Source organism: Roseburia hominis A2-183 (assembly GCF_000225345.1).
Taxonomy (GTDB): Bacteria; Bacillota; Clostridia; order Lachnospirales; family Lachnospiraceae; genus Roseburia; species Roseburia hominis.
The window spans coordinates 1,729,558-1,844,900 of the sequence record NC_015977.1; the positions used below are offsets into that span (position 1 = coordinate 1,729,558).

104 protein-coding genes, 1 other RNA gene and 1 other annotated feature (2 of these 106 only partly in view) are annotated in these 115,343 nt (G+C 49.6%); of the genes, 15 read left to right on the forward strand and 90 right to left on the reverse strand.

The genetic code is table 11. The annotated features are described in order from the left end of the window. From queA to RHOM_RS07790, 8 genes are all read right to left on the reverse strand, one after another. Positions 1-920: the 5' portion of a tRNA preQ1(34) S-adenosylmethionine ribosyltransferase-isomerase QueA gene (gene queA / locus RHOM_RS07760; protein ID WP_014079741.1), read on the reverse strand. The gene continues 112 nt to the left of window position 1, outside the view; 920 of the gene's 1,032 nt are visible here — the first part of the coding sequence; its start codon is at positions 918-920; its stop codon lies beyond the left edge, outside the window. Positions 921-931: 11 nt separating this feature from the next. Then, a complete protein-coding gene (gene pheT / locus RHOM_RS07765) occupies positions 932-3,349 on the reverse strand; it encodes a phenylalanine--tRNA ligase subunit beta (protein ID WP_014079742.1) in 2,418 nt (805 codons plus the stop codon). Between the two features lie 25 nt (positions 3,350-3,374). Continuing rightward, positions 3,375-4,397: a phenylalanine--tRNA ligase subunit alpha gene (gene pheS / locus RHOM_RS07770; RefSeq protein WP_014079743.1), complete on the reverse strand. Its 1,023-nt coding sequence runs from the start codon at positions 4,395-4,397 to the stop codon at positions 3,375-3,377. A gap of 56 nt (positions 4,398-4,453) precedes the next feature. Continuing rightward, positions 4,454-4,687: a binding site (T-box leader), on the reverse strand. Between the two features lie 75 nt (positions 4,688-4,762). After that, entirely contained in the window at positions 4,763-5,617 is an 855-nt protein-coding gene (locus RHOM_RS07775; RefSeq protein ID WP_014079744.1) for a YihY/virulence factor BrkB family protein, read from the reverse strand. Positions 5,618-5,654: 37 nt separating this feature from the next. Then, positions 5,655-7,904: a SpoIID/LytB domain-containing protein gene (locus RHOM_RS07780; protein ID WP_014079745.1), complete on the reverse strand. Its 2,250-nt coding sequence runs from the start codon at positions 7,902-7,904 to the stop codon at positions 5,655-5,657. 210 nt (positions 7,905-8,114) lie between these two features. Beyond that, positions 8,115-8,309, reverse strand: a non-coding RNA gene (ssrS, locus tag RHOM_RS16930) — 6S RNA. Between the two features lie 109 nt (positions 8,310-8,418). Continuing rightward, positions 8,419-9,099, reverse strand: coding sequence for a TIGR00266 family protein (locus tag RHOM_RS07785; protein ID WP_014079746.1), 681 nt, complete (start codon positions 9,097-9,099; stop codon positions 8,419-8,421). Between the two features lie 29 nt (positions 9,100-9,128). Further along, positions 9,129-9,548: a cytidine deaminase gene (locus tag RHOM_RS07790; protein ID WP_014079747.1), complete on the reverse strand. Its 420-nt coding sequence runs from the start codon at positions 9,546-9,548 to the stop codon at positions 9,129-9,131. 209 nt (positions 9,549-9,757) lie between these two features. Between RHOM_RS07790 and RHOM_RS07795 the strand changes: the two genes are divergently transcribed. Beyond that, positions 9,758-11,119, forward strand: a complete 1,362-nt coding sequence (locus RHOM_RS07795; protein WP_014079748.1) for a citrate/2-methylcitrate synthase — start codon at positions 9,758-9,760, stop codon at positions 11,117-11,119. 602 nt (positions 11,120-11,721) lie between these two features. On the opposite strand, the gene RHOM_RS07800 is transcribed toward RHOM_RS07795, so the two are convergent. The 3 genes from RHOM_RS07800 to RHOM_RS07810 form a co-directional block, all read right to left on the reverse strand. Beyond that, positions 11,722-13,410: a sensor histidine kinase gene (locus RHOM_RS07800; protein WP_014079749.1), complete on the reverse strand. Its 1,689-nt coding sequence runs from the start codon at positions 13,408-13,410 to the stop codon at positions 11,722-11,724. Continuing rightward, positions 13,400-14,080: a response regulator transcription factor gene (locus RHOM_RS07805; protein ID WP_014079750.1), complete on the reverse strand. Its 681-nt coding sequence runs from the start codon at positions 14,078-14,080 to the stop codon at positions 13,400-13,402. The genes RHOM_RS07800 and RHOM_RS07805 overlap by 11 nt, the downstream gene beginning before the upstream one ends. Before the next feature lie 84 nt (positions 14,081-14,164). Further along, complete coding sequence (locus tag RHOM_RS07810) at positions 14,165-14,500, reverse strand: hypothetical protein (protein WP_014079751.1); 336 nt, start codon at positions 14,498-14,500, stop codon at positions 14,165-14,167. Between the two features lie 151 nt (positions 14,501-14,651). Here RHOM_RS07810 and RHOM_RS07815 point away from each other — a divergent pair, with 151 nt between their 5' ends. Further along, entirely contained in the window at positions 14,652-15,029 is a 378-nt protein-coding gene (locus tag RHOM_RS07815; RefSeq protein ID WP_014079752.1) for a response regulator, read from the forward strand. A 3-nt stretch (positions 15,030-15,032) separates the two neighbouring features. Further along, complete coding sequence (locus tag RHOM_RS07820) at positions 15,033-15,926, forward strand: hypothetical protein (RefSeq protein WP_014079753.1); 894 nt, start codon at positions 15,033-15,035, stop codon at positions 15,924-15,926. Between the two features lie 78 nt (positions 15,927-16,004). Here RHOM_RS07820 and thrC read toward each other — a convergent pair whose 3' ends face one another. Both thrC and RHOM_RS07830 read right to left on the reverse strand, forming a co-directional pair. Continuing rightward, a complete protein-coding gene (gene thrC / locus RHOM_RS07825) occupies positions 16,005-17,495 on the reverse strand; it encodes a threonine synthase (RefSeq protein WP_044024920.1) in 1,491 nt (496 codons plus the stop codon). Positions 17,496-17,626: 131 nt separating this feature from the next. Beyond that, positions 17,627-19,348, reverse strand: coding sequence for a methyl-accepting chemotaxis protein (locus RHOM_RS07830; protein ID WP_014079755.1), 1,722 nt, complete (start codon positions 19,346-19,348; stop codon positions 17,627-17,629). A 196-nt stretch (positions 19,349-19,544) separates the two neighbouring features. On the opposite strand from RHOM_RS07830, the gene RHOM_RS07835 reads away from it, so the two are divergent. Beyond that, positions 19,545-20,366: a hypothetical protein gene (locus RHOM_RS07835; protein ID WP_014079756.1), complete on the forward strand. Its 822-nt coding sequence runs from the start codon at positions 19,545-19,547 to the stop codon at positions 20,364-20,366. Here the strand turns inward: RHOM_RS07835 and leuD are convergent. Continuing rightward, positions 20,353-20,841 (reverse strand): 3-isopropylmalate dehydratase small subunit, encoded by a 489-nt coding sequence (gene leuD / locus RHOM_RS07840; RefSeq protein ID WP_014079757.1) that lies wholly within the window; start codon positions 20,839-20,841, stop codon positions 20,353-20,355. The two genes, RHOM_RS07835 and leuD, sit on opposite strands and share 14 nt — an antisense overlap. 20 nt (positions 20,842-20,861) lie before the next feature. Beyond that, positions 20,862-22,124, reverse strand: a complete 1,263-nt coding sequence (leuC, locus tag RHOM_RS07845) for a 3-isopropylmalate dehydratase large subunit (RefSeq protein ID WP_014079758.1) — start codon at positions 22,122-22,124, stop codon at positions 20,862-20,864. Between the two features lie 198 nt (positions 22,125-22,322). Between leuC and RHOM_RS07850 the strand changes: the two genes are divergently transcribed. Beyond that, on the forward strand, positions 22,323-23,213 hold the full coding sequence (locus tag RHOM_RS07850; protein WP_014079759.1) for a LysR family transcriptional regulator: 891 nt from the start codon (positions 22,323-22,325) through the stop codon (positions 23,211-23,213). A 66-nt stretch (positions 23,214-23,279) separates the two neighbouring features. Here the strand turns inward: RHOM_RS07850 and RHOM_RS16520 are convergent, their stop codons facing one another. From RHOM_RS16520 to RHOM_RS07925, 15 genes are all read right to left on the reverse strand, one after another. Further along, positions 23,280-23,930 carry a helix-turn-helix domain-containing protein gene (locus RHOM_RS16520; RefSeq protein ID WP_014079760.1) on the reverse strand — a complete coding sequence of 217 codons (651 nt, stop codon included), beginning with the start codon at positions 23,928-23,930 and terminating at the stop codon, positions 23,280-23,282. Positions 23,931-24,074: 144 nt separating this feature from the next. Further along, entirely contained in the window at positions 24,075-25,094 is a 1,020-nt protein-coding gene (locus RHOM_RS07860) for a lysozyme inhibitor LprI family protein (protein ID WP_014079761.1), read from the reverse strand. A gap of 71 nt (positions 25,095-25,165) precedes the next feature. Next, positions 25,166-26,518, reverse strand: a complete 1,353-nt coding sequence (locus tag RHOM_RS07865; protein ID WP_014079762.1) for an MATE family efflux transporter — start codon at positions 26,516-26,518, stop codon at positions 25,166-25,168. Positions 26,519-26,521: 3 nt separating this feature from the next. Continuing rightward, entirely contained in the window at positions 26,522-28,939 is a 2,418-nt protein-coding gene (gene leuS, locus RHOM_RS07870) for a leucine--tRNA ligase (RefSeq protein ID WP_014079763.1), read from the reverse strand. 623 nt (positions 28,940-29,562) lie between these two features. Beyond that, positions 29,563-30,585 carry a ketol-acid reductoisomerase gene (gene ilvC / locus RHOM_RS07875; RefSeq protein WP_014079764.1) on the reverse strand — a complete coding sequence of 341 codons (1,023 nt, stop codon included), beginning with the start codon at positions 30,583-30,585 and terminating at the stop codon, positions 29,563-29,565. A 73-nt stretch (positions 30,586-30,658) separates the two neighbouring features. Further along, positions 30,659-31,183: an acetolactate synthase small subunit gene (gene ilvN / locus RHOM_RS07880; RefSeq protein ID WP_014079765.1), complete on the reverse strand. Its 525-nt coding sequence runs from the start codon at positions 31,181-31,183 to the stop codon at positions 30,659-30,661. A gap of 127 nt (positions 31,184-31,310) precedes the next feature. Then, the gene (locus RHOM_RS07885) at positions 31,311-31,496 is read right to left on the reverse strand and encodes a permease (RefSeq protein WP_242823175.1); all 186 of its coding nucleotides are present in this window, start codon (positions 31,494-31,496) and stop codon (positions 31,311-31,313) included. Between the two features lie 94 nt (positions 31,497-31,590). Next, positions 31,591-33,738, reverse strand: a complete 2,148-nt coding sequence (locus tag RHOM_RS07890; protein ID WP_014079768.1) for a YhgE/Pip domain-containing protein — start codon at positions 33,736-33,738, stop codon at positions 31,591-31,593. Beyond that, complete coding sequence (locus RHOM_RS07895) at positions 33,731-34,315, reverse strand: hypothetical protein (protein WP_242823176.1); 585 nt, start codon at positions 34,313-34,315, stop codon at positions 33,731-33,733. Before RHOM_RS07895 ends, RHOM_RS07890 begins: the two co-directional genes overlap by 8 nt. A 15-nt stretch (positions 34,316-34,330) precedes the next feature. Next, positions 34,331-36,652, reverse strand: coding sequence for a YhgE/Pip domain-containing protein (locus tag RHOM_RS07900; RefSeq protein ID WP_014079770.1), 2,322 nt, complete (start codon positions 36,650-36,652; stop codon positions 34,331-34,333). A 202-nt stretch (positions 36,653-36,854) separates the two neighbouring features. Continuing rightward, positions 36,855-37,211 (reverse strand): 50S ribosomal protein L20, encoded by a 357-nt coding sequence (gene rplT / locus RHOM_RS07905; RefSeq protein ID WP_014079771.1) that lies wholly within the window; start codon positions 37,209-37,211, stop codon positions 36,855-36,857. Positions 37,212-37,235: 24 nt separating this feature from the next. After that, positions 37,236-37,433, reverse strand: a complete 198-nt coding sequence (gene rpmI / locus RHOM_RS07910) for a 50S ribosomal protein L35 (RefSeq protein ID WP_014079772.1) — start codon at positions 37,431-37,433, stop codon at positions 37,236-37,238. Positions 37,434-37,450: 17 nt separating this feature from the next. Beyond that, a complete protein-coding gene (infC, locus tag RHOM_RS07915; RefSeq protein WP_014079773.1) occupies positions 37,451-37,948 on the reverse strand; it encodes a translation initiation factor IF-3 in 498 nt (165 codons plus the stop codon). Between the two features lie 213 nt (positions 37,949-38,161). Beyond that, a complete protein-coding gene (locus RHOM_RS07920; RefSeq protein ID WP_014079774.1) occupies positions 38,162-38,614 on the reverse strand; it encodes a chemotaxis protein CheW in 453 nt (150 codons plus the stop codon). 85 nt (positions 38,615-38,699) lie between these two features. Beyond that, entirely contained in the window at positions 38,700-40,397 is a 1,698-nt protein-coding gene (locus RHOM_RS07925) for a methyl-accepting chemotaxis protein (protein ID WP_014079775.1), read from the reverse strand. 171 nt (positions 40,398-40,568) lie between these two features. Between RHOM_RS07925 and RHOM_RS07930 the strand changes: the two genes are divergently transcribed. Then, a complete protein-coding gene (locus RHOM_RS07930; protein ID WP_014079776.1) occupies positions 40,569-41,441 on the forward strand; it encodes a PHP domain-containing protein in 873 nt (290 codons plus the stop codon). Between the two features lie 610 nt (positions 41,442-42,051). On the opposite strand, the gene RHOM_RS07935 is transcribed toward RHOM_RS07930, so the two are convergent. The 5 genes from RHOM_RS07935 to pheA are packed head-to-tail and all read right to left on the reverse strand — an operon-like array spanning position 42,052 to position 49,099. Further along, complete coding sequence (locus tag RHOM_RS07935) at positions 42,052-42,864, reverse strand: Cof-type HAD-IIB family hydrolase (RefSeq protein ID WP_014079777.1); 813 nt, start codon at positions 42,862-42,864, stop codon at positions 42,052-42,054. Positions 42,865-42,914: 50 nt separating this feature from the next. Further along, entirely contained in the window at positions 42,915-45,077 is a 2,163-nt protein-coding gene (locus RHOM_RS07940) for an RNA degradosome polyphosphate kinase (protein ID WP_014079778.1), read from the reverse strand. Between the two features lie 19 nt (positions 45,078-45,096). Continuing rightward, the gene (locus tag RHOM_RS07945) at positions 45,097-46,632 is read right to left on the reverse strand and encodes a Ppx/GppA phosphatase family protein (protein WP_014079779.1); all 1,536 of its coding nucleotides are present in this window, start codon (positions 46,630-46,632) and stop codon (positions 45,097-45,099) included. 16 nt (positions 46,633-46,648) lie between these two features. Beyond that, positions 46,649-47,941, reverse strand: a complete 1,293-nt coding sequence (locus tag RHOM_RS07950; protein ID WP_014079780.1) for an ATP-binding protein — start codon at positions 47,939-47,941, stop codon at positions 46,649-46,651. 18 nt (positions 47,942-47,959) lie between these two features. After that, positions 47,960-49,099: a prephenate dehydratase gene (gene pheA / locus RHOM_RS07955; RefSeq protein WP_014079781.1), complete on the reverse strand. Its 1,140-nt coding sequence runs from the start codon at positions 49,097-49,099 to the stop codon at positions 47,960-47,962. 310 nt (positions 49,100-49,409) lie between these two features. On the opposite strand from pheA, the gene RHOM_RS07960 reads away from it, so the two are divergent. Then, positions 49,410-50,330, forward strand: coding sequence for a DUF5050 domain-containing protein (locus RHOM_RS07960; RefSeq protein WP_014079783.1), 921 nt, complete (start codon positions 49,410-49,412; stop codon positions 50,328-50,330). 648 nt (positions 50,331-50,978) lie between these two features. On the opposite strand, the gene RHOM_RS07965 is transcribed toward RHOM_RS07960, so the two are convergent. From RHOM_RS07965 to RHOM_RS08010, 10 genes are all read right to left on the reverse strand, one after another. Then, entirely contained in the window at positions 50,979-51,629 is a 651-nt protein-coding gene (locus tag RHOM_RS07965) for a YesL family protein (protein WP_014079785.1), read from the reverse strand. Continuing rightward, a complete protein-coding gene (locus RHOM_RS07970; protein WP_044024923.1) occupies positions 51,619-52,464 on the reverse strand; it encodes a sugar phosphate isomerase/epimerase family protein in 846 nt (281 codons plus the stop codon). The genes RHOM_RS07965 and RHOM_RS07970 overlap by 11 nt, the downstream gene beginning before the upstream one ends. A 57-nt stretch (positions 52,465-52,521) precedes the next feature. After that, a complete protein-coding gene (locus RHOM_RS07975; RefSeq protein WP_014079787.1) occupies positions 52,522-54,078 on the reverse strand; it encodes a glycoside hydrolase family 28 protein in 1,557 nt (518 codons plus the stop codon). 102 nt (positions 54,079-54,180) lie between these two features. Then, complete coding sequence (locus RHOM_RS07980; RefSeq protein WP_014079788.1) at positions 54,181-55,044, reverse strand: carbohydrate ABC transporter permease; 864 nt, start codon at positions 55,042-55,044, stop codon at positions 54,181-54,183. A gap of 5 nt (positions 55,045-55,049) precedes the next feature. Next, positions 55,050-55,988 carry a carbohydrate ABC transporter permease gene (locus tag RHOM_RS07985; RefSeq protein ID WP_014079789.1) on the reverse strand — a complete coding sequence of 313 codons (939 nt, stop codon included), beginning with the start codon at positions 55,986-55,988 and terminating at the stop codon, positions 55,050-55,052. 34 nt (positions 55,989-56,022) lie between these two features. Next, positions 56,023-56,823, reverse strand: coding sequence for a glycoside hydrolase family 88 protein (locus tag RHOM_RS07990; RefSeq protein ID WP_044024649.1), 801 nt, complete (start codon positions 56,821-56,823; stop codon positions 56,023-56,025). A gap of 63 nt (positions 56,824-56,886) precedes the next feature. After that, positions 56,887-58,272: an ABC transporter substrate-binding protein gene (locus tag RHOM_RS07995; RefSeq protein WP_014079791.1), complete on the reverse strand. Its 1,386-nt coding sequence runs from the start codon at positions 58,270-58,272 to the stop codon at positions 56,887-56,889. Between the two features lie 205 nt (positions 58,273-58,477). Beyond that, positions 58,478-59,281, reverse strand: coding sequence for a gluconate 5-dehydrogenase (locus RHOM_RS08000; protein WP_014079792.1), 804 nt, complete (start codon positions 59,279-59,281; stop codon positions 58,478-58,480). Positions 59,282-59,366: 85 nt separating this feature from the next. Then, the gene (locus RHOM_RS08005; protein WP_014079793.1) at positions 59,367-60,848 is read right to left on the reverse strand and encodes a UxaA family hydrolase; all 1,482 of its coding nucleotides are present in this window, start codon (positions 60,846-60,848) and stop codon (positions 59,367-59,369) included. 31 nt (positions 60,849-60,879) lie between these two features. Then, positions 60,880-62,343, reverse strand: a complete 1,464-nt coding sequence (locus tag RHOM_RS08010) for a tagaturonate reductase (RefSeq protein WP_014079794.1) — start codon at positions 62,341-62,343, stop codon at positions 60,880-60,882. A gap of 346 nt (positions 62,344-62,689) precedes the next feature. Here RHOM_RS08010 and RHOM_RS08015 point away from each other — a divergent pair, with 346 nt between their 5' ends. The 4 genes from RHOM_RS08015 to RHOM_RS08030 all read left to right on the forward strand — a co-directional run bounded on the left by RHOM_RS08015 (position 62,690) and on the right by RHOM_RS08030 (position 66,750). Then, on the forward strand, positions 62,690-63,700 hold the full coding sequence (locus tag RHOM_RS08015; protein ID WP_014079796.1) for a LacI family DNA-binding transcriptional regulator: 1,011 nt from the start codon (positions 62,690-62,692) through the stop codon (positions 63,698-63,700). Between the two features lie 42 nt (positions 63,701-63,742). Then, a complete protein-coding gene (uxaC, locus tag RHOM_RS08020) occupies positions 63,743-65,158 on the forward strand; it encodes a glucuronate isomerase (protein WP_014079797.1) in 1,416 nt (471 codons plus the stop codon). 70 nt (positions 65,159-65,228) lie between these two features. Beyond that, the gene (kduI, locus tag RHOM_RS08025; protein WP_014079798.1) at positions 65,229-66,092 is read left to right on the forward strand and encodes a 5-dehydro-4-deoxy-D-glucuronate isomerase; all 864 of its coding nucleotides are present in this window, start codon (positions 65,229-65,231) and stop codon (positions 66,090-66,092) included. 19 nt (positions 66,093-66,111) lie between these two features. Beyond that, positions 66,112-66,750, forward strand: a complete 639-nt coding sequence (locus RHOM_RS08030; RefSeq protein ID WP_014079799.1) for an RpiB/LacA/LacB family sugar-phosphate isomerase — start codon at positions 66,112-66,114, stop codon at positions 66,748-66,750. A 591-nt stretch (positions 66,751-67,341) separates the two neighbouring features. On the opposite strand, the gene RHOM_RS17690 is transcribed toward RHOM_RS08030, so the two are convergent. The 18 genes from RHOM_RS17690 to proB all read right to left on the reverse strand — a co-directional run bounded on the left by RHOM_RS17690 (position 67,342) and on the right by proB (position 82,615). After that, entirely contained in the window at positions 67,342-67,485 is a 144-nt protein-coding gene (locus tag RHOM_RS17690; protein WP_169312219.1) for a hypothetical protein, read from the reverse strand. A 63-nt stretch (positions 67,486-67,548) separates the two neighbouring features. Next, positions 67,549-67,998 (reverse strand): GerW family sporulation protein, encoded by a 450-nt coding sequence (locus RHOM_RS08035; protein ID WP_014079801.1) that lies wholly within the window; start codon positions 67,996-67,998, stop codon positions 67,549-67,551. A 22-nt stretch (positions 67,999-68,020) separates the two neighbouring features. After that, a complete protein-coding gene (locus RHOM_RS08040; RefSeq protein WP_014079802.1) occupies positions 68,021-68,995 on the reverse strand; it encodes a DUF2953 domain-containing protein in 975 nt (324 codons plus the stop codon). Beyond that, entirely contained in the window at positions 68,995-69,324 is a 330-nt protein-coding gene (locus RHOM_RS08045) for a hypothetical protein (protein ID WP_014079803.1), read from the reverse strand. Before RHOM_RS08045 ends, RHOM_RS08040 begins: the two co-directional genes overlap by 1 nt. A gap of 24 nt (positions 69,325-69,348) precedes the next feature. Then, positions 69,349-69,801, reverse strand: coding sequence for an NUDIX hydrolase (locus RHOM_RS08050; protein ID WP_014079804.1), 453 nt, complete (start codon positions 69,799-69,801; stop codon positions 69,349-69,351). Between the two features lie 80 nt (positions 69,802-69,881). Beyond that, on the reverse strand, positions 69,882-71,390 hold the full coding sequence (locus RHOM_RS08055; protein WP_014079805.1) for a peptidoglycan D,D-transpeptidase FtsI family protein: 1,509 nt from the start codon (positions 71,388-71,390) through the stop codon (positions 69,882-69,884). Then, entirely contained in the window at positions 71,317-72,702 is a 1,386-nt protein-coding gene (locus tag RHOM_RS08060; RefSeq protein WP_014079806.1) for an FtsW/RodA/SpoVE family cell cycle protein, read from the reverse strand. The genes RHOM_RS08055 and RHOM_RS08060 overlap by 74 nt, the downstream gene beginning before the upstream one ends. 3 nt (positions 72,703-72,705) lie before the next feature. Beyond that, on the reverse strand, positions 72,706-75,006 hold the full coding sequence (locus tag RHOM_RS08065) for a U32 family peptidase (protein WP_014079807.1): 2,301 nt from the start codon (positions 75,004-75,006) through the stop codon (positions 72,706-72,708). A gap of 61 nt (positions 75,007-75,067) precedes the next feature. Continuing rightward, entirely contained in the window at positions 75,068-75,508 is a 441-nt protein-coding gene (zapA, locus tag RHOM_RS08070) for a cell division protein ZapA (RefSeq protein ID WP_014079808.1), read from the reverse strand. Between the two features lie 78 nt (positions 75,509-75,586). Beyond that, positions 75,587-76,585: a Holliday junction branch migration DNA helicase RuvB gene (gene ruvB, locus RHOM_RS08075; protein WP_014079809.1), complete on the reverse strand. Its 999-nt coding sequence runs from the start codon at positions 76,583-76,585 to the stop codon at positions 75,587-75,589. Between the two features lie 39 nt (positions 76,586-76,624). After that, a complete protein-coding gene (gene ruvA, locus RHOM_RS08080; RefSeq protein WP_014079810.1) occupies positions 76,625-77,236 on the reverse strand; it encodes a Holliday junction branch migration protein RuvA in 612 nt (203 codons plus the stop codon). Positions 77,237-77,249: 13 nt separating this feature from the next. Next, the gene (locus RHOM_RS08085; protein ID WP_014079811.1) at positions 77,250-77,744 is read right to left on the reverse strand and encodes a Gx transporter family protein; all 495 of its coding nucleotides are present in this window, start codon (positions 77,742-77,744) and stop codon (positions 77,250-77,252) included. Continuing rightward, positions 77,734-78,120: a NusG domain II-containing protein gene (locus tag RHOM_RS08090; RefSeq protein ID WP_014079812.1), complete on the reverse strand. Its 387-nt coding sequence runs from the start codon at positions 78,118-78,120 to the stop codon at positions 77,734-77,736. The genes RHOM_RS08085 and RHOM_RS08090 overlap by 11 nt, the downstream gene beginning before the upstream one ends. Further along, positions 78,117-79,595, reverse strand: a complete 1,479-nt coding sequence (miaB, locus tag RHOM_RS08095; RefSeq protein ID WP_014079813.1) for a tRNA (N6-isopentenyl adenosine(37)-C2)-methylthiotransferase MiaB — start codon at positions 79,593-79,595, stop codon at positions 78,117-78,119. The genes RHOM_RS08090 and miaB overlap by 4 nt, the downstream gene beginning before the upstream one ends. After that, the gene (locus tag RHOM_RS08100) at positions 79,596-80,879 is read right to left on the reverse strand and encodes a glutamate-5-semialdehyde dehydrogenase (RefSeq protein WP_014079814.1); all 1,284 of its coding nucleotides are present in this window, start codon (positions 80,877-80,879) and stop codon (positions 79,596-79,598) included. Between the two features lie 19 nt (positions 80,880-80,898). Continuing rightward, the gene (locus RHOM_RS08105) at positions 80,899-81,543 is read right to left on the reverse strand and encodes a 5-formyltetrahydrofolate cyclo-ligase (RefSeq protein ID WP_014079815.1); all 645 of its coding nucleotides are present in this window, start codon (positions 81,541-81,543) and stop codon (positions 80,899-80,901) included. After that, the gene (locus RHOM_RS08110) at positions 81,518-81,742 is read right to left on the reverse strand and encodes a DUF896 domain-containing protein (protein ID WP_014079816.1); all 225 of its coding nucleotides are present in this window, start codon (positions 81,740-81,742) and stop codon (positions 81,518-81,520) included. Before RHOM_RS08110 ends, RHOM_RS08105 begins: the two co-directional genes overlap by 26 nt. Before the next feature lie 21 nt (positions 81,743-81,763). Next, positions 81,764-82,615: a glutamate 5-kinase gene (gene proB, locus RHOM_RS08115; protein WP_014079817.1), complete on the reverse strand. Its 852-nt coding sequence runs from the start codon at positions 82,613-82,615 to the stop codon at positions 81,764-81,766. A 178-nt stretch (positions 82,616-82,793) separates the two neighbouring features. Here proB and RHOM_RS08120 point away from each other — a divergent pair, with 178 nt between their 5' ends. Further along, positions 82,794-83,834: an FAD:protein FMN transferase gene (locus RHOM_RS08120; protein WP_044024927.1), complete on the forward strand. Its 1,041-nt coding sequence runs from the start codon at positions 82,794-82,796 to the stop codon at positions 83,832-83,834. Between the two features lie 120 nt (positions 83,835-83,954). Here the strand turns inward: RHOM_RS08120 and rnfB are convergent, their stop codons facing one another. The 6 genes from rnfB to rsxC are packed head-to-tail and all read right to left on the reverse strand — an operon-like array spanning position 83,955 to position 89,025. Further along, a complete protein-coding gene (gene rnfB / locus RHOM_RS08125) occupies positions 83,955-84,746 on the reverse strand; it encodes an RnfABCDGE type electron transport complex subunit B (RefSeq protein WP_014079819.1) in 792 nt (263 codons plus the stop codon). 13 nt (positions 84,747-84,759) lie between these two features. After that, complete coding sequence (locus RHOM_RS08130; RefSeq protein WP_014079820.1) at positions 84,760-85,356, reverse strand: electron transport complex protein RnfA; 597 nt, start codon at positions 85,354-85,356, stop codon at positions 84,760-84,762. 14 nt (positions 85,357-85,370) lie between these two features. Continuing rightward, complete coding sequence (gene rsxE, locus RHOM_RS08135) at positions 85,371-86,093, reverse strand: electron transport complex subunit RsxE (protein ID WP_014079821.1); 723 nt, start codon at positions 86,091-86,093, stop codon at positions 85,371-85,373. A 3-nt stretch (positions 86,094-86,096) separates the two neighbouring features. Beyond that, positions 86,097-86,705, reverse strand: a complete 609-nt coding sequence (locus RHOM_RS08140; protein WP_014079822.1) for an RnfABCDGE type electron transport complex subunit G — start codon at positions 86,703-86,705, stop codon at positions 86,097-86,099. Between the two features lie 2 nt (positions 86,706-86,707). Beyond that, positions 86,708-87,673, reverse strand: a complete 966-nt coding sequence (locus tag RHOM_RS08145) for an RnfABCDGE type electron transport complex subunit D (protein WP_055229939.1) — start codon at positions 87,671-87,673, stop codon at positions 86,708-86,710. Positions 87,674-87,705: 32 nt separating this feature from the next. After that, a complete protein-coding gene (gene rsxC, locus RHOM_RS08150; protein ID WP_014079824.1) occupies positions 87,706-89,025 on the reverse strand; it encodes an electron transport complex subunit RsxC in 1,320 nt (439 codons plus the stop codon). A gap of 497 nt (positions 89,026-89,522) precedes the next feature. Between rsxC and RHOM_RS08155 the strand changes: the two genes are divergently transcribed. Then, on the forward strand, positions 89,523-90,632 hold the full coding sequence (locus RHOM_RS08155) for a ribonuclease H-like domain-containing protein (RefSeq protein ID WP_044024928.1): 1,110 nt from the start codon (positions 89,523-89,525) through the stop codon (positions 90,630-90,632). A 125-nt stretch (positions 90,633-90,757) separates the two neighbouring features. On the opposite strand, the gene RHOM_RS08160 is transcribed toward RHOM_RS08155, so the two are convergent. The 6 genes from RHOM_RS08160 to RHOM_RS08185 form a co-directional block, all read right to left on the reverse strand. Beyond that, a complete protein-coding gene (locus RHOM_RS08160; RefSeq protein WP_014079826.1) occupies positions 90,758-91,540 on the reverse strand; it encodes a CheR family methyltransferase in 783 nt (260 codons plus the stop codon). A 106-nt stretch (positions 91,541-91,646) separates the two neighbouring features. Continuing rightward, a complete protein-coding gene (gene rpsA, locus RHOM_RS08165; RefSeq protein ID WP_014079827.1) occupies positions 91,647-92,765 on the reverse strand; it encodes a 30S ribosomal protein S1 in 1,119 nt (372 codons plus the stop codon). Continuing rightward, the gene (gene ispH, locus RHOM_RS08170) at positions 92,746-93,597 is read right to left on the reverse strand and encodes a 4-hydroxy-3-methylbut-2-enyl diphosphate reductase (protein WP_014079828.1); all 852 of its coding nucleotides are present in this window, start codon (positions 93,595-93,597) and stop codon (positions 92,746-92,748) included. Before ispH ends, rpsA begins: the two co-directional genes overlap by 20 nt. A 5-nt stretch (positions 93,598-93,602) precedes the next feature. After that, a complete protein-coding gene (cmk, locus tag RHOM_RS08175; protein WP_014079829.1) occupies positions 93,603-94,265 on the reverse strand; it encodes a (d)CMP kinase in 663 nt (220 codons plus the stop codon). An 18-nt stretch (positions 94,266-94,283) separates the two neighbouring features. Beyond that, a complete protein-coding gene (locus tag RHOM_RS08180) occupies positions 94,284-95,513 on the reverse strand; it encodes a BaiN/RdsA family NAD(P)/FAD-dependent oxidoreductase (RefSeq protein ID WP_014079830.1) in 1,230 nt (409 codons plus the stop codon). Continuing rightward, positions 95,506-96,438, reverse strand: a complete 933-nt coding sequence (locus RHOM_RS08185; protein WP_014079831.1) for a MurR/RpiR family transcriptional regulator — start codon at positions 96,436-96,438, stop codon at positions 95,506-95,508. Before RHOM_RS08185 ends, RHOM_RS08180 begins: the two co-directional genes overlap by 8 nt. A gap of 161 nt (positions 96,439-96,599) precedes the next feature. Between RHOM_RS08185 and RHOM_RS08190 the strand changes: the two genes are divergently transcribed. Beyond that, on the forward strand, positions 96,600-97,082 hold the full coding sequence (locus tag RHOM_RS08190) for a superoxide dismutase family protein (RefSeq protein ID WP_014079832.1): 483 nt from the start codon (positions 96,600-96,602) through the stop codon (positions 97,080-97,082). Positions 97,083-97,145: 63 nt separating this feature from the next. On the opposite strand, the gene RHOM_RS08195 is transcribed toward RHOM_RS08190, so the two are convergent. From RHOM_RS08195 to RHOM_RS08230, 8 genes are all read right to left on the reverse strand, one after another. Beyond that, positions 97,146-98,564 carry an oxaloacetate decarboxylase subunit alpha gene (locus tag RHOM_RS08195; RefSeq protein ID WP_014079833.1) on the reverse strand — a complete coding sequence of 473 codons (1,419 nt, stop codon included), beginning with the start codon at positions 98,562-98,564 and terminating at the stop codon, positions 97,146-97,148. A 65-nt stretch (positions 98,565-98,629) separates the two neighbouring features. Then, a complete protein-coding gene (locus RHOM_RS08200; RefSeq protein ID WP_014079834.1) occupies positions 98,630-99,778 on the reverse strand; it encodes a sodium ion-translocating decarboxylase subunit beta in 1,149 nt (382 codons plus the stop codon). A 15-nt stretch (positions 99,779-99,793) separates the two neighbouring features. Beyond that, positions 99,794-100,159: a biotin/lipoyl-containing protein gene (locus tag RHOM_RS08205; RefSeq protein ID WP_014079835.1), complete on the reverse strand. Its 366-nt coding sequence runs from the start codon at positions 100,157-100,159 to the stop codon at positions 99,794-99,796. 41 nt (positions 100,160-100,200) lie between these two features. Next, positions 100,201-100,926: an OadG family transporter subunit gene (locus RHOM_RS08210; protein ID WP_014079836.1), complete on the reverse strand. Its 726-nt coding sequence runs from the start codon at positions 100,924-100,926 to the stop codon at positions 100,201-100,203. A gap of 13 nt (positions 100,927-100,939) precedes the next feature. Then, positions 100,940-102,376 carry an acyl-CoA carboxylase subunit beta gene (locus RHOM_RS08215; protein ID WP_014079837.1) on the reverse strand — a complete coding sequence of 479 codons (1,437 nt, stop codon included), beginning with the start codon at positions 102,374-102,376 and terminating at the stop codon, positions 100,940-100,942. Positions 102,377-102,561: 185 nt separating this feature from the next. Next, positions 102,562-103,737, reverse strand: coding sequence for a D-alanyl-D-alanine carboxypeptidase family protein (locus RHOM_RS08220; protein ID WP_278654004.1), 1,176 nt, complete (start codon positions 103,735-103,737; stop codon positions 102,562-102,564). A gap of 741 nt (positions 103,738-104,478) precedes the next feature. Continuing rightward, positions 104,479-105,048: an SMC-Scp complex subunit ScpB gene (scpB, locus tag RHOM_RS08225; protein WP_014079839.1), complete on the reverse strand. Its 570-nt coding sequence runs from the start codon at positions 105,046-105,048 to the stop codon at positions 104,479-104,481. A 16-nt stretch (positions 105,049-105,064) separates the two neighbouring features. After that, positions 105,065-105,814: a segregation and condensation protein A gene (locus tag RHOM_RS08230; RefSeq protein WP_014079840.1), complete on the reverse strand. Its 750-nt coding sequence runs from the start codon at positions 105,812-105,814 to the stop codon at positions 105,065-105,067. Between the two features lie 245 nt (positions 105,815-106,059). Here RHOM_RS08230 and RHOM_RS08235 point away from each other — a divergent pair, with 245 nt between their 5' ends. After that, on the forward strand, positions 106,060-107,220 hold the full coding sequence (locus RHOM_RS08235) for a D-alanyl-D-alanine carboxypeptidase family protein (RefSeq protein ID WP_014079841.1): 1,161 nt from the start codon (positions 106,060-106,062) through the stop codon (positions 107,218-107,220). Between the two features lie 10 nt (positions 107,221-107,230). Here the strand turns inward: RHOM_RS08235 and cls are convergent, their stop codons facing one another. The 7 genes from cls to truB form a co-directional block, all read right to left on the reverse strand. Beyond that, on the reverse strand, positions 107,231-108,766 hold the full coding sequence (cls, locus tag RHOM_RS08240) for a cardiolipin synthase (RefSeq protein WP_014079842.1): 1,536 nt from the start codon (positions 108,764-108,766) through the stop codon (positions 107,231-107,233). A gap of 151 nt (positions 108,767-108,917) precedes the next feature. Then, entirely contained in the window at positions 108,918-109,826 is a 909-nt protein-coding gene (locus tag RHOM_RS08245; RefSeq protein ID WP_014079843.1) for a S8 family peptidase, read from the reverse strand. An 84-nt stretch (positions 109,827-109,910) separates the two neighbouring features. Beyond that, positions 109,911-112,004 carry a polyribonucleotide nucleotidyltransferase gene (locus RHOM_RS08250; RefSeq protein WP_014079844.1) on the reverse strand — a complete coding sequence of 698 codons (2,094 nt, stop codon included), beginning with the start codon at positions 112,002-112,004 and terminating at the stop codon, positions 109,911-109,913. 251 nt (positions 112,005-112,255) lie between these two features. Next, complete coding sequence (rpsO, locus tag RHOM_RS08255; protein WP_014079845.1) at positions 112,256-112,522, reverse strand: 30S ribosomal protein S15; 267 nt, start codon at positions 112,520-112,522, stop codon at positions 112,256-112,258. Between the two features lie 177 nt (positions 112,523-112,699). Continuing rightward, the gene (locus RHOM_RS08260; RefSeq protein ID WP_044024930.1) at positions 112,700-113,962 is read right to left on the reverse strand and encodes a C40 family peptidase; all 1,263 of its coding nucleotides are present in this window, start codon (positions 113,960-113,962) and stop codon (positions 112,700-112,702) included. 127 nt (positions 113,963-114,089) lie between these two features. Next, the gene (locus RHOM_RS08265; protein WP_014079847.1) at positions 114,090-115,016 is read right to left on the reverse strand and encodes a bifunctional riboflavin kinase/FAD synthetase; all 927 of its coding nucleotides are present in this window, start codon (positions 115,014-115,016) and stop codon (positions 114,090-114,092) included. 3 nt (positions 115,017-115,019) lie between these two features. Continuing rightward, positions 115,020-115,343: the end of a tRNA pseudouridine(55) synthase TruB gene (gene truB, locus RHOM_RS08270; RefSeq protein ID WP_014079848.1), read on the reverse strand. It continues 600 nt past the right edge of the window; 324 of the gene's 924 nt are visible here — the last part of the coding sequence; the start codon falls outside the window, past its right edge — the gene reads right to left on this strand; the stop codon is at positions 115,020-115,022.

Here is a 115,343-nt window from a genome sequence, read left to right on the forward strand (position 1 = left end):
AACATCACCAGCGTCGACTCCGGCAGATGGAAATTCGTAATCAAAGCATCGATCACCTTGAACTGATAGCCCGGGTAGATAAAAATCTCCGTCCACCCACTCGTCTCATGAAGCACGCCGTGTTCATCCGCAGCAGCTTCCAGGGTCCTTGTGCTTGTCGTTCCCACGGCGATAACCCGGTGTCCCTCCTGTTTTGCCCGGTTGATCTTGTCCGCCTCCGACTGCTCGATCCGGTAGAACTCGGAATGCATGTGATGTTTTAACACATCACTCTCCTTGACCGGGCGGAAGGTGCCAAGTCCCACATGAAGCGTCACCTCCGCAATCTCCACGCCCATGGCGCGCACCTGCTCTAAAAGCTCCGGTGTAAAATGCAGTCCCGCTGTCGGCGCCGCTGCGGAACCGTCATACTTTGCATACACCGTCTGGTAGCGGTTCTTGTCCTTCAGCTGGTGTGTGATGTACGGCGGCAGCGGCATCTGTCCGAGCTGATCCAGAATCTCCTCAAAAATCCCTTCGTAATGGAACTGGATCAGGCGGTTGCCTTCCTCCACAATGTCAATGACCTCGCCGGTCAGAAGTCCCTCACCGAAATTGATTCTGGTTCCGATCTTGCATTTTTTTCCCGGTTTGACCAGGGTCTCCCAGACATCGTTTTCTTTTCTCTTGAGCAGAAGGATCTCGATCTTTGCCTCGGTGCCTTCCTTCACGCCGTACAGTCTGGCAGGAATTACTTTTGTATTGTTGATGACAAGGCAGTCACCCGGTCTTAGATAGTCCACAATATCCTTAAAATGGCGGTGTTCCACCTCTCCGGTTGCCTTGTCAAGCACCATCAGTCTGGAGCTTGAGCGGTCCTCCAGCGGATCCTGTGCGATCAGTTCCTGCGGAAGGTCATAATAAAAATCTTTTACGTCCATAACTACTCCTCTTACGCACGAAGTCTGATATCCAGTGTTGCTTCGAGATGTTTCAAAATCTTCTTCACAAATCCTTCTACCATCTCGCCCGTGAGCTCTTCCTCCTGCGGGGTAAATACAACAGAGAATGCCATGCTCTTTTTGTCCGGTCCAAGCTGGATGCCTTCATACACATCGAACAGATTCACATCTGTCACATATTTGCAGGCTTCCCGGATGCCGTTCTCAATCTGTGCACAGGTGATATTTTTATCTACCACAAACGCAAAATCGCGCTTTTCCTCCGCAAACTTCGGAAGCGGAGTGAAAATCTGCTCTTTGCCATACCATTTCTTAAGCGCCGCGAGGTCAATCTCCATCACATAGGCAGGCACACGCATGTCAAGTTCATCCTGAATCTCATAGGAAAGCTTTCCGAGATAACCGACGCGCTCTCCCTCACAGAAGATCTCCGCCGTCTGGTACGGGTGCAAAAAGGTTCTCTCCGCCGCCTCATAGGTAAAGCTTACGTTTAATGCATCCGCAACCGTCTCCGCCAGACCCTTGAGTGTATAGAAGGATTCCTTTTCTCCGAAAACGCCCGCACAGAGGGTCTCTCTCTCATCCGGGTATTCCGTGAGCGGCAGTGCCTTTGGAATAAAGACATTTCCAAGCTCAAAAATGCGTCCCTCCAGAATTCCCTTCTTCTGGTTTCTGGAAATCGCGTACAGCATCTCGGATGCCAGCGTGGTTCTCATCAGGGATAAATCCACGTTGATCGGATTGATCAGCTTGATCGCCTTTCTCTCCGGCGCGTCTTCCGGCAGTCTTAACAGATCCAGATCGGACGGGGAGAAGAATGAGTAATGGACTCCCTCGTAAGCGCCCGCTGCGCAGAGTGCCCGCTTGATCTTAAGCTCCGTCTTCTGCTTTAAGTTAAGACCTCCCAGGGTCACTTTTGCCGTCGGCATAAAGGTCGGAATCACATGCTCATAACCGTACATGCGGATCACTTCCTCCGCCACATCCGGGTAGGAATCCATATCCTCGCGGTATGCCGGAATCTGCAGGGTAAGTTCATCCCCGTCGATGGACGGTGCGAACTGAAGCGCCGATAAAATGCGCAGCATGTCCTCCTCCGGAACCTCAATGCCGAGCACACCGTTGACACGCTTTACGCTGACCTTCATCTCTTTCGGCTCGATAGAATTGCCGGTGGAGACTTCAAGCTGTGTGGACGACACTTTTCCGCATCCCAGTTCTTCCACAAGATGCAGGGCACGCTTCATCGCCATGACCGTCGTGTACTCATAGACGCCCTTTGCGTACATCGCACTGGAATCGGAGGACTGTCCGAGCGCTCTTGAACTCTTCCGGATATTGTCGCGCGCGAACTTTGCGGACTCAAACATGACTTCCGTTGTCGTGTCCTTGATCTCGGAGTTCAGACCGCCCATGATACCAGCCAGTGCAACCGGCTTTACGCCGTCGCAGATGACAAGATTGGAAGAATTGAGCGTAAATTCTTTTTCATCCAGCGTCACAATGCGCTCGCCCTCGTTTGCACGTCTGACATTGATCTGATCGCCCTCCAGATAAGCATAGTCAAATGCATGCATCGGCTGTCCGAGCTCTTTTAACACGTAGTTTGTGATGTCGACCATGTTGGAAATCGAGTTGATTCCGACTAACGCCAGTCTTCTGCGCATCCACGCCGGGGACTCCCCAATCGTCACGTCATGGACATAGTGCGCGATATAGCGCGGGCAGAGATCTTTTGCGGCTACTTCCACCTTAAAGTCTTTTTTAACCGCCGTCTCCGTGTAATCCAACGCCGGCTCCCTGCACTCTTTTCCGAGCACTGCAGCCACTTCCCTGGCAATTCCGTAAATGCTCTGACAGTCCGGGCGGTTTGCGGTGATCGCAATATCAAAAATCCAGTCATCCATTCCAAGGATCGGCTTTACGTCTGCTCCGACTTTCGCATCTTCCGGAAGAACTAAAAGACCGTTGTATCCTGCCCCCGGATATAAATCTTCGTTCAATCCGAGTTCTGTTCCGGAACACAGCATACCGTAGGATTCATAGCCGCGAAGCTTTCCCTTCTTGATCGTCATGACGCCCTCGATCGTCACATGATCCTTTGCGGTCGCATAGACTGTTGCGCCCACAAGCGCCAGCGGATATTTTCCTCCTGCACGGACATTGTCTGCCCCGCAGCAGATCTGGAAGGTGCCGTGCTCTCCGGCATTCACCTGGCAGAGACTTAAATGGGTATCCGGGATCGGCTCGCAGGATTCCACCAGTCCGACCACAACATTGCTGATGTCTTTTCCGACTTCAATCAGCTCCTCCACCTCAAAGCCGCAGGAAAACAACTTTTCCTCCAGTTCCTTCGGGGTAACATCAATATCTACATAATCTTTTAACCAGCTTAATGGTGCTAACATGATAACTCTCCTTTTCTATTCGTCTTTAATCGTCAATCTGCTTTAATACGCGAAGATCTGACTCAAACAGCAGCTTGATATTGTTAATGCCGTATTTTAACATGGCAATTCGCTCAATACCGATACCGAACGCAAAACCGCTGTACTCATTCGTATCAATGCCGCATCCTTCCAGAACTTTATTGTTGACGACGCCGGCTCCGAGCACTTCGATCCAGCCGGTTCCCTTGCAGAGCTTACAGCCGCATCCGCCGCACTGGAAGCAGCTTACATCTACCTCGACGGACGGCTCCGTGAACGGGAAGTAGGACGGGCGTAGACGCGTTGTCGTCTCTTTTCCGAAAATCTTCTTCACAAGCTCATCTAACATTCCCTTTAAATCGCAGAGGGTAATTCCCTTGTCTACCACAAGACCCTCCATCTGGGTGAACATCGGAGAATGTGTCGCGTCGTCATCGGAACGGAACACCTTGCCCGGGGAGATGATCTTGATCGGCGGTTTCTTCGCCTCCATCACATGAATCTGTCCGGCAGATGTCTGGGTGCGGAGTAAAAATTCCGGTGACAGGTAAAATGTATCCTGCATATCTCTCGCCGGATGATCCTGCGGTGTGTTTAACGCTGTGAAGTTATAGTAGTCGGTCTCAATCTCGGTTCCCTCGTACACTTCAAATCCCATGGATGCAAAAATGTCAATGAGCTGGTTGCGCACCTGTGTGACCGGATGCAGATTGCCCTTTTCGTGTTTTACTGCCGGCATTGTGACGTCGATCTTCTCCGCCTCATATCTCTTCCGGAGCGCCTCAGCCTCCAGTTTTTTCATCTTCTCTTCCATGATCGTCTCAATGGCGGTGCGGGTGTCGTTGACCCACTGTCCGACCTTCGGGCGGTCTTCCGGCGCTACGTCTTTCATTCCCTTTAACACCGCAGTAAGTTCACCCTTTTTTCCAAGCACTGCCTGGCGGACTTCATTCAGGCGGTCTAATCCATCAGACCCTTCAATCTCTGCTATTGCTTTTTCTCTGATCTGCTGCAATTTTTCTTTCATTTCTAATTCTCCTTTAAACTATTTCAGACATCAAAAAAGGAACCATCCATCCCTGCTCTAGGGACGAATGATTCCGCGGTACCACCCTGTTTCTTCTCTTCATATCACCAAAGAAAAGCTCTCAATTCATACGTAACGTGTATCCGACGTCATCCACTACTTTCACTTCACAGATGCAGCTCCTGTGCGAACTTCAAGTCCAGGTCTTATCCTAAACGGGCTTCCAGCCGATGACCCGCTCTCTCTGAAAGAGTCTCCTGCACTCTACTGATATCTTACGATACCCGGAATCGCTTCCGTACACATTCACAGCCTTTGATTTTTCTGAATTCTGTATAGCATTTTAGCACAGCAGGCGCAAAACATCAAGCTTTTTTATTCCTGCTGGTTTTAAAGCGCTTCCACCATTTGCGGAAGTAAGCGTTGAACACCACATTTACCTCGGCGGACATCATCATGATGTACATGCAGAAGTAAAGCCACAGCATAATCAAGGCAATAGTCGTCAGGCTGCCGTACATGGAAAAACCGTTAAAATAGTCCACGTAGACAGACAGTCCGAAGGAAAAGACATACCACGCTACCCCGCAGATCACAGCCCCCGGCAGCTGCCCGCGGAAGGAAAGCTTCCGGTTCGGCAGCGCCGTAAAGATTACATCGAAAAATGCAATCAAAAGCGCCAGCATCACAAGCCCGCGGAAATGTGCCAGCACCCGCGAGGCATGCTCTAAAATCGGAACGTACTGTGTGGCAAGTACCTTTAACTGGTTTCCGAACACCAGAACCAGCAGGGTAAAAACAATCGCCACCAGAAAAACCACCGTATAGACGACCGCCCAGAATCTGAGCACAAACCAGTTCCTCGTCTCCTCCAGATCATTGACCGAGTTCAGTCCGTCCGTCATGTACTGGACGCCCTTGGCCGCTGACCAGATCGCGATGATCGCCGTGATTGAGATAATTCCCATGGATCTGCTGTACACCTCATCCACGAGCGATATCAGAAACGGAGAGACATACTCCGGCATCAGATGACGGATGATCTCAAGCAGCATGGACTCTGTCACCGATGTATATTGCAGCAGAGACGAGAACACCATCAGAAACGGAATGATGGATAAGATAATAAAAAACGCCGACTGCGCCGAATAGGCATTGATCTTATCCCTCTTGCATTTATCAAGAAAGGATTTGACATTACCAATAAGCTTCCAGATCATATTGCTCCCCTTCAAAAAGCGAATCCGTCAGGATTCATTATTTCATGGTTTCCAGTTTAACGTCATTATAAAAATATTGCAAGATCTCTTCGTAATTCATTCCTGCCTTCGCCATTCCATTCGCCGCATTCTGGCTCATGCCGAGTCCATGCCCGTAGCCGCCTCCGTATAAAACCATGCCGCCGTCCTCCTGTTTCGTTATGGCAAAAAACGCACTCGGCAGCATCGTCACATCCGTCTGTTCCGCGCCGTCTGCGCATGTCAGTTTTGCGGTACAGATCCCCAGAACTTTTCGGATATTATACTCCGTCCGCACAAGGGCGCTTCCCTTCTCATACGTGATCTTTAAGGCAAGCAGTGCACCGGAGCTGCCGCGCTCCGCCGCGCTCATGCCGGTCACCTCCCCCAGTGCCGCCACTGATGCCGCATCGGAATTCTGTATTTCCGTAGTCTGACCGTCCTGATAAAAGATTATATTCTTTGGCGAACTCTTCCGCCGTTCCAGCAGTATGGAATTCACTTCATCTGTTTTCCCATGGTAATCCGCCTCCGCTCTCCAGCGGAAATACCGGCAGTCACTGTCGTATCCATCTGCGGGACTCTGAATATAAGCAAGAAACGCCTCCTCCCCGGAGAGATCCTGCATCTTTCCATCCGTAAGGAGACACGCCGGTGTCAGATAGCCGTATTCCGCCGGATCTTCCACATTCCACACATCGGCTGCGGCGGTGTATCCCATCGACGTGGAAAAATAATACGCCTCCACGATGTTTCCCTGATAGGACAGCACTTCCCCCTGTGTGGCGATTACCGCCTCCCTGGCTGCGTCCGCGTCCGTCACCCGGTTGTATACCTGATACGCGGTGCTGTCATCAATATGTGCGCCGTATTCCGCCAGATCGCCCCGAAGCAGCTGGATACAGGCATAGCTGCGCGCGCAGACCGCCTGTGCTTTCAATGCCTCCGGTTCATAGGATGCCGGCATTTCACTCGGAACGACGTCCTGCAGATACCGTTCCAGCGGCAGACTGTTGACCAGCGTATAGCCGTCTCCCATGCACCGCACTTCCATGCTGCCCCCGTAGCCATTGGAAATCTCTGCGCCATCTGCATCGCAGATCACCACACAGCCCTCCTGCTCCGGCGTCACCGTAAATGTTCCCTGTGTATCTCCTGTCATCTGATCGGATGCAGCAATCAGCGTCTGCGCTGCCACATGTGTTGTCTCTCCCTGCCAGGTGACCGCTGCGTCTGACGTACATTTCAGATAGACGGACTGCCGGCATTTTGTTCCGTCATCCCCCAGGAGCAGCACACGGATTTCGCGGATGACAGCCGGCTCGCGGATTAAAATGGCGCAGACCTGCTTCTCCCCCGTCACATACTCCACGTTCATATTGCCGAGGGTCACATCGGAAATGGATTTTTCCGACACTTCCCCATAGGTCTGGTACACTGGCAGTTTTCCGGTATGGCAAAGCTTCCCGTATCCTTTGATCTCGATGGTCTCATCGTCATAGGACAACAGTTCTCCCTCGATGGTCTCCTGCTTTACACGCAGTGCCGTAAGTTCCCCGTCCGCCAGCACAATATCGCATACACAGGGGGAAACGCCCTCTGTCAGGGACGCCGTCTCCTTGTGGTACACCGCGCCCGCATACAGAAAATCCACGCTGTCTTTGGTGCAGTCCGTAAGATATGTGTTGTCCAGCGTAAATTCCTTCTTCAGCGTTCCCGCGACTCCGATGCACCGGTTTTCCACGCAGTAGCCCTCATATCCGTTCCACTGCTTAAAATATGAAGCTGGAAGCACCGTGCAAAAATCTCCCTTATTCGTCATAATCACATTCTGGTTCTCCGCCTCCATGACATCCACAACCAGAAACTCCGTTTTCGTCACGGCATATTCCATATCGAGCAGATCCAGAATCTGACCGTAGACGTAATTCCAGTCTTCCCTTGACACTTTCTGCGATTCCCTCATGACGGGGATCTCTATGTAATCGGACAGCTGCAGCTTTGCGAGCAGTTCTCCCAGTATTTCCCCGGTCAGCCTGTCTCCTGAAAACGTCTCAAAAAAGGAATTCCAGTCTTCCTGCCCGTATACTCCAAAGGAGAGTTCTTCTTTTATTTCCGCAAGTTCCACCCACTCTTCGGGCAATGTTTCCTGCTCCCTTAACTGTCTGTCCCGATATCCAGACGCAAGCGCACCCGCCGCAAGCAAAAGCACCAGACATACGATGGCGATGTATGCCTTTACGCCTCTCTTTTTTGTTCTCTTTCCCATTTTCCACTTCCCATCACGCTTTATGCCTTGCCCCAGAATTCTCTGCAAAAGAGTAAAAAAACAGAAGCTGCCTCACACAAAGGCAGCTTCTTTCTTCCGTAACTTTTCAACTCTTTGGTACCTGATCTATCTTTCGTATCCGTCATCCTTCGTATCCTGACAGGTTCTCTCTCGTACTGTAAGCTTCTGTTGTATCTCTCGGAATCTTTTGTATCACCCAAAATGCCGTTTCCTACGTTTTTGACTCCTAGCTATAGCTAGGTGGGTAACCGCATGTCGGTTTCTGCCTTCCACTGCTCGCGTACCTTGCGGTACTGGTGGCTTGACATCTGCCTCCAAATATAAGAATCCCATAAAAGTAAATGTAGGTTCAAAAATGTAGGGTGTCGCACATCCCAGGCTGTTTCTTACTGGTTTTATTATACTTTAATATGCCCCGATCTGCAACCAAAAATTAGTGCCAAATTCTGTGCACACTTCTATTTTTTTCTGAATGCAGAATGTGCATCACATCTTAATGATTATTGCTCGGGAAATACGGACGCAGCGTATTTGCCATCTGCGCAATCGGCATGCTCTGCAGCCACACTCTTCCCGGTCCCGTAATCACGGTATTAAAAATACCCTCTCCTCCGAAAAGCATATTCTTCACTCCCGGTACCGTCTTCACTTCGATCTTACAGGATCCTGTCATTGCCGCAAGGTAACCCGTGTCCACGACAATCTGCTGTCCGGATGCAAGTTCATATTCTTTAATATAACCATCAAATTCCAGAAATGCGGTTCCACTTCCGGAAAGCTTCTGCATAATAAATCCCTCTCCTCCGAAAAGTCCGCTCCCGATTCTCTGCTGAAAGAACACGGACAGATCCACGCTGGATACAGCAGCAAGAAATGCCGATTTCTGCACGATCAAATCCTGTCCCGGTACAATATCAAACGCCCGGATTGATCCCGGGAACGACGATGCAAACGCGATCATCCCATTCCCGTTCATTGCCGTGTAGCGGTTTAAGAAAATGCTTTCCCCCGAAAGCGCTCTTCCAAACATCTTGCCGATGCCGCCACCAGTTGTCTCCATTTTCATGTTCGGGGACATCCACGACATGGCACCACTCTCTGTAATCATTACCTCTCCCTGCTCCAGATTGCAGATTACAACCGGAAGCGGTTCTCCCTCAATCGAATATCTCATAACGCTCTCCTTCCTCTGTTGCGGACGCCCTACATCCGCTGTCCTTTTTTCAGCTCTGTCTCGGTAAAAGCGCCCGGCAGAAGCTCCTCCAAGGTAAAAATCTTATATGTTCCGTCCTCCTTTACCAGGATGATCTGAAACGTATCCGCCTTGCAGAACTCCGACATTACCTGTCTGCACACGCCGCACGGATACAGATAATCGTCCGCGTCACCGCTGATGGCGATTGCCGTAAAATCACGCTCCCCTTCGGATACCGCCTTGAAAAACGCCGTCCGCTCCGCACAGTTCGTCGGTGTGTACGCGGCATTTTCGATGTTGCATCCCGTATAAATCTTACCATCTGCAGTAAGAAGCGCCGCACCTACCCTGAAATGGGAATATGGTACATACGCATGTTCCTTTGCCTCGATTGCCTTTTTTGCCAGCAACTCTATATTCAGATCCATCCTGTATCCTCCCTTTTTACATCTGATGATCCTTTTTTATTGTAATAGACTCTTCTGAAAAAAGAAAGCATTTTTTGGTACTTTCCCTTTTTAAGGTACCAGTTTTCTTTTAAATTTTAAAATTTTCATTAAATATAATTCAATTTTCTTGTATAAAAATAAGTACATATGCTATGATGAAAAGACGAAAACATTAAGGAGGGCTAACAATGAATCAATTCTGTGAAATTACACCCGAACTGCGTCGGCTGGCCGCAAAGTCTGCCGAATGTTCAAAAATAGACCCGGAATTATACACAAGATACGATGTCAAACGCGGTCTGCGCGATCTGAACGGAAAAGGTGTCCTGGTCGGACTGACGGAGATCTCGGAAGTCAGTTCCACAAAAATTGTCAATGGTGAATCTGTTCCCGCAGACGGCGAGCTCTTCTATCGTGGTTACAATGTCAAAGATCTGATTGCCGGACTTCCCGAGGACAGCCACTTCGGCTTTGAGGAATGTACCTATCTGCTGCTTTTCGGCAAGCTTCCCAAGAAGCATGAGCTGCGCGACTTTTCGGCTCTGCTGAGCAGTTACCGGACGCTGCCGACCAGCTTTGTGCGTGACATTATTATGAAGGCGCCCAGCAAGGACATGATGAATACGCTTGCGCGCAGTGTCCTTACCTTATATTCTTACGATGAGATGGCGGATGATGTTTCGCTTCCCAATGTTCTCAGACAATGTCTGCAGTTAATCAGTCTTTTCCCGCTTTTATCCGTGTACGGTTATCAGGCATACAAGCATTATCATGACGGCGCGAGCCTGTTTATTCATTCCCCGAAGGAAGAATATTCCACCGCCGAAAATATTCTGCACATTTTAAGACCGGACAGCAAGTTCTCGCCGCTTGAAGCAAAGCTTTTGGATATTGCCCTGATTCTTCACATGGAACACGGCGGCGGTAACAACTCCACCTTTACCACCCACCTGGTATCTTCCTCCGGAACCGATACATACTCCGTTATTGCGGCATCGTTAGGTTCCCTCAAAGGTCCCAAGCACGGCGGTGCCAACATCAAGGTGGTGCGCATGTTCGACGATATGAAGGCCAATCTCAAGGACTGGACGGACGAGGAGGAGATCAGCCGTTACCTGACTGCCCTGCTCCACAAGGAAGCGTTCGATCACGCCGGTCTGATCTACGGTATGGGACACGCGGTCTATTCGCTGTCCGATCCGCGTGCACAGATCTTCCGCGGATTCGTAAAGCGTCTCTCCGCAGAAAAGGGCTATGAAAAAGAATTCGCACTCTACACGGCAGTGGAACGTCTTGCCCCGCAGATCATTGCCGCCGAGCGCAAGATCTATAAAGGTGTCAGCCCGAATGTCGACTTCTTCAGCGGATTCGCCTACAGCATGCTCGGACTTCCGGTCGAACTCTACACGCCGATTTTCGCCATCGCGCGAATCGCCGGATGGAGTGCGCACCGTCTGGAGGAAGTTGCAGGCGGCGGCAAGATCATGCGTCCTGCCTACAAAAACGTCGGCGAGCATAAGATTTATGTCCCGATGGATGAGCGTGTCTGATTTTCACTGCACGCCTTGTTCTAAAAAAGCCGCCCCGGACTGACGGAGCGGACAAAATGGAATACTATGGAAAATACGCGAGATGAGAGAACTCCGTCTGTAATGGACGGGGCTCTTCTTTAGAGGAAAATGCGAGTGTTTCTTTCATGCCGCGTTTGACATCTTATTCTGTGTCTTTGCCACGTTTGAACACTCCGCCGGCTGTGTCCGACACGCCGCAGACAATGAGCGACCTTCCTAGTGGCGCTAATGCCGCTGCTTCACAGACAATATAAAATCGCGCGAACCGAAACTCGTTGGCATCTGCTATTGAAAATATGGCAGATGCCAATTCAAACATCGGCTTCGCGCGATTATGTTTTGTTCAGCAGCGGTATAAGCGCCACACGAAAGCTCTAAAATTGTCTGTGGCGTGCGGACTCATCCGGCGGAGTGCTCCAAACTTGGAAAGACACGGATCATCAGGGATGTCAAACGCGGTGTGATTAGAAACACCGGATTTTACGATCAGAAGAACCGCCGGCCATTATAGCCGGAGTTCTAAGTTCGCATATTGCCACATGCTTCCTCCTGCCCGCTCCGTCAATCCGCGGGCAGCTCTTTTAAACAATCTGATATACTTTCAGTTCAAACCAGAAGGTAGAACCTTTTCCCACTTCACTCTCTACTCCGTAGCGTGCATCGTGCAGTTCCAGAATATTTTTTACGATCGAAAGTCCGAGTCCGGTTCCCATGACCGCCCGCTTGTGTGTCTTGTCCACTTTATAGTAGCGGTCCCACACATACGGAAGCGCCTCCGGAGCGATTCCCTCGCCGCTGTCCGTCACTTCGATCCGCACATATCCGTCTTCCCGCACAATCTGACGCACCCAGATCTGTTTGTCATCCCCGGTGTAATTGATTGCGTTATTGACCAGATTGTAGATGACCTGGAAGATTTTGTACTCGTCCGCCTCCACCATGACCATCTGGTCGTAGGAGAAATCGATCTTATAACCATCCTGCTCTTTTAACTTATTATACCGTGCAAATACAGACTGAATACTCTCGGTCAGGTTGTAGACCGTGACATTTTTTTCCATTACACCTGCCTGAAGCTTGGAGATGTCTAACATATCATTGACGAGATTGGTCAGCCGCTCCGCCTCGTCAATGACCACCTGTACATTTTCCGGAGAATTCTCCCCCGGCAGATCACGCATGACCTCTGCGTAGGCAATGATCATCGTGAGCGGTGTCCGCAGGTCATGCGATACATTGGCGATCAATTCCCGCCGCAGGCGCTCGCTCTTTCCAAGTTCCCGCGCAGTCATATTCAGGGTATCGGAAAGTTCCGCGACCTCCCGGTAATCGGTTCCGTCAAAATGAACGTCAAAATTGCCGCCTGCCATCTCCTTCGCGGAGGCATTCAGACCGATCAGGGAACGTGACACTTTTCTTGAAATCAAAAGTGCAATACCGAGCGAGAGAACAATCATGATGACTGTGATCCATACCAGTTCGGCACGCAGTGTATTGACCGTCGCATCCACCGGCGTCAGCTGCGCGTTCACAAACAGGATTCTCTCATTTCCATCGATCGAGACGACGTTCACGTAAATGACGCTCTCAATCCGTTCCTGTCCGTGATTCTGCATAAAACCGTTCTCCGCCGGCATTCCTGCAGTCTCCTGCTCTGCGCCGTTGGCTGCACCTGGGGCATTTTCTGCTCCCGCCCCTGCCACATCGGCTGCATCCGGGGAGTTTCCCGCTCCTGTGGCACCCGCTGCCGCATCCGGGGCATTTTCTGCTCCCGCTCCTGTCACATCGGCTGCATCCGGGATATTTCCGGCTCCCGCCGCATCAGCTGCCGCATCGGGATTCATCACGTCCTGCGGATTCTGAAAATCATTCTTCCCGATATCTCCCTCAAATTCCAGCTTCGTGCTCCCGCCCTTGCTTTTGGCAGCTTCGTACAGCTTCTGTATCATCTCCTGCGGCATCTCGCACAGCCTGGAATTCGGGATATATTCCGCGCTGTAAATGGTATTCCCGTCCGTATCCGTGACAAACACGATCATGTTATTCTGCGCCGCCAGCGCATCGATCTGTTCTTCAATGTTCTGGGAATCGCTCTGTAAGACCGCAATCACTTCCGAGGTGAGTTCCAGTGCCTCCTGGGACTTGATCTTCTTATAGAACTTGTCCAGATAACAGATCTGCACAAGCCACAGCACCGTCAAAAGGATTCCGGTAAACACCAGAAGATAGAAAAAGATTTTCCATTTGATACTGATTTTTTCATGCTTCAAACCGGTACCCCACCCCTCTTAACGTGACAAGGAACTTGCGGTAGTCCCCAAGGCTGCTGCGCAGCAGCTTGATATGGGTATCCAGCGTACGGTCGTCCCCGTAATAATCATATCCCCACACCTCGGTAATCAGCTTTTCACGCTCCAGTGCAATATTCCGGTTCCGCACCAGATAAAACAGCAAGTCGTATTCTTTCGGAGAAAGTTCGGCGCGCTTTCCATCCACCGTCACAGTCCTTCCGGTAAAATCAATGACAAGCCCCTCCGCCTGGAAAATCTCATGCCCGTTCGTGCTTGCAGAATCTCTTCCGCCGTTGCGGTCAATGACCACTTTTACACGCATCATAAGCTCCTTCGGAGAAAACGGCTTCACCACATAATCGTCAATTCCAAGTTCAAATCCGTGAATCTTATCATACTCTTCTCCGCGTGCCGACAGCATGATCACCGGAATGTTTTTGGTCTTGCGGATCTCCCGGCAGGTTGAAAAGCCGTCCAGCTCCGGCATCATAATATCGAGAATAATCACGTCAAAATCCTGCTCTCTGCAGAGCTTTACCGCCTCCATGCCGTCTTTTGCCTCGGTAATGTCGTACCCATCGAACTCTCCGTATTTTCTTATAATCGCCCTGATTTTTTCTTCGTCATCTACTACCAGTATTCTTCTCATAACGCAGATACCTCCCTGTTTTTGACATCATATCGTCGCAATGTGACGTTCCTGTGAATGCCATCTGATGATTCGGAGAATCTTTTATAAAAACTGTTCCCTTGCCTTGCGCAGCTGGGACTGGAACCACAGAAATGCCGCCAGGAAGATTAAAAGTTCAACCACGTTAAATGCACCGAGCGATACCACTTTATCATTGATAATTCCAAGGACACCCACAGCGATAATCAATGCGCCGAACACTGCCTCTTTCCAGTAAATAAACGCTATGAACTCCTTCGTTTTTCTGCATCTGGCAATCTCCTCCGCCGTGATGACCGCCGAGCTGATCTTCCCGGTCTTTTTCATCTTAAGTGCTGCTGCGATCATATATACCCCGAAAATGGCGATGACCACATCAAATATCAGCATTACGTCCATTCTTGTATCCTCTCATTCCAGTCGACTGATTCGACATATTTTTTTACATTATCTATCTTCTTCTTACAAAATTCAATATATTCATTGAACTATTTTTCTTGTTAGTGTAAAATAGAAGCGAATATAATTATGATGACAGAGGAGATGCATTATGATGTTAAATGGCATTAAGATTCTCATTGGCGACGACTCCATACTTGCAAGAAAGCAGTTAAAGGATATTGTTTCCACATATGGTACTCCGGTGTTTCTGGAAGCTTCCAATGGACAGGACGCCATCGACCTCTACAAAAAAGAGTCACCTGAATTGGTTTTCCTTGATATTGTCATGCCTGTAAAGGACGGCATTGCTGCCATTACCGAGATCAAGGCATATGATAAGGATGCTGATATTATTGTCGTTTCATCCGTCGGTACTCAGACACAGTTAAAAGCTGCCATTGAAGCCGGGGCTAACGATTTTATCCAGAAGCCGCTGAATGCAGAACAGATTCATCACATTATTTCTTCAAGATTTGAAGGGAGATAAGCTATGTACGCTCAGTTTTTCGGAAATTACTTATTATCACACGGTGTCGTTACCAGGGAGCAGCTGTTAGAAACCATGCATCGGAAGTCTTCAACCAAGATCAAACTTGGCACTCTTGCCATTCATGCCGGATATATGACCGCAAACGAGGTAGACCGTATCGTCATTCTTCAGACACACGAGGACAAGCGTTTTGGTGAACTCGCCATTCATGAGGGATATCTCACAGAGGCGGAAGTGACTAAGCTTCTCGCAGAGCAGAAGCCGGATTTTCTTCTTCTCGGACAGGCACTTGTGGACGAAGGACTCATCAATAATCAGCAGCTGCAGGAGTTGATCATTGATTATCAGTCAGAGAACGAACTGGACGATTACAGTTACTCCGAGGAAGATCAGGATGCCATCCGCCATATGATCGAGAACTTTTTCATTCTCGCTGAGCGTCCGCTCTCAAAGTATGAAATCTCTTTTTTCCAGCTTTTGTTCAATAATCTCTATCGGTTTATCGGAGATGATTTCACACTGGTTTCTCCGAGCAGTTGCAAGGAATACCCGACCAACTACTGCGTATCACAGAAAGTAAGCGGATCGTTTTCCATCCGGACTTATCTCGATATTCCAGAGAATACATGTATTGCTTTTGCATCCAAGTATGTCAACGAAAACTTTACAGAATTTGATGAGTATGTGCGTTCTTCTGTAGAAGATTTTATCAATCTGCACAACGGTCTGTTCTGTGTCAATATGTCAAACGAGTTCTCCATGAATCTGTCACTGGAGGCTCCGGTTGTAGAAGAAAAAGATCTGCTTACCTTTGAGCATGAGACTTATCTTCTGCCGGTTTTATTCCCGTTTGGAACGCTTCACTTCATCTTTGAAATCTGTTCCGAAAAATAAGTTTATCAAAAAAGATTTATCAAAAAAAGCTGCACGCGCGGGGCGTGCAGCTTTTTTATGTCTTTCACATTTTTATTCTTAGATTTTCAGGAAATTCTTTACTACCTGCGGCATCTCATCCACTTCACACACGGTATCGTGAAGCACCTTCGCATTGCGGATCTCCTCAATCGCCTGCGGAACGGCTACGTTCGCAATCCGGCTCAGCTCATCCACCAGTTCAAAATCGGACATGCTGTCGTACTTGTGGTCAATGGCATCCATCACACTTCTTGTAAACTTAAACGGGCTTGCCGTGGACGCAATCACGGTCTTGGTGTCTACATCACCGGTATCCTTTTTGTATTTTCCATATACACCGGCAGCAACCGCTGTATGTGTATCGATCACGTAGCCTGTCTTCTCATAAAGTGCGCGGATGACCTCTGCCGTCTCCGCCTCGCTTGTGTAATTGCCATAGAAATCCTTAAGCTGTGCTCTCATCTCCGGCGTGATCTCGTATTTTCCGGTGGTCGTCAGTTCTCTCATCAGCGCGGCATTCTTCTCGGCGTCGTTTCCCGCAATGCGGTAAATCAGACGCTCCAGATTGCTGGAGATCAGAATGTCCATCGACGGTGAGCTTGTCAGCATAAACTCACGGTTCTTGTCATATGTGCCTGTGGAGAAGAAATCATATAAAACTTTGTTCTCGTTGGACGCACAAATCAGCTTGGCAATCGGTATTCCCATATTTTTCGCATAAAATGCAGCCAGAATATTGCCGAAGTTGCCGGTAGGAACAACGACATTCACCGGCTCATCCTTTGCGATCACGCCATTCGCATAGAGCTTCGCGTAGGCGTAGACATAATACACAATCTGCGGTACAAGTCTTCCGATATTGATGGAATTCGCGGAGGAAAACTGATATCCGGCAGCGTCCATCTCTTTTGCCAGCGCCGCATCCGAGAACATCTTCTTCACGCCAGTCTGCGCCTGGTCAAAGTTCCCGTGAATGCCGACAACAAACGTATTGTCACCCTTCTGGGTCACCATCTGCTTCTCCTGGATCGGGCTTACACCGTTCTTCGGATAGAATACAATGATTTTCGTTCCCGGAACATCGGAAAATCCTGCCAGCGCTGCCTTTCCGGTATCTCCCGAGGTGGCAGTCAGAATCACGATCTCATTCTTTACATGATTCTTCTTCGCAGCGGTCGTCAGCAGATACGGCAGAATGGACAGTGCCATATCCTTAAAAGCGATCGTGGAACCGTGGAACAGTTCCAGGTAATATGCGCCGTCCGCCTCCACAAGCGGTGCGATCTCCTCTGTGTCGAACTTGCTGTCATACGCGGAATTGATACAGTGCTTTAACTCCTCCTCGGTAAAATCCGTCAGAAAACGCTTCATGACTTCATATGCTGTCTCCTGATAGGACATTTTGCCAAGCTCTTCCATCGGCACATCCAGCGCCGGAATCTGTGTCGGTACAAACAGTCCTCCGTCATTTGCCAGACCACGCAGAATCGCCTGCGATGCCGTTACTCTTTCCTGTGCGTCTCTCGTACTTGCATACACTAATTCCATCTTCATAATCCTCTTATCTCTTTCTTCTTGTAACATGCGATGTACAAAAAAAATGTACAGTCTCTTATATACTTAACTCACATTATATAAGAAACTGTACATTCATGTCAATGCACTAACGTACTAAAATATTATACATTTTTAAATCGTCCGGCTTCTCCCTTTAAGCGGTCGCTGATGCTCTGATTCGTCTCCATCTCCGAATGAACGGTGTCGATATTGGACACCAGAACCGTCGTGCTGCTCGCTGCATTTCCGACACTGTTTGCACTCTCCTCGATCGCCGTGGAAATGTCGCGGATGGAATCCACCGTCTTCTCCATGATCTGCTGCAGGTTGCGCGCCTTCTCCTCAAAATGATCCATCGTGGTGTTCACATACGCCGCATCATCCCGGTACTGTACGCCGTTTTCTACAAATCGGTCATAATCCGGCATGATCGTCCCGTCGATGTATTCGACGATCGCGTTGGAATTGTTGGCGAGCTTATTCACTGCCTGCGTTACCAGCGCATTGATGGACTGAATATTGTTCGCGGTCTCTCTGGTGGAATCCGCCAGCTTTCGTATCTCATCCGCGACAACTGCAAATCCTTTTCCGGCTTCGCCTGCTCTCGCCGCCTCAATGGAAGCATTCAGTGCAAGGAGGTTCGTCTGGCTGGATACGCTTAAGATCTCCTCCGTCAGCTCGTTGACGCGATCCACACTCTTGCTCTCCTCAATGGCAGCCTTTAAAGTCTCGATGATATCCGTAATCATCCGGCTGGTCGTCTCCTTGTTGGCAACCGCTTTCTCCTTCATATCCTCCGCGCGGCTCTGCATCTCGGTCGCATAGGAGTTCATATCCTGTGATTCTTTTGTAATCTCATTCACATCCTGCCCGATCTGCGCCACATTGGTATTGACCGTGTTGACGGCAGACGCCACTTCCTGCATGGTAGCCGAGAGTTCCTCCATCACGGCAGAAATATCGCAGGCATTGGAGTTTGCTGTGCCGACACTGCCCGAAACGCGCGATACGATCTCGCCCATCTCCCTGGAGTCAATCACAATACGGCTCATAATCTGCTGCAGGGTCTCTAAGAACACGTTGATGCCGCCGGCAAGCTGTCCGATCTCATCCTTGTTCTTCAAAGAGATTCTGCGTGTCAGATCTCCGTTGCCGGACTCGATCTCTTTTAAAATATCATTCAGCTGTGTCGTCACACTCTTGACTGGATTTACAACAGTGCGTACCGATCCGATCACCGCAACGACAAAGAACACCAGCACAAGTACAAATGTGACGCCGCTGACTGCCCGCGAATTATTGTATACAGATTCCTGCTCCGCCACGCCGGCGTCCACATTTGCTTCCATATACCCTTCCAGCTCCGTGAGCACGCCGTCCACATTCTCGCTGGTCGGCGCCAGCACCGTATTGCATATCTGTCTCGCCTTGTCCTTATTCCCGCGGGAAATAAAGTCTGCAATCCGGTCATAGACCTCGGTGTAATCGGCAAAATTCTCCCGAAGCGTCTCCATTGCCGCAGCTTCCTCCTGCGTCTGTGTCAGCGCCTCATAGGAATCAATCGACGTCTGAATGTCCGTGCGGTACTGATCCACCTGCTCCATCAGCTGATCGCGCTCGTCCTTGGACGTGGACACGCACATCCGGTATGTGATTGCATCAATGCTCTTAAAATTCGACGAAATGTCATTTAACAGCATCAGCTGATTCACCGTTGTGTCACTGATCTCCTTGCTGCTGGTATGCAGCTCATTGGCATTTTTTAATCCGGTTACCGCCGAAATGACTGCAATCACTGCAAGCAGCACTACCGGGATCAATACTTTTGTTGATATTTTTTTCATTTAAGAATGGCCCCTTCCAAAATATATGACATCCTGCACACATCTAACTCTTCTTAGTATAGCAAAATTGTATATTTTCGTCAATCGGATTTCCGCTATTGCATCCCGTCTTTCCTTCTGTTATTCTATACTCATCACAAAAGTGTATCCTAATGCTTATTTACATAATATTTTTATGGTAAACAAGAGGTGACCTATGACGCAGGGTGTATCCATCGCCACAAAAAAAGACGGCACGGTCTACTACCGTGCCGGTCTCTATTACAAAAATAAACATATCAGTCTCGGAAGCTATGCGGATGAGACCACCGCAGGCAATGCCTATCTGGAAGCACTTGCCATTCTGGGCTCTTTGGATCAGCTGCCGGAAGATTATATTGAGCAGCCCACAACCCTCTCCTTTGAAAAAATCATCGTGCTTTTGAACTTCCGCAACAACGGCATTTACTTTAAGAATCCGATCTACCTGCGCAACGGCTATTTCAGCTACTATCTCTCGCGCATCGAGGAGTTAAAGTTTGACGTTGACGACCTGTTCTACTATTCCAGCCGCAAGATCCAGAAACGGCAGGGGCATCTGTTCGTCAGCGACTATGGCATGCAGTATTCCATCCTCTCCCGCTACGGCATCCGCCCTTACGCTGTTGCCGGAAGAGACTATCAGTTTGTCAACGGAGATAAAAGTGACTTCCGCTATTCCAATATTGTGATCGTCAACCGTTACCACGGGGTGCTCCAGTTTTTAAAGAACGGACTCCCGCGGTACCGCGCCGTCATCCACATCAATGGCAATTACCAGATCGGCAGCTACTCCTCCGAGGAAAAAGCCGCCATTGCCTACAACAAGGCCGTTGATCTCGCCCGCGCGGCAGGCATTCAAAAAAATTTCCCGGAAAACTATGTCGATACGCTCTCCCCGAAGGAATACGCAGATATCTACACCGGTCTTAAAATCTCCAGGCGCTATCTGAATTATCTGGAACAGATTGCCCAAAAGGTTAATTCTATTTCTGATTGATATAATTAACCAGCCCTTCGCAGTCGATAATCTTCTGCATAAACGGAGGAAACGCCTGCCCCTGATAGGAAGTGTTCTTCGTCTTGTCCGTGATGATGCCGGAGTCAAAATCAACCTCAACCTCATCTCCTGCCTCGATCGCTTTTGCCGCCTCCGGACACTCGATGATCGGCAGTCCGATATTGATCGCGTTGCGGTAGAAGATTCTCGCAAATGTCTCTGCGATGACACAGCTCACGCCGGAAGCCTTGATGGCGATCGGTGCATGCTCTCTCGACGAACCACATCCAAAGTTCTTATTTGCTACGATAATATCGCCCGCTTTTACCTTTTTCACAAAATCCTTGTCAATGTCCTCCATGCAGTGTGTCGCCAGTTCCTTCGGATCAGAAGAATTCAGATAACGTGCAGGAATGATGACATCCGTATCGACATTGTCTCCGTATTTAAATACATGACCCTTTGCTGCTTTCATGCTCTGTCTCCTTTCCTCGCCTATGCAATCTCATCCGGTCCGGATAACTTTCCGGTGATGGCGCTTGCCGCCGCCACAGCCGGACTTGCCAGATAGATCTCAGACTCCACGTGTCCCATTCTGCCGACAAAGTTCCGGTTTGTCGTGGAGACACATCTCTCATGTTCCGCAAGGATACCCATATAACCGCCCAGACACGGTCCGCAGGTAGGCGTCGAAACGACTGCCCCCGCCTCAATAAAGGTCTTTAACAAACCCTCTTCCATCGCATCCAGATAAATCTGCTGTGTTGCCGGGATCACGATCACGCGCAGTCCCTTTGCCACCCTGTGTCCTTTCAGAATCGATGCCGCCACGCGCAGATCGTCCATTCTGCCGTTGGTGCAGGAGCCAATGACCACCTGGTCAATCTTGATCTCTCCCACCTCGTCGATCGTGTGCGTGTTCTCCGGCAGATGCGGAAATGCAACCGTCGGCTTTAACGTGCTAAGATCAATCGTAAATTCCTGCTCATACTCGGCATCCTCATCCGCCTCATAGATAACATACGGGCGCTTAGAATGCTTCTCCATATACTGCTTCGTCAGATCGTCGACAGGGAAAATGCCGTTCTTGCCGCCCGCCTCAATCGCCATATTTGCAATGGTAAAACGGTCGTCCATGGAAAGATACTGTATGCCATCCCCGACAAATTCCATGGATTTGTACAGAGCACCATCCACACCGATCATGCCGATGATATGTAAGATGATGTCCTTACCGCTGATCCACTTTGCCGGCTTTCCGGTCAGGTTAAACTTGATGGCAGCAGGCACCTTAAACCACGCTTTTCCGGTTGCCATACCGGCAGCCATATCCGTGCTGCCGACGCCTGTGGAAAATGCGCCGAGCGCCCCGTAGGTACAGGTATGTGAATCCGCTCCGATGATGACATCTCCCGCCACCGTGAGTCCTTTCTCCGGAAGCAGCGCGTGCTCGATTCCCATCTCTCCCACATCAAAATAATTCGTAATGTCATGGCGGCAGGCAAATTCACGGACACATTTGCAGTGCTGCGCAGACTTAATGTCCTTATTCGGCACGAAATGATCCAGCACGAGCGCGATCTTGTCCTTGTCAAAAACGCCGTCCACCTTCATCTTATCCATCTCATGAATCGCCACCGGCGATGTAATATCATTTCCGAGAACCAGATCCAGATCTGCCTCAATGAGCTGCCCTGCACAGACAGACGGAAGTCCGGCATGTGCCGCAAGAATCTTCTGTGTCATTGTCATACCCATATTCTATCCCCTCCTACTATCAAACTCTATTTTCGTGTGTGTGTAATATTCATCTGATTCGTGACTATTTTATCATAGCACATACTATAATAAAAATACATAATAAATATATTTACCATAACATTAATTCATGATATACTTTTGTCAGAACAGATACAAATATCTATGAAATCAACACCCCCAAGGAAAGGAACTATTATGAACCAGAATCTTTCATCCTATCGGATTTTTTATACGGTAGCCAACACAGGCAATATCTCCAAGGCTGCCAAGGAGCTTTACATCAGCCAGCCCGCCATCAGCAAATCCATCCAGAAGCTCGAGGAAAGCGTCGGCTGCCGTCTCTTTTCCCGCAGTTCCCGCGGCGTAGTATTAACCGACGAGGGACAGCTGCTCTACGAGCATGTCAAGACTGCCTTTGAGACGCTCACACTCGGGGAAGAAAAGTTAAAGCGCTCGATTGAGCTTGGGGTCGGTCACTTGAAGATCGGTGTCTCCGCAACCCTTTGCAAATACATGCTGCTTCCCTACTTAAAGGAATTCATCCGGCAGAATCCGCATATCACGATCTCCATCCACTGTCAATCCACGAACGACACTTTAAAGCTGCTCGAGGATGACAAAATCGATATCGGTCTGATCGGGAAGCCGGACAATGTAAAGAATATACATTTTGACTATCTGGAAGAGATCGAGGATATTTTTGTGGCGACCAAAGACTATCTGCGCAATCTGCATGCCCGTGGCGTCCGCAAAGACGAGATCCTCACATCCTCCACACTGATGCTCTTAGACCAGAACAACATGACACGCCAGTACATCGACGATTATCTGCAGGAGAATCATATCGTTGTTCACGATTCCATCGATATCTCCAGCATGGATCTGCTGATTGATTTCGCCAGGATCGGCGTCGGCGTCGCCTGCGTCATCAAAAGCTTCGTGCAGGACGATCTCGCCTCCGGTGCCCTCGTGGAGATTCCACTCGGCATTCCGATTCACAAGCGCGAGGTTGGTTTCGCCTACCGCACCAACAGCAAACCTTCCAAATCGCTCAATGAGTTCATTCAGTTCTATCAGAATTTTTAAAGGAAACTCTCCGCTATTTGCAAATAAACAGCGGAGATTTTTTCTTTTATAGCCCAACTAGCGATTCTACTCATCCTCCACTTTCTCCATAGAAAAAATCCCTTGTATATATTCGTTTTCTTTCAAAGTTCTATTTTTCCAATCCTCCCGGTAAAAAAAGCGGATCTCATCTCCTTCCTTACCATCCACCGGGTGCTCCAGATACCATGGTTCTGTCAGACTGATGTCATAAACTCCGCTGCGTCCTTTGGCATCCGTTACCTTTCCTCTAACTTCCCAATAATCTTCATGAACCTCAAGAATAGTTGCATCCATGCTGACCATATATACTGCAAATTTCTCTTTCAGGCTTTTGCCGATACCCAGACCTGCAACCACCACTAACAGCGCCGCCATAATCATCAACAGTCCCCGGTATCTTTTCTTTTTTTGCCGGACTTCATTTGCTGCCACTGCAATGCCATCCTCAAATATAGCTGTACTGACTTTTCCCTCTTCCTTTGGCAGTTTTTCTCCTGCAAACAACTCTGCCACCGTCACATCAAGTGCTTCTGCGAGCGCTTCCCAGACTGCAATGTCTGGAAATGCCTTTCCCTGCTCCCATTTGGATATCGTTTTGTCCGACAGATTCAGGATCTTTGCAAGTTCAAGCTGTGTCATCTGTTTTTCTTTTCTAAGTGTCCGGACAAATCCTCCAAACGTCACATTATCAATCATTCATCCTCTCTCCTTTCTGTTTCTATTCTACTACATCTGCCACATTTTTTCACTCTACTCCAAGTAGAATAACAAAAAACAGGAATATTCCGCCCTGTATGCCAGAAAGAGAACGATTCCTGTTTTTTTATATCATCTTTTTATTTAATTTTTCAAATACTCCAACAATTCCCTGCAGCGTTCTTCGGTGAGATCATTTAGCTTTATGTTGACATCCATCTCTGCCGAAGAACCATTGTTTGCCGCTCTGATCTTTTCCGCCTCCGCCTCTTTTTCCGTGATCCAGCTTTTTTGTTCTTCCAGAATCTGAGAGAATTCTGTCTCATCTGAATTATATTTCACGATGTGCCAGATCTGGTTTAAGCTATCGTCACTATTCTGGTACATCTGCGCCGTAATCTCATTCATTTCCTGCTGCGTTGAGGCACTCTGTAATTGCTGTTCCAGTTCGTCGTTGTAGCTCAACAGACTATTATATATTCCCTGCGCTTCCTCTGACGCGGTTGACCTCTCATAGGAATAAATTCCATATTCATTCGGCTCATTGACGATCACCGTCATCGTCAGTTCCGTTTCGCTCTCATTTCCCGCTGCAATCCAGAACCATTCGTCTTCCGTCAGCTTTTCTCTCGGCGTACCCGGCAGATAGATCCGGAAGGTATCCGTTCCCTCCAGACCATAGACATCCGTGTAAACATAAAGCATATCATCCAGAATCTCTGTATCTCCGACCGTATTCTGATAGGAAATATCCGCAAGTGACATCTCATAAGTATCGTCGTCTACCTTCGTTAAGTTCGTGAAATGTCCTGAAAAATTGCAGTAATACATGGTTCCATTCGGATAGCCATCCCCGGTATCCCCCATATCTGAATCGTGATATACGCCGGAAAAAGAGCCATCCTTCTCAATGGTAAAATCCGTTGACCATCCACCTGCACCACTGCAAAATTCAAACTGCAGCGCTGCAAGATCTGCGAAAGTGAGTCCCGTCTCTGCATGTTCTGACTCTGTTGTCTGTAATTCTGCCTCTTCGCTTCCTTCTGTATCCGTCTGCTCCGGTGCCTGTCCTTCTTCTCTTGTCTCTGATGCAGTCTCACTTTTCTGTTCTGCATCTGCGTTCGACGTGTTTTTTTCTTCACTTCCGCAGCCTGCCATACCCATACATAAAGCCCCTGCCACCAGCAGCCATTCTGCCCATTTTTCATCGCTTTTTCCCCATGTTCTACATTTTCTTATCTCTGTTCTGCCCGTTCAAAATTGTGAATCCAGTCCGCTTTCAGGAAATACACAAGGAAAATAATCGAGCTGATCGACCACGTCAGCGGATACGCCCAGAAGATCACCTGGATCTTCGGAATAAAATGCACGGTTATCGTAATGTATGTGATCCGGATGATACACCATGAAACCAGCATCACGAACATCGGCACCGCGGATTTTCCCGCACCGCGCATGATTCCGGCAATACAGTGTGAGAACGCCAGGAAACAGTAAAACAGCGCCTCCACGTGTGCCTGCCGCGTTGCAAATCCCACAACCTCGGCACTGCTGTCAAAGGCTGCCGCCAGGTACGGGATCAGCATATACACGATCACGCCGACCAGTTCCGCAAGTGTCATGGAACAGACAATCCCGAACGCCGCGCCTTTTTTTGCCCGGTCATACTGCCTTGCGCCCAGATTCTGCCCGATAAACGTTGTGAGTGCCATCGCAAAACAGGTAATCGGCAGGAAGGCAAAACCTTCGATCTTGGAATACACACCGCAGCCTGCGACTGCCATCACGCCAAACTTGTTAATATTGGACTGCACCACGATGTTGGCAATCGAAATAATCGAGTTCTGCAGACCGGAGGGCAGACCAAAGCTGATAATCTGCCGAAGCTGCGCCGGATGAAACCGGATCTCCCGTATTTTTACCTGATAAATATCGTTCGTGCGCACCAGCCGGATAAAACAGAGCAGCGCACTCGCCGCCTGTGAGATTGCCGTGGCAAGCGCCGCCGATCCGACGCCCATTCTAAGGACACCGACAAACAGCAGATCCAGCACAATGTTCACGATCGAAGAAAAAATCAGATAATACAGCGGATGCCTGCTGTCTCCCACCGCCTGCAGAATGCCCATCACAATGTTATACATGACAAATGCAAGCGATCCCGCAAAATAAATGCGGAAATACAGGATTGAATTCGGCAGTACCGACTCCGGCGTCCCCATGAGCACCAGAATCTGCGGTGCCAAAAACATGCCGATCACGGTGAGCAAAAGTCCTGAGACAAGTCCGAATGCCACATCCGTATGCACCGCTTTTTTCAGATTCTCATAGTCTCTCGCCCCGAAGTATTTGGAGATCACAACGCCTGCGCCAACGGCAATTCCGTTAAAAAATCCTACCAGAAGAAAAATAAGACTTCCGGATGAACTGACAGCGGCAAGCGCATCGCTGCCCAGGAAATTGCCGACGATCAGGGAATCGACGGTATTATATAACTGCTGAAATAAATTTCCCAAGAAGAGAGGGATTGCAAATGCTACAACCCCTTTCCAGATGGAACCTTCTAAAAGCTTCGTTCCTTTTTCCATATCTTATTTCATTACAATGTTGACAATTCTTCCCGGAACATAGATTTCTTTTACGATGTTGCCGGTGAGCTTATCTGCGATGGATTCCTTTGCCTTGGCAATGACATCCTCCTTCGCGTCATCTCTTCCGATTGCCAGCGTTCCTTTCGTCTTTCCGTTGATCTGCACTGCAATCTCAACGGTATTTTCTACGGTCTTCGCTTCCTCGTACTCCGGCCAGGTCTGCTCATATACATAGCCGCTGCCGCCGATAATCTGCCAGAGTTCCTCTGTGATATGCGGTGCTACCGGATTTAAGAGAATGAGCAGGGTCTTGTACTCGCCCTTTGTGATGGAGCCCTTCTTTGTAAAATCATTGAGCAGCGCCATCATTGCTGCGATCGCCGTGTTGTACTTCAGATTCTCATAATCACTGCTTACCTTCTTGATCGTCTGATGCATCTTTGTCTCAAGATCCGAAGAGTATCCCTCCTCGTTGGTCATGATATCCTGCAGTTTCCAGATACGCTCCAGGAAGCGGCGGCATCCCTTGACGCCATCTTCCGACCAGGAAGCGCTCAAATCAAACGCACCGATGAACATCTCATAGGTTCTTAACGTATCGGCACCGTACTCTCTTACGATATCGTCCGGGTTTACGACGTTTCCTCTGGACTTACTCATCTTCTCGCCGTTCTCACCCAGAATCATGCCGTGGGAAGTACGCTTCTGGTAAGGCTCCGGACACGGAACAACCCCCTGATCGTAGAGGAACTTATGCCAGAATCTGGAGTAGAGCAGATGAAGTGTCGTGTGCTCCATACCGCCGTTGTACCAGTCAACCGGCATCCAGTATTTTAACGCCTCTTTGCTTGCGAGTGCCTCGTCGTTGTGCGGATCGGTATATCTTAAGAAATACCAGGAAGATCCCGCCCACTGTGGCATGGTATCTGTCTCACGCTTTGCCGGACCGCCGCAGCACGGGCAGGTGGTGTTCACCCAGTCCGTCATTGCAGCTAACGGCGATTCTCCGTTGTCGGTCGGCATATAACTCTCCACCTCCGGAAGCATCAGCGGAAGTTCGCTCTCATCGATCGGAACGTAACCGCACTTATCGCAGTGTACGATCGGAATCGGCTCGCCCCAGTAACGCTGGCGGGAGAATACCCAGTCTCTCAGCTTGTAGTTGGTCTTCGCGGTACCGATCTTCTTCTCCTCTAAGAACGCGATCATCTTTGCCTTGGCGTCCTTGACCTCAAGTCCATTTAAGAAATCCGAATTGATCAGAACACCGGTTGCCACATCTGTAAATGCAGCCGCATTGATGTCTACTTCCTCGCCGTTCTTTGCAACGACCTGAATTAACGGCAGGTTGAATTTCTTGGCAAATTCCCAGTCACGCTCATCGTGCGCCGGCACTGCCATGATCGCTCCGGTTCCGTAGGACATCAGAACATAATCGGAAATCCAGATCGGAATCTCCTTGCCGTTGACCGGATTGATCGCGGTCAGACCTTCGATCTGCACGCCTGTCTTCTCCTTGGCAAGCTCTGCACGCTCAAAATCAGACTTCTTCGCTGCCTCGTCGCGGTATGCCGCAATCGCATCCCAGTTTTTCAGTTCATCCTTGTATTTGTCGATGATCGGATGCTCCGGGGATACAACCATGTAAGTAACACCAAACAATGTATCGCAGCGGGTCGTGTATACACGAAGCTTATCCTCCTTGCCCTTGATGGAGAAATCCACCTCGGCGCCCTGGGATTTGCCGATCCAGTTCTTCTGGGATACCTTGACGCGCTCAATGTAATCCACGTGATCCAGTCCCTCGATCAGCTTCTCGGCATAATCGGTAATCTTTAACATCCACTCGCTCTTTACCTTGCGGACAACCGGAGCTCCACAGCGCTCGCAGACACCGTTGACAACCTCCTCGTTTGCAAGACCGACCTTGCAGGAAGTACACCAGTTGATCGGCATCTCTTTTTTGTAAGCGAGGCCTGCCTTAAACAGCTTTAAGAAAATCCACTGCGTCCACTTGTAATAGGACGGATCTGTCGTATTGATCTCTCTGTCCCAGTCAAAGGAATATCCGAGTGAATGTAACTGCTCCTTAAAACGCTTCACGTTATTCTCGGTAACGATCTTCGGATGAATCTTATTCTTGATCGCATAGTTCTCGGTCGGCAGACCAAATGCATCCCATCCCATCGGATAAAGCACATTGTATCCCTGCATACGGCGCTTTCTTGCCACAATATCGAGTGCCGTGTACGGTCTCGGATGTCCTACGTGCAGTCCCTGTCCGGACGGATACGGGAACTCCACCAGTGCATAATATTTCGGCTTGCTGTAATCGTCTGTCGCCGCAAAAGCCTTGTTGTCATCCCAGACTTTCTGCCATTTTTTCTCGACAACTTTGTGATTGTAAAGTTCTGACATCTTCTCTCTCCTCATCTTTCATTAACGCTTGAAATAACAAAAAAACTCCGTCTCCCGACATCTGCCGTAAGAGACGAAGTAACGCTACTCCGTGGTACCACTCTGCTTCGCACCGCGCTATGCGCAGGTACGCACTTATCATTCTTAACGCGAATCACACGCTCTGCCTTACACACCGCTGGCGCTGCCACTGGCTTCCGGCAAAGGACTCAAAGGCGAGTTGGGAACTTCCAAATACCGTCTCACACCACCCGGCGGCTCTCTGTCATTCTTCCGTTCTTAATGCTCCTTCTCACGGTCACATACTTTGATTCATTTTATGCATGAACATGATTTATTTTAACATACTGGATGTATTTGTCAACCGGATTTTGGCATCCACATAAAAAAGAATCTCGCTTGCGAGATTCTCCGCGCGCTCGCGTTTCGCAAAGCGATATTTTCCTTACCGCGAGCTGCGCATCCTCGCGGAGCGTTTTTTATTTCATAGGAAAGTTCCACTTTCACACATGAATGTATCACGGTATTTCCTATGAAATAAAAAATCTGCCGCCGGAAGCACTTCGCACTCCATGCGGCAGATTCTCTATTCTTTTTGCGGATTCATTCTCCGCTCTTAGCTCTTAGTTGTTGATCAGCTTGTCAGCCTCGTTGTTCCAGCTGTAAAGCTTACGGATCTCCTTGCCGACCTGCTCTGACGGATGCTCGGAAGCAAGCTTTCTCATCGCCTTAAAGTGAACCTGTCTTCCTGCCGGAGACATATCCAGTAAGAACTCTTTTGCAAAGGTTCCGTCCTGAATGTCGGAGAGGATCTTCTTCATTGCCTTCTTGGTGTCCTCTGTGATGATCTTCGGTCCGGTGATGTAATCGCCGTACTCAGCCGTGTTGGAGATAGAATATCTCATTCCCTCGAAACCTGACTGGTAGATCAGATCTACGATCAGCTTCATCTCATGGATACACTCGAAGTATGCATTTCTCGGATCATATCCTGCCTCGCAGAGTGTCTCAAAGCCTGCCTGCATGAGTGCACACACACCACCACAGAGAACTGCCTGCTCACCGAAAAGATCGGTCTCGGTCTCGGTGCGGAAGGTTGTCTCAAGCACGCCAGCTCTTGCTCCGCCGATGCCAAGTGCATAGGCAAGCGCCAGATCCTGTGCCTTGCCGGTCGCATCCTGCTCTACAGCGATCAGACACGGAGTACCCTTTCCTGCCTGGTACTCGGAACGAACGGTATGTCCCGGAGCCTTCGGAGCGATCATGGTAACATCGACATTCTTCGGCGGTACGATACATCCAAAATGAATGTTGAATCCATGTGCGAACATTAACATATTGCCTTCCTCAAGGTTCGGCTCGATGTCGTTTTTGTAAAGATCCGCCTGCTTCTCATCATTGATCAGGATCATGATGATGTCGGCTTTCTTTGCTGCCTCTGCAGCTGTATATACTTCAAATCCCTGCTCCTCTGCCTTCTTCCAGGACTTGCTGCCCTTGTAGAGACCGATAATGACCTTGCATCCGGAATCTCTTAAGTTCAATGCGTGTGCATGTCCCTGGCTTCCGTATCCAATGATGGCAATGGTCTTACCATCCAACAGTGAAAGGTTACAGTCTTCCTGATAAAATATTTTTGCTGACATATCTTTTTCCTCCATTTTTTATACATAGCAGCAGCATCTGTGATGTCTGCCGCTCGTTCACAATTAGTATGTATTACAAACTCTGCAGATGTCCGTTTTCGTCGATCATCTTCACATCGGCAGTTCCTCTGGACAGACCGGTACTTCCCGTTCTTGCCAGTTCCAGGATCTCATACCCCTGCAGCAGATCCAGAAATGCTTCCAGCTTATCCTGATGCCCGGTAAGCTCAATCACCATGGAATCGTGTGTCACATCGACAATCTTGCCGTGGAAAATCTCCGTCACATTTAAAATCGGCTGGCGTTCCGTATCTCTGGCGCGTATCTTGACCATAATCAGCTCGCGCGTCACAGACGAGCCCGGCTCCAGCTTCTTAATGTCAACCACATCCTCAAGCTTGGCAAGCTGCTTTTCAATCTGCTCTAAAATCTGTTCATCCCCGCTCGCCACAATCGTAATCCGCGTATAGCGCGGATCCGCTGTCACTCCCGAGGAAAAACTGTCAATGTTGTAGCCTCTGCGGCTGAACAGCCCCGAAATATGACTCGTCACACCCGGATTATTCTCGACCAGAAGCGATAATACCTGTCTTCTCATTTAAGAAAACCTTCCTTACTATCTGAAATTACACATCACACTTACCATTGATAATAACAATGTACATTTTTTTTTGTCAATATCCGAACAAAAAATGGGTATACCTATTAGGAATACCCAAAATAACTTAAAAACTTCTCAATACTTCCGTAATCATCCAGATAACCGCTGCCGCAGTCAGCCATCCCCCAATCGTGCGGGTGCGCTTCTCGGTCTCCGGCTTACCCCGGTCATCTTTTCTTGTACATGCCCCGGGAGCTGCCACCATGAGCAGCCCCGTGAGTAAAAGAACCATTTGTATCAAACGCATCATAATCTGCTCCCTGTTGCTATATCATCTTCTTCGCGCTGCTTTTTGCGCATCTGAAGTTCCGCAGGAACTTCTAATATGAACTCGTCAGAGTTCATTATATCATAACTCCGGATCCCTCTTTGTTCTTCTCGATAATATGATTGAGTTTGCGGAACGGAATTGCCACTACAAGTCCGATAAACAGTGAAATCAATACATAGATACCGAGCGCTCCGAGATCCTTCCAGTAATCCATCTTATAAAGTCCGCCGATCGTCTCCCTCATGGCATTCATGCCGTACGGGAACGGCAGATACTTATAGAGCATCTGGTATACCTTCGGCAGCGTCTCAATCGGGAACGTCCCGCCGGCACCGGCTACCTGGATTACCATGACCACAATCGCTAGCGCCTCACCGACATTGCCGAATGCCACGGTCAGTGAGTAAATAAACAGGGTAAATACCAGGCTCGCCACAGCGCCTGCCAGCCAGAATAATACCGGGTGATGGCACTGGATTTTAATATAAAACAGGTTGCCCAGAACCGTTAAAAGCGTCTGTGTCTGCCCCACCAGGAAAAAGATCATGTATCTTCCGAAATACTCCTGGTACGGCTTCACATTTTCGACGCCCTCAACCGGATGCACCTTCACGTGGATGATCGCAACCAGAATCAGCGCTCCTACCCAGAGAGCGAGGATCGTGTAGAACGGAGACATCGCCGAGCCGTAGTTTTCAATCTCATAGATACCGACCGTCTCCAGATTTACCGGGGAAGAAATAAAGGCTCCCAGCTCCTCCGGATTACTCTTTACGATTTCAAGCAGCTCCTGATACTGGTCATTCTGCTGTAAGCTTACCAGATCCGCCGTGACGCTGTTTAGCTTGGCGAGAAGCTCCTGCGCCATGGACAGTGATCCGCCAAGGCTGTTGCTTCCACGCTCAAGCGTGCTTTGATAATCGGAAAGTGCATTCTCCACACCGTTAAAATCGGCATCTACGCCGTCTAAAATACCCGCTGCGGCAATCATGGATTGCTGCATGGAGCTCATTGTGTTCTCTAACTTCGGCTTGACATTGTAAGCAAAATCATTGCGCAGTCCATCGACCGCTTTCTGGCAGTTTGCAATCTCCGTCACAATTTTATTACTGAGATTCCTTACCGTCTCCATCGATGTATCGGCATTGTTCTCCAGCGCTGTCAGGTCCGCAGTGATGATATCCAACTGCGTGCGGATTGCATTGATCTGCGCCTGCATATCCTCCGGCGCCGTATCCTCCCACCCGGATACCGAAGTATCAAACAGCTGCCTCACGTATGGCATCATCGCCGATAAGCCCTGTACCGTGACAGAAGTGCCCTGGGAATACTCCGAGAGACGGTTTAACGCATTGGTAATGACGGACGACACATTATTTAACGAATCGTTCATCATGTCAAAGCTGTACGACACCATATCCGCCGTCGAACTCACCGTGCTGTTGCCCGCAACCAGCAGACTCTCCATGCTGTTGATGGATGCCTGACCGTTGGAAACCATGTTGTTCACATTCGGAAGCATGGTCTGACTCGCCTCCACAATACTCTGGGCGGAATTCATAATGCTGACAAACGAGTTCAATATATTGATGTAACTCTGTAGGTCGCTGCTTAAATTATTGAGTCTTACCAGAACACTCTCCGCCGGATCGGAATCTTCCGCATCCACATCTGAGAGGGCGTTCGTCACCTTCATCGTGGTCTCTGCAAGGGTACTCACCACCGTGCTGTTTACCTGCTCCTGCACAGCCGTCTTGGCCTTCTGTGTGATCTTGGAGGCAATGGCGTTTTTCTTGGCATTCTCATAATAGATAATATCCGGATGATCCACCTCTCCGCCGAGGAAACTGATCATATCTTCCGTAAAATTCTCCGGGATGATGAGCGCCGCATAATAACTTCCATCATAGACGCCGTCGATCGCCTCATCGGTCGTATCCGTAAACACCCAGCCCATCGTCGTGTTCGACTCAAGCGCAGAGATGACACTGCTTCCAACATTTACACTGTTCCCTAAAATTGTGACTCCCTCGTCGTCCGACGCCACCGCGATCTTAAGATTTCTGGTTGCGGACGGTCCGTACGGATCCCAGTTTGACAAAATATTAAACCATGCATACAAAGACGGCAGAATACAGAGTCCCAGGATCACAACGACAGCCACCACGTTGGTGCTGATGCGCTTGACATCGGCGAAAAAAATCTTAAATATATTACGCATTCTCCTTCACCTCCGTGTCCGCATCTTTCTGTGCATCTGCATCTTCCACAGCCTGTGCATCCGCATCTTTCTGTGCATCTGCATCTTCTACAGCCTGTGCATCCGCATCCTTTTGTTTCTCTGTCTCTTCCGCAGTCTGTGCCTTTTCCACAGTCTGCGTTTCTTCCCCGGATGCCTTAGTCTCAATCAGCCGGGTCTCCGCCTCTGAGTTTAATCCGTCGTCAATCCTCTGAATCACATTTCTGAGATTTCCCGGAACATTATCAATCTCCAGTCCGATGAGGGAATCCACGCGTGTCCCCTCGTCGTTGATCTCGCTTAACTTTTCCTGAAGGTTATAGTCCATATACTCCACCAGAATCAGATAGGCTGCCAGCAAAAACAGCGATACAATCCACAGAATCAGAAACACAACCTTATTGCTCTCTGTCCAGAACAGAAGGAACAGGAAGATCAACGGAATAATAATAATACACTTTAAACCGATACTGATTCTCTTTTGATTCTTCTCGTGAATCTTGCGCTCATACGTCACGAGCATCTCATACATCTGTTCGTATTTTTCTTTCTTTTCCATAAAATCTCCCATTTCCTACATCATTTCCGTATCTTCCATACGCTTTTCTACAAAATGATTGATCTTCACAAACGGAAGCCGGATCACAAGACCAATCAGAAGCGCCGCCACCGCAAAAAGCAGCAGTTCTCCCAGATACTTCATATAATCGCTTCCGTACATACCGCCAATCGTCTCACGCATTGCGTTGATGGCATACGGGAACGGGAAGAAGATATAAATCTTCTGATAAATCTCCGGAAGCGTCTCAATCGGGTACGTTCCGCCGGAACCTGCAATCTGGATAACCATGACTACGACCGCCGCCGCCTTGCCGACGTCGCCGAAAGCCAGCGCCATCGCATAGATAAACAGCGTAAAGGTAAAGCTTGCCAGTGCTGCCGTCAGCCAGAATAAGCCCGGATAGAGGATCTGGCAGTGGAGCAGATAAATATCTCCCAGAACAATAATCGCCGCCTGGATCTGCCCACACACAAAGAACAGCAGATATCTTCCGAAGAACAACTGATAGGACTTCGGGTTGGAAAGCCCTGCGGTATCCGGCTTCACTTTGATCAGTGCCACCAGAATCGTTCCTCCTACCCAGAGGGCAAGCACGGAATAGAACGGCGTCATCGCCGATCCGTAATTTGCAATCGCGTAGATCTCCTGTGTCGTCACCTGTACCGGTTCTGCAAAGAAGGCGCCGTAATCCTCCGGATCACCCTGCAAAAACTTCAGCAGTGCATCTACTTTTTCATCATCTTCCGCACTCTCCAACCGTTTGATCAGTTCCGTCAGCTTTGTGCTCACATTGTCAATCACGGTCTGGATCTGCTCAAGGCTCTCCGTCGTGTCACTGACCGTTGTCTGAATTCCGTCAAACACCACGCCCATATCATTTACTGCGGTATTTAAGTTATCCAGAAGCTTTGTCACATTGCCGAGCATCTGCGATACACTGTTTAACACTCCGTCCATCTGCGGAACAAGACTGTTGGTATACATATTCTTCAGATTGGTGATCGACTCGCTGCAGTTGTTTAACACCTGTGTCACGCTTGCCACAGATCTGTTCACCATATCCGCAACAATCTGACCGGAGCCGTCTGTACCACCGCCCTGCTGGAGCAAAGCATTTAATGCATTCTGAATATCCTCAGCACCATTGTTCATGCTGTTTAAGGTATTTAAGATCTCCTGAATCTGCTGATTCACCTCATCGGACACGATCGAATCTATGGAACCGCTCCCCTCCGTGGAGCCTGTTCCTTCTGTGGAGCCTGTTCCTTCTGTGGAACCTGTATCCTCCGTGGAGCCTGTTCCTTCCGTGGAGCCTGTGCCCTCCGTGGAGCCTGTGGTTCCCGATGAATTTGCCGCCTGATCTGCCAGACTCTTCTTCAACTGGTTTAACTGTCGGATCAGTTCCGCCGTATCGGTTGCCGTCTTGTTCAGATTGTCTGCCGTAGACTGCGCATTCTGCGCCAGGTTCGCGTTGTTGATATCCGTTGTGATGGAATTGATCGAATGATTGATGCCATCCAGTGTCGTCTGCACATTGCTGCTGAAATTCTCCAGTGAAGTTTTCGTGGAATTCAGATTGCTCTGCGAATTCTGGAAACTCTTCTCGCCATTCTGAATCTGGCTGCTGAGCTTCGGCAGTTCTCCGTCTGCGGTTTTGATCTCTGCCTCCAGCACTGCATTCGCCGAAATAAACTCATCAATCATATCACTGTAACCGATCAGATTGTTGTTCAGGTTGGTCAGTTTGCCCTCAAATTCGCTGAACACATCCTGATTCTCCATCTCAGAGGACAGTTCGTTCGTCTGTGTAAAAATGGTACTTGCAACCACCTCGATAAACTTCTCGTTGATGCTCTGCTTTACCGTCGATACAGCGGTATCCGTAATCTTGGTTGCAACCGCATTCCGTTTTTCATTCTCATAATATGTGATCGTCGGATTCTTAAAGTTCTCCTTGAACACATTATACATACTGTATGTAAAGCTATCGCTGATGATGACAGCCGCGTAGTAATCTCCGTTCCTGACACCTTCAAGTGCGGCATCCGAATCCTCAAGGAACACCCATCCGATCTTGGTATTCTCCTTCAGTTCCTCCACAACTTCATTGCCCATGTTCTCTGTCGTTCCATCCGAAAGGGTGTATCCTTTATCCTCCGACACGACCGCAATCTTGATATTGGAAGTATTCGCATAAGGATCCCAGTTTGAATAGATGTTAAACCATGCATACAGCGATGGAATGACACAGAGTCCCAGCGCAATAATCATTGCGAATGGATTCTTCACCAGTCCCTTAATGTCTTTTGCAAAAATACGCCATATATTCTTCATATAAATATTCCCGTTTCCCTTTCGTAGTTCCCTTTGCGTTCAAAAATCGCTAATATTATACCGTATATTGCTGTAAATTGGAACATACAAAATTCAGATGCTGTATAATACCGATACCAAAAAATCCTGCTTTCCTGTTACATAAAAAAACCTATCTCATATGGGTTGTCCCACATACGAGATAGGTTCTGTCTGCTGTTCCTTAAGCTACCTTGCTCTTAGCCAGCTCTGCCAGTGCTGCAAATCCCTGTGCGTCGTTTACAGCCATCTCTGCTAACATCTTGCGGTTGATGTCCACACCAGCTACCTTTAATCCGTGCATCATCTGGCTGTAAGAAATACCATTCATTCTTGCAGCTGCGTTGATACGTGCGATCCATAACTGACGGAACTGTCTCTTCTTCTCTTTTCTGCCTGCATAAGAACTTGTTAAGGCTCTCATGACAGACTGCTTTGCTACACGATACTGCTTGGAACGTGCGCCTCTGTAACCCTTTGCTAATTTTAATGTTCTATTATGCTTTTTCTTAGCGCCTAATCCGCCTTTTACTCTTGCCATTTTGCATTCCTCCTTAACTTATTCCTATAAATATGGTAAAATCTTCTTCATGTTCTTAACGTTTGTTGCATCGGTCATTGCCGGCTTACGAAGATTTCTCTTGTTCTTGGTTGTCTTCTTGGTTAAGATATGTCTCTTGTAAGCTTTATTTCTTTTTAACTTTCCTGTTCCTGTTACTTTGAAACGTTTTGCAGCTGCTCTGCTGGTTTTCATTTTTGGCATGATATGTTCCTCCTTAATTATGATTTTTTCTCTGCCAACACCATGCTGATGCTTCTACCTTCAACTTTTGGTGCTTTTTCCACTACTGCTATTTCGCCGAGGCTTGCGGCAAAATCATCCAAAATGTGCTTGCTCGCATTCATATGAGCCATCTCACGTCCACGGAAGCGCAATGTGATCTTCACCTTGTCTCCCTTGCTAAGGAACTTCTTCGCAGCGTTCATTTTGGTGTTCAAATCGTTTGAATCGATATTTGGCGACAAGCGAATCTCTTTGATCTCAACCACTTTCTGCTTCTTTCTGGCTTCCTTTTCCTTGCGTGCCAGTTCATATCTGTACTTGCCGTAGTCGATAATCTTGCATACAGGTGGCTTTGCGGTTGGAGCAATCTTCACCAGATCAAGCTCTGCCTCTTCCGCCAGCTTCATTGCTTCGCGTGCTGACATAATGCCAAGCTGTTCTCCGTTCTCTCCGATCAGACGAATCTCCTTGTCTCTGATCTGTTCGTTAATCATTAACTCGCTAATGGTATCGTACCTCCAAATAAAAAAGTGGATAGGCAGACTATCCACTAAACATTCAAACCCGGAACATGATATGTTCGCAATACTTTGAAATATGAACCATGAGTCACGTATTTGTGCTCCGGTGAGAGTGGATACTCTACTTTGTTTTCTAACAACTATTTAAATCTATCACACACACGTATCCGTGTCAAGTGTTTTTTATTATTTGTCGCTGGTGTTGTCGCTGATCATCTTGCGGATCGCCGCCTGCTCCTCCTGTGATACCAGACTCTTGACATCAAGCATCACAATCAGCTCCTTCTGACAGGAAGCCACATCATTAAAACAGCACTGCTGTCCGCTCATCAGTGTCGGCATCGGAAGCACTCTGGAATCTTCCACGTCCACAATTTCCTTTACCTTTTCCACCTCAAGTGCCAGCTTCATGCCGCCCACATTGACAACCACAAGGTTGTCCACCGCAATGTTCCCCAGTCCAAATCTGGATGCAAGGGAAAACACCGGCAGGATCTCTCCGTGAAGGCGGATGATGCCTCTGATATTGGCAGGAGAAGTCGGTACAACCACGACATTCATCTTACTCTCAATGGATTCCACGTTCTCAAGTGATATTCCATAATCCATTCCCGTTAATGTAAATGTCAGCAGCTGCATGTGACTTCCCCCCTGTTCTGAAACTTTTCTTCTTGCTATTATATCCCTTTTCTTTCGGTTCGGCAACCGCAGAATCTGTCAATTTTTAATTTTTTAATACAAACTTCCCAATCAGCTCATCCAGTGCAATCGCCTGCGCAGACAACTCCTCACTCGTTGCCGAGGACTCCTGCGCCGTTGCAGAATTGGACTGTACAACCTCGGAAATCTGGTTGACTCCCTCCTCCGCCTGTTTCATGGCTTCTGCCTGATCCTTGGAATTATCGCTCAAGCGCTTGGAAGTCTCCGCAATCTGCTTGATTCCGTCAATTACCTCTTCAAGAGACGTGGACACACGCTCTACTGCCTGATTGCCCTCTTCAATTTCTTTGAGGGAAGCCTCAATCAGTTCTCTGGTGTCCACCGCAGACTGTGTACTCTGCTCTGCCAGTTGTCTGATCTGCTCTGCAACGACAGCGAATCCTCTTCCTGCCTCGCCGGCACGCGCCGCCTCAATGGAAGCGTTTAAGGACAGCAGGTTCGTCTGTGACGCAATATTCTCTATATCTGTAATAATGTTTCCAATCTTGTTGGAAGATTCGTTGATGCGGCTCATGGTATCAATCATGGACTGCATCTGATTCTTGCTCTGATCCGCTTCACCTGCATACTGCCTTGCCTGCTGGTAAGATTCCTCTGCCTGCTCCGCGGTCTTCTGGATATTCTCTGTAATGCTTGTGATGGTCGCCTGCAGTTCTTCCACAGCTCCTGCCTGATCCGTTGCGCCCTCCGCCAGACTCTGAGATGCCTCTGCAAGGTTGCCGGAACCGGCAGAAACCTGGTTTGCCGCATCTTCGATCGATGTCAGCGTCTCTATCATCTGATCGCGCAGAACGCGCATCGCCACAATCAATTTTTCAAAATCAAGCGTATAACCGTCCTTGTGCTCCGACTGCACTGCGTAATTGCCCTGTGACATCAATCCGAGAATTCTTCCCGCATCATTGATGATAAGATTCAGCTTATCTGCCATGTCTGCCGCCTCACGCGCCATGTCTGCGACCTCATCCTGCGTGGAAACCTCCGGGAACGGAGTAGAAAGATCTCCCTGTGCAAACGTTTTAAACCGCTCGCCAAGTGCCTCAAGCGGTCCGGAGATTCCCTTTGCCACCTGATTGCCAAGCTTGTTGGCCATAACCATTGCCAGAGCTGACACTGCCACAATCACAATCGCAAGAATCACGCTGACTGCCGTCAGAGTGGAGGACAAGCGGTCTCCCTCCGTCACTTTCGTATTCATCAGTTCTATCATATCTGCATAGATATCTTCGTAGATCGGATCCAGACTTTCCTTCATCTGCTGCTGTGCCGCTGTGGACTGTGTAGCATCGGTGGTTGCACCCTGCTCGATGATCGGTTCCTCCGCTGCCCAGTATTGCTGCAGTTTATCTGAAATCTGCTGGTAGAGTGCCTTTTCCTCGCTCGTCGTTACTACATCCCCAACGGTTGCGAAGTAATTCTCGAACTTTGCTTTCTGTTCGTCATGTTCTGTCATGGCATCATCCAACAGTCCCTGCTCATCAAATCCGATGATTCCTCTGGTCGCTGATCTCGTGTTGGCAAATGTGATCATCGCCTTGCCGATATCTCCCTGTGAAAAACCGTAATTCACAAGTGCGCTGGAATAACGGTTCGACATCACAAGCATCGCTGCCAGCCCGACTACCGCTCCTATGGCAGTGATTGCCGCCACCATAACAAATGCTTTTGTCAGTCTCTCTTTGATTCGTACATTTTCAAACAATTTCGCTCCTCCTGTGTGCTGTATTCTCTACATCCGTGTATATTTTTTAGTACCTTTGTATTATAGTTCTATTTTACTACGTGTTCAACTGGTTTCCATATTTTTTTGACAAATGTGATTTTTTTCTCTATGATTAGTCTGAATTAGATTATCTGAAGAGAGGATTTTACCATGGAACACCGCATCATAGATCTTCATGTCCACTCCACCGAGTCGGACGGCACCCTTACTCCCACCGAGATCGTATCTGCCGCAAAGGCTGCCGGTCTGTCCGCCTTTGCGCTCACAGATCACGACACCGCGGCAGGTGTCTCTAAAGCTGCTCCCGCCGCTGCCGCCTGTGGTATTGAATTAATCCCCGGCATCGAGCTTTCCACGGAATATGAGCTGCCCACCAGAGCCGGCGGTGGAAAAGAAGTCCATATCGTCGGTCTCTACATTGATCCGGAGCACCCGCTCCTTATCGAGAAAACAAACGAGTTCCGCCGCTGCCGTGATGCGCGCAATGAAAAAATAGTGGCTGCCCTGCAGCGCGAAGGCTTTTCCATTACCACGGAAGCACTCCTTGCTGCCAATCCCGACAGTGTCATCACGCGCGCAAATATCGCACGTTTTCTCTACGACAGCCATCAGATTAGGAGCGTCTCGGAGGCGTTTGAAAAATATATCGGCGACGGCTGCAAATGCTATGTCGGCCGCTTTAAAGTCTCCCCGATGGAGGCAGTCGAACTGATCCACGCCGCAGGCGGCATCGCCGTTCTGGCACACCCGCTGCTCTACCACATGAACCAGACGACCTTGCAGCATCTGATCGACGAGTTAAAAGAAGTCCACCTTGACGGCATCGAGGCGATCTACTCGACCTACACCACCGGCGAGGAACAGTACGTCAAGCGGCTTGCAAAAGAGAACGGGCTTCTCATCAGCGGCGGCTCTGACTTCCACGGCACCAACAAACCCACAATCCAGATCGGGACCGGACGCGGGCATCTCTACATTCCCTATTCCGTTCTTGAAACCATCAAAGAACACCTCCGCGCATAAAGGCAGAAGAAAGGACTGTCGCATCGGGAATAGCCAGTTTGCCTTGAAGCGATAAGGAATATTACAAGAGGCACACTTGGGGATTTCAGTTGAAAATGCAAATGGAAATTCTGTTCAAAAAAAGTGGCATTTCTAACCCGCCGGATGCTTGCATCCGCGATAATCCGTGTCTTCCCAAGTTTGGAACACTCTACGGACTGTGTCCGCAAGTCAGCAGACAATTTTAGGACTTTCGTGTGTGTCCCTTATGGATGCCGCAGAACAAAACATAACCGCGCGAAGCCGATGTTTGAATTGGCATCTGCCGTATTTTCAATAGCAGATGCCAACGAGTTTCGGTTCGCGCGGTTTTATATTGTCTGCGAAGCGGCATCATTAGGGACACCAGGAAGTCCGCTCATTGTCTGTGACTTGTCGGACACACTCCGGAAGTGTCCAAACGTGGAAGAGACACGGAATCCGATGCAAACATCCAGCAGGAAGAAATGCTCACATTTTTCTCAAACGAATGTTCCATCTGCATTTCCAGCTGAAATCTGCGTGGTGTGCTTCTTATAATATTCCTTATCGACTCAAGGCAGCTGCCCGCCCGATGCAGCAGTCCCTCCTTTTACAGGATAAATCGCTCGATCACCTCGGCGATCGCATTGTGATTGTTGTCGTGCTCCGTCACGTAATCCGCTGCGGCTTTCACCTCCGGCGTGGCATTTTTTACCGCTACCCCGATATGCGCCGCATTAAGCATTGCAATATCATTCTCCTCATCTCCCACCGCTACCGTACAGTCTAGCGGAAGATTCAGCATCTTCGTAAGACAGGACACACCGGTTCCCTTGCTGGTATCAAGCGGACAGTATTCCAGATACTCTCTGCAGGAGAAAAAGCTGGTACATTTTCCCTTTTCCCATTCCAGATTCTTCTCGCGGAACCGCGCGAGACGCCCCGTATTTTTTAAATCAATCATGAGAACCTTCTGCGGCTCCTCCTCCAGCAGATCCAGCACATTCGCCGAAAGCTTGTAGGAAAGTCCTGTTTTTTTCCTGTAATACTCAAGCTCTGCCGTATGTCTTGTGGTAATAATCTCGGTATTATTATAGGTCTGCGCATAAATTCCCGCCTTTGCGGCTCTCTCAAAGAGTTCCTGCGTCACCTCAATCGGGAGCGAGCGTTTTAACAGCACCCGGTCCGCAGCGCAGTCGTAGAGTACCGCACCGTTAAAGGCAATCATATAGCAGCCCGGCTGCGTCAGCTCCAGTTCTCTCGCAACCGCCCTGCCGCTCTCCACCGGGCGCCCGGTGGAGAGTACAATGTCGTGCCCGGCAAGAAGCATTTTCTGGATGGCGGCCCGGTTTTCTTCGGATACTGTTTTGTCGTCAGAGAGCAGCGTCGCATCCAGATCAACAAACAAAATCTTGTGATTCATACTCATTCCTCCCATCCTGCTTTTAGCCCATCATATGTCCTGCGGCGTTCCTACTCTGCCGGTTCTGCCGGGACAAATACACGCTCGCGGTAGACATGATCTGTCTTTGGCACCGCCGCAACCGCCTCCTCGCAGAATTGCTTCTGGGAATTGACAAGCACCTTCCCTCTTCTGTCTATCTTCTCATATTCTCCGTCCGGCTTTAGCACATGGGCTTTGGTATTGTCCGCAAGCTCCACATCCAGAATATGCTTTACCTTTTCTTTTAGCGTATCGTCCAGCACCGGGAACAAAATTTCCACACGACGGTCCAGATTTCGCGGCATCCAGTCCGCGCTTCCCATATAGAGTTCCTCCTCCCCGTCATTTAAGAAGAAGAAAATACGGCTGTGCTCCAGGAAATTTCCGACTATGGAACGCACATGGATATTCTCGCTGATTCCCGGGATTCCGACCTTTAAGCAGCAGATTCCACGGACGATCAGTTCGATCTCTACGCCTGCCGCCGATGCCTCATAGAGTGCGGCAATAATGCCCTCATCACACAGGGAATTCATTTTAGCAACGATTTTTGCCGGCTTTCCCTCGCGCGCATGCTTTGTCTCACGCGCAATCAGACGCATAAAACGGGTGCGCAGCCAGATCGGCGCCAGCACCAGTTCGTTCCATGAAAGCGGTTCGGAATATCCGGAAAGCATATTAAACACCGCGGTCGCATCCTCCCCGATCGCCTCATTGCAGGTAAAGATTCCGCAGTCCGTGTAGAGCTTTGCCGTGGAATCATTGTAATTGCCGGTTCCAAGATGCACATAGCGCCTGATGCCATCTTCCTCGCGGCGCACGACAAGCGCAATCTTGCTGTGCGTCTTAAGGCCGACCAGACCGTAGATGACATGGCAGCCCGCCTGCTCTAACTTCTTCGCCCACACAATGTTATTTTCCTCGTCAAACCGTGCTTTCAGCTCCACGAGCACCGACACCTGTTTTCCGTTCTCCGCCGCCTGCGCGAGAGATGCGATAATCGGTGAATTGCCGCTGACACGGTAGAGCGTCTGCTTGATGGCAAGAACGTCCGGATCCGACGCCGCCTGCCGGATAAAATCGACCACAGGATCAAACGTCTCATACGGATGATGCAGCAGAATGTCGCCGACCCGGATTGCCTCAAAGATATCCTCCCCCGGTTCAATCTCCGGCACGCGCTGCGGCTTATACGGTTCGTAGCGCAGGGAATCGCACCCGGAGAGCCCGTACATCTTCATCAGAAATGTCAGGTCAATCGGTCCGGATATCTGAAAAATATCCTCCTCCGCCACTTTCAGTTCATCCTTTAAAAAGCGCAGCAGCTTCTTGTCCACGGAAGCTTCCACTTCCAGGCGGATAACTTCGCCCCACTGTCTCTTTTTTAACTGTTTCTGGATCTCTTTTAAAAGGTCTGCCGCCTCATCCTCATCGATCGGCAGATCCGCGTTACGCATGACGCGGTACGGATGTGCGCAGAGCACATGGTAGTTTAAAAACAGCTTATCAATATTTTTCTCGATAATCTGCTCCAGGAGAATAAAGGTGCGTCCCTCCACCTCCCCGAAATTCTCCGACGTATCTGCCGGGATCGGCACCAGGCGAGGCAGTACCCCAGGCACCTGCACCGTTGCAAATTCCACCGCGTCCTTATGCTTTTCATCCTTCTTGCTGGAAAGCAGCGCCGCGATGTTGAGCGTCTTATTGCGGATCAGCGGGAACGGGCGCGATGCGTCCACCGCCATCGGCGTCAATACCGGATAGACGTCCTCCTCAAAGTAGCGATCCACGTACGCCGCCTGCTCAGCCGTCAGTTCCTCGTATTTTTCAATAATGTGTATTCCGTTGGCTGCCATCAGCGGAACGAGGGAGCGGTTATACGTGTTGTACTGGCTCTCGACGAGTTTTCTGGTCGCCGTGTTGATCCGGTCGAGCTGCTCCGATGCCGTCATGCCCGCAATATCCCGCTTGCGGTAGTCCGCATGTACCATATCCTTTAACGACGCGACCCGGACCATGAAGAATTCGTCCAGGTTCGACGACGTGATGCTCACGAATTTGAGCCGCTCTAACAGCGGAATACTCTTATCCTTTGCCTCGTTGAGCACGCGGGCGTCAAACTTCAGCCAGCTTAGCTCTCTGTTCTCGTAATATTCCGGCAAATGGAATTCGTTTTTCTTTTCTTTTTCCATGTATCATCCCTCCACGTCCTTACGAATAGACACGTTTTTCCTTCACGACCGGCTTGATGCTGAAAATGCGCTCAAAATAAGCCGTCTTGGAAGCGAACAGCGCCTTCTCCAGCGCAATGTCCTCATCCGTCTCGATCGTAATGATCAGTTCTTTGTCACGAAGCTGTGCTTTTACGTTTTTAAACTTCTGTTTGTGGCTGCGATCCATCGCATTGGAAACGCGCAGAATGGCGGATAACTTTGCCACCGTAAGGAAGCTCTGCTGGTCGAGCCGGTCCGCCACATCCTCATAATCGGCAAGCGGATAGCTGTTGTAGAGCACTGTCCCCGCAACGATCTCACGCTCCAGATGCGACAGTCCCATAATTTCCGAGGACATGATGATGTCGTATGCGCACTGCGGGGCATTGGCAAAGCTGATATATTTTCCGCAGTCATGCAAAATCGCCGCGACCTGCAGCAACAGCCGCTCTCTCTTTCCGAGACCGTGCTGTTTTTTCATCGTGTCAAACAAAAGCATCGCCATCTGGGTCAGCGCTTCAATGTGCGGTGAATAGCTCATGTAACGTCTCGAGAGACTTTCCGCGGCCGAGATAATATCCTCATCAAAATCATGTGTGGGCTTATAGATACGGTTTTTCTGCGCGTAGTCGCAGGCGATTCCGTCGCTGACAATCACGCCCGGCGCCCACAGTTCCTTTGCGCCCAGCCCTCTTGCCATGCACTTGCAGATGATGATATAAGGCACGATCAGCGGATCGTTCTCGTTGGAGAGCCCCAGTTCCTCCGCGATCTCCTCCAGACTCTTTTTGCCGAGCTGTTCCATGTATTGGACGAACTTCTCAATTGACACGGTATTCTTGTTGTGGTTCTTCTCAAGGCGGCAGACCAGTTCCGCAATATAATCGCCGATCACAATCAGATATTCGATCTCCTGGTTTTCCAGATACATCGCCTTGAAAACTTCCATCTCCTTTACCACCATCTCCTCGATCTGCAGTTCATACTGCGCCAGGTTCCGGCTCTTTTTTGCAAGCTGTTCCCGCATGCGCATGGTGCCGAGCCCCAGATGCTGGGTGGTCAGCACCTTTCCCTTTGAGAACACGGTAATCTGAAGTCCCGATCCACTGACGTCCACCACCGCTGCGCTTCTGCCGATGAAATGCTCAAACTCCTCGCGCATCGCCACCGACTTGTAGCTGATAAAACGGTGCTCCGAGTTACTCAACACATGTACGGTCAGACCGGTACGCAGCCTGATCTGATCCAGGATAAAAAGTTCATTGTCCACATCGCGGAGTACCGCCGACGCATACGCCTCGTACGCATCCACCCGGTACTCTTTCATGATCTGCGCAAATTCCCGCAGGGTATCGCAGAGTGCCTCCACCAGTTCATAGCCGATGCTGCCCTTGGAGTACGCATCCGCCCCCAGCTCGATTCTGCTGCGCACATAGTCGATATCGCGTATTTTTTTCTTGGCAGACAATTCAAATATCTTGAGGCTCACTTCATACGAACCGATATAAATTGCCGCAAACGTATGGATTGCCATAAATCCGCCCTCCTCTTTATTGTTTTCCAAGCAGATAATTGATAAACTGCTGTGCCGTTCTTCCCGAAAGTCCTCCGTGGGCAAGCTCCCACTTGTTTGCCTCAAGAAGCAGCTCCTCCTGCTCCAGCCGCACGCCATATTTCTCCGCGAGCGTCGTGACAATCTTCTGGAACTCCTTCTTATCCGGCGCGCCGTAATAGATCGTCACGCCGAACCGCGCATAAAGTGAAAGCTTTTCCTGCACCGTGTCGGAAGTGTGCATATCCTCCCGCACCTCTTCCTTGTCCGAGAACTTCTCACGGATCAGATGTCTGCGGTTAGAGGTCGCATAAATTAACACATTATCCGGCTTTTTCTCCAGACCGCCCTCAATGACTGCCTTCAGATACTTATATTCAATCTCAAATTCCTCGAACGAAAGATCGTCCATATAGATAATAAACTTGTAGTTGCGGTTCTTGATCTGCTCAATCACATCATTCAGATCGCAGAATTGATGCTTGTAAATCTCAATCAGACGGAGGCCTCTGTCGTAATACTGGTTGGCAATCGCCTTGATGCTTGTGGACTTTCCGGTTCCCGCATCACCGTACAGCAGACAGTTGTTGGCTTCCTTCCCGCTCACAAACGCCTCCGTATTGTCGACCAGCTTCTGCTTTGCAAGCTCGTAGCCGACCAGATCATCCAGCTTTACATGCGCGATATTGGTGATCGGAATAATCTGAGCCCCGTCATCTGTGTGTCTGACGCGGAATGCCTTGTGCAGACCCAGTTTTCCGACTCCGAATTCCCCGTAAAATGCCGTGACCGCCTGTTTAAATTCTTCTGCATCCGCCGCTGCCTCCAGATGACGGCAGAGCTCTGCGATCCGGTCTCTGATCCGCTTGTTGAACAATTTTCCCGCGTCCGCGGTCTCCTCATAGTGCAGCAATGCGTCCATGCAGTCCACGGAAAAATAGTTGCCGAGCACCGAAAGGTCAAAGTCAAACAACTCTTTCATGATGGCAAAATCGTGCCGCGCCACCTCGTTGATGGAGCCTTTTATCTCCCCGCGGATCTCGCACGCCCTGCTGTATGCATTCTCGTTATTCACAAGCAAAAAAGCCAGGAAATTGTGCCAGAGATTGCCGGAAAATCCGTGGCTGACCGCAAGCTCCATCAGTTTTTTGAGGCATTCATAGAATAATCCCTCAACATCTTCTTTATTATAGTATTCATTCTGATAGTTCTCCATGACCCAGGTAAAGTCATAGAATAACTGCTCGTTTTCAAAATCCCTGTAGAGGATCAGATTCTTCGTTGTCTTCATCTTCCCACATTCCTCACTTTACGCTTCGTAATTCCCCAGAATCTGCAGTCTGGTCGTCTCTTCCGACAATCCCCGCAGTGCATTCTGCACCGCCGGATCGTTCAGATTCCCCTCAAAGTCTACAAAGAACCGGTATTCCCAGTTGCGCTCCGGCAGCGGTCTGGACTCGATGTGATCCATGTTGATCCCGTTATAGATCAGATGGGACAGCATGTGGTAGAGAGAACCGGTCTCATGCGCTCCCTCAAAGCAGATACTGATCTTATTCGCCTTTCTGGTAAACACATGTTTTCCCGTCACGATGATGAATCTGGTTGCATTCTGCTTGTTGTCCTGAATGCCTTCCTCCAGAACATCAAGACCGTAGATCTCCGCCGTAATACGGCTTGCAATGGCAGCTTTGTGCCGCATGCCGTCCTCCCTGACTTTCTGTGCCGCCATCGCGGTGTTTTTTAAGCTGTGCTTCTCCCACTCCCGGTGTCCTTCTAAGTATCTAGCACACTGCATCAGTGCCTGCGGATGCGAGTATACATCCGTGATATCGGAAAGCTTCGCTCCCGGCACGCCGAGCAGTGCATGTTCAATCTTGATAATCTGCTCGCCCACGATGCAGTGACCGTACTCCACCATGAGATCATAATTCTCGGAGACAATCCCGGCAGAAGAATTCTCAATCGGCAGCACCGCATAGTCCGCGTCCCCGCGGGCGATCGCCTCCATGGCGTCCCTCCAGGTCTCCACATGATAGCTGTTCCCCGCATCCTCACCGAAATACTGTTTTAACGCGAGCTGCGTGTAGGCGCCCTCCGTCCCCTGAAAGACAATGCGCGCATTTTTATAATCCAACGTGTCCAGCTCTTCAAAATCCGGCTTTTCGTATATGCCGTGCTCCGTCATCAGCTGATACTGGCGCTTTCTACTGATCGACATGATCTGCTCGAACAGCTCCCGGATTCCGTGCCGGTTGAACGCGCTGTCGCCGAGCGCCGAAAGCGTCGCAAGCTTTTCCATTTCACGGTCTTTGTCAAAAACTTTTTTGCCCGTCTCTATCTTATATTCCGCCACCTCAGCCGCGATCTGCATCCGCTGCTGATACAGCGCAACGATCTGCTTGTCAATGACATCAATCTCATCTCTCAACTCTAATAGATTCTTCATAGTGCTCCTTACCGTCTGACTTCCTTTTCGTATCAGGGCATCCGCCGGGTGCTCTTTTGTGCCGACTCCGCCTTAGTTTATAATATAGTACATTAACGTGCTGATGACAAGAGAACCCTTGCAAGTTATTAGACGAAAATGTTATAATTTCCATGATTATATTTTATCGGCATTTCAGACGAAAGAAGGAATCATTCCATGAAAAAAAAAGATTTCCATTATCATTGCTGTCATCGTCATTATCGCGCTTATCGCAGCGGCTGCCATTTTCCACTATCTCTCCAACCGGACTCATTTTAATGAGGGTTACGTGAACGGCAACACCGCTGGCAACCTCTACAACGGCGGTCTCTTCTGCGAGTACGACGGCACGGTATATTTTTCCAACCCGTCCGACGGCGGGAAGCTGTATTCGATGTCTCCGGACGGAAGCAATCTGGCCAAGCTCTGTGATGACACGGTATCCTACATCAACGCGGACGAACATTATCTCTACTATGTGCGCAACAATCCGGGAGCAACGGGCGCCGCTCTCTCCTTTCTCTCTGTCAACACCGACAGTCTCTGCCGCATTGACAGGGAAGGCGGCGATGACTCCGTTCTGATTCTGGATTCGGCGCCGTGCCTCTACGCTTCCCTCTACGGGAATTATATTTACTATATCCGCTATGATGAATCCGAGGGTTCCACACTTTATAAGGTAAAAATCGACGGTTCCGGCTGCAAGCAGGTCGACACCGCTCCCGACTTTACCTGCTCGGCAAACGGCGAATATATGTATTACAACGGAACCGACAGCGATCACTATATCTGGCGGCTCAATACCACGGACGACTCAAAGGGCATGCTCTACGGCGGGAACTGTTATATGCCGACTGTCATAGACGATACCACCGCCTATTTCATGGACTGCGACAGCAACTACGCGATCGCCCGCACGGATCTTGCCACCGGTGAGAAGACACTTCTGTCCGAGGACCGCGTGGACTGGTACAACCTCTACGGGGATTATATCTACTTCCAGAAAAACGATTCCGAACATCCGTGTCTCGGATTCATGTGCACGGACGGCAGCGGTTACACCACACTGTTCGAGGGAAATTTCAAGGACATTACAATCACTTCCGAATATGTATACTTCCGTGATTTTTCCACAGATCAGAGCTACTGCGTTCCGCTCGGCTCCTCCGCCGCCCCGGTCGCCTTTGAGCCGGGCGTCGTCGAAGACTGATGCAGCATAGAATTGCCGCAATAAGCATAGACCTCTTTCGAGCGATAAGTAATATTACAGGAATACCAGAGAACAAAAAAGTTCCAGAATAAACAGACGGCGGCAAATTCTTTGAAGCAAAATTCACGTATTTCTTCCATGCCGTGGCTGGCATCCCATTCTGTGTCTTGGCCACGTTTGGACACTCACGGAGTGTGTCCGACAAGCCGCAGACAATGGGCGGACTTTCTGGTGTCCCTAATGGCACCTCTTCACAGACAATATAAAACCGCGCGAACCGAAACTCGCCGGCATCTGCTATTGAAAATAAGGCAGATGCCGACTCAGACATCGGCTTCGCGCGGTTATGTTTTGCTCAGAGGTGTCCATAAGGGACACACACAAAAGTCCTAAAATTGTCTGCCGGTTTGCGGACACAGTCCGTGGAGTGCTCCAAACTTGGAAAGACACGGATCATCACGGATGTCAGCTGCGGCATGGTTAGAAATACCGGATTTTGCGGTCAGAATTTGTCGCCGCATGTTTATCTGGAACTTTTAAGTATCTATTTCCTGTAATATTACTTATCAAAACAAAGCACAATATGCTTATTGCGACAATTCCTTTTCATTATGCTTGTTTTCGTCGGAACAGCTTCGTGTCCGTCCGCTAACGCTCCTGCTCTTCGTCTGCGGAGTCTTCTTCCGCCGCCTCGATATATTTGGCGAACGTATGCTTATAGTACATTCCAAAGAAATACCCCATCAGACCGATTCCATAGATCAGCGTCAGGAAATTGGCAAGCAGCGTGGTTGTGTTCACCCAGACAAACAGAATCATCAAGATTGCAAGCTGGATCGTCGTCTTCATGTTGCGCATTGCGACAAAAAAGGAATACCGGATCGTCGCCTTGACCGGATTCACAAACTTTGCCTGCACGCCGAACACATAGAGGAGCGAAAGAAAATACGGTACAAACAGAATTGCCGCCACTCCCTGCATCAGCTGCCCGAAGGAATTGCCGGCACGGCCGCCCAAAAGGAAGTCGCCCGCCAGGAATGCACCCGCTGCCAGATAAATAAAAAACAGCGCCGTCGCCTGTTTAAAGTTCTCCTTAAACGACGAGAAAAAATTCTGATGCCAGTACCCTTCATTGTCCGAAAGCTTCATGCTGGTGTAAATCAGGGCGGTCGTCGATGCCCCGATCGTAAACACCGGCAGGGAACAGATCAGCCAGAGCAGATTCAATAAAAATATCTTTCCGATTTTATCAATGGTACGCCAAACCACGTTGTCGAGATCAAAAAATCTATCCCACATGGCACTCCTCCCACAATCTCTGAATGTATTCGCGCGATGCCACGGCATTTTCCGGCACAGTGTTCTCTAAGGTTGCATGGATATACGGCTTGCGCTCTTTCATAAAGCGGATGATCCTGTCATAGTTCATCTCGCCGGTTCCGGCTGCCACCGATACCAGGCTGTTATTCTCCACCTTAAAATCCTTGATATGTACCATCGCAATATCCTCGCCAAGCACATCGATCGCTTCTGCTATTATAGCATCCCTGTCCTTGTAATTGCAAACATCAAGCAGATTGACCGGATCGAAAATGATCTGAAGGTTCGGTGAACCGATCGCGTCAAGCACCTTTCTCGCCCGCTTCGGATTGCAGACAATATGCTTGTACACCGGCTCGATCGCAACGATCACGCCCATTTTTTCCGCATAGGAAACCACCGGGCGCAGGTTGTTGATAAAGATTTTTAGCGCTTCCTCGGAATGATTGCGCTCCTCAAAACGGTATTCCTCATTCACCGCTCCGGTTTCCGTGCCGACCACACCCGCGCCGAGCAGCGATGCGAACCGGATATGTGCCAGATAGCGGTGCGTATTCTTTGCAAGGCTTGCCGGATTCGGATTGGCGAGATTCAAGTAGCATCCAAGCACTGCCACATCCAGCTGATTTGCCGCAAAGATCTTCTTTAAATACATGGCGTATCCCGGCGTCAGGGCACCGTCATCCACCGGATACTCTGAAATCACCTTTGCCAGCGCCAGATGTCCGCAGGCAAATCCCTGCTCATGTGCAATGGCAAGCCGCTCCTCAAGCGGTGCCTTTTTGATATCATGTAAACGTATTCCAAGCTGCATTTTTTCCATCCTTTCCGGGCTTTCTTTCTCCTGCCCCGCCAATGTTCCGGCCGCCTTCTATCGCTCAACCTCATCCACGTCGTGAAGTTCGATCTCCTCTCCCTCGCATCCCTCAATGGAGACGTTGTCCAGCACAAGCTTCTTCACGTTCCGCGCATACAATCCCTTTTTGCAGCATGCTTCCACGCCGTTTGACATGATCGGCACGTCGCATTTTGCCTGCCCGGCGAAAGAAACGGATACGTTGCGCATGGTAATCTGTTCGATCTTCTGCTCCGGCAGACCGTCAAAGTAGGATGCTGCCACATGGCAGTCTTTCGCCGTGATATTTTCAAAGCAGAAGCGCTTCATGGACGGTGTACCGTCATCCACCGGATACGGTTCTCTCGACTGCACAAACTCGGTTCTTCCGTCCGGGTCGCAGAAATAGAAGGCATTCGCAGTAAACGGCGTCATGACCTGCTCCATCATAAGATCCCGGAAGATAATATTGTCCAGAATCGCATCCTTGCCGCGTCCCCTGCGCGTCTTGATACGCAGACCACGGTCGGTATGGTAAAACCGGCATTTCTCCACGATCAGGTTATTGACGCCTCCCGCCATCTCACTGCCGACGGTGACCGCGCCGTGTCCATGCTCCATCAGGCACTGATAGACGTGAATATTGGAGGATGGCGTCTTGTATCTTCTTCCCATGTAGATCTTTCCGGATTTCACTGCGATACAGTCATCCCCGAGGGAGAAGCGCACACCGCAGATCGTCACATCGCGGCAGGATTCCGGATCAAGACCGTCCGTATTCGGTGACTTTGCCGGATTCTCCACGATCAGGTTGCAGAACAGCAGCTCGTCGCTGAAGTACGGATGAATCACCCATGCCGGACTGTCATGGAAATAAAGTCCCTGCACGCGGATGTTTCTGCAGCGGTTTAAGGAAAGCATTCTCGGGCGGAACGCCCCCACCATCACCTTCTCATTTTTCCACCAGTTTTCGTGGCTGGCAGCTCCGTTGATGCTGCCCTCCCCGTAGAGATTCACGTCCGAAACGTCAATTCCGGAGATAATTCCCGCAAACATCGGCAGCGGATTTCCCTCCCAGGTTCCGAGATTATAGTCTCCCGTCTCATCATAGCTCTCGATGAGTCCCGGCAGAATTGCATAGTGCGACCGGTCGGTGTCCGCCAAAAGTTCCGCGCCTTTCGCCAGTTCAACGCTGATCCCACTCTTTAAGAACAGACTGGTAATCTTATAGGTTCCTGCCGGGATCAGCACACGGCTCTCAGGCGGGCATGCCATGATCGCTGCCTGGATAAACGTGGTGTCATCCGACACACCGTCTCCCTTTGCACCGAACTTGCGCACATTGAGTGTGACGAACTCGTAATCCGTGCGGAATGCAATCTCTCCCTGTCTGGTTCCATGGGCATCCTCCACGCCAATCTCATAGTCGGTATCCGGCTTCAAGCCATACAGCGACGTGATGACGGTATCGGTTGTCTTTACCTCATCTCCGTTTACAAGAATCCGGTACACTTCTTTTGTCTTATAGATGCCGCCGTCATCCAGTTCCAGCGAGACGCTTCTCGCCGTTTTCATCACAAGACGAATTTCCATTGTCTCATCCTCCATTTATACCTTACGGTCATTCGTTACTTCTTACAGTGCAACAAAAGGGTGACAAGCCTGCCACCCTTTTTCTAAGCTTTGTTTTTGATTTTAGCCTTTTACACCACCGGCTGAAATACCATCTACGAACTTATCCTGTGCCATAAAGAATACCACAAGAGAAGGAATGATGGAGATCAGGGACAGTGCCAGAATTCTGTTCCACTGGAATCCGGAATCTGCATCCATGGACATTTTTACGAAAATAGCCAGCGGATATTTTGCCGGAGTATTCACGTAAAGCAACGGTCCCATGAAGTCATTGGATGACCACATGAACTGGAACAGTGCGATGGATGTGATCGCCGGGGAAAGCATCGGAACGATAACCTTCACCAGAGTCTGTACTGCGTTACATCCGTCAATCTTAGCCGCCTCATCCAATTCCTTCGGCACGTTGCGCAGGAACTGAATCAGCTGGAATACGAACAGCGTATCCGTCGCGAACAGGGTCGGCACAATGATCGGGAGATATAACTTGGAATCTACCCAGCCCATCTTGGAAAACATGATGAACTGCGGTACGTTCAATACTACCTGCGGCAGGAATAATGTCGCCATCAATACGGAGAAGAGAATTCCTCTGCCCTTGAACTCAAAACGGCCGAATCCATAAGCGGTAACCGTCGCAGAGATCATCGTAAATACTACCTTCGGAATTACGTAGGAAAAGGTGTTTAACATAGCCTTCCATACGTTGATTGCTCCGCCGTAGCTCTCCATTGCCTTTTTGTAACCCTCAAGTGTCGGGTTCTTCGGGATGAAACCGATGCTGGAGAAAATCTCCGCATTGGATTTAAAAGTTGCACCAACCATCCAGACCAGCGGATAGATCATAATCAGTCCGACAAGGATCAGGACAAAATATCTTAAGAATACATTGACATAATGTTTTGTTTTACTTTCTGCTGCCATTCTTCTTAGCCCTCCTCATCAGAATAGAATACCCAGTATTTCTGGCTCAGGAATGCAATCGTGGTAAAGATCATCAGGATGACGAACATTACCCATGCCATCGCACTTGCCATACCCATGTCATACTGTTTGAACGCACTGTTGTAAATCAAAAGTGAAATCAGTGTTGTAGAGTTTCTCGGTCCGCCCTGTGTGATGATGTACGGTCCGTTGAACTCCTGGAATGCCTGACAGAGCTGTGTTACCAGGTTGTAGAAAATAACCGGTGTAATGATCGGCACTGTCACAGAGAAGAACTGACGCCACTTGCCTGCTCCGTCGATCGAAGCCGCCTCGTAGAGATCCTGTGGAACACCCTTTAACGCTGCAAGGAAAATAATCATTGCAGAACCGAACTGCCATACACGAAGCAGACAGATTACGAACAGGGAATACTTTGTATCGGACAGCCAGCTCGGGCCTGTAATACCCAAAAGACCGAGGAATCCGTTTAAAAGTCCGTCATCGCGGAATACTGCTTTCCAGAGTACCGCAATGGCAACCGATCCCCCTAAGATAGAAGGTACATAGTAAGCGGTACGGAAGAAATTCACGCCCTTGATCTTGAAGTTCAGTATGTAAGCGATAAACAATGCAAATATCAGTTTTAACGGAACTGTGATAAATGCATACTTGAATGTAACCGTCAACGCTGTCGTAATCTTCTTGGTTGTGAAGACATTCACATAGTTCTGAAGTGTTCCGATCACATTCATGCCCTTAAACAGATTGTAGTCTGTAAAGCTGTAGAATAATGAGGAACCCATCGGCCACAGTTTGAATACAAGGAAACCAAACAACCATGGCAAAATAAAGAAGAAGCCGATATTTTCTTTGCAAATGTCAACAAACGTTTTTTTCTTCTTTGGCACTGCAACATTTGCGGTATTACTTTTCTTAGCCAACCTTTTGTACCTCCTACTTATCTTAAAATTTCATTCACTCACGACTTAAAATCAGTCTCTGCGCATAAGCCATCATGGCTATGCCCATCCGTTCGGAATCTTTTGAATCAAACGGTTCTTTTATCAGACCATCGATCATGGAAAGTCCAATTTCTGCATATTTTTCACTATTTAAAACGCCCAGATTGCAAGCCTTTATAATAGAATATCCCATCATTGCACTTTCTTTTTTACTGAAATCATTATTCCAGCCGGCGGCAAGAATATTTCTGATGGTCTTCTTAAAAATCTCTTCGAGAGATTTGTAATGTTCGAAAATCTCACGACTCATGCTATCTATCACGTCGATCACCGTCATAAGATACCACCCCGTCTGCTCCATATCCGTCTGTTCCGACGGTGCCAGTGTCAGAAGCTGTCTGACGATCTGTGCGTACTCCGCCTTGTTGTGATATCTGGTCTCATACTCCATATAGAATGGATACACCGCAAACATCACACTGCCGGATATGTTCCGGGAAGAATCCTCCACGCATCCGAATACGCCGTTTTCGGACTGCGGGCTGTTCTTAAGCCACTCTGCATTTCTTTCTATCCAGGTGCGATACTGTTCTTCTCCCGTCTGATCATACAGAAAAAATACGTACCTGCCAAACCGGTGGGCACCTACCGCCGCACGGGCAGCTTTCTCCATCACCTCTTGCAGCTTTTGCTTTTCCGCTTCCGCGGCCAGGGGATACCATGCTCTGCATCCCTCCAAAACCATGACCGAAAGCTGCTCAAAATCATGATCCTCTGCTATATATTCTGATACAAACTGATCAAAATCCATCATACACCTTTTTTAAAAATGGAGCTGCTGTCGTAAGAACAGCAGCTCCGAATTCATGCAGTCAGATTACTGGGAAATAACAGCTGTTACACCATCATATAATGTCTGTGCTGCTTCCTCTACTGTGTAATCGCCATAGCTTAAACCTGCCATTACATCATAGTATACACCATCGCTGCTCTTTAACTGAGAATCCTCGAACTTCGGATCAAGGCTGTTGGATACCCATGCAAGAACCTTACCGTTAGCCTCTACTACCTGGCCATTTAATAAGCCTGCATCGTTAGCTGTCTTTAATGCGATCTGAGATACCGGAACACCTCTCTCAGAGCCAAGGATCTGTGCTGCTTCTTCGTTGTTCATTAAGAAGTTAACAAGTAATGCAGCCTCCTTCGGATGCTCGCATGTTGCGCTGATTGCCCAGCACATGGAAACCTTTGCGTATCCGCCCTGATACTCGCCAAGATCTGTTAAGTAGTCACCAACAACGATCTCACGTCCCTCAGCTGCGCTTGCGAATTTGCTTGCAGAAGAATCCCACTCGAAGATACCTGCATAGTGTCCGTCGATCCAGTTCTGGTTCTGATCCAGAGATGCAGCACCGTCACCAGCGATTGTTGCTACAGAAGGAATCACATGAGCATCCTCAAGATCCTGGATGAACTGAAGTCCCTCTGCGATCTGGTCTGTTGTGTAGTTGATCTGTCCGTCTGTTACCCAGTCGGTTCCGTATACAGACTCAAGGTAGTATACCATGAGGATCATTCTGTCGTACTCACCTAAAGCTAACGGATAGTAATCATCTCCGTATGCTGCGAACTTCTCACCGCAAGCCTTTAACTCCTCTAATGTGGTCGGGATCTCGCATCCGATCTCATCAAATGTTGTCTTGTCCCAGTAGAAAATTCTACCTGTCATGGAAATCGGGATACCTGCCTGGGATCCGTCAGATGCTGTACACATATCAAGATATGTGGAATCGATCTGGCTGAAATCAATTACGTTAGAGTAATCATTCAGGTTAAGGAAAGCGGTTCCATCGTTGTCATACTGTGTAATCCAGTTCCAGTTGATCTGGTTTACATCCTGTGCGGTTCCTGCTGCGAATGCGGTAGCCATCTTAGCTTCCCATCCATCCCATGCAGCGTATGTAGGTTCTACGGTAATTCCCGGGTAAGCTGCCTCAAATGCCTCGATTGCCTTTAATGTTGCCTCGTGTCTGGTGTCACCACCCCACCATGACATTGTTAATGTACAATTCTCATAAGAACCATCATCGGTAGCTGCTGCCTCTGTAGCTGCCGCTGCTTCTGTTGCCGGAGTCTCCGGTGTTGTGGCTGCTGCGTCTGTGTTTGTCTCCTCAGATGTGGAACTTCCACAGGCTGCGGTAGAAAGTGCCATGGCTGCTACTAAACCGGTAGCCATTGTGCGTTTCAGGAAATCCTTTTTCATAGTTTTCTTCTCCTTTTTCTTTATTACTTGGCAATGTGCCCTTTCATCGTTTTGCACTCTGAAAGGTTTTAGTCACATTGCAATAATGTAAGTGCTTACATGTTGTATTATAGCACAGTCCTCATAAAAATGCACTACTTTTTTTCATATTTTAGCTTTTTTTTGTTAGAAATGTTTTCATGGGCAAATATGTGCGGAATGTAGTCTATTGTGGCTGTTTTCCAATGTATGCCAGAATACCGCCGTCTACATATACAACGTGTCCGTTGACAAAGTTGGATGCATCGGAAGCCAGGAAAACAGCGGTTCCCTGCAGATCCTCAGCTGTGCCCCATCTTGCTGCAGGAGTCTTTGCAATGATGAACTGGTCAAACGGATGTCTGGAGCCGTCCGGCTGGATCTCACGGAGCGGAGCGGTCTGCGGTGTTGCAATATAACCCGGTCCGATACCATTGCACTGAATGTTGTGCTCGCCGTACTCAGACGCGATATTTCTTGTAAGCATTTTCAATCCGCCCTTTGCAGCTGCGTATGCAGATACGGTCTCACGGCCGAGCTCACTCATCATAGAGCAGATGTTGATGATCTTTCCATGACCCTTCTTAATCATTCCTGGAATGACTGCCTTGGATACAATAAACGGCGCGTTCAGGTCAACATCGATGACCTGTCTGAACTCAGAAGCCTTCATCTCAAGCATCGGGATGCGCTTGATAATTCCTGCATTGTTGACAAGAATGTCGATCGTTCCGACTTCCTTCTCGATCTGTGCCACCATGGCTTCCACCTGCTCCTCGTTTGTCACGTCGCAGACATAACCGTGTGCCTTGATGCCCTTCTCTTCATAGGAAGCAAGTCCCTTGTCCACAAGTTCCTGCCTGATGTCGTTGAATACGATTGTTGCGCCTGCCTCTGCGAATGCAGTTGCGATTGCAAAACCGATTCCGTAAGATGCACCTGTTACAAGTGCTACTTTACCCTCAAGTGAAAAATTGTCTAAAATTCCCATTTTTATGTTCTCCTTTTCTATTATTCATGTGGCATCAGCCGCAGTGGCCGAAAGCCGCATCGATTGCTTAACTACTGCTTTTCAGCTACAGTGTCACGCCCTGTTTGAAGATTGCCATATCGTGGAAGCCCGCTTCCTCGCTGCAGACTTTTCTGCCGGACGCCACGTCGATCACATAGTCGAACAGCTGCTGTCCCACTGTGTCTAACTCCGCGTCTTCCACCAGCACGCCCGCATTGAAGTCGATCCAGTTTTTCTTCTTTCCGGCCAGCGTACTGTTGCTGGAAATCTTCACGGTCGGAACCGGGGACGCAAACGGTGTTCCGCGCCCTGTCGTAAACAGTACGATATGTGCGCCGCTCGCCGCAAGTGCCGTCGCCGCCACCAGATCATTGCCCGGTGCAGACAGGAGGTTTAATCCTGAGGTTTTTACACACTCTCCATAGGAAAGCACGCCGCACACCGGTGCGCTTCCGGACTTCTGTGTACAGCCCAGTGATTTATCTTCCAGTGTCGAGATACCACCCTTCTTATTTCCAGGAGACGGATTCTCATAAATCGTCTGATGATTGTCCTTGAAATACTGCTTGAAGTCGTTGATCAGTGAGACTGTCTCATCGAACAGTTCCCTGTTGGCGCAGCGGTTCATCAGAAGCGTCTCCGCGCCAAACATTTCCGGCACTTCGGTAAGGATCGTGGTGCCGCCCTTTCCGATCAGAAGATCTGAGAATCTGCCCACCAGCGGATTGGCCGTAATTCCGGAGAATCCATCGCTGCCGCCGCACTTCATTCCGACAATCAGCTTTGAGGCACTGATCGGCTCGCGCTCAAACGCGGACGCATAATCGATGAGTTCATTCAGGAGTTTTGCTCCCTCCTCCATCTCGTCCTCACATTCCTGACAAACCAGGAATTTTACGCAATTCTCATCGTAATCGCCGATGTATTTTTTCAATTCGCCTATATTGCTGTTCTCACATCCCAGTCCGAGCACGAGAACGCCGCCCGCATTCGGATGATTTACCAGATCCGCCAGAATCGTTCTGGTGTGCTCCTGGTCGTCTCCCATCTGGGAACATCCATACGGATGCGGGAATGCGATGACTTCCTCAACGCTTCCCTTCACTCTTGCGTTGGCTGCCTTCGCCATTGCGGTTGCAATATTGTTGACACAGCCGACGGTCGGGATGATCCAGACTTCGTTGCGGACGCCAACTTTTCCATTGGCGCGGGCGAAGCCCATGAATTTGACATCCTCTGTCTTTTTCACATTCGTCTCCACCGGCTGATAAGTGTATTCCAGCAGATCGCCGAGTGCCGTCTTTAAATTATGTACATGCACCCACTGTCCCGCTGCAATGTTCTCCTTCGCATTGCCGATCCTAAAACCGTATTTGATCACCTCGGCTCCGGCCGCAATATCGCGGATTGCCATCTTGTGTCCCGCCGGGATCGTTTCCCTTGCTGTAACCTCCTGTGTTCCCGCCAGAATGGTCTCCCCGGCTGTCAGTTCCTTCAATGCCACGATAACATTATCATTTTCATTGATCTTGATAAAATCCTTCATGAATCGTCTCCTGCCTGTTTTTCACAGTGTATTATGCAAAAATCTTCTCCATTGCCTTACGCATTCCAAGTGCGCGGATCTCTTCTATATAGGAAGCAACTGCATCCTCCACTCCTGCAAGAGCGCTCAGATCCTGTCCCCAGAATGCCTCGTTGGAGAGAACTGCATGTGCATACTCTCTCGCGCCCTTAGAACTGTTGGCTGCGAAGAACTCCAATACCGCAGCGTCGTCTAAAATATTGTACTCCTGTCCGTCGCGGTGTCCGATCAGCGCCTTGTCGCGGATCTCTGTTCCTGTATAGAATGCCATCAGGGCTGCCAGCGAGAATGTCAGGTGTACCGGAAGCTTTCCTTCCTTCTCGATGTACCCCAAGAAGCTCGGCATACATCTTGCTCTCCACTTGGATACAGAGTTCAGGGAGATGGATAACAGTGCGTGCTTTACATACGGATTGTTGAATCTTGTGATTACCGCCTCTGCGAAATCGATCAGATCCTGCTTCGGAAGTGTCAGCGTCGGAATTACTTCATCGAAAATGGTTGCTTTCATGAAGTTAAAAATCAGTTCATCCTGCATGGACTCTAATACGATGTCGTTGCCGCACAGATAGGACGCAAGTACAAAGGATGTGTGCGCTCCGTTTAAAATTCTGACCTTTCTCTGTTTATACGGCTTCTGGTTGTCTGTAAAGATCACTGGAAGTCCTGCATCCGGAAGCGGGAACTCTTTGCTGATGTCCTTTGCACTCTCGATTACCCAGAGTGCAAACGGCTCGCCCGTTACGATTAAGTTGTCCTGGTAGCCGAACTCTTTGCACAGCTCCTCCGCCTCGTCTCTCGGATATCCGGTAACGATACGGTCAACCAGTGTGGAGGTAAATACACATGCATCATTCAGCCATGCAGTAAATTCTTCCTCCAGGTTCCAGAGTTTTGCAAGCTTTAATACGCACTCTTTTAAATGAATACCATTGTCATCGATGAGCTCTACCGGCAGCATCACAAGACCCTTGTCAGCCGCACCGTCAAAGTGCTTGTATCTCTCATATAAGAACTTGGTTAATTTTCCCGGATAACTCTTCGGCGGGTTCATCTCCAGGCGGTCGGTATCGTCATACACGATTCCTGCCTCTGTTGTATTAGATACGATATAACGGAGTGTATCCAGTTTTGCAAATGCCGCATACTTTTCATATTCGCCATATGCATCTACCGCATCTGCCACACTGGTCACAATACGGTTAATGCGCTTCGGTTCTCCATCTACAATTCCGCGCAGCTGTACGGTATACTGACATTCCTGCTCGTGGAAACGATCCAGGCTTCCGAACTCGATCGGCTTTACCAACACGATATCGCCATTGAATCTGCCCTGCTCGTTCGCTATATCAATCATATAATCCACAAAAGCACGAAGGAAATTTCCCTCTCCAAACTGTAATACTCTGACAGGTCTTTCAACCTTTCCTGTTTTTTCTCTGCTTAATAAGTCCATGATATCCTCCTGGTATTCTGATATATACTGCATTTTGTTACTTTGTAAGCGTTTACACCATGTATTCTTACACCTTTTATAGGATTAGTCAATATGTAATTTTGCACAATTTAGTGATGTTATCTATATTCCATTACTTTTTTTTCATTCTTTTGGCATTTTTGTTATTTTTTCCTGTTTCTGTTGTTGCTTTCTCAATTTCAATATTGTATAATAAATGTGGTTGCAATGAAACTGCTTTCACAGCTATACTTGTTTTGTACCTTACATTATGTAACTTTACATGTAACGCCCTGGGAAGCATCTCATTTCTTCCATATTAAGGAGTTTCAAAAGGAATCACACCATGACAATTTACGACATTTCGAAGAAAGCCGGTGTTTCCATTGCCACCGTCTCCCGTGTTCTAAACGGAAGCGATAAAGTCCGGCCAGCTACCCGAAAAAAGGTAATGGATATTATAGAAAAATACGACTATACTCCGAATGCATTTGCGCGCGGCATGGGACTTCATTCCGTACAGACGATCGGTATTCTCTGTGCCGATTCCTCGGATCTTTTTCTCGCCAAGGCAGTGTATTATCTCGAGCAGGAGCTTCAGTCCAACGGCTATGAATCCCTTTTATGCTGTACCGGTTACAATCTGGACATCAAGAAGAATTACTTAAACCTCATTCTTTCCAAGAAAGTGGATGGCATTATTCTCGTTGGTTCCAACTTCATCGGTACCAATGAGGAGGAGAACCAGTACATCAAGGACGTTTCCGCACAGGTTCCCATTATGCTGCTCAACGCTTCCTTTGACTATCCGAATGTGTACAGCACACTCTGCGACGATTACACATCTATGTTCGAGGCAACCGTTTCCATGCTTGACGCGGGGATTGAGGACATTCTCTATCTGTACAATTCCAATTCCTACAGCGGCGTCAAAAAGCTGGGCGGTTTTCGCGCCGCCATGGAGGCACACTCTGTCCCGGATTACGAGAAACGGATTCTCTTCTACGAGGGAGACCCGCAGCAGATGGACGACGTCGCCAATTATCTGGAACGTCTTTCCAAAAAGAAGCTGAGTTTTCACGGCGTGATCGCATCGGAGGATCCGCTTGCCATAGGCGCCATGAAATACGCCAGACGTCAGGGACTTTGCGTACCGGAAGATTTGTCGGTAATTGGATATAATAATTCCATGCTCACCACCTGCTGTACACCGGAGCTTACCTCCGTTGACAACCGTCTTGAGACACAGACGCATCAGCTGGTGCAGACTCTGCTCGGAGTTCTCCAGGGTGAGGAAATGCCGAAGAAATCCATTTTTTCCGGCAAACTTATCAAACGAGGCACTACATTATTTTAAGGTTTTCAAATATACCAAGAACAACTTATGGAGGAAAAAAAGATGAAAACATTTATGGACAAAGACTTTTTACTGCAGACAGAGACAGCCCAAAAGCTGTACAACGATTATGCGGCAGCCACACCGATTCTGGATTACCACTGCCACATCAACCCGCAGGAGATTTATGAGGACCGTCAGTTCGAAAATATCACACAGGTATGGCTCGGCGGCGACCATTATAAATGGCGCTTCATGCGTTCCTGCGGCGTGGACGAGCGCTTCATTACAGGCGACGCTTCCGACAAGGAGAAATTCTTAAAGTGGGCTGAGGTACTCGGCAAAGCTATCGGCAATCCACTCTTCCACTGGAGCCATTTGGAGCTGCAGAAATATTTCGGCTATCACGGCGTGCTCAACAAAAACACCGCTGAGGAAGTATGGGAGCTCTGCAACAAGCGTCTCGCTGAGCCGGATATGACTGTCCGCAACATCATCAAGCAGTCCAACGTCACACTGATCTGCACCACCGATGATCCGATCGATTCTCTGGAGTGGCACAAGAAGATCGCCGAGGATGCTTCTTTCGACGTAAAGGTTCTTCCTGCATGGCGCCCGGACAAGGCAATGAACATTGAAAAACCGACCTATCCGGAGTACCTGGATCAGTTATCCGCTGTATCCGGCATCAAGGTTGCCACCTTCGCGGATCTGTGCAAGGCACTTTCCAACCGCATGGATTTCTTCGCTTCCATGGGATGCTGTGTCTCCGACCACGCGTTAGAGTATGTAATGTACGCTCCTGCTTCCGCAGAAGAGATCGAGAGCATCTTCGCAAAACGTCTTGCAGGAAATGATGTCACCAAGGAAGAAGAATTAAAGTTCAAGACGGCATTCATGGTCAATGTCGGCAAAGAGTATGCAAAGCGCAACTGGGTAATGCAGCTGCACTACGGCTGCAAGCGCGACAACAACACACCGATGTTCAACAAGCTCGGACCGGATACTGGATATGACTGTATCAACAACTACGCTCCTTCTTCTGAGATGGCAGATTTCTTAAATGCCTTAAATCAGAGTGACGAACTTCCGAAAACGATCATCTACAGCTTGAACCCGAACGACAACCAGGCCATCGGCACGATCCTCGGCTGCTTCCAGGATTCCACCGCAGTTGCAAAGATTCAGCAGGGTTCCGCATGGTGGTTCAACGATCACAAGACAGGCATGCAGGATCAGATGATCTCTCTCGCCAACCTTGGAAACCTTTCCGGATTCGTGGGAATGCTGACAGACTCCAGAAGCTTCTTATCCTATACCCGTCACGATTACTTCCGCAGAATTCTCTGCAATCTGATCGGCAACTGGGTAGAGAACGGCGAGTTCCCGGCAGACTACGAGACACTTGAGGAGATCGTGAAGGGAATCTGCTACAACAATGCCGTCAACTACTTCGGATTTGACTTAAAGACCTGCTAATTGGTTTCCCATTGAAATGCCCGGTTTTCCGGGCATTTCATGCAACAATACATAGAAAGGATATTTTATCATGGAACTTAGAACAGCTGCATCTCCAAGAGATGTCAAACACTACACCACCGAACGTTTAAGAGAGGAATTTCTGATTGACGACCTGTTTTTGCCGGATGTCATCAAACTGGTATACAGCCATATCGACCGTATCATTACCGGTTCTGCCGTTCCGGTAAAAGAGACCTTAAAGCTGACCGCCGGCGACGAACTCCGCGCACAGTATTTCTGTGAGCGCCGTGAGCTTGGCGTCATCAATATCGGCGGCGCAGGCACCATCACCATCGATGGAAAGGCTTACCACGTTGCACACAAGGAAGGCATGTATATCGGCATGGGCTCCCGCGACATTACTTTTGCAAGCGATGACGCCGCTGCACCGGCAAAATTCTATTTAAACAGTGCTCCTGCACACCGCACATGTCCAACCGTTCTCATCAAGCCGGAAGGCACACCGGAAGATGGTGTTGTCATCGTCAAGGACTGCAACAAAGTAGAACTCGGTTCCCTGGAGACAGCAAACCACAGAACGATCTGCAAATATATCCTTCCTGGTCAGGTAGAGAGCTGCCAGCTGGAAATGGGCATGACAAAACTTGAGCCGGGAAGCGTATGGAACACAATGCCTTGCCATACACACGACAGACGCATGGAGGTCTATCTGTATTTCGATATGCCAGAAGATGCCCTTGTCATGCACTACATGGGTGAGCCGACAGAGACACGCCACATTGTAATGCGCAACGAGCAGGCAGTCATCTCCCCGAGCTGGTCGATCCACTCCGGATGCGGCACCCAGGCTTACACCTTTATCTGGGGCATGGTCGGTGAGAATCAGGATTTTGACGACATGGACGACGTAGCCATGACAGATTTGTTATAAAACGGAGGTCTAAACCATTATGAAAATCGCTTTAATCAACGAAAACAGCCAGGCAGCCAAGAATGAAATGATCTGCAACACATTAAAGTCCGTTGTAGAGCCGACGGGTCACACCGTATTCAATTACGGTATGTACTCTGCCGAGGATGAGCATCCGCTCACCTATGTCCAGAACGGTATTCTTGCCGCTGTATTATTGAATTCCGGTGCAGCCGATTTCGTCATCACAGGATGCGGTACCGGCGAGGGTGCTATGCTTGCCTGCAATTCCTTCCCGCAGGTACTCTGCGGACATGTAGAGTCTCCTCTGGATGCTTATCTCTTCTCACAGGTCAATGACGGCAACTGTATTGCTCTCCCGTTCGCAGAGAACTTCGGCTGGGGCGGCGAGCTAAACCTCACATACATCTTCGAGAAATTATTCTGTGCACCGGGCGGTGGCGGTTATCCGAAGGAGCGTGTCGTGCCGGAGCAGCGCAACAAGAAAATCCTCGATGAGGTGAAAAAAGTCACACACCGCGATCTCGTCTCCATCTTAAAAGAGCTTGACCGTGATCTCGTCGTCGGTGCATTGAGCGGCGAACATTTTGCCGAATATTTCTATGCAAACTGCAAGGACGACGCCATTGCTGCATGCGTAAAGGAATTGCTCGCATAAGCCGTTCCAACTAAGTAATTGCCGCAATAAGCATGGATCTCTTTGGAGTGATAAGTAATATTATATGAAACACACTTGGAGATTTCATGTGGAAATGGAGATGGAAATTCGGTTCAAAAAATGTGGAATTTCTAACCAACCGAATGTTTGCATCTTCGATGATCCGTGTCTTTCCAAGTTTGGAGCACTCCACGGACTGTGTCCGCAAGCCAGCAGACAATTTTAGGACTTTTGTGTGTGTCCCTTGCGGCACCAGACAACAGATGGCATAAATGCCATCTGTTGTCGAATAAAACATAACCGCGCGAAGCCGATGTTTGAGTCGGCATCTGCCCTATTTTCAATAGCAGATGCCGGCGAGTTTCGGTTCGCGCGGTTTTATATTGTCTATGAAGAGGTGCCATTAGGGACACCAGAAAGTCCGCTCATTGTCTGCGGCTTGTCGGACACACTCCGTGAGTGTCCAAACGTGGAAGAGACACGGAATTTGATGCAAACATTCAGTTGGAAGAAATGCTCACATTTTTCTCCAACGAATATAAAGTTTGCATAAATATTTTTTCCGTCTTCCCTCTCCTCTGCCGTGTGCTCTCAGTCATCACAGCAGAACAGATAGTAACCGGCGATCATGCATAATACCAGAAGAAGGAACCCAAAGAAACGGCTGTGGAGCACGAGCATCACCAGCATCCCCATGGAAAAGCAAAACAGTGCAAATCCCATCATCCGCTTCATAAGATCCCCCAAACAATCTGTCTCTTCATCATATGCATCTGCCGGAAGTTTCTCTACTGTTTTTTAGTTTTCTTCTTTGTTCACGGAATCCTTTAAGATGTCCTCCATCTCTTTGCCAGCCGCTTCTCTCGCCTTCGTCTCATCCTCGTCTGCAGCGGACGCTGTATCGGCTGCGACCTGATTCCTGGAGGTAAATTTGTTCACAAAATCCGGCACCATATCCAGAATCTTTGTGACGCCGTCCTGGTTCTTGATGTTCACGAGCTTCGTGGTACCGTTCTGGATCACCAGCACAGCGCTCGGCATAATCTTGCCGCCCATACCGCCTGCTCCGTTGTTCTTCTTATCCTGTGAAAATGCTCCTGCGGCAACTCCAAATGATACATCCACGAGCGGAAGAATGATGGTATCCCCGATATGAATCGCATCGCCCACCACCGTCTTCGTCGTAATAAAACTGTCCATTCCCTTAAACAGGGATTCTACTGTTGTGTGAAAACTGTTATCTGCCATAATGTTACCCCTTTCTTATCCTTTATCTGTGCATCAGCCATTTCAGCCAGATGCGGAACTCCTTTTTGCCAAGCAGCCGGACTGCCGATACTGCGATATGCAGTCCTCTTGCACGCCCTTTTATATCAAATGTGCCTGTTACATAGGTATTCTCCGCTTCAAAGTCCGGATATACCTGCACCTGATACCGATACAGAAACGGAAGCATACATAAGCCTCCGAGCACCTGCCCGGTCAGCGCCGGATCCCCCATGGAAAATGTCAGATCCGTCCGGATCCTCCGGAATTTAAAATGGGTCAGCAGGTATTTTAACTCTGTAAAAATGAGCGGCAGCGCCTCTCTGTGCCGCTCGTCCGTCAAAAACGTACGGACATCTTTTATTTTCTTAAGAGCCTCTTTTATGCCGGCACGAAACTGCCGCAGTTTTCTGACAAGTCCTGCAAAGAATGCACGGATACGCTCCCATATCCGCCGAAACAGCCCGCCGCGCTGCTTTCTGCGCACAGCCGGATTCGCTTGTTCCAGTTCCTTATGCTCCGCAGGATCCGGCTCCTTCGCCCCGGCGCAGACTTTCTTCGCCTGCCTCTCGTCGAACCGTTCCGCCTCTCCCTGCTCCCCGTCTGCCAAGATGCCTTCTGTTTTCTGCTCACTGTCTGCCAGGGGGGCATCTGCCGCACTGCGCTCTTCGGGTTCTTCTGCACCGTCCTCCCGGTCATCCTCCCCGGGTTCTCCATCGTCCGGCTTTTTTCCTTTCCGGGTGATCCCAAAGATCCGCAGCTGTGAAGAAAACCCTTCCTCTTCGTACGCTGCCCTCCAGCTTACCGCATGCAAAAGCCATGACACCGCAATCCGGACGGTCGTCTTCTCCCCGATGCTGCCGCTCACCTGATACCGCACCGGAACAAAAAGCACCACTGCCAAAATGAGCAGGATCAGTCCAAGCAGGATCAGCAGGATGATTCCAATTATTTTTAATATCAGCAATAGAACTGCCATTATCCCTCCCTGCCGCTCCGGTGCTCATCCAGATAACTGCGCACAAAAAACGCTCCTGTGTTCCGGTATACTTCATCCACAATCGACACCGCCACTTCCAGCGCCTCATCATAACTCCCGGCAAGTCCGGCAATCTTAAGGTCTTTCTTCGGATACCCTTTCTGCAAAAGTTCGGCAGCCGGGATAATATCCAGAAGATTTTTGTCATTCGACGCAGGCGCGATCACATAAATGCCGATCTGTCCCGCATTGTGGTTGATTTTCCACTTCACGCGCTTTGTCTTATGTACAATACTTTCCCCTACATATAACTCGTCATACCATGTCATGCATGCTCTCCATATCACACTGCTCTAAAAGTATTTGTGATTTCCCCACAAATTACTCTTCTTAAGCTCCAGATATTCATTGTAAGCTTTCTCCAGAATCTGTTTTTCGTTCGGAAACTTCAAGAGATGATACGCTTCGTGATACTTATAATATCCGGAATCAACAAAATATTCTTCCCGCTGCGGCTTGCTGTAATAACTGTCTGCCATCATAAGATACCAGTGGACGTCCTTCTCCACCGTGTCCTCCGGTACCGTAAAGGAATACTGGCTCTTGCCGACATATTTGATAATTGCCGCCTTCACCCCGGTCTCCTCCAACACCTCACGCGTTGCCGTATCCGGATACTCCTCCCCGGCTTCCACCGTCCCCTTGGGCAGAACCCAGCCTTCATACTTGTTCTTATAATTCTTGTATAAAAGCAATATCTTACCACGGAATATTACCACACCGCCACAGCTTGTTGCCTCTATCATTGCAATACCTCCCGATGTGGTCTTTTCATAATTATATCCAGTATAATACTTTTTCAGACTTCACGCAACCTCGTATGCGCTTAGTTCTCCCATGTATAATACGCATCAAAGATCTGTTTTGCAATCGGGACCGCATACTCGCTTCCCACGCCGGAATTCTCCACGATCACCGCCACCGCGATGTCCGGTTCCTCCCCGTTATGCGCATATCCCACAAACCAGGAATGTGTGGCGTCCGAGCTGGATGAGAACTCCGCCGAACCCGTCTTTCCGGCTGCCTCATAGCTGTCGCTCTTTAACTTGGTCGCTGTTCCTTCCTCCACAACATAGCGCATATATTCCTGCAAAACGGACGCATCGCTCTCCGAGAGCAGTGTTTTGTACTCCGCAGGCTCATACTGCTCCACAACCTCGCCCTCCGCATCCGTGATGCGGTCAATCACATACGGCTTCATCAGCACACCGTCGTTGGCGATCGCAGAAGCGATTAACGCCATGTGAAACGGTGTCACAAGCGTCTTACCCTGTCCGATGGACGTCTCCATCACCGCTGAATCGCTGTCTCCCGGCTCCAGCACAAAGCTGCTCTTCGACGACTCGAAATCCGTCGGAAGCGCGGTATTAAACAGCATCTGGTCACAGAGATCATCAAACTGTTCCAGATCCAGTGTGAGTCCTAAGGACGCATAGGAGGAATTACACGAATTTGCGAAGGAGGTCTTTAAATCCTCCGATCCGTGCCGCTTATTGTTATGGCAGTGGATGGTCTTTGTGCCCACGGTATACTCGCCGCTACAGTCAAAATGATAGTCCGCATAGTCCGCATTCTCATGAATGTACTCGAGCGTGGTAAAGATCTTAAACGTCGATCCCGGCGGATACAGCCCCTGGGTGGCACGGTTTAGAAGAACCGAGCTGTCACTGTCGTCCGACACAAAGGTATCCCAGTCATCCGCGATCGTGTTCGGATCAAAATCGGGCTTTGACACCATGGCAAGGATCCTGCCTGTCTCCGGCTCCATCACAACGACCGCCCCGTCATAGCTTCCCAGTGCATCGTACGCCTGAAGCTGCAGATCATAATTCAACGTCGTTGTGACACTGTCCCCCGGATTTTTCTCTCCCCTGATCTCACTGACCGCCTTCTCCATATACAGAATGTTGGAGCGCAGCAGATTGAAATTCGCCATCGCCTCAATGCCGGAAGTACCGTGTGTGGAATATCCGACAACATGCGCAAAGATCCTGCCCGCCGGATACTTTCTCGTCTCATTTCCCTCTGCATCCGTAACCGTCTCCGCCAGTGTGACTCCGTCGGCGGAATAGATACTGCCGCGCACGACGCTGCGCGTAAAGAGCTCCTGCCGTTTGTTGTACGGATTATTGATAAACTGTTCGCTCTCCACCTGCTCAAAATACACAAAATAGCCCATCAGGCACAGAAACAACCCCAGAAAAGAGTAGGTTACTACCGCAAATTCCCGGTTTTTTGTATTCTTTTTTTTCTTTCCGTTTTTATGAAAAAGTTTCCACATCTTCGTCAAATCCTGTTTTTCTTCGTCTTGGCGGTGCTGCATTTTTTCTTTCATTTGCTGCCCCCTCATCCTGCCGTCTGATGTATAAGCCCTGCACAACGGCAAACATGATCATCGTTGAAAATAGCGAGCTTCCTCCGTAGCTGACAAGCGGAAGCGTGACTCCTGTCGACGGAATAAATTTTGTGACTCCCCCGACGGTGAGGAACACCTGAAATCCGTATACGGTTCCCAGTCCCAGCGCAATCAGCTTGTAAAACTGCTCCTTCATCTGCATCGCCACGTTAAAAAACATCAAAAAGCAGCTGATGCACACCATCAAAAGACAGATTGCAAAAATGCCGCCCATCTCCTCCGCAATGGCGGAAAAGATAAAGTCCTGCTCGACCACCGGAATCTTTTCCGGCATCCCCTGGTATAGTCCCATTCCAAACCAGCCGCCGGTACCGATGGCGAACAGGGACTGGCAGATCTGGTAGCCCTCATTCTCAATTCTTGAGAGCGGATCCTGCCATGCCAGGACACGCACGCGCACGTGGGAAAACAGCTGATATGCCACCACCGCGGCAATACATCCGGTCAGAAGTCCTCCCGCAAAATAGAACAGCTTTCTGGTCGCCACATAGAGCATCACCAGGTAGGTCACAAAGAAGATCAGTGCTCCTCCCAGATCTCTCGATAACACCAGAATCAGGACATGCACCGCTGCCAGCACCGTCGCGATGCACACGTGCTTCAAATCCGTATTCTCGTAAAGCATACATGCCACAAAAAATACAAATATGATCTTGACAAATTCACTCGGCTGAACCGATATTCCGGCAAGCGAGATTGATATTTTCGCACCGCTGCTCGTGATTCCGAACGCCAGAACCGCCAGAAGACCGATGATCCCGGCAGCTGCGTAAAGCCACGGCATTTTCCGCAAAAAGCGCACTTTCTGAATCAGCACCGGTATAATGAGCGAACACACCATCGCCCCCACCGCAATGGCAAACTGCCGGATCGCCTTGTCAAAGGAAAGCCTTGTAATCATAATAAACCCGATCATTAACAGCATGCACATATTGTTGATCAAAAGCCCGGAAGCCCTTCCGTACACCAGGCGGTAACTGGAAATTGTGACGGCAATAAACGCCGCCTGCACCACATAGAACAAAATCATGCGGATATCGTCCGTCACCGCGTAGATTGCCAGAAACGCATCCAGATGAATGAGATACATCAGGCACATCTGACGCTTAAATATCTTCGCCCTTTTCTCCGGGGTAAGCTTCCCGCGGAATGAGGAAAAACACTCGTACGTATAGAACGCGAACAAAAGTGTCATGAGATATTTTGATAATTCTACAATCAAATCTGTCATTGGTTATTCGACCCCTCGTTTATAATGTCCCCTCGTGTAGCCGTCGGGAAACAGTTCCTTTACGCTGTGTTTTCCGGAAAGGAACGTCCGCTCAAAAAGATCCAGTATGAAAGCTGCCTGCTCTTCCTCCTCAATCGTAAACGATATCCGGTATGCGGCAATTCCCATGCGTAAAAAATCCGCGCGTTCGTCAAAAAGCATGAGCGGCGTGGTATTATAGATCGTATTATAACACTCCGTGCAGTTATTTTTGACCGGGAAATATTTTCCATACCGATCCTTCAGATATAAGATTCCGCGCTTCCTATCACACTTCTCCGTGTTCGCATGCACGCACTGCGCGGATGTCATCAGTGGAAGATAACCGTACACCATCGCCTCGCTGTGATGATTGTCTCTCGCAAACAGTTCGCTCCGGTTGAGTTCAAGCGGTACGGTATCGCGCTCTGGTGCAAGCTGCAAAAACACATCCCGCGCTGCACTGTTCCAGCTATAGAGACTGTGATCTAAAATTAACGGCGTCTCCGCACCCAGCTCCTGCCGCACAAATGCGGCGGCATCGTAACTTTTTGCCACAAATCCGTCCAGCGGCAATGCCTTTAAGTGCTCTATATTCTCCCTGTAAAATGCTGCCGTTCTGCTGCGAAATACCGCCGGCAGAATATAATAGAATTTCTTTCCCGCCAGGTGTGCCTCTCCTGCATCTTTTAAAAGTGCCGTCCATAATTCATCCCTGGTATAGCAGCTGCTGTCCACATAAATCCCATGTACAAAGGAAGAACGAAGCACCACCGGCAGCAGACACCGGTTCTCCAACGAAACGATGACCGTTTTACCGGCATCCTCTGCTTCTCTTCGCTCCTCCTGCCGCGTCCTTTTGTCCGCGCCACAGCCTAACTTCTCCGCCTCCGGGGACGCTGCTCCATCCCTGCGGTATCCCTGCAGAAGCTTCTCCTCCAGTGCAAGAAGTGCCTCCCTACGCAGCGCGTTTAGTGCCTGCACCGGCAGAAAAACATCCTCGTCCATCTCAATGGCCAGCTGTTCAAATGCAAACGGTGTATTTCCTGTTTTTCTCATACAGACGTCCACCCTGTCACGCGAGAGCGGCTGTTTCTGCGCCTGCAATACCTGCTCCCCCTCACACGTAATCTCACATTCTTCACATTGCAGTTTCAGTGTAGCAGATAAATCTTTTTTTAATCTTAAGAATCCATTGATTTTTTCTTTGATTTCCTGCTCCGGCCGCACTTTGATATAGTGTTCCCGCACCGTCTTCTGCAGTGCCTCGTCTGTCTTCGCATGTCCCGGGGAATCAAAGGTAATCATCTCCCTGCCATTTCTGCGGAAATAGTACCCGTCGGTAAAACCGCTGCGGTTGCCGAGCGCCAGCAGCTTTCTGTGATCCTCCTCCGTTACCGCGTAAGCCTTCTTCGCCCGCCGGCGTGCCTCATCCTCGCTGCAGCCGCCCGCTCTCTCCTCATTCAGCCGGTCCAGATAACGGTCCATATACTGCCGGTAAACGGATACAACGCCTGCCGCATACTCCGCCTGCTTCATCCGTCCCTCAATCTTAAAGGAGAATATGCCGCTCTCTGCAAGTGCGGGAATGGCATCAATCGTACACAGATCCTTCGGGCTTAACACGTAATTGCCGCACGCGATACGGGATTTCTGATCCTTTTTGTAGACCTCATAGGGAAGCCGGCACGGCTGTGCACAGCGCCCACGGTTGCCGCTTCTGCCGCCCAGCATACTGCTGAGCAGACATTGCCCGGAATAACAGTAACACAGTGCACCGTGCACAAAACTCTCGATCTCGATTCCCACCTTGTCATGGATTTCTCTTATCTCGGCAAACGACATCTCCCGCGCCATGACCACCCGGCTCGCACCGAGCTGCTTCATGTACGCCGCACCCGCCGCGCCGGTCACAGTCATCTGCGTGCTGGTGTGAATATCCATCCCGGGGAACATGCTTCGTATCCTTGCAAACGCCCCCATATCCTGCACGATCACCGCATCGAGCCCCTGCTCGTAATACGGCAGCAGATACTCATAGAGTCCCTGTTCCAGTTCCTCCTCCTTGAACAGGGTGTTCACCGTCAGATACACCTGTCTGCCATGGATATGTGCATAGTCGATGGCACGCAGCAATTCTTCCTCATTAAAATTATTCGCATATGCGCGGGCTCCAAAATGGCTGCCGCCCAGATATACCGCGTCCGCCCCCGCCCGTATGACCGCCTCAAACGTCTCGTATGATCCCGCCGGAGCCAGCAGCTCCAATTCTCTTTTCTGCATCATTTTTCTTACCTGTTATATGAAAATAAGGGACGAAAGCAAATCTCTTACGTCCCCGTATTGTCTATTCTTCTGTTTTATCTTTTTCCGGTACTTTGCCGAGCAGCGCATCCTCGAGACTCGCCTCCAGCTTAGCCTTGTTGATTAAAAGCTCCTTGTTCTGCTCCTCGAGCTCTTTTCTGGCTTTCTCGTCGCTCTCTGCCTTGATCTGATTGGAAATAAGATCATGTTTGAGATCGTAGATTTCCTTTTCCTTCTGCTCGATCTCACGCTCAAGCTTCTCCACCTGTGTCTTCGCCTTAAAGTAATCATCCGCGATATTTAACTGCAACAGCGTCGCCTTCATGTCGCCGGATAGATGTCTTAACTCTTCCATGCCCTGAAACTCGCCCAGCTTATTGTTGATATAGGTGGCAACCTTCTGTAGGTACTCCTCGCCCTCATAACCGCTCAGTGTGTATACCTTTCCACCGATGATCACTTCGGCGCTTGTCTTCTCTGCCATACCATTTCCTCCAAACTCGGGTATCCGCTACAATATATAGTATATTATACTGACATATTTAAGGAAAAGCAACTATTTCTATACGGAATGTTCGATTCCCAGATGCTGGTATGCCAGCTCTGTCACCACCCGTCCCTTCGGCGTGCGGTTGATCAGCCCGTTCTTTACCAGATACGGTTCATATACGTCCTCGATGGTTCCGGCATCCTCACCGATTGCTGCCGCCAGCGTGTCCAGCCCGACCGGTCCGCCCGCAAATTTTCCGATCATCGTCATCAAAATGTTCCTGTCATTCTGATCGAGCCCCATCTTGTCAACCTCCAGCAGATCCAGTGCAAAGGACGCTACCTCCTTTGAAATCCGGCCGTCGTATTTTACCTGCGCGAAATCGCGCACGCGCTTTAACAGCCGGTTCGCCAGACGCGGGGTTCCGCGCGAGCGTCTCGCCATCTCGTAAGCACCCTCCTCATCGATCTCCACCCCAAGTGTCAATGCCGAATGCAGGATGATCGTTTTTAACTCCTCCACCGTGTAGAACTCCAGATGATGCACCACGCCAAAACGGTCTCTTAACGGTGCCGACAAAAGTCCCGCGCGCGTGGTCGCTCCCACCAGGGTAAACTTCGGCAGATCCAGACGGATGGAGCGCGCTGTGGCTCCCTTGCCAAGCATGATATCAATGGCATAATCCTCCATTGCCGGGTACAGCACCTCCTCCACCTGGCGGTTCAGCCGGTGGATCTCGTCGACAAAGAGGACATCTCCCTCCTGCAGATTGCTTAGGATCGCTGCCATTTCCCCCGGTTTTCCGATGGCAGGTCCCGAAGTGACCTTCATATGTGTTCCCATCTCATTGGCAATGATTCCGGCGAGCGTGGTCTTTCCAAGTCCGGGCGGTCCGTAGAACAGCACATGGTCGAGAGATTCCCCCCTCGCCTTTGCCGCCTCGATATATATTTTTAAATTTTCCTTTGCCTTCTGCTGTCCGATATAATCGTCCAGCGTCTGCGGCCGGAGACTTTTCTCGATCTTAAGATCTTCCTCCTGCACCTGCGTGGATATGACCCGCTTCTCCATGTCCCAGCTTTCCTTTCTTCCGCCTTGCCGCTTCCCTTACTACAGGAATGCCATATTCTTAAGCGCGGCTTTTAACAGTGTTTCCACATCCATATCATCCGTGATCTCAATGCCGTTTAACGCCTTTAACGCTTCCGAAGAGGCATAGCCGAGCGCCACAAGCGCCTGCACCGCCTCATTCTTCACACCGCTGCTTCCGTTCTCGTTCTGTCTGCTCACATGCTCGGATTTGAGTTCAAACGCCTCCTCAAGCGACAGCTTGTCCTTCAGTTCTAAAATCACACGCTGTGCCGTCTTTGCACCGATTCCGGGCGCTTTGGCGATCGCCTTCGCGTCATCGCCAAGCACCGCAAATCGCAGATCATCGGTTGTCATCACAGACAGCACCGCCAGCGCCCCCTTCGGGCCGATACCGTTGACGCCGATTAACAGCTTGAAGACACGCAGGTCATCCTTCGTCAGGAACCCGTACAGAATCATCGCATCTTCGCGCACATTCAGATACGTATAGAGCTTGACTTCCTCTCCCACAGCCGGAAGATAGTCAAACGTCTGCCCGGTCGTATAGATCCGGTATCCGATTCCGCCTGCCTCCACAACCACGCTCTCTTCTTCCACATCCGCAAGGACGCCTTTTATATATGCGTACACACGTATTTCCTCCTTATCGTTTCAGCCGTCCGCCAATCCTTAGTATGATCTCCTGGGCTGCCACACCGATCAGCAGTCCCGTAACGATGCCTGCCACGAAAAGCACCGGCAGATAGTAAAAAATGTTGATATTCTCCACCACAAACGCCGCCACGGCAATCTGACCGATGTTGTGTGACATTCCGCCCGCGACGCTGACCGGCAGCACACCGAGCTTTCCGGTCCGTTTCAAAAGATACATTACCAGAAAGCTGAACATTCCGCCGGCAAGGCTGTATAAGATACTGAACAGATTGCCAAACAGAAAACCCGCCAGTACAATCCGGAGCATCGAGATGGCAAACGCCTCCTTAGTGCCGACACAGTACAGCATCAGTACCACCACAATATTGGTGAGCCCCAGCTTTACCCCCGGTATTCCGAAATAAAACGGGATCAGGGATTCCACATAGCTGCAGATTAAGGCAAGCGCAAGAAAAACCCCGAGATACGCCACCTTATCTCGCAATGGAGTCGAATCCGTTTTCTTCACTTCCCGTCACCTCCACAACCACTTTGTTCGGCAGACAGACAATCATCTCATGATTCTTAGAGATTGCCTTCTGATGGACACACAGCTTGTCCGGGCAGTCCGCCTCCGTCATGTCCGCCCTGCCATCGCGGATTGTCAGGACATTCGTTGTCACGCCGTCCTGCACAATCGGTATCTCCTGCTCCTCCCCGAGCGCATAGGTCCCGTACACGCTGCCGTCCACGGTGACGCGCACACAGGCACCCGCATCCGCGCGCATTCCCGTCCGCTCATAGATCACAAGAAATACCGTAACCACGGCAAGCAGTATTGCAAGAAAAATCACATCGTTTCTGCTGATTCGCTTTTTCATACCGTCTGACCATTTCCGTCTGCCCGCTCGCCAAGGTAATAAAAGCCCCGGCACTCGGTCAGCTTTACATCCAGAATCTTTCCGATCATGTCCGCTGTCCCCGGCAGATGTACCACCGAGTTATTGCTGAGTCTTCCCGTCACAAGCGAAGCATCCTGCTCGTTTTGCTCTTCAATCAGCACCGGCAGCGTCTGTCCGGTCAGCGCCTCCGCTTTTTCTGCGGAGATCTTCTGCACTTCCTTAAGCAGGCGGTCAAAACGCGCCTTGATCACATCCTCCGGCACCTGCTCTTCCATGGATGCCGCCGGTGTCCCGGTACGTTTGGAATAGATAAACGTGAACGCGCTGTCATAACGCACTTTTCGCACCACGTCCATCGTCTCCTCGAAGTCCTCCTCCGTCTCCCCCGGGAATCCCACGATAATATCCGTCGTCAGCGCAATGTCCGGCACTGCCGCGCGGATCTTGTCCACCAGTTCCAGATAATGTTCCTTATCATATCTGCGGTTCATGATCTTTAAGATCCGGCTGCTCCCGGACTGTAATGGCAGGTGCAGATGTTTGCAGATCTTTTTGGATCGTCCCATCACCTCGATCAGCTCGTCCGAGAGATCCTTCGGGTGGGAGGTCATAAAACGGATACGCTCTAACCCCTCAATCTTCTCCACTTCCTCTAAAAGCTGCGCAAACGTCACCGGCTCCTTCAGATTCTTGCCGTAGGAATTGACATTCTGTCCGAGCAGCATGACCTCGACAACGCCGTCCGCCACGAGCTGTTCGATCTCACGGATGATCTCTTTCGGCTCCCTGCTGCGCTCCCTTCCGCGCACATACGGCACGATACAGTAGCTGCAGAAATTATTGCATCCGAACATGATATTGACGCCAGATTTAAACGAATACTTCCGCTCTACCGGGAGATCCTCCACAATCTGGTCCGTGTCCTTCCAGATATCAATCGTCATGGAATCCGATTCCATCGCCGTCACGATCAGCTCTGCAAATTTGTAGATATTATGTGTTCCGAAGATCAGATCCACAAAGCGGTAGCTTTCTTTTAATTTTTCAACAACTACCGTCTCCTGCATCATGCAGCCGCAGAGTCCGATCAGCATATGTGGATTTTTCTTTTTATAATTCTGGAGTACCCCGAGTCTTCCGTAGACTTTGTTATTTGCATTTTCACGCACCGTGCAGGTATTGTAAATAACAAAATCCGCTTCCTCCGTATCCGTCTCCACATAACCGATGCGCTCTAAGATACCGACAAGCTTCTCAGAATCGCGCGCGTTCATCTGGCAGCCGAACGTCGTGACATGAAAGGTCAGCGGACTGCCTTTTTTTGCAGCGAGCTGTTCCACATAATTTTTAGCAATGTCCATAAAGTAATACTGACGCTCCGGCTCGCTCTGCGGGATCTGCTTTTTATCGATTATTTCAATGTCTATTTTCTTTTTCATCTTCATCCTTACCATCTACGGACGTGTCTGCCCGTTTCCATATATAATATATTTTGTGCTGGTCAGCGCATCCAGTCCCATCGGTCCTCTTGCATGAAGCTTCTGGGTACTGATGCCGATCTCCGCGCCAAATCCAAATTCAAATCCGTCTGAAAAACGCGTCGATGCGTTGACATAGACGCAGGCAGCATCGATCTCATCCAGGAACCGCTGCGCGTTCGTGTAGTTTTCTGTGATGATTGCCTCCGAATGCCCGGTATTGTAGCGGTTGATGTGTGCGATCGCCTCGTCGAGGGACGACACCGTCTTCACGGAGATCATATAATCGAGATACTCCCTGCCCCAGTCTTCCTCCGTCGCCGCCGACAACAGTTCCTTTTTCAGGTCTCCGTCATTTGCCGCCTCCCGGCGCTCTGCCGCTGCAAGACTTTTCTCATCCGCATAAATAACAACATCCTTCTGCTGCAGTGCCGCCGCAAGCTTTGGCATAAATGCATCCACGATTTTCTCATGGATCACGAGTGATTCACAGGCATTGCACACACCGATCCGCTGGGTCTTTGCGTTTAAAATAATACGGATTGCCATATCGAAATCCGCACTCTCATCCACATAGATATGACAGTTGCCGGTTCCCGTCTCAATCACAGGAATCGTCGCCTGATTGACGACGGCGCGGATCAGCCCTGCTCCTCCGCGCGGAATCAGCACATCCACATATTCGTTCATCTTCATGAACGCAGCCGCCGTCTCCCGGCTTGTATCTTCAATCAGCGATACTGCCGCACGTGGAATGCCATGTGCCTCCAAAACTTCCTGCAGAACCGAAACAATGACGATATTGGACGAAATGGCGTCACTGCCGCCTTTTAAGATCACTGCGTTGCCCGTCTTAAAACACAGCGCAAACGCATCCACCGTCACATTCGGTCTCGCCTCATAGATCATCCCGACCACACCGAGCGGGACGCGCTTTTTACCGATCATAAGACCGTTCGGGCGCTTCTTCATGGAAAGGACTTCGCCGATCGGATCAGAAAGTTCTGCAACCTGCCGCAGTCCCTCCGCCATCTGCTCCAGCCGGGATGGGTTGAGCATCAGACGGTCCAGCAGTCCTTCGGGCATATGATTCTCTCTGCCGCGGGCGAGATCCTTCTCATTCTCGCGGATAATCTCTTCAGTATGTGCCACAATTGCCTCTGCCGCTGCACGCAACACCTCGTTCTTCGTATTCGTGTCCAGATTGCCGATCTGTCTGCTCACTTCTTTTGCGCTCTTACAAAGTTCTGTCAGTTCCATATCCTTTCCATCCTTTCTGTCAGATCCGATATTCCCGCTCCTCCGTATAAATCCGATGCATCCGCACGTCGGTGGGAAGCACCGCAAGCTGTTCCTCGATCTGCCCTTCAAACGCTACCGCCATGCGGGACAGCTTCGGAAACCTTGCAAAATAGCGGTCATAATAACCGCCGCCATACCCGTACCGGTTCCCCTTACGGTCAAAGACCAGTCCGGGCACCAGCACCACCGCATCCTCTCCCCCGATCCGTTTGCAGCTCTCATCCGGCTCCATCACATGAAAGGCGCCCTCCCGCACCCTGGAAAGCTCTCTGATCCGGTAAAACTCCATCCGGTGTGTGTCCTGCATTCTCTTCACCTGGCCGCAGTCCCGCTGCAACCGCTCTTTTGATGTAACCGGAAGCGCCACCGTCTTGCCGTCCGAAAGTGCCTGTGCCAGAAACGGCAGACAGTCAGCCTCCGCGCCGAGCGGATAATAGCCGTAGATGACAGCGCTGTTATGATACCAGTCAGACGCCGCCAGCCTCTCACAGATCTTTCTGCTCTTTTCCTGCACTTCCTCCTGCGGCAGTTCCATCCGCCATGCTTTGTGCCGCGCCCTTATCTGCTGACGCGCCTTCTCCTGTGTCAGCGCTGCGTCAGGAAAGTCCTGTCTTTTTTCCATACTTATCTCCAAGGTTCTCCACGGAACCGTCCGGATTCACCATATCGATATTGTTAAGCTGCGCCGCCAGATTTTTCTTCACATCCGCAACATACTGCTTGCGCAGCAGCGCCTGCTCCTTTTTTTCTTCCTCCGTCAACCCTTCCGCCTTCGACTTGCGATATAACGCATTGATTCTGTCAATCTGTTCCTGGTTCATAGTACTCCTTTTCCTGTATTCTTAACCGATCGTCTCCAAAATAAAATCTTCAATCCGGAAAGATTCTTTCTTCTTTGCCTGAAAAATGGTTCCCTTAAAGGAATCATCAAATATATGATGCAGAATGCAGACATCCCTGCCGTTCGCAATAATCATGTCTGTTCCCGAGAGCGTTGCAATCTTTGCGGCTGTCAGTTTGGTCGCCATGCCGCCGGTTCCAACATCACTGCCGGTCGAACTTTTCGCCATGCCGTAGATTGACGCATCCATCTCCTCCACCACTTCAATGAGCTTTGCATCCGGATTCTTGTGCGGATCGTCGGTAAAAAGCCCATCGATATCCGAGAGCAGGATCAAAAGATCCGCCCCGATCAGAGAAGCCACGATTGCCGAGAGCGTGTCGTTGTCGCCAAACTGCATCTCATAAGTAGAAACCGTATCATTTTCATTCACAATCGGAATTGCGCCAAGACGGAACAATTCGTCGAACGTATTCTTCGCATTCTCTCTCGAGACAGGGTTCACCATCGTGTTCTTCGTCATCAGCACCTGCCCTGCCACCTGATTGTATTCCGCAAAAAGCCGCTGATAGATCATCATCAGCCGCGCCTGGCCGACCGCCGCGCATGCCTGCTTTGTCGAAATGTCCTTCGGCCGCTCATCCATGCCGAGCGTCTGTCTGCCCACGGCAATCGCGCCGGAGCTTACCAGACACACATCCATCCCGCGGTTCCGCAGATTGCAGAGTTCTCTTACCAGATGCTCCAGCTTGGTAAAATTCAGATTGCCTGTCTCCCCGTAATTCAATGAGGAAGATCCGATCTTGACTACAACTCTCTTTTTCTCATTAAAATGAAAATGCTTTTGTTCCATCTGTCTAACGTCCCCTTTATATGTAACATTTTCCAATCATTCATCCCAAATGGGCATAGAGTCTCATACTGTATTACTCTATCATATCTTCATCAAAATGGCAAATTGATGTTTTCACATTGTATGAACAGAAAGTTTATGGTACATTGGATGGGAAACATCAGAAATGGAGATTTTTATGATGAGAAAAAAGAAGGTACTCTCCTGTCTTCTGGTTCCCCTGCTCTCTGCAAATCTGCTGCTCTCCGGCTGCAGCCGCACGGCGGACGAACCGGTTACCAAGTCAGGATTTTATTTTAACACTGTCATCTCGGTCTCGATCTATGAAAAAGGGAGCGAGGAACTGCTCGATGACTGTTTTGCCCTTGCGCAAAAGTACGAGGGATATTTTTCCAATACGATTCCAGACAGCGATATTTCCAAAATCAACGATGCGGGCGGCGCTCCCGTGACAGTACACGACGAGACGATCGAACTTCTTAAAACCGGCATCTCATATGGCGACTTAAGCGGCGGCAAATTCGACATCACCATCGGTCGGCTTTCCGATCTGTGGGACATCTCAACCAAAGCGCTGCTTGATCAGACCGATGTCTCCATGATCCCCTCCGACACGGACATTCAGGCGGCTCTTGCCACAGTGGATTACCGGGAGATTCAGATTGACGGCAACACAGTGACTCTGCAAAATCCCGATGCCAGGATTGATCTGGGCGGCATCGCCAAAGGCTATATCGCGGATCAGATGAAAGCCTACCTGAACCAGAAGGGAATTACTTCCGGTTACATCAATCTCGGCGGAAATGTGCTTGCGCTCGGCGCGAAGACGGACGGTTCGGCATACACCATCGGCATACAGCGTCCGTTTGGTGAGGAAAACGAAGCGATTGCCTCCGTCTCCATCACCGATCAGACCGTCGTATCCTCCGGCGTCTACGAACGCTATTTTGAAGTAGATGGGACGCGTTATCACCATATCCTGGACACCGCGACCGGTTACCCTTACGATAACGGGCTCCTTGAGGTCACGATCATCACCGGTGCATCGGTGGACGGCGACGGTCTCTCCACCACCTGTTTCTCCCTCGGGCTGGAAGACGGTATGGCGCTCGTTGAAAGCCTTGATGCTACGGAAGCTATTTTCATCACAGACGACTATGAAGTACACACCAGCTCCGGCATGGGAACCGTCATTCCCTATGAGATTCTGGAAGATTAAACAACAAAACAGGCGTGAAGAATTCGTACTTATTACCGCGAATTCTTCACGCCTGTTTTTATTTCACACTTTCATTCCAAGAAACGATTCTTACAGAATGATTTTCGGAGAAAATGATTCTTACAAAATAATTTTCTTTGGACACTTCTGTGCACAAATACCGCATCCGACACACTTCTCCTGATCAATGTATGCCACGTTGTCAATGACATGAACTGCATCCTTCGGGCAGTTCTTCTCACACAAATGACATCCGATACATCCAACGGAACATGCCTTCATGACATCCTTGCCCTTATCCTTGGAGCTGCACTGTACAATGTGCTTTGCCTTGTAAGGAACAAGCTCGATCAGATGCTTCGGACATGCAGCAACACATTTTCCACATGCCTTACATACTTCCTTGTCAACCTGCGCAATGCCGTCCACGATATGAATCGCATCAAACGGACAAGCCTTTACACAGCTACCGTATCCAAGGCATCCGTAATTACAGGACTTCGGTCCGCCGTTCGGCACGAATGCCATGGCTGCACAGTCCTCGTTGCCGGTATACTCGTAATCGCGTCCTGCCTTCTCACAGGTTCCCGCACACTTTACAAATGCTACCTTGCGCTCGCCTTCCTCGGCTGCCACACCCATGATCTCACCGATCTTGGCTGCAACCGGCGCGCCGCCGACCGGACACTGATTGACCGGAGCCTCGCCCTTTGCGATTGCTGCTGCCAGACCGGAACAACCGGCATAACCACAGCCACCACAGTTATTTCCCGGAAGCACACCTAAGATTGCTTCCTCTTTTTCATCTACCTCTACCTTGAACTTTTCTCCGGAAATACCAAGGAAAAATCCAATCAAGATACCTACGCCGCCCACGATTAAGGCTGCAAATAAAATTGCTGTAACGTTCATCTTCTTTTTCCTCCTAAATCATTCCTGAGAATCCCATGAATGCGATTGACATCAGACATGCGGAAATCAATACGATTGCAGTACCCTGAAACGGCTTCGGGATATCATTGTACTCGATCTTCTCACGCACACCTGCCATTAAAACGATCGCAATCAGGAAACCAAATGCGGTTGCAAAACCGTTTACCACGCTCTCCAAAATACCGTATTCCTTGGTAACATTCGTCAGTGCAACACCGAGAACGGCACAGTTTGTCGTAATCAGCGGAAGGTATACACCAAGGCTCTGGTATAATGCCGGCATGGACTTCTTCAAGAACATCTCAACGAACTGTACCAGTGCAGCAATTACAAGAATAAATACAATCGTCTGCAGGTAGGTAAGGTCAATGCCCTTGCTCATCAGATAGCTGTTGGCAAGGATATATTTGTAGATCAGCGCTGTCACGAACGAAGAGATCGTGATAACGAATACAACTGCGCCACCCATTCCGGCAGCGGTCTCTGTTTTCTTGGAAACGCCTAAAAACGGACAGATACCAAGGAACTGACTTAATACAACGTTATTGACAATGGCAGAGCCGATTGCAATTAAAAGTAATGTTTTCATCCGTATCTATCCTCCTATTCTGCTTTTTCTGCCGGAGTTTCCGCTGCCGGTTTCTTACCGGTGCATGCAGCAGACATACTGCATCCTGCACAGTCTCCGGTGATACATCCGGACGGCTCGGCAAGCGGCTTGCCCTTGGCTGCCATCTTCTCACGGACGATCTTCATCACAGCTACCAGACATGCCAGTACTAGGAATGCTCCCGGTGCCATAACAAAGATGGTGATCGGTGTGAACCAGCTTAAGGACAGAATCTGGAAACCAAAGATCTGACCTGCGCCCAGAAGCTCACGGAACAGTCCGATCAGGGTAAGACCCATCGTAAATCCAAGTCCCATACCAAGTCCATCGAAAAGAGACGGAACTACCGGATTCTTGGAAGCATAGCTCTCAGCACGGCCGAGGATAATACAGTTTACAACGATTAACGGGATATACACACCCAGCGACTCGGAGAGGCTCGGGGTATACGCCTGCATGATAAACTGCACCACTGTTACCAGCGATGCAACGATAACAATGTATGCCGGCATACGCACACCGTCCGGAATCACCTTACGGAATGCGGAAATCAGCATATTGGAAAGTACCAGTACCACTGTTGTGGAAAGTCCCATACCAAGTCCGTTGATTGCGGAGGATGTGACAGCAAGTGTCGGACACATACCAAGCATCAGAACGAAAGTAGGATTTTCCTTAATGAGTCCATTATATAAACGTTCTACATTCTTGTTCATTGATTAGTTACCTCCTTCTAATACGCTGTGGAAGTATGTAAGGCAGGCATTCACACCGTTCGCCATCGCCTTGGAAGTAATGGTGGAACCGGAAATTGCCTCGATCTCATTGTCCGCAGACGGTGTCGACTTCACAACCGTAAAGGAGTCTACGTTCTTGCCCTCAAACTGGCTGTAGAACGGCTCTTCCTGTGCTTTCATACCAAGTCCCGGTGTCTCGGAAATACTTGTGATGGAATAACCGTTGACCGTACCGTCATTCTGGATGCCGACAGAGAATGTAATGCTGCCCTGGCTTCCGTCCTTCGCCGTTACGGTAAGCACATAGCCGAGCGGATTGCCGGAAGCGTCAAGTGCTGTGTTGACAGCCTCGATATCGTCAGAATATCCATTCTGCGCCATAAGATCTTCCGCTGCAGCGGTGTCGAAATCAGCGTACTCCTCAAAGGAATCCGCATCCTCAAATACCTGCTTGTAAGCGGACTGTGTCTTCTCATAATTTACCTGGTCGATCGGGCCTTTGGTAATGCCGTAGACCACGCCGAGGATCAGACCTAATACAACAGTAAAAGCAAATAAAACCAATGCGTCATGTACAATCTTCTTGTTCATTTCTATTTGCCTCCTTCCTGCTTCTTCGCTTCCTTCACCTGACCGAATGCCATCGGCACCGTGTGCTTCTCAATAAGCGGCACAAGGATATTGCTTAAGATGATGGCGAAGGAAACACCCTCTGCATTCGCGCCGAAGCAGCGGAACAATCCGGTCAGGATACCGCAGCAGATACCAAAGATGATCTGCCCCATCGGTGTAATCGGGGATGTCACATAATCCGTTGCCATGAAGAATGCGCCGAGCATCAGACCGCCGCCGCAAAGCTGTGCGGTAAGATAGCTGCCGTCAAATCCATGACCGCCGAATAAAAGCATGAATACAGCAAATGTAATAATGTAAGATGCCGGGATGCGAAGGTTGATCACACCCATCAGAATCAGGAAAATAGCTCCGATCAGGATAGCGATCGCAGATGTCTCACCAATGGTACCTGCGGTGCGTCCGATCAGCATATCCATCGTATTGACCGCCTCACCGTTACGCATGGCAGCAAGCGGTGTTACGCTGGAATACACTTCAATACCGTTCTTTGTGATGCCGAACTTTGTCATATCAGCAGCAAATGCAATCAAAAGGAAGCATCTTGCGCCCAGCGCCGGGTTCATGAAATTCTGTCCCAGTCCGCCAAACAGACATTTTACAACCACGATTGCAAACACACCGCCGATTACCGCCTCCCACCACGGAAGGGTTGCCGGAAGGTTCAATGCCAGAAGCAGTCCCGTTACAACGGCGCTCAGGTCATCGATCGTCTGCTTTTTATGTACAATCTTATTAAATACCCACTCTGATGCCACACAGCTTGCGATCGTTACCAGAATCAGAACCAATGCCTTATATCCGAAATTGTAAATACCGAACAGGCTTGTCGGAAGCAATGCAATAATCACATACAGCATAATACGGCTTGTGGTATCTTTGGCACGAACGTGTGGTGATGATGAAACATGATATAAATCACTCACGATAATCCACCTCTCTCTTCTTGTTTTTTGAATTATTTTTTGCGTTTTGCAGCAAGTACCTGCTTTTTCATCGTCTTAATGGACTGTGCGAGCTGTCTGCGTGCAGGGCATACAAAACTGCAGCTTCCGCACTCCACGCACTCGAGTCCGTGCCAGGATTCAAACGCCTCAGCCAGACCGTTATTGGAAAACTTGGCAAGTCTTGACGGAATCAGCTGCTCCGGGCATGCTTCCACACAGCGGCCGCAGTTGATACATGCGGACGGCTCCACCTTGGACACTTCGTCCTTGCTTAAGCAAAGCAGTGAGGAAGATGTCTTTGTCGTGGGAATATCCAGGCTAAACATTGCAAATCCCATCATCGGACCACCGGAAATAATCTTCTCCGGCTGTGTCTTAAATCCGCCGGCAGCCTCCACCAGTTCTGCATAGCTGGTACCGATGCTGTATAAGAAGTTGCCCGGGTTGGCAATGGCATCGCCTGTAATCGTAGAAATACGATTGGTTACCGGTCTGCCAAGCTTTACCGCACGGTAAACAGCAATGATGGTCTCCACATTATCCACGATACATCCTGCATCTGCCGGAAGCATCTTGGAATTGATGGCGCGGCCTGTCACTGCATAAATGAGCTGACGCTCACCACCCTGCGGGTACTTGGTCTGTAAAGGACAGACCTCAATTCTCGGTTCATCCTTGACAAGCTCTGTCAGCTTTTCAATACAATCCGGCTTGTTGTCCTCGATGCCGAGAACACCCTTCGCATGATCGAACAGCTGGAGAATGATCTTCATTCCACCGATCAGCTCTTCCGGATTTTCGAGCATTCTGCGGTAGTCCGCCGTCAGATACGGCTCACACTCTGCGCAGTTTGCAATTACATATTCAATCTTTTCCGGCTCTTTCGGAGACAGCTTCACATGTGTCGGGAAACCTGCACCGCCCATGCCGACAACGCCTGCCTCTTTTACCTTATTGACAATCTCCTCCTTGGAGAGAGCCGTCACGTCTTCACACGGCGTGTACTCCACCTCTTCAAACGCCCCGTCGTTCTCAATGACGATGGAATTCACCATGTCACCGACTGCCACACGGTGCGGTTCGATTGCCTTTACTGTACCGGATGCCGACGCATAGATCGGGGATGACACAAAGCCACCTGCCTCTGCGATCTTCTGTCCTTTCAGCACCTTGTCACCAACCGCTACCACCGGAGTCGCCGGTGCACCGATATGCTGTGACAACGGGTATACCAGATCACCCTTAGGTAGAACTTCTACGATCGGCTGATCCTTTGCCAGTTCCTTTCCTTCATAAGGATGGACGCCGCCTTTAAATGTCTTAGAACCCATTTCTCGTGCCCCACTTTCTCTTATCTATATTATATTCTATGCCAAAAGTCATAGAATACCCTCGTGTAGATTATAGCACAATCACTCGGAAATTGTAGCAATTTATTGTATTTTTTCACGAACCTATTGACAAAGAATTCACAATATTTTTTCCACATTTATGTTATAATGTACGCGAAGGCAATGAGCAGTGCCAAAATCGTATCTGGCAAAATTACCTGCTTGCAGTGTATATTTTGGCTGGTACGATTTTGATAGGGCGAACGCCCGCGAGTCCGGGAAGCCGCAGGCTTTCCGGACTTTTGCCGGAGCGTACATTGCTATTTGCCGCGAACGCCCGCGAGTCCGGGAAGCCGCAGGCTTTCCGGGCTTTTGCCGGAGCGTACATTGCTATTTGCCGCGAACGCCCGCGAGTCCGGGAAATCTATGCCTTTCCAGACCTGCACAGCGGCAAAATTGGAACTCTTACCCTAATATTACATACAGAGGATTTTCAGATGATAACCTGGCATGAAGAACTGACTTTTGATTTTTCAGACCCCGTTTCCAACGAGGTATTTACAGAAAACTGCATTTTTTTTGATATTGAGACAACCGGCTTCTCGCCGGCGCGCACGGATCTCTACCTGATCGGCTGCGCCACAAGGCGCGACAGTCTTTTGTGCATCGACCAGTTCTTTTCCGAGAACGCCGCCGATCAGAAAAATGTCCTTTCCGCCTTTCTGGAGCTCTTGTCCGGCTATGATACCATTCTGACGTTCAACGGTATCGGCTTCGACATTCCATACCTGAAGGCGAAATGCAAGGCGCTGCACCTTTCCGATCCGTTTGATGCGCACAGTTATATCGATCTTTATAAGGAAGTCTCACGTTTCAAATTTCTGTTTGCCCTGACCAGCTACAAGCAGAAATCCATCGAACTGTTTCTCGGGATTGACCGCATCGACGCCTACTCCGGCGGCGAGCTGATCGAAGTCTACAAAGAGTACGTGCGGCATCCCGCAAAGGATTCCCTTGCACTGCTGAAACAGCACAACTATGAGGACGTTCTCTATATGCCGAAGCTTCTGCCCGTCCTCTCCTACCCAAAACTCTGGGAACAGGCATTTTCTCTGCAGTCACTCCAGGCGTCCGAGTACCGGTCGATGGACGGTGCCTCCGGCAACAAGGAGCTGTTTTTTACACTGGCGCTGCAGTACCCCGTTCCCAAACCGGTCTCCTTCTCCTACGATGACTGTTATCTCTCCATGAGCGGAAGTACCGCCCGGCTGCGTGTACGTCTCTTCGAGGGAGAACTGCGCTTCTTTTATGACGGCAGTCCCAAAGATTACTACTATCTCCCTGCGGAGGATATCGCAGTTCACAAGAGTATTGCATCCGCCGTCGACAAAGAACACCGCGTGCAGGCGAACGCTTCCAACTGCTACGGCAAAAAATATGCCATCTTTCTTCCGCAGTATGACGCCATGTTTTCCCCGGTGTTCCGTGAACAGCCGCGCGGCAGGAAATGCTATTTTGAATTATCCGCGGACTTTGCCGCCGATCCCGCTATGCAGATGGACTATGTTCTGCATCTGTTAGAAACCATGCGTTCCCACCGCAAATAAACACATGGCAGAAAGCCCTGATATAATTACCACCAAAAACGGCAGGAAAGAATCTGGCATATACTGCACAGCTTCTTTCCTGCCGCTTTTTTGCTTTATAGAAAAATGCGTCCTCTGATATAACCTTACGCCTTCTCAAAGAAAAAGGACTTGTCTCTCTCAAATCCGATCTCCCGGTAATTCATGATCTGCTCCGTGCTTCCGATGAAAAGCACGCCGCCTGTTGCAAGCGCCTTATAAAACTTCGCATAAATCTCGTCCTTTGCCTCCTCGGTAAAATAGATCACAACGTTCCGGCACACAATCAGATTGCATCCGCCTGGATACGGATCTTTTAAAAGATCATGCTCCTTGAATTCCACACGTTTCTTGATCTCATCCGAGATCTGATACGAATTGCCGACCTTGGTAAAATACTTCTTCTTCAAATCATCCGGCACACTCGCGATACTCTTCTCATTGTAGAGTCCCATCCGCGCCGTATCGATCACCTGCTTGTCAATGTCGGTCGCAATCACCTTGATGTTTGCAAGCGGCAGGTGTCTGGACAATGCCATTACCAGCGAATACGGCTCATCTCCGGTCGAGCAGGCAGCACTCCAGATTTTCAGATTCTTGCCAAACTTCTGAATCAGCTTCGGGAACACCTCATTCTCCAGAATCTTCCACTGATCCGGATTGCGGTAAAACTCCGACACATTGATGGTCAGGAAATTGATAAACTGTTCAAACTTCTCTTTGTCCTTCTTGATCAGCGCCACATACTCATCATATGTCGCAATATGATTCTTCGTAATCAGCGTGTTGATTCTGCGCCGCATCTGCTTTTCCTTATAAGAATTCAGATCAATCTTTGCAAGCGCTAAAATATCCTTTTTAAACTTTTCATAATTGTCCGTTTCCAGCATATTTTATCCCTCGACTCTCTTTGTTATCTACAGGATGCAAATACAGAAATAGGCTTCCACCAACGTGCAAGCCTATCTGTAACTCTGCAATCATCGAAATCAGAGATTACTCCTCTTCCTTTGCAACCGCATCAATATCTACATCTGCAACATCTGCATCCGCATCTTCTTCCGGTGCGAGCAGTGCCTTCATAGATAAACTGATCTTCTTCTCTTCCTCGTTGAAATCAACGATCTTTGCCTCGATCTCCTGTCCAACTTTTAATACGTCGGACGGCTTCTCTACATGCTCCTTGGAAATCTGGGATACATGAAGGAGTGCATCCACACCCGGTGCAAGCTCAACAAATGCGCCGAAGTCTGTCATTCTTGCAACTTTGCCCTTTACAACGTTGCCGATTGCGAACTTCTCTGCTGCGCCGTTCCACGGATTCTCTGCCGGGAACTTCATGCTGAGTGCAATCTTATTCTCATTGATATCTTTGATGAATACGCGAACCTGATCGCCTACCTTGAATACCTTCTTTGGGCTCTCTACTCTGCCCCAGGACATCTCGGAAATATGAAGCAGACCGTCTGCTCCGCCAAGATCAATAAACGCACCGAAATCTGTTACATTCTTAACTGTTCCCTCTAATACATCACCGATCTTGATTCTTGCGAACAGTTCTTTCTGCTGCTCTAACTTCTTAGCAACCAGAAGCTGCTTTCTGTCGCCGATGATTCTTCTTCTCTTCGGATTGAACTCGCTGATAACGAACTCGATCTCCTGATCCTTGTATTTGGAAAGATCCTTCTCGTAGGTATCTGATACAAGACTTGCCGGAATAAATACTCTTGTCTCATCTACGTTTACGCATAATCCTCCATCCAGTACCTGTGCAACCTTAGCGGTCAGCACTTCCTTGTTCTCAAATGCTTCCTCTAATCTCTTGCTTCCCTTCTCGGCAGCCAGACGCTTGTATGTCAGTAATACCTGACCCTCACCGTCATTTACCTTTAAAACCTTTGCTTCCATGGTGTCGCCGACGGATACCAATGTGGTAAGGTCTACGTTTGCTTCGTTTGTGTATTCATTACGAGTAATGATTCCGTCTGCCTTGTAGCCGATATTCAGAACGATCTCATCAGGTTTCACATCGATAACGGTACCCTCAACTACCTCTCCATTTCTTATTGTTTTAAATGATTCTTCCAGCATTTGTTCAAAGCTCATTTCTGACATTCTTTTGAACCTCCTCAATAATATTGTTTGGGGTAGAAGCCCCTGCGGTAATACCTACGTTATCGACAGACCTGACTTCGGCAAGGTCAAGATCCTTTACAGTTTGTATATAGTAAGTATTTTTGCATTCGTTTTTACATATTTCAAATAGCTTCTGCGTGTTGGAACTGTTCCTGCCACCGATCACAATCATGGCATCCACCTGCTCCGCGATTGCCCGGGCTTCCGTCTGACGTTCCTCCGTAGCATTGCAGATTGTATTTAAAACAATTATATCATAACCTTTTTCTTTTATAATTTCAACTAATTCTTGAAATTTATTGTAATTAAATGTCGTTTGTGATACAATACATACCTTTTTCCCATGGGAAGCATCGTATTTTTCGGCCTCTTCGCGGGTTCCGATCACGCGCGTATCCTCTGCATTCGACCAGCTTTTGATGCCTTTCACCTCCGGGTGGCTGGCATTCCCGACGATCACAATGTGACAGTCCTCCCCACTGTAGCGCTCCACCAGCCGGTGAATCTTTAACACAAACGGGCAGGTCGCGTCCACGATGGAAAAGCCGAGCGTCTGTATTTTCTCGCAGACACCTCTCTCCACGCCGTGTGCCCGGATGATTACCGTCCCCTGCGGCTTCCCCGCAAGTTCGTCCACATCGTTTACCACGACGACGCCCTTTTCCTCCAGATCACGCACCACTTCTTCATTGTGGATGATCGGTCCGAACGTGTAGAGCGGTTCTTTTTCCAAAATCCGTTCATATACCGTATCCACGGCACGTTTTACCCCGAAGCAGAAGCCCGCGCTCTTTGCCAAGATTACATTCATATTCTCTATACCCTCGCATAAATCTGATAGATTGCGTCCACCACTTCGTCGATGTTCATCTCGGAGCTGTCCACTAACACCGCATCCTTGGCCTGCTTTAACGGCGACGTCTCCCGGTGCATATCGCGGTAATCGCGGTCTTCAATATCTTTCTCGATCTCTTCCAGATTGCACTGGGTTCCCTTGGCGGTCAGTTCATCATATCTGCGCTTTGCGCGCGTTGCAACGCTTGCCGTGAGATATATTTTTACCTGCGCATCCGGAAGCACACAGGTGCCGATATCCCTTCCGTCCATGATGACGTCCGTCTTTGTCGCAAGCTGCCGCTGCAGTTCCACAAGCTTTGTGCGCACAACCGGATAGACACTGGTCGCTGATGCCATATTGCCGACTTCCTCCGTCCGAATGACGCCGTTTACATTCTCTCCGTTTAAGAGCACCTGCTGTTCGCCGTTCTCATACACAATCGTCACGTCAACCTTCGGGCAGGCTGCCGCAATCGCCTGCTCATCATCTGGTGCAATGCCGTTCTGTAAAAAATAGTATGCCATCGCACGGTACATTGCTCCCGTATCCACATAGACAAACGCCAGCTTTTTCGCCAGTTTTTTCGCAATTGTGCTCTTCCCGGCGCCTGCCGGTCCGTCAATCGCAATATTCATACTCATCTCTTCTTCTCTCCTCTTCTATTCGATACTCTCACCCGCCAGATGCCCGGTCGACCAGGCAATCTGCAGATTAAATCCGCCGGTCATCGCATCCAGATCCAATAGTTCCCCGCAGAAATACAATCCCGGCACAAGCTTTGATTCCATCGTGGAAGGGTTCACTTCCTTTACGCTGACACCCCCGCGTGTGATGATCGCTTCATTGAAATCTCTGACACCGCAGAGCGTCAGCGGAAACGCCTTGATCAGATGCACAAATCCCATCCGCTCCTCTCTCGTGATCTCGTTGACCTTCTTCTCCGGATCAATCGCTCCGGCTTCTAACATCACCGGAATCATCTTCGCCGGGAACAGATGCACGACGGCGTTTTTAAACTGCTTATTCTTTGCCTCCTCGAATTCACGCAGAAGTCTCGCATCCAGCTGTTCCTCCGTGAGTGCCGGCTTTAAGTCGATCTCCATCGCCAGTTCCTTCTCCACGCGGCCCGGCTTGATTGCCGCACTGGCGCTTAAAATCAGCGGTCCGCTTACCCCGAAATGGGTAAAGAGCATCTCGCCGAATTCGTCATACAACAGCTTTTTTCCGTCCCGGATGCGCACCTGCACATTTTTCAGCGCCAGCCCCTGCATCCTCGCCGCGCAGGTCTCCTTCACGTAGAACGGAACCAGTGACGGCGTAATCTGTGTCACCGTATGTCCGAGTTCCCTCGCAAAACGGTAGCCGTCTCCGGTCGAACCGGTCGTCTGATAAGAAAATCCTCCGGTTGCAAGAATCACGCGCTCTGCTTCAAGAACGCTTCCGTCGGCAAGCTTCACGCCGCGCACCGCGCCTTCCCCGGTGAGGATCTGCCGCACTTCCGCATGAAGCTGCACCATAACACCCGTGCGCTTTAGTACCCGCTGTAGCGTGGCGATCACATCCGAAGAATGATCCGATACCGGGAATACACGGTTGCCGCGCTCTACCTTCGTCGCCAGACCATTCTCCTCAAAAAAATCAATCACTCTCTGATTGTCATAATCGTAAAAAGCGCTGTACAAAAACTTTGGGTTCGTCATCACATTGGCAAACAGGGTGTCCATATCCCCCGCATTCGTGATGTTGCACCGCCCTTTGCCGGTGATGTAGAGCTTTTTCCCAAGCTTTTCATTTTTCTCGAGCAAAACGACCTCATGTCCCCGCTCCGCCGCCGCAATGGCAGCAAACATTCCCGCCGGCCCGCCGCCGACTACGATCACCTTACTCATACAGTTCCGCATCTCCTACTTTTCCATACCGCATCTTGATGGAATCATCGATATAATTGATCTCATCGTTCTCGTAAACCTGGTATTCGTCCCAGATATCCTCTAACATCTCAAGCGTTTTCGCCACCTCGTTCTGCTTTTTCATGCAGAGCGCCACAATCAGCGCATTGATCACCGACAGCGGGGCAACCAGGGAATCCACAATGGAAGCCATATCGCTGTCCGCAATCAGATTGCAGGAAGAATAGAGGTTCATCGGGGAATGTACGCTGTCGGTGAGTGTGATTACCTTTGCGCTCCGGTTATTCGCAAATTCCATCGCCTTTAAAGTACGCATGGAATAACGCGGAAAACTGATTCCGATGATCACATCCTCCTTGCCGATGCGCACCATCTGTTCAAAAATCTCGCTCGAACTGCTTGTCTGAATCAGATGAACGTTCGGAAACATTAGGGTAAAATAAAAAGCCATGAAGCTGGCAAGCGGCGCACAGCTCCGGATTCCGATGATATAGATATGTTTGGCGTGCAGGATCGTGTCAACCGCGAGTTCAAATGCATTCTGATCAATCTTTTCCAGTGTGGAATGGATCTTGTCCGCGTCGGATTTCAGCACCGTCTCCAGAATCTTCGACTGGCTGATCCTGCCGTAAGTAACCTCCATGCGCTGAATGGAGTTCAGCTTATTGCGCACCAGTTCCTCCAGCGCACTCTGGAATTCCGGATAGCCCTTATATCCCAGATGTGTCGCAAAGCGTACCACCGTGGACTCGCTCACGCCCACAACCTCACCCAGCTTTGCGGCGGTCAGAAATACCGCCTTGTCATAATTGTCCGTAATGTAGGTTGCCAGCCGTTTCTGTCCCTTGCTCAGCTTACTGTAAGCATCATTGATGCGGTTACTCAGGTCATTTGTATTGCTCATGCTTCTCCTCACTTCTGCGGAATTGTGATCCGCTCAATGTTTTTATTATATCAAATACATGGTGTTTTGCAAGAAATTATGCATGGAACTTTCCTTACATGCAGCGCATTTTTCTGCCGCTGCATATAATAAACCAACGACACTCTTCCATTGAGGCAGCTATGCGCGATATCACACCAGCAACCAATTTTATTCATACACTGATGCAGTCTCCGCCGGATGCATCCGCCTGGATTGCCGGCGGCAACAATTTTCCTTCCATCTCCGGGCTTGCCCGGTTCTATGCCACAGAATACGAAGGAACTCTCGTGGAGGTTGAAGTCTTCGGTCTTCCGAACGTCGCGGCTCCCGGCTCCAGTAATTTTTACGGCATGCACATCCACGAAAACGGCGTATGCGTCTCCCCGTTTACCAGTGCCGGTGCCCATTACAGCCGTACGCCGGCCAAACACCCGAATCACAGCGGCGACATGCCTCCGCTTCTGGGCAACCAGGGTTATGCCTGGATGGCATTTTATGACAAGCGTTTTACGATTCCGGAAATTATCGGAAAATCCCTCATCATTCACCGGATGCCGGATAACTTTACAACGCAGCCCGCGGGCGACTCCGGCGAACGGATTGCCTGCGGTGTGATAAAATAGCAAAAAAGGCAGCAAAAAAAGCAGGTGACTGCTCACCCGCTTTTTGTTATAACTGTTTTTTGATTATACCGGATATGCTCCGTTCTTGGTATCTGCGACGCTTGCATCGACCTTCTTCTGCTGTGCCTCACGGTACTTGAAGAATTCGGTTGCAACCTGCGGGAACAGTGCGTAGGACAGTACATCCTCATCCTGCTGCTTCCACTGCTTCATCTCAGCCTCGATCTTATCCAGCTCCGGCTCAAGCAGATCTGCCGGACGGCAGGTAATGGCGTTCTTCTTCTCCTCGCCAAGTACCTTGTCTACGATCTCCGGGTTGAACGGTTTTACAGTCTGACCGTACTTTCCAAGCAGTACGTCTTTGGTCTCCTTGGTTGCCACTTTGTAGCGCTCTCCCATCAGTACGTTGAACACAGCCTGTGTACCAACGATCTGTGAGGACGGTGTAACAAGTGGCGGCTCACCGAGGTCTTTACGCACACGCGGAACCTCTGCAAGAACCTCCTCGAACTTGTCTTCCTTGCCCTGCTCTTTTAACTGAGACAGAAGGTTGGATAACATACCACCCGGTACCTGATATAACAGAGTCTTGATGTTAACGCCGAGAACCTTCGGGTTCATCAGACCGCTCTCTAACGCTTCCTCACGCATCGGACGGAAGTAGTCAGCGATCTCAGCTAACAGGTTCTGATCCAGACCGGTATCGAACTCTGTGCCCTTGAATGCCTCTACCATAACCTCGGTTGCCGGCTGGCTGGTTCCCATGGAGAACGGAGACATTGCTGTATCGATAATGTCACAGCCTGCCTCAACCGCCTTCATGTATGTCATGGAAGCGACACCGGAAGTATAGTGTGTATGGAGTTCGATCGGAAGGTTGGTTGCAGACTTTAATGCCTGAATCAGCTCGGTTGCCTTCGTCGGAACCAAAAGACCTGCCATATCCTTGATACATAAGGAATCAGCACCCATATCCTCTACTTTCTTCGCCATCTCCATCCAGTAATCCAGAGTGTAGGCATCGCCAAGTGTATAGGATAATGCGACCTGTGCATGTCCTTTCTCTTTGTTACATGCGGTAACGGCTGTCTGCAGGTTGCGGACATCGTTTAAGCAGTCGAAAATACGAATGATATCAATACCGTTTGCGATCGATTTCTGTACGAAATACTCTACCACATCATCCGCATACGGACGATATCCTAAGATGTTCTGTCCACGAAACAGCATCTGAAGCTTGGTGTTCTTAAATCCGTCTCTTAACTTGCGGAGACGATCCCACGGATCTTCTTTCAGGAAACGAAGGCATGCATCGAAGGTAGCACCGCCCCAGCACTCAACCGCATTGTATCCGACCTTATCCATCTTGTCTACGATCGGAAGCATCTGCTCGGTTGTCATTCTTGTCGCAATCAGGGACTGGTGCGCATCACGCAGCACCGTCTCTGTTATTTTTAAAGGTTTTTTAACAACTTCTGACATTTTTTCCTCCTTATCAGCGGATACTTTGATACCGCTATCCGTCTATGACGGCATTTGCTCTTTCACTAAATTCCGAAAATTGCCATGAATACACCGGCTGCTACTGCAGTACCGATAACGCCGGCAACGTTCGGTCCCATCGCATGCATCAGCAGGAAGTTCGTCGGGTCTTCCTCTGCACCGACTTTCTGGGATACACGGGCTGCCATAGGAACGGCAGATACACCGGCAGATCCGATCAGAGGATTGATCTTGCCCTTTGTGAGGAAGCATAACAGCTTACCAAACAGGACACCGGCTGCTGTACCGAACATAAATGCAATCAGTCCAAGTGCAACGATCTTTAATGTCGTTGTATTTAAGAATGCCTCCGCACTCGTAGATGCACCTACGGAAGTACCGAGCAGGATAACTACGATGTACATCAATGCGTTGGATGCGGTATCGGTCAGCTGGCGGACCACACCGCTCTCGCGGAACAGGTTACCGAGCATCAGCATACCAACCAGCGGCGCTGTCGTCGGAAGAATCGTACATACAACCACCGTAACCACGATCGGGAAGAGAATCTTCTCCAGCTTGGAAACCGGTCTTAAGTTCTCCATCTTAATGGCACGCTCTTTTTTGGTTGTAAACAGCTTCATAATTGGCGGCTGGATGATCGGCACAAGTGCCATATAGGAATATGCCGCCACAGCGATCGGTCCCATCAGTCCCGACTGTCCTAACTTTCCGGCAAGGAAAATGGAGGTCGGTCCGTCGGCTCCACCGATAATGGAAACAGCAGCTGCTGCCTTATCATTAAAGCCCATCATGATTGCAAGGAAGTACGCTCCGAAAATACCGAACTGAGCTGCAGCTCCAAGCAGGAAACTGATCGGGTTTGCGATCAGCGGTCCGAAATCTGTCATAGCACCGACTCCAAGGAAAATCAGAGACGGTAAGATTGACCACTCGTCTAACACATAAAAGTAGTGGAATAAACCACCTACACCATTGCTCATCTGCTCCGGGTCTGCAAAAATATCCGGATAGATATTTACAAGCAGCATACCGAATGCAATCGGAACAAGAAGCAATGGCTCAAACCCCTTCGCAATAGCCAGATACAGGAAAAAGCATGCGACAATGATCATCACAAAATTTCCCCAGGTAAGGTTAAAGAAAGCGGTCTGATGCAGGAGGTTCCCCATTGTCTCACTAAAATAGCTCATTGTCTTCCTCCTAAATTAGTTTAATGTTGCAAGTAATGCGCCCGCTTCTACCATATCTCCAACACTTACGTTGATACTTGCTACCGTACCGTCCTGCGTTGCAACGACCGGAGTCTCCATCTTCATGATCTCAAGAACCATGATGCTGTCTCCCTTCTTAACGGCATCACCGACAGACTTCTCAAGTTTGAATACCTTTCCTGCTGCGCCTGCCTCGATCTTAACGCTGCCTGCGCCTGCAGCAGCAGCCGGCTTTGCTGCAGGTGCTGCCGCCGGTGCTGCTGCACGTCTCGGTGCTGCTGCCGGTGCGCTCACTGCGCCGTTCTCTTCTACGGTTACATCATATACATTGCCGTTTACTGTAATTGTATAGCTTTTCATTGAAATATCCTCCTAATATGATTTCTTTTCATTTATACGAATTAGCGTCTGCGGATCGATCTCACAACGAAAGAATCCGCGGATGCACCGGTGCTTGCCGCAACCGCTGCGGAAATAACTGCCACAAGTTCAAGATCATCGGTAAGCTGCTCTTCACGCTGTCCGATCTGCTCTACCACAGCGCCTGCCTCTGCCTCGTTCTTCTTGCCCTTGCCGGCCGCCTTGTTCTGTATTACAGAGATAAAGCGGAAACAGTAAATAATAAGGCTGATCAGGATCAGAACCACGAATACGGTTCCCATTCCCATCAGGGTATTTAACGCAGCCTTCTCCATCTTCTCACCCAGCGTGTATACCTTGTCCGCGGATGCATCAGTAAGCTCCGGCTGCTCGGTCTCGTAATTGTATGTATAGATGTAAGAAACGATGACTTCACGATTCTGATACTCTACATACTGATCTACTGTTAAGGTTTTCTGTGCCTTTGTGATATTGAATTCTCCAAGTCCCTGATATGCGCCGACATCACTTGTCGCCTCATCCCAGCTCTCGACAAGTTTCATTGCCGTATCGCTGCCGTAGGACTGGATATAGGTTCTGTTGTCGTCCGTAAGACCAACCAGCGCGGAAACTTCCTGTTCCATGCTGCTCTGCAGTTCATCGTAAGTCATTCCGAAATAGTCAACCGTTGTCGGATCTGTTCCGCATGCTGCAAGTCCCAGAGCCATAAAGCAAAGACAAAGTATAAGAGATAATTTTTTCTTCATAAACTTCACCTTTCTATTTTGTTCCATGTTTCTTGTCCGGTGTATATGCACACTTTGTGTATAACAGTTCAAACGCATCTACCAGATACTTTCTCGTATCTGCCGGATCAACGATCAGATCCACATAGCCTCTTCTGGCTGCTGTCATAACGCTGCCCTGCAGTGCATCATATTCCTTTGCCTTCTCTGCAAGCTCATCCGCAGATGCATCCGCGTACATGATCTTTACTGCAAGATCCGCATCCATCATGCCGACCTTTGCGTCCGGCCATGCATATACGAAATCCGCACCGATAGACTTGGAATTCATAGCAACATAAGCGGTACCGTATGCCTCTCCCGTGATCAGGTTCACCTTCGGACATGTAGCTCCCGCAAATGCGGAGGTCAGATGAGCAAGTGCCTTTGCAAGACGCTTTTCAGAGCACTTGCATGCCTTGTAGCCCTTGACATTTGTCAGAGTCAGTACCGGGATCTCGAATGCGTCGCAGAAAGATACGAACTCTGCTGCCTTCTCACATCCCTTTGCGGAAAGAACATTGTCAAACTTCTCGCTCTCTTTGCCCTCTTCGTCGTATACCGTTGTGCAGTTTGCAACTGCGCCGACCGTCATACCGTTTAACTTGATAAATCCGGTCACCATGTCTCTGGCATAGCCTGCCTTTGTCTCGAAGAATGTATGGCTGTCCGAAATCTCACTGAGAAGATATCTCGGATCACCCTTCATGGCATCCATGCTCTCGCATGCACGGTTCAGGTCATCCGCACACTCGTCTGTGTAGACATCTCCCTCGTTGTTGAGCGGAAGCATGCCGACCAGCTCACGGATGTCTGCAAGGATCTCATCCTCTGTTCCCGTCGCGTCGATGCAGCCGTTCTCATCTGCCTGGAATGCCGCAGATGATGTGTCGCACTTCTCGATGCGGTTTCCGTCAATTGCGTTCGGAGAATTCACAAACATCTTTCCTTTGGATTCTTCGATAAAAGCAAAATCAGAAAGTGCCGGTACCACTGCCAGTCCACCGCCGCAGCTGCCGAATACGGCTGAAATCTGCGGAACCACGCCGGATGCTGCAACTTCTTTTGCATAGATCAGTCCGAAGCCGTCAAGCGCATCTACAGACTCCTGTAAACGGACTCCCGCGCAATCGATAAAGCCGATCACCGGTGCTCCCATCTTCATCGCCATGTCATACACTGCAGCGATCTTCTTCGCATGCATCTCGCCGATTGTTCCGTTTAAAACAGAAGCGTCCTGGCTGTAAATGAACACCAGATTGCCGTCAATCAGGCCGTGTCCTGTGATGACTCCGTCGGAAGGAGTATCCGTTGCTGCAAGATTAAAATCTGTGCTTCTTGCGGTTACGAGAGAACCGATCTCAATGAAACTGTTCTCGTCGACTAACCTGGTGATGCGCTGCATAGCCAGGCTATCATTGCTACTATTCATTCTTTTTGCCCTCCATCTATAAATTGTTGTCCACATCCATTTGGGATGCGGCTTCATAGTGAATGATGTAAATCCATGCGTCTTTGTATAAAAATTCAACAAATTACGCTATGTTAAATTATAATTGCTTTTCTGCAATATTTCAAGTAAATTGTTAATTTTTTGACGCTTTTTGTTTGTGTTTTTTATTCGATCCAGAGAAGCCGAAGCACCTGCCCCAGACACCACGGATAATCGATCTTTCCGATTGTCTCCCCGGCTACCACACATCGCTCCGCAAGCGTCTCCTCCCCCAGCATATAACGAATCTTCCCGATGTAATCTCCGCTCTTCACCGGTGCATACAGCCGGTCTGCAATCTCATACCTAAGCGTAACCTCACTGCTTAGCGGCGCCAGGATACTCTCCTCCCCTGCATAGTTCCTGACAACCAGTTTTAAATACACCGTTTCGCCGATTTTTCCGCCCTGTCCGTCCCGCACCTCTATGGGCGCAAGCTCCGCTTCGTCCGGCTCAATCTGCAGCAGGTCGATCTTTTTGAACTGCTCCAATCCGTAATTCATGAGTTTTCTGGTGTCGGACCACTTATAGGTCTTGTTGTTCGGCCATCCACAGGCGAGCAGCGCCACGATCAGCGTTTTGTCCTCCCGCTGCAGCGCTCCGACATAGCAGTATCCGGCGGTTCCGGTAAATCCCGTTTTTCCGGAAAGCGCCCCTTCCATCATCTGCAAAAATGCATTGTGGTTCGTGCACTGGTACGTGCATTTCCCCTCTGCATCAGAAAAAGAATACTGCGCCGTCCGTGTAATCTCGAGAAATTCGTCGCTTTTTAACGATTCCTTAATACAATATTTCATAATCTTAGCAAGGTCTGCCGCCGTCGTGTGATGAAACCCGGCATCATCCTTCGCATCCAGTCCGTTCGGTGTAATAAAGTAGCTGTCCTCACAGCCGAGTTCCTCTGCCTTCGCATTCATCAGCGCGGCAAATCCCTGCACCTCCCCCGCCGCAAATTCCGCGATGGCCACCGCACAGTCATTGTAGGATTCCAGCATCAGACCATATAAAAGATCCCTCAGATAAAACTGTTGTCCCTCGTGCATCCCCAGATGTACCTTCGGCTGGGACGCCGCATTTTTTGACACCGTAACCACGCTCGCCGGATCACAGTTTTCCAGTGCCACGATACAGGTTAAAATCTTTGTCGTACTCGCATTCGCCATCGCTTCATGCCCGTTTTTCTCATAGAGAATTCTTCCGGAATCCGCATCCATCAAAACGGCAGATTTTGCGTACAGTTCCGACTCTGCCGGCACATCCTGCGCCCGGACACGCACAGGCGAAAAAATAAGCAAGCTCATACTTAACAATAGAGAAAGAAAGCGTCGATACATGCCATTCTCCCAAAATGACTTCACTGATGTATATGCGTCCCTCATTTTTTGCAGAACAGAAACGGTATGTAAAAAGGAACTGCCGCAATAAGCATATCGTGCTTTGATAAGTAATATTATTAGAAACACACTTGGGGATTTCATGTGGAAATGCAGATGGAATATTCGTTGGAGAAAAATGTGAGCATTTCTTCCGGCTGAATGTTTGCATCGGATTCCGTGTCTCTTCCACGTTTGGACAATCCGACGGGTGCATGTCCGGCACACCGGAGACAATGGGCGGACTTTCTGGTGTCCCTAAGGGCACCTCTTCGCAGACAATATAAAACCGCGCGAACCGAAACTCGCCGGCATCTGCTATTGAAAATAAGGCAGATGCCGACTCAGACATCGGCTTCGCGCGGTTATGTTTTGCTTAGAGGTGCCATAAGGGACACACACAAAAGTCCTACAAATTGTCTTCCGGGATGCGGACATGACCCGCGGAGTGCTCCAAACTTGGAAAGACACGGATCATCGAAGATGCAAACATCCGGTTGGTTAGAAATGCCACATTTTTTGAACCGAATTTCCACCTGCATTTCCATCTGAAATCCCACGGTGTGGTCTTCTGATAATATTACTTATCACCCAAAGCGGTCTATGCTTGTTGCGGCAATTCCTTATTATCCGTCTCTCACAGATTTGCACCAGGATTTCTTTTATGTTCTATATATCAAGCTTCATATGCATCTCGGCTTCCGCCTCCTGCTTAAATTCCTCCACCTGCACCGGATTTAATACCGGGAGTTCGTCGATTGACTGTACCCCAAAGCTTCGTAGGAACTCTTCCGTCGTTCCGAAGAGCAGCGGGCGCCCCGGTGCATCCAGTCTGCCAAGCTCGCATACCAGATTGTATTCCACCAGCTTGTTCACCGCGTGATCGCAGGAAACACCGCGGATCTTCTCGATCTCCACCTTGGTGATCGGCTGCTTATAGGCGATGATGGACAGCGTCTCCAGAAGAACATCCGTCAGGACATGGCGCTTTGGCTGTCTCGCAATCTTGATCAGATATTCGTACATCTCGCTTTTGGTGCACATCTGATACGCATCGTCCAGCTCAATAATCTTCACACCGATGGACGGATTCTCGTAGTGCTTCATCATCTTCTCAATGATCGCTTTTGTCTCTTTTTTATCCAGTTCTATGGCTGCGGCGATCTTGTCCAGCTCTACCGATTCTCCCATCGTAAAGAGGATCGCCTCAATGATCGCCTCGTAATTCTTTTCATTCATCCCGAAAACTCCAACTCTATGCCACAATCTTTGACTGAATCAGAATATCATCAAAGGTGTGTTCCTGTGATATAAATATCTTGCCTGTCTTCATCAGTTCCAGAATGGCGAGAAACGTGACAATGATCTCCATCTTGCCCGCCTGTGCCTCAAGGAGACTGCGGAAACTGAACCGGCTGTGCGTCAGGCAGTAATTCTCCAGATATGCCATCTTGTCCGAAAGCGATACCTCTTCCTTCTCAATCTTGCCGAACTTGGAACGGATCGGATCAATCTTGTCCACCTGCTTTTTCATGATGGACTTAAAAATCTCATTCAATCTGGCAAGCGTTACATCCGAGACGAGCTCCTCCATGTTGACCGGCTCCTCATACTCTGCCACCTCCGGCGGAATGGTCGGCTCCTTAAAAAGGACACGCTCCGCATCCATCTGGCGGTCACGCAGCTCGTATGCCATACATTTGTACATCTTGTACTCCAAAAGCTGCTGTACCAGTTCCGCACGCGGATCCTCTTCTTCCTCGTCCTCCGTCTCCGGAGCCGGAAGAAGCATGCGGGATTTGATGTCAATGAGTGTCGCCGCCATGACAAGAAATTCGCTTACCACATTCAGATCCTGACGCTTCATCTCTGCGATGTATTCCATATACTGATTCGTGATCTCCACAATCGGAATATCATAGATATTTACTTTATTCTTCTCGAGCAAGTGTAAAAGCAGATCTAAAGGTCCCTCAAATACCTGCAGTTTTACGGTCATTTCCATCTGATTCTCTTATCCTCTCCGGCGGCAGAACCTCTCTGCCACATCTTCAACGTATCAATTTTACATTGTTTCCTCGAAAAATTCAAGGTTTTTTCCTATATTTAGTATTTTCGCACAATCTTCTCTACTATAATTAGTGTTTCAAATGAGAGTTTCCCGCGGGATGCCAATTTCTTTTTGTGCACGCTGCATAATGTACAGGTTCTTCCTCTACAATAGTAACAAAAAGAATCCTGGAGAATACCTTGAAGCAGTTTCTTTCTTTTCTGTTATGCTGCACCCTCACTCTCTCTTCTCCCGTTCTTGCGGCGGAAAACAGCGAAGCCGACCTTTCCGTCTCGGCGCCGAGCGTTCTTCTGATGGAGGCGTCCACCGGAACTGTGGTCTACGAAAAAAACGCACATGAAATCCGGCATCCCGCAAGTATCACAAAAATCATGACCCTGATTCTCATTTTCGATGCCATAGAGCGCGGACAGATCTCCCTGACCGACACGGTGACCGTGTCGGAATACGCTGCAAGCATGGGCGGCTCACAGGTGTTCTTAGAGCCTGGGGAGACCCAGACCGTAGAGACCATGATCAAATGTATCAGCGTTGCGAGCGCCAACGATGCCTGCGTCGCCATGGCGGAATATCTCTGCGGTTCCGAATCCGAATTCGTCCGTCAGATGAACGAGCGTGCCAGAGGGCTCGGCATGAAAGACACCACCTTTGTCAACTGCTGTGGTCTCGATACGGAAGGGCACATGACAAGCGCCTACGACGTCGCCCTTATGTCCCGCGAACTCACCGTAAACCATCCCGAAATCCACAACTACTGCACCATCTGGATGGAAAACATCACCCATGTCACGGCAAAGGGAAGTTCGGAATTCGGTCTGACCAACACCAACAAACTCATCCGGCAGTATGAGTATGCCACCGGATTAAAGACCGGTTCCACCAGTCTCGCCAAATACTGCGTGTCTGCCACCGCAGAAAAAGACGGTCTGGAACTGATCGCCGTCGTCATGGCAGCGCCCGATTACAAAGTGCGCTTTGCAGATGCCACCACGCTTTTAAATTACGGATTCGGAAAATGCCGCCTGTACACGGATGAAAACACGGACGCTCTGCCCGATCTTCCTGTGACAAAGGGCACCGAAACCGCCGTCGGTCTCGCCTACGACTCTCCCTTCTCCTACCTGTCTGTAAAAGGCGAGGACCTCTCTGATGTAAAAAAAGAGCAGATTCTCCCCGAGACGGTCACGGCACCTGTCAGAAAGGGTGACGTGGCCGGCAGGGTTGTCTACTCCGCAGGCGGCAGGGAACTCGGCTCCGTGAATATCCGTTACACTGCGGATGTTCACGCCGCCTCATACCGCGATTATTTCAAGATGGCGCTTTTCTATCTTCTGACCTGACTTTTTTCTATTATAATAGCGGTGCCAGCAGGCGTAGCACACTCTGCAGAAGCCGTACCGGTACCGGCCGGTTTCTGCAGAACTCTGCCGTCATCTGCTCTGAGCACGCAAACGTATTCAGGCAGTCTTCCTTTACCTGTGCCACAACCGCGGAGCGGTAGAAGAAAACGCCGCACTCGAAATGCAGATATAGGCTGCGGAAGTCAAGATTCACGCTGCCCACCGTTGCGATCTCATCGTCACAGACAAAACATTTTGCGTGAATAAATCCCGGCGTGTACTGATAAATTTTTACCCCGCTTTGTATGAGCGGTGCATAGTAGGACTGCGTGAGCAGGAAAATCATCTTCTTGTCCGGAATCCCCGGCGTCACAATCCGCACGTCCACACCGTCCTTCGCCGCGTTGCAGAGCGCCGTCAGCATCTCATGGTCAATGATCAGATACGGTGTGAAGATATAGACGTAATTCTTTGCCCTGTTTATGATATTCAGGTAAATATTTTCGCCCACATTCTCATGATCCAGAGGGCTGTCACCGTACGGCTGCACGAACCCGTCATTCTCAAAGGGTGCTTTCTGATGCTGTGCCGGCATAAACCGGCTGTAATCTTCCGTGGAATGGACGATGTAATTCCACATGGACAAAAACATGCTGGTCAGACTCCAGACCGCCTCGCCCTCGATGCGCACGCCGGTGTCCTTCCAGTAGCCGAACCGTTTTACCTCATTGATATATTCATCTGCCAGATTGATCCCGCCCGTAAAACCGACCGCGCCGTCCACCACAAAAATCTTCCGGTGATCCCGGTTGTTCATGATTACCGAGAGCAGCGGCCGGAACGGATTAAAGGCAGCGCACTTGATGCCCTTTTTCTGAAGCTGCTTATAATACCGCGGCGGCAGTGTGCCGATGCAGCCGACATCATCGTAGATCAGGCGTACCTCCACGCCCTCTTTGACCTTTTTCTCCAGGATATCCTCGATCTGGTGGAACATATGTCCCTCCTCGATGATGAAATACTCCAGAAAAATAAAGTGTTCCGCGCTCTCCAACGCTGCAAGCATATCCGGGAACATCGCCTCCCCGCTCTCATAATACTTTGTGGCGGTATTCCGGTAGACCGGAAAATGTCCCCAGTCCGCAATATATTTTGACTGTCGTAAAACCGATGGATCCGCCTCCTGCAGCAGCCTGACCGCCTCCTCGTCTACCGGCATGCAGGCATCCACTTCCCGGTTCACGGCATCCATCTGTTCTCTGGTGTGCTTCGTCAGACCGGAGCGTCCAAACAGGAAATACAGCATGATTCCAAGGATCGGCGACAACAGAATCAGAAACGTCCAGGAAAGTTTATTCGCCGGATTCTCCCACTTGTTCGCAATCACAAGCACCAGAACAATCGCCGCAGCGCGGATTATCAGGTTCGCATAGGTAAACTGATAGCTGAATTTCCACAGCACCAGAAACAGCCAGCAGATCTGCAGCAATATCGAAACCCCGACAATTGTCAGTCTTCCCATCAGAAGGTGTGCAATCTTCTTCATAAGTCTCCTCCCTTTCAAAACCGTATTTTTTATCTTACGTTTTTTCATATAAAATGTCAACCGCCGGTCACGTCACCTCCCCTTCCCTTCCCTTCCCTTCCCTTCCTTTCCGTCTTGCAGCATTCTATTTTCTTCAGCCTCCCGCTCCTCTTCAGCCTCTCACCAGATGGTCGACATGAATCATTCCCCAGCATTTTCTGCCAAGCTGCTCTCCCCGCGGATACGCTCTCTCGTACAAGCGCAGCTTCATCTCCGCCGGCGACAGATACGGATACTTCTGAAATGCAAGCGCCAGTGCACCCGTGACAACCGGCGCCGCCATGGAAGTCCCGCTCTTTACCCGGTATCCGTTTTTTTCCCTGCCGCAGCTTTTAATCGCCGTGCCCGGAGCCAGGATTTCCGGCTTTACAATACAGCATGCCGTCGGACCGTTGCTGCTGTACCCCGTCTTAAGCCCCCGCTTCCCCGGCTCGCTCTTTCCGTCGTCACTGCTTCCAATCGTTACAATCTTTCTTGAGATTCCGGGAATGGTCACCGAATTTTCCTTAGGGCCGTTATTTCCGGCTGCCGCGACAACCATGATCCCCCTGTCCCAGAGATCGTCCACCGCGCTAAGAAGTTCCTGCTGTTCCCGCTCTCCCGCGCTTGGAAGCATTCCAACGGAAATATTCAACAGGCGGATCTGATATTCCTGCTGGTTCTTTGCAATCCACTCCATTCCCGCCAGAACATCCCTGGTATTTCCGTTCCCCTTGGCGTCTAGCACCTTTAACATCACGATATCCGCCTGCGGTGCAATGCCGTGGCAAACCGGCATCCCGTATTCTTTTCTCGATGCCTCGCCACTGCCCGCCACGATTCCGGACACATGTGTGCCGTGGCCGTTGTCGTCGTACAGTCCCGTCTTTCCTTCACAGAAATCTCCAAAATATCGGATCCTGTTCCCGAAATCCACATGCGGAACAATTCCGGTATCCATAATCGCCACGGTTACATTTTTCCCGCTCAAACCTGTTTTATATGCATAATCCGTATGGATGATTTTTCTGACCCGATTCATAAAAAATGCCTTTTCTTATAGCTTATGCAAAGCCATAGAAAAGGCACTTCATTTCTGTTATGCAATTACCGGTGCATGACTGCTTTATGCTTCCGCCGGAACATCTTTGATGGAGAAGCTGATTCTTCCCATCTTATCCTTGCCAAGGCATACCACCTTCACCTTATCGCCAAGGGTCAGTACATCCTCCACATGGTTGATGCGCTCCTTTGCGATCTTGCTGATGTGAACCATGCCTTCTTTACCCGGTGCAAACTCTAAGAATGCGCCGAACTCCTTGATGCTCACTACCGTTCCGGTAAGGATCTGTCCCTCCTTGAAATCGGTCGTGATAATCCGGATCATCTCGATGGCCTTATCCATCATCTCCGCTTCCGTACCGCATACGGATACGGAACCGTCATCTGTGATGTCGATCTTCACGCCGGTGCGGGCAATGATCTCATTGATCGTCTTGCCTCTCTGTCCAACCACATCGCCGATCTTCTCCGGATCAATCTGGATCTGGACAATCTTCGGTGCATACTCGCTCACCTGCTTGCGCGGCTCTGCGATTGCCTTGGACATTACCTCATCCATAATGTAGATTCTCGCCTCTCTTGTTCTTGCGATGGCTTCCTCTACGATCGGTCTGGTCAGACCATGAATCTTGATATCCATCTGGATGGCGGTGATACCCTTGTGCGTACCGGTTACCTTGAAGTCCATATCTCCGAAGAAGTCCTCGAGACCCTGGATATCTGTCAGAACAATGTAATCGTCATCGGTATCTCCGGTCACAAGACCGCAGGAAATACCTGCCACCATAGCCTTGAGCGGTACTCCGGCAGCCATTAAGGACATGCAGGACGCACAGGTCGACGCCATGGAAGTAGATCCGTTCGACTCGAATGTCTCGGACACTGCACGGATGGCATACGGGAATTCCTCCTCGGAAGGAAGCACTGCCATAAGTGCCTTCTCAGCGAGCGCACCGTGACCGATCTCACGGCGTCCCGGTCCGCGGGATACCTTGGTCTCGCCTACCGAATATGCCGGGAAATTGTACTGATGGATGTATCTCTTCGTCGTAATATTCTCATCCAGTCCGTCGATCTTCTGAACCTCGGAGAGCGGTGCAAGTGTCACCACATCGCAGATCTGTGTCTGTCCACGTGTAAACATCGCAGAGCCGTGTACTCTCGGGATCAGATCCACCTCTGCTGCCAGCGGACGGATCTGGTTGATGGCACGTCCATCCGGACGTTTATGATCCTTTAAGATCATCTTGCGGACAGTCTTCTTCTGATACTGGTAAACTGCCTCGCCCAGAACAGCAAGCCACTCCTCATTGTCTGCGAAAGCCTCTGCCAGCTTGTCCGTAATCTCGCGGATATTCTCCTCACGCTGCTGCTTCTCGTCTGTGAATACAGCCTCCTCCATCTGTGCCGGAGGAACCAGTTCCTTGATTGCCGCAAACATCTCATCCGGAATTGCGCAGCTTGTATACTCATGCTTCGGCTTGCCAACCTCTTCCACGATCTTATTGACAAACGCGATGATCGTCTGGTTTACATCATGGCACTTGTAGATCGCCTCGATCATCTTGTCCTCCGGGATCTCATTGGCGCCTGCCTCGATCATGATCACCTTCTCTGCTGTGGATGCCACGGTCAGCTGCAGATCACCCTTGTCCCACTCCTTCTGGGAAGGATTCACGATGAACTCTCCGTCCACCATACCCATCTGCGTCGTTGCACACGGACCTGCAAACGGGATATCGGAAATTGTGGTAACCAGTGCGGAACCAATCATGGCAACGATCTCCGGACGGCATGCCGGATCTACAGACATTACCATGTTGTTGATCGTCACGTCGTTGCGGTAATCCTTCGGGAATAACGGACGCATCGGGCGGTCGATCACGCGGGAGGTTAAGATTGCATTCTCGGATGCCTTACCCTCTCTCTTGTTGAATCCTCCCGGGATCTTGCCAACCGAATACATCTTCTCCTCGTATTCTACGGAAAGCGGGAAGAAATCAATGCCGTCACGCGGCTTGTCCGATGCCGTCACGGTAGAAAGCACGGTCGTCTCTCCATATTTTAATAAAGCTGCTCCATTTGCCTGTGCGCAGACTCTTCCGATATCAACGGTAAGTGTTCTGCCTGCAAGTTCCATCGAAAAACTTTTGTACATGCGAATTCTCCTTTTCTGATTCTCTTTCATTCTCTTCTTCGGTTCTGCCGGAAGGATCCCGCAAAATCACTCTGCAGAAGCACCGAAACTACTGAAATACATACACTGCACGTATCTATATTTCAGTGGTCTCGGGGATACGCTTCTGTCAGATTGCCATGCTGCACGGAAGTGCCTCCATACAGTAAAAATAGAGCGGGGAAGCTCTCCGCTCTATTGATAAGCGGGCATGTCTGCCCGCTTTGGACATCTTATTTTCTGAGACCTAAACGCTCGATTAAAGCACGATATCTCTCGATATCTACTTTCTTTAAGTAAGCAAGTAAACCACGTCTCTGACCAACCATCTTTAAAAGACCTCTTCTGGAGTGATGATCGTTCGGGTTCTCCTTTAAGTGAGCGGTAAGCTCCTCGATACGTGCTGTCAAAAGAGCAACCTGTACCTCCGGTGAACCTGTGTCATTCGGTGTTCTTCCATACTCTGCGATAATGTTCTGCTTCTTGTCCTTTGCGATCATGTTCTGATCCTCCTTATAATATTCTGTTTGGATGGCTTCTGCCATACCGGGCCCTTTGGGCCCATCGCCCGACTGTGTATGATACTCAGTAAAAGGTTGGAGTGTCCATTTACCGAATATGGGCTGAACTCATACTCTCGCATTATAGCATAGCTGCATACGCTTGTAAACAACTTTTTAATTATTGATCACACGCACAACTTTGACCGGCGTACGGTAATAGGCACCGGAAATCTTGATGCCGGACTTCGGTGAACTTGCATGTACCACCTGTCCGTTGCCGATGTAGATTGCCACGTGGTTGATGCGGCTTCCGTTTCCGTAGAAGAACAGATCTCCCGGCTGTGCCTCAGAGGCCGAAATCTTCGTTCCACAATTCGACTGCGCGCCGGAAGAATGCGGAAGGGAAATGCCGTAGTTGGCAAATACGCTCATGACAAAACCGGAGCAGTCCGCACCTCTGGTCAGACTTGTGCCACCCCATACATACGGATTGCCGACAAACTGTGTCGCATACTGCACCAGCGATACACGCACATCCGAAACACCCTGTCCATACCGGATCTCAGTCATGGTCATCGCCTTTAAAAGCTCTGTCGAGATCTCTACATAATCGGAAGAGACATATCCCTCATCACTGTCGACGTTGATCTTCACCCATCCGTCAAGCACCTCGAGCACCTCGAGTTCCTCGCCCTGCGGCATCATTGTGACAATCGCGCAGTCGGTGTTCGGCTGCTCTCTGACGTAAAGGGTTGTCGTCGTCACGGTGGCAAGCGTCTGCTTTACCTCATCCGCTCTGGCAAGCGCCGCATCTCCGGTCAGAAGATACTCCGACTTTACATAACCTTCCACGGAACCGGACTTAATCTGTGTCCATTCGCCTTCCACGCCGAGGATCTCACATCCTGCGTTGTTCGGCATCTTGCCCACGACATCTGCATCAGTGCCTGCCGCTGCACGGACGTTGAGATTGCCCTCAACATTCGCCACACCGAGATTGGTATATCCGTAAGCGCTCGCCGCCTGCTGTGCGGCATCCTGCTCTGTACTCTCTGTCTGCTCCTCTGTGCTCTCCGTCTCTGTAAGTTCGTCCTGCGCCTGTGAGGCCGCGGCTGCTGCATCTGCAAGCTCTGCCGATACTCCGGCAGCGGCAGAAGACGTCGATGCATCCACATCCACACCCGCCTCTGCTGATTCGGTGCCCTCTTCAACCGCTTCCTGTCCCTGTGCCGTTCTTGCAATGTCCATTCCGGAAACACCGGCCACGCCCATCGCCGCGTCACTGAGACTTCCGGACAGTGCGCTGGTAACACCGGACGCCACGGTTGCACTGGTATCCGCATCTGTATTCTTTGACTTCTGATCTATTGCCGCTGTGGAAACCACCAGAGTTCCCGCCAGGACCAAACCTGCGATTCTCGCTAATCGTGCTTTCATATGACTCTCCATTCTTGCGCCGTCTCCTGCGCAATTCTAGTTTGTGCTCATTTTTAAATCTAACGTCCAGTATAGCAACGATTTTTTACGATGTCAACATATTTTTGTAACATTTATGTAATAATTATTACGAGGTGTGTTTTTCAAAATAGGCACGGCCATAGGCAACATCGTTCTGCATCTGCTCTTTGAGCGCCTCAATCGATGCAAATTTCCGCTCGCTGCGGACTCTGCTTAAGAACTCCACCGTCACCATCTTATCGTAGACATCTTCCGCGAAATCCAGCAGATGTGTCTCCACCCCGACAGGATACTCTCCCTCAATCGTAGGCTTGCACCCCACGTTGCTGATGCCGCGGTACCACCGGTCTCCGATGTATGCCTCCGTCACGTAGACACCGTTCGGCGGCAGCAGCTTCTCCTTCGGCGGCAGCTGGTTGATGGTCGGAATCCCGATCGTTCTTCCGATCTGGTTGCCGTGCAGGACTCTGCTGGTCACAAAGTAACGGTATCCCAGAAGATGATTTGCCTTCTCGATATTCCCGGCTGCGATCTCTTCCCTCACGAACGTGCTGCTGATGTCCCGGCTGTCTTCTTTTATTTTCTCCACAACGATCACTTCGTATCCGTATTTTCCGGCATACTGCCGCAGCATATGGTAATCGCCCCTGCGGTTATGTCCGAAATGAAAGTCTTCCCCCACAACCATGCACTTTACATGAAGCTGCCGCACAATCTTAGCGATGAAATCCTCCGGCTCCATGCACATGATCTCCTGCGTAAACGGGCACTCCACCACATAATCAATCCCCAGGTGCTCAAACATGTGCCTTTTTTCCTCATTCGTGGTCAGCACCTTCGCCTCCACATTCTGCACATTTCTGCGAGGTGGAATGTCGAAGGTAAAAATCGCTCCCGCGAGACCTTCGTCCTTTTTCTTTGCAAAATACTGCAGCAGCTGCTCATGCCCCCTGTGAATCCCGTCAAACTTGCCGAGAGAAAGTACCGTATTCTCTTCTATATAAAAATCCGTTGTGTTCCTGATATATTTCATGATCTACTTAAACACCTTTAATGGTTTATAGTCTTCCTTTTCCGCCTGATATTCATAAATGCCGAAAAATGCGCCTTCATCGTCGTAGACGCGGACCGGCGCCATTCTCATACTCTCATGTTCCTCCAAAAACATCTCCGGGCGCAGCCGGTTTCCGTTATATAAATATTTGCGGAACTGTCCGTCCACCGTCGCGCTCTCATATTTTAGAAAGACGGTATCCACCGCCTGAAGGAACGGAAGCTGCAGTTCTTCTGTCTCCGTCGCATCCGACCTGTGTGCAATCACGTACGCCTCCACCTCGGACAGCTTTATGGCGTCCGCAAG

Bases quoted from the DNA above. Each gene is read 5' to 3' on its own strand.
- RHOM_RS08060 (WP_014079806.1), bottom strand. From the start codon at position 72,702: ATGACAGATTTGATTGTAGAATTATCAAAATATCTCATGACACTTTTG.
- RHOM_RS08265 (WP_014079847.1), bottom strand. From the start codon at position 115,016: ATGAAATATATCAGGAACACAACGGATTTTTATATAGAAGAGAATACG.
- RHOM_RS08140 (WP_014079822.1), bottom strand. From the start codon at position 86,705: ATGAACAAGAAGATTGTACATGACGCATTGGTTTTATTTGCTTTTACT.
- ilvC (WP_014079764.1), bottom strand. From the start codon at position 30,585: ATGTCAGCAAAAATATTTTATCAGGAAGACTGTAACCTTTCACTGTTG.
- proB (WP_014079817.1), bottom strand. From the start codon at position 82,615: ATGGAACAAAAGCATTTTCATTTTAATGAGAAAAAGAGAGTTGTAGTC.
- RHOM_RS07950 (WP_014079780.1), bottom strand. From the start codon at position 47,941: ATGAAGACAACGAAGAATCTGATCCTCTACAGGGATTTTGAAAACGAG.
- RHOM_RS08190 (WP_014079832.1), top strand. From the start codon at position 96,600: ATGCGCGATATCACACCAGCAACCAATTTTATTCATACACTGATGCAG.
- RHOM_RS08015 (WP_014079796.1), top strand. From the start codon at position 62,690: ATGACAATTTACGACATTTCGAAGAAAGCCGGTGTTTCCATTGCCACC.
- RHOM_RS07810 (WP_014079751.1), bottom strand. From the start codon at position 14,500: ATGGACGTAATGCTGATATTTGATGTGGTCATCGCCATTTTCGGGGTA.
- ilvN (WP_014079765.1), bottom strand. From the start codon at position 31,183: ATGAGAAGACAGGTATTATCGCTTCTGGTCGAGAATAATCCGGGTGTG.
- pheS (WP_014079743.1), bottom strand. From the start codon at position 4,397: ATGAAAGAAAAATTGCAGCAGATCAGAGAAAAAGCAATAGCAGAGATT.
- RHOM_RS08010 (WP_014079794.1), bottom strand. From the start codon at position 62,343: ATGGACTTATTAAGCAGAGAAAAAACAGGAAAGGTTGAAAGACCTGTC.
- RHOM_RS07820 (WP_014079753.1), top strand. From the start codon at position 15,033: ATGTACGCTCAGTTTTTCGGAAATTACTTATTATCACACGGTGTCGTT.
- RHOM_RS08100 (WP_014079814.1), bottom strand. From the start codon at position 80,879: ATGGAACTGACAGAACTTTGTAAGAGCGCAAAAGAAGTGAGCAGACAG.
- rpsA (WP_014079827.1), bottom strand. From the start codon at position 92,765: ATGTCAGAAATGAGCTTTGAACAAATGCTGGAAGAATCATTTAAAACA.
- rpsO (WP_014079845.1), bottom strand. From the start codon at position 112,522: ATGATCGCAAAGGACAAGAAGCAGAACATTATCGCAGAGTATGGAAGA.
- RHOM_RS08050 (WP_014079804.1), bottom strand. From the start codon at position 69,801: ATGATAGAGGCAACAAGCTGTGGCGGTGTGGTAATATTCCGTGGTAAG.
- ispH (WP_014079828.1), bottom strand. From the start codon at position 93,597: ATGAATGTAATCTTGGCAAAGAGCGCGGGCTTCTGCTTCGGGGTAAAA.
- RHOM_RS07930 (WP_014079776.1), top strand. From the start codon at position 40,569: ATGGAACACCGCATCATAGATCTTCATGTCCACTCCACCGAGTCGGAC.
- ruvB (WP_014079809.1), bottom strand. From the start codon at position 76,585: ATGGAGAAGCGGGTCATATCCACGCAGGTGCAGGAGGAAGATCTTAAG.
- RHOM_RS07990 (WP_044024649.1), bottom strand. From the start codon at position 56,823: ATGATGGATTTTGATCAGTTTGTATCAGAATATATAGCAGAGGATCAT.
- RHOM_RS07935 (WP_014079777.1), bottom strand. From the start codon at position 42,864: ATGAATCACAAGATTTTGTTTGTTGATCTGGATGCGACGCTGCTCTCT.
- RHOM_RS08030 (WP_014079799.1), top strand. From the start codon at position 66,112: ATGAAAATCGCTTTAATCAACGAAAACAGCCAGGCAGCCAAGAATGAA.
- cmk (WP_014079829.1), bottom strand. From the start codon at position 94,265: ATGAGTATGAATATTGCGATTGACGGACCGGCAGGCGCCGGGAAGAGC.
- RHOM_RS07995 (WP_014079791.1), bottom strand. From the start codon at position 58,272: ATGAAAAAGGATTTCCTGAAACGCACAATGGCTACCGGTTTAGTAGCA.
- rplT (WP_014079771.1), bottom strand. From the start codon at position 37,211: ATGGCAAGAGTAAAAGGCGGATTAGGCGCTAAGAAAAAGCATAATAGA.
- RHOM_RS16520 (WP_014079760.1), bottom strand. From the start codon at position 23,930: ATGATTGATAATGTGACGTTTGGAGGATTTGTCCGGACACTTAGAAAA.
- thrC (WP_044024920.1), bottom strand. From the start codon at position 17,495: ATGGAATTAGTGTATGCAAGTACGAGAGACGCACAGGAAAGAGTAACG.
- RHOM_RS07850 (WP_014079759.1), top strand. From the start codon at position 22,323: ATGAACCAGAATCTTTCATCCTATCGGATTTTTTATACGGTAGCCAAC.
- zapA (WP_014079808.1), bottom strand. From the start codon at position 75,508: ATGGCAGAGAAGACAAGCGCCGAAGTGATCATCGGTGGAAAGGTATAC.
- RHOM_RS08155 (WP_044024928.1), top strand. From the start codon at position 89,523: ATGATAACCTGGCATGAAGAACTGACTTTTGATTTTTCAGACCCCGTT.
- RHOM_RS08110 (WP_014079816.1), bottom strand. From the start codon at position 81,742: ATGAACCAGGAACAGATTGACAGAATCAATGCGTTATATCGCAAGTCG.
- RHOM_RS08090 (WP_014079812.1), bottom strand. From the start codon at position 78,120: ATGAAAAAGCGAATCAGCAGAAACGATGTGATTTTTCTTGCAATACTG.
- RHOM_RS08040 (WP_014079802.1), bottom strand. From the start codon at position 68,995: ATGGCAGTTCTATTGCTGATATTAAAAATAATTGGAATCATCCTGCTG.
- RHOM_RS07885 (WP_242823175.1), bottom strand. From the start codon at position 31,496: ATGATGCGTTTGATACAAATGGTTCTTTTACTCACGGGGCTGCTCATG.
- RHOM_RS08120 (WP_044024927.1), top strand. From the start codon at position 82,794: ATGATGAGAAAAAAGAAGGTACTCTCCTGTCTTCTGGTTCCCCTGCTC.
- rpmI (WP_014079772.1), bottom strand. From the start codon at position 37,433: ATGCCAAAAATGAAAACCAGCAGAGCAGCTGCAAAACGTTTCAAAGTA.
- RHOM_RS08200 (WP_014079834.1), bottom strand. From the start codon at position 99,778: ATGAGCTATTTTAGTGAGACAATGGGGAACCTCCTGCATCAGACCGCT.
- RHOM_RS07805 (WP_014079750.1), bottom strand. From the start codon at position 14,080: ATGAGAAGAATACTGGTAGTAGATGACGAAGAAAAAATCAGGGCGATT.
- RHOM_RS07900 (WP_014079770.1), bottom strand. From the start codon at position 36,652: ATGAAGAATATATGGCGTATTTTTGCAAAAGACATTAAGGGACTGGTG.
- RHOM_RS08215 (WP_014079837.1), bottom strand. From the start codon at position 102,376: ATGAATAGTAGCAATGATAGCCTGGCTATGCAGCGCATCACCAGGTTA.
- RHOM_RS08260 (WP_044024930.1), bottom strand. From the start codon at position 113,962: ATGAAAGCACGATTAGCGAGAATCGCAGGTTTGGTCCTGGCGGGAACT.
- kduI (WP_014079798.1), top strand. From the start codon at position 65,229: ATGGAACTTAGAACAGCTGCATCTCCAAGAGATGTCAAACACTACACC.
- leuS (WP_014079763.1), bottom strand. From the start codon at position 28,939: ATGTCAGAACTTTACAATCACAAAGTTGTCGAGAAAAAATGGCAGAAA.
- RHOM_RS07980 (WP_014079788.1), bottom strand. From the start codon at position 55,044: ATGGCAGCAGAAAGTAAAACAAAACATTATGTCAATGTATTCTTAAGA.
- RHOM_RS08160 (WP_014079826.1), bottom strand. From the start codon at position 91,540: ATGCTGGAAACGGACAATTATGAAAAGTTTAAAAAGGATATTTTAGCG.
- RHOM_RS08035 (WP_014079801.1), bottom strand. From the start codon at position 67,998: ATGGCAGATAACAGTTTTCACACAACAGTAGAATCCCTGTTTAAGGGA.
- RHOM_RS07860 (WP_014079761.1), bottom strand. From the start codon at position 25,094: ATGGGTATGGCAGGCTGCGGAAGTGAAGAAAAAAACACGTCGAACGCA.
- leuD (WP_014079757.1), bottom strand. From the start codon at position 20,841: ATGAAAGCAGCAAAGGGTCATGTATTTAAATACGGAGACAATGTCGAT.
- RHOM_RS08245 (WP_014079843.1), bottom strand. From the start codon at position 109,826: ATGAATCGGGTCAGAAAAATCATCCATACGGATTATGCATATAAAACA.
- RHOM_RS07920 (WP_014079774.1), bottom strand. From the start codon at position 38,614: ATGCAGCTGCTGACATTTACATTAACGGGAATGGATTATGGAATATCA.
- RHOM_RS07835 (WP_014079756.1), top strand. From the start codon at position 19,545: ATGACGCAGGGTGTATCCATCGCCACAAAAAAAGACGGCACGGTCTAC.
- RHOM_RS08055 (WP_014079805.1), bottom strand. From the start codon at position 71,390: ATGAAAGAAAAAATGCAGCACCGCCAAGACGAAGAAAAACAGGATTTG.
- RHOM_RS08065 (WP_014079807.1), bottom strand. From the start codon at position 75,006: ATGATGCAGAAAAGAGAATTGGAGCTGCTGGCTCCGGCGGGATCATAC.
- RHOM_RS08000 (WP_014079792.1), bottom strand. From the start codon at position 59,281: ATGGGAATTTTAGACAATTTTTCACTTGAGGGTAAAGTAGCACTTGTA.
- RHOM_RS07830 (WP_014079755.1), bottom strand. From the start codon at position 19,348: ATGAAAAAAATATCAACAAAAGTATTGATCCCGGTAGTGCTGCTTGCA.
- pheA (WP_014079781.1), bottom strand. From the start codon at position 49,099: ATGAAGAATCTATTAGAGTTGAGAGATGAGATTGATGTCATTGACAAG.
- RHOM_RS07940 (WP_014079778.1), bottom strand. From the start codon at position 45,077: ATGGAAAAAGAAAAGAAAAACGAATTCCATTTGCCGGAATATTACGAG.
- RHOM_RS08205 (WP_014079835.1), bottom strand. From the start codon at position 100,159: ATGAAAAGCTATACAATTACAGTAAACGGCAATGTATATGATGTAACC.
- rsxC (WP_014079824.1), bottom strand. From the start codon at position 89,025: ATGGGTTCTAAGACATTTAAAGGCGGCGTCCATCCTTATGAAGGAAAG.
- scpB (WP_014079839.1), bottom strand. From the start codon at position 105,048: ATGAATGAAAAGAATTACGAGGCGATCATTGAGGCGATCCTCTTTACG.
- cls (WP_014079842.1), bottom strand. From the start codon at position 108,766: ATGAAGAAGATTGCACACCTTCTGATGGGAAGACTGACAATTGTCGGG.
- RHOM_RS08180 (WP_014079830.1), bottom strand. From the start codon at position 95,513: ATGAGTAAGGTGATCGTAGTCGGCGGCGGGCCGGCGGGAATGTTTGCT.
- rsxE (WP_014079821.1), bottom strand. From the start codon at position 86,093: ATGAACAAGAATGTAGAACGTTTATATAATGGACTCATTAAGGAAAAT.
- RHOM_RS07795 (WP_014079748.1), top strand. From the start codon at position 9,758: ATGAATCAATTCTGTGAAATTACACCCGAACTGCGTCGGCTGGCCGCA.
- leuC (WP_014079758.1), bottom strand. From the start codon at position 22,124: ATGGGTATGACAATGACACAGAAGATTCTTGCGGCACATGCCGGACTT.
- RHOM_RS08005 (WP_014079793.1), bottom strand. From the start codon at position 60,848: ATGAAGGATTTTATCAAGATCAATGAAAATGATAATGTTATCGTGGCA.
- RHOM_RS08130 (WP_014079820.1), bottom strand. From the start codon at position 85,356: ATGAAAACATTACTTTTAATTGCAATCGGCTCTGCCATTGTCAATAAC.
- RHOM_RS07895 (WP_242823176.1), bottom strand. From the start codon at position 34,315: ATGGAAAAGAAAGAAAAATACGAACAGATGTATGAGATGCTCGTGACG.
- RHOM_RS07815 (WP_014079752.1), top strand. From the start codon at position 14,652: ATGATGTTAAATGGCATTAAGATTCTCATTGGCGACGACTCCATACTT.
- RHOM_RS17690 (WP_169312219.1), bottom strand. From the start codon at position 67,485: ATGAAGCGGATGATGGGATTTGCACTGTTTTGCTTTTCCATGGGGATG.
- RHOM_RS08195 (WP_014079833.1), bottom strand. From the start codon at position 98,564: ATGTCAGAAGTTGTTAAAAAACCTTTAAAAATAACAGAGACGGTGCTG.
- RHOM_RS07890 (WP_014079768.1), bottom strand. From the start codon at position 33,738: ATGCGTAATATATTTAAGATTTTTTTCGCCGATGTCAAGCGCATCAGC.
- RHOM_RS07965 (WP_014079785.1), bottom strand. From the start codon at position 51,629: ATGTGGGATAGATTTTTTGATCTCGACAACGTGGTTTGGCGTACCATT.
- RHOM_RS08105 (WP_014079815.1), bottom strand. From the start codon at position 81,543: ATGGAAAAAAGACAGGACTTTCCTGACGCAGCGCTGACACAGGAGAAG.
- uxaC (WP_014079797.1), top strand. From the start codon at position 63,743: ATGAAAACATTTATGGACAAAGACTTTTTACTGCAGACAGAGACAGCC.
- rnfB (WP_014079819.1), bottom strand. From the start codon at position 84,746: ATGAACGTTACAGCAATTTTATTTGCAGCCTTAATCGTGGGCGGCGTA.
- RHOM_RS07785 (WP_014079746.1), bottom strand. From the start codon at position 9,099: ATGAGATATTCGATTGAGGGAGAACCGCTTCCGGTTGTAATCTGCAAT.
- RHOM_RS08045 (WP_014079803.1), bottom strand. From the start codon at position 69,324: ATGACATGGTATGACGAGTTATATGTAGGGGAAAGTATTGTACATAAG.
- pheT (WP_014079742.1), bottom strand. From the start codon at position 3,349: ATGTTAGCACCATTAAGCTGGTTAAAAGATTATGTAGATATTGATGTT.
- RHOM_RS07945 (WP_014079779.1), bottom strand. From the start codon at position 46,632: ATGGCAATCCATACGTTTGCGGCAATTTATATCGGTTCGTATGAAGTG.
- RHOM_RS07775 (WP_014079744.1), bottom strand. From the start codon at position 5,617: ATGATCTGGAAGCTTATTGGTAATGTCAAATCCTTTCTTGATAAATGC.
- RHOM_RS08230 (WP_014079840.1), bottom strand. From the start codon at position 105,814: ATGGAAATGACCGTAAAACTGCAGGTATTTGAGGGACCTTTAGATCTG.
- RHOM_RS08210 (WP_014079836.1), bottom strand. From the start codon at position 100,926: ATGAAGAAAAAATTATCTCTTATACTTTGTCTTTGCTTTATGGCTCTG.
- RHOM_RS07780 (WP_014079745.1), bottom strand. From the start codon at position 7,904: ATGGGAAAGAGAACAAAAAAGAGAGGCGTAAAGGCATACATCGCCATC.
- infC (WP_014079773.1), bottom strand. From the start codon at position 37,948: ATGATTAACGAACAGATCAGAGACAAGGAGATTCGTCTGATCGGAGAG.
- RHOM_RS07975 (WP_014079787.1), bottom strand. From the start codon at position 54,078: ATGGAAATTCGTCTTGTGATGAAAACGGCGAGAAGCGTCTCGCTGGAA.
- RHOM_RS07790 (WP_014079747.1), bottom strand. From the start codon at position 9,548: ATGGATCTGAATATAGAGTTGCTGGCAAAAAAGGCAATCGAGGCAAAG.
- RHOM_RS08250 (WP_014079844.1), bottom strand. From the start codon at position 112,004: ATGTACAAAAGTTTTTCGATGGAACTTGCAGGCAGAACACTTACCGTT.
- RHOM_RS08220 (WP_278654004.1), bottom strand. From the start codon at position 103,737: ATGAGCTTGCTTATTTTTTCGCCTGTGCGTGTCCGGGCGCAGGATGTG.
- RHOM_RS07865 (WP_014079762.1), bottom strand. From the start codon at position 26,518: ATGGAAAAAGGAACGAAGCTTTTAGAAGGTTCCATCTGGAAAGGGGTT.
- RHOM_RS07970 (WP_044024923.1), bottom strand. From the start codon at position 52,464: ATGCAGCTTGGAATACGTTTACATGATATCAAAAAGGCACCGCTTGAG.
- RHOM_RS08185 (WP_014079831.1), bottom strand. From the start codon at position 96,438: ATGAGCAATACAAATGACCTGAGTAACCGCATCAATGATGCTTACAGT.
- miaB (WP_014079813.1), bottom strand. From the start codon at position 79,595: ATGGTAAGGATGAAGATGAAAAAGAAAATAGACATTGAAATAATCGAT.